This is a genomic window from Gilliamella sp. Pra-s52, from assembly GCF_009795805.1.
Classification (GTDB): Bacteria; Pseudomonadota; Gammaproteobacteria; order Enterobacterales; family Orbaceae; genus Gilliamella.
The window spans coordinates 115,343-230,685 of the sequence record NZ_WTEY01000001.1 but is presented as its reverse complement, the minus strand read 5'-3'; the positions used below and the strand labels follow the sequence as shown (position 1 = coordinate 230,685).

97 protein-coding genes, 1 tRNA gene and 1 pseudogene (1 of these 99 cut by a window edge) are annotated in these 115,343 nt (G+C 34.2%); 26 read left to right on the top strand and 73 right to left on the bottom strand.

Annotated features, from left to right (window positions below; all coding sequences use genetic code 11):
- A protein-coding gene (locus tag GQ594_RS01080; RefSeq protein ID WP_160411265.1) for a serine/threonine protein kinase crosses the window boundary here: on the top strand, window positions 1-411 show its end. It extends 576 nt beyond the left edge of the window; 411 of the gene's 987 nt are visible here — the last part of the coding sequence; the start codon falls outside the window, past its left edge; the stop codon is at window positions 409-411.
- Window positions 412-426: 15 nt separating this feature from the next.
- Here GQ594_RS01080 and GQ594_RS01075 read toward each other — a convergent pair whose 3' ends face one another.
- Complete coding sequence (locus GQ594_RS01075) at window positions 427-720, bottom strand: GIY-YIG nuclease family protein (protein WP_160400625.1); 294 nt, start codon at window positions 718-720, stop codon at window positions 427-429.
- A gap of 190 nt (window positions 721-910) precedes the next feature.
- On the opposite strand from GQ594_RS01075, the gene GQ594_RS01070 reads away from it, so the two are divergent.
- From GQ594_RS01070 to GQ594_RS01045, 6 genes are all read left to right on the top strand, one after another.
- Entirely contained in the window at window positions 911-1,615 is a 705-nt protein-coding gene (locus GQ594_RS01070) for a lipopolysaccharide core heptose(II) kinase RfaY (RefSeq protein WP_160411081.1), read from the top strand.
- A 110-nt stretch (window positions 1,616-1,725) separates the two neighbouring features.
- Window positions 1,726-2,313 carry a hypothetical protein gene (locus tag GQ594_RS01065; RefSeq protein WP_160411080.1) on the top strand — a complete coding sequence of 196 codons (588 nt, stop codon included), beginning with the start codon at window positions 1,726-1,728 and terminating at the stop codon, window positions 2,311-2,313.
- A 279-nt stretch (window positions 2,314-2,592) separates the two neighbouring features.
- Window positions 2,593-3,888 carry a 2-hydroxycarboxylate transporter family protein gene (locus GQ594_RS01060; protein ID WP_160400622.1) on the top strand — a complete coding sequence of 432 codons (1,296 nt, stop codon included), beginning with the start codon at window positions 2,593-2,595 and terminating at the stop codon, window positions 3,886-3,888.
- A 133-nt stretch (window positions 3,889-4,021) separates the two neighbouring features.
- Window positions 4,022-5,176 carry an NAD(P)-dependent malic enzyme gene (locus GQ594_RS01055; protein WP_160411079.1) on the top strand — a complete coding sequence of 385 codons (1,155 nt, stop codon included), beginning with the start codon at window positions 4,022-4,024 and terminating at the stop codon, window positions 5,174-5,176.
- A gap of 118 nt (window positions 5,177-5,294) precedes the next feature.
- On the top strand, window positions 5,295-6,923 hold the full coding sequence (gene dcuS / locus GQ594_RS01050) for a DcuS/MalK family sensor histidine kinase (protein ID WP_160411078.1): 1,629 nt from the start codon (window positions 5,295-5,297) through the stop codon (window positions 6,921-6,923).
- Window positions 6,916-7,587: a response regulator gene (locus tag GQ594_RS01045; RefSeq protein ID WP_160400619.1), complete on the top strand. Its 672-nt coding sequence runs from the start codon at window positions 6,916-6,918 to the stop codon at window positions 7,585-7,587. Before dcuS ends, GQ594_RS01045 begins: the two co-directional genes overlap by 8 nt.
- A 77-nt stretch (window positions 7,588-7,664) precedes the next feature.
- Here GQ594_RS01045 and yfbR read toward each other — a convergent pair whose 3' ends face one another.
- The 21 genes from yfbR to GQ594_RS00940 form a co-directional block, all read right to left on the bottom strand.
- Window positions 7,665-8,258: a 5'-deoxynucleotidase gene (gene yfbR / locus GQ594_RS01040; RefSeq protein WP_160400618.1), complete on the bottom strand. Its 594-nt coding sequence runs from the start codon at window positions 8,256-8,258 to the stop codon at window positions 7,665-7,667.
- An 83-nt stretch (window positions 8,259-8,341) separates the two neighbouring features.
- Window positions 8,342-9,256 (bottom strand): UDP-3-O-acyl-N-acetylglucosamine deacetylase, encoded by a 915-nt coding sequence (gene lpxC / locus GQ594_RS01035; protein ID WP_160400617.1) that lies wholly within the window; start codon window positions 9,254-9,256, stop codon window positions 8,342-8,344.
- A 67-nt stretch (window positions 9,257-9,323) separates the two neighbouring features.
- Window positions 9,324-10,451: a cell division protein FtsZ gene (gene ftsZ / locus GQ594_RS01030; RefSeq protein WP_370516485.1), complete on the bottom strand. Its 1,128-nt coding sequence runs from the start codon at window positions 10,449-10,451 to the stop codon at window positions 9,324-9,326.
- A 93-nt stretch (window positions 10,452-10,544) separates the two neighbouring features.
- A complete protein-coding gene (gene ftsA / locus GQ594_RS01025) occupies window positions 10,545-11,798 on the bottom strand; it encodes a cell division protein FtsA (RefSeq protein ID WP_160400615.1) in 1,254 nt (417 codons plus the stop codon).
- 21 nt (window positions 11,799-11,819) lie between these two features.
- On the bottom strand, window positions 11,820-12,653 hold the full coding sequence (locus tag GQ594_RS01020) for an FtsQ-type POTRA domain-containing protein (protein ID WP_160400614.1): 834 nt from the start codon (window positions 12,651-12,653) through the stop codon (window positions 11,820-11,822).
- A gap of 13 nt (window positions 12,654-12,666) precedes the next feature.
- Window positions 12,667-13,575, bottom strand: a complete 909-nt coding sequence (locus GQ594_RS01015) for a D-alanine--D-alanine ligase (protein ID WP_160411077.1) — start codon at window positions 13,573-13,575, stop codon at window positions 12,667-12,669.
- Between the two features lie 2 nt (window positions 13,576-13,577).
- Window positions 13,578-15,026, bottom strand: a complete 1,449-nt coding sequence (murC, locus tag GQ594_RS01010) for a UDP-N-acetylmuramate--L-alanine ligase (RefSeq protein ID WP_160411076.1) — start codon at window positions 15,024-15,026, stop codon at window positions 13,578-13,580.
- A 163-nt stretch (window positions 15,027-15,189) separates the two neighbouring features.
- Window positions 15,190-16,242, bottom strand: a complete 1,053-nt coding sequence (gene murG / locus GQ594_RS01005; protein ID WP_160411075.1) for an undecaprenyldiphospho-muramoylpentapeptide beta-N-acetylglucosaminyltransferase — start codon at window positions 16,240-16,242, stop codon at window positions 15,190-15,192.
- The gene (gene ftsW / locus GQ594_RS01000) at window positions 16,242-17,393 is read right to left on the bottom strand and encodes a cell division protein FtsW (protein ID WP_160400610.1); all 1,152 of its coding nucleotides are present in this window, start codon (window positions 17,391-17,393) and stop codon (window positions 16,242-16,244) included. Before ftsW ends, murG begins: the two co-directional genes overlap by 1 nt.
- Window positions 17,390-18,724, bottom strand: a complete 1,335-nt coding sequence (murD, locus tag GQ594_RS00995; protein WP_160411074.1) for a UDP-N-acetylmuramoyl-L-alanine--D-glutamate ligase — start codon at window positions 18,722-18,724, stop codon at window positions 17,390-17,392. Before murD ends, ftsW begins: the two co-directional genes overlap by 4 nt.
- Window positions 18,725-18,748: 24 nt before the next feature.
- Window positions 18,749-19,831, bottom strand: a complete 1,083-nt coding sequence (gene mraY, locus GQ594_RS00990; protein WP_160411073.1) for a phospho-N-acetylmuramoyl-pentapeptide-transferase — start codon at window positions 19,829-19,831, stop codon at window positions 18,749-18,751.
- An 18-nt stretch (window positions 19,832-19,849) separates the two neighbouring features.
- On the bottom strand, window positions 19,850-21,205 hold the full coding sequence (gene murF, locus GQ594_RS00985; protein ID WP_160411072.1) for a UDP-N-acetylmuramoyl-tripeptide--D-alanyl-D-alanine ligase: 1,356 nt from the start codon (window positions 21,203-21,205) through the stop codon (window positions 19,850-19,852).
- Window positions 21,202-22,755, bottom strand: a complete 1,554-nt coding sequence (gene murE / locus GQ594_RS00980) for a UDP-N-acetylmuramoyl-L-alanyl-D-glutamate--2,6-diaminopimelate ligase (protein WP_160411071.1) — start codon at window positions 22,753-22,755, stop codon at window positions 21,202-21,204. Before murE ends, murF begins: the two co-directional genes overlap by 4 nt.
- 10 nt (window positions 22,756-22,765) lie before the next feature.
- Window positions 22,766-24,517, bottom strand: a complete 1,752-nt coding sequence (ftsI, locus tag GQ594_RS00975) for a peptidoglycan glycosyltransferase FtsI (protein ID WP_160411070.1) — start codon at window positions 24,515-24,517, stop codon at window positions 22,766-22,768.
- Window positions 24,514-24,900: a cell division protein FtsL gene (gene ftsL / locus GQ594_RS00970; protein ID WP_160400604.1), complete on the bottom strand. Its 387-nt coding sequence runs from the start codon at window positions 24,898-24,900 to the stop codon at window positions 24,514-24,516. Before ftsL ends, ftsI begins: the two co-directional genes overlap by 4 nt.
- Window positions 24,890-25,828, bottom strand: a complete 939-nt coding sequence (gene rsmH, locus GQ594_RS00965; protein WP_160411069.1) for a 16S rRNA (cytosine(1402)-N(4))-methyltransferase RsmH — start codon at window positions 25,826-25,828, stop codon at window positions 24,890-24,892. Before rsmH ends, ftsL begins: the two co-directional genes overlap by 11 nt.
- A 16-nt stretch (window positions 25,829-25,844) precedes the next feature.
- Window positions 25,845-26,291: a division/cell wall cluster transcriptional repressor MraZ gene (mraZ, locus tag GQ594_RS00960; RefSeq protein WP_160411068.1), complete on the bottom strand. Its 447-nt coding sequence runs from the start codon at window positions 26,289-26,291 to the stop codon at window positions 25,845-25,847.
- A gap of 242 nt (window positions 26,292-26,533) precedes the next feature.
- On the bottom strand, window positions 26,534-27,232 hold the full coding sequence (gene pgl / locus GQ594_RS00955) for a 6-phosphogluconolactonase (RefSeq protein ID WP_160411067.1): 699 nt from the start codon (window positions 27,230-27,232) through the stop codon (window positions 26,534-26,536).
- Between the two features lie 12 nt (window positions 27,233-27,244).
- On the bottom strand, window positions 27,245-28,705 hold the full coding sequence (zwf, locus tag GQ594_RS00950; RefSeq protein ID WP_160400600.1) for a glucose-6-phosphate dehydrogenase: 1,461 nt from the start codon (window positions 28,703-28,705) through the stop codon (window positions 27,245-27,247).
- Window positions 28,706-28,884: 179 nt separating this feature from the next.
- Window positions 28,885-29,169 carry a 50S ribosomal protein L25 gene (rplY, locus tag GQ594_RS00945; RefSeq protein ID WP_160400599.1) on the bottom strand — a complete coding sequence of 95 codons (285 nt, stop codon included), beginning with the start codon at window positions 29,167-29,169 and terminating at the stop codon, window positions 28,885-28,887.
- A gap of 190 nt (window positions 29,170-29,359) precedes the next feature.
- Entirely contained in the window at window positions 29,360-30,232 is an 873-nt protein-coding gene (locus tag GQ594_RS00940) for a D-hexose-6-phosphate mutarotase (RefSeq protein WP_160411066.1), read from the bottom strand.
- A 196-nt stretch (window positions 30,233-30,428) separates the two neighbouring features.
- Between GQ594_RS00940 and hemW the strand changes: the two genes are divergently transcribed.
- Window positions 30,429-31,556: a radical SAM family heme chaperone HemW gene (hemW, locus tag GQ594_RS00935; RefSeq protein ID WP_160411065.1), complete on the top strand. Its 1,128-nt coding sequence runs from the start codon at window positions 30,429-30,431 to the stop codon at window positions 31,554-31,556.
- 171 nt (window positions 31,557-31,727) lie between these two features.
- Here the strand turns inward: hemW and ribD are convergent, their stop codons facing one another.
- From ribD to rpsU, 13 genes are all read right to left on the bottom strand, one after another.
- Window positions 31,728-32,903, bottom strand: a complete 1,176-nt coding sequence (ribD, locus tag GQ594_RS00930; RefSeq protein ID WP_160411064.1) for a bifunctional diaminohydroxyphosphoribosylaminopyrimidine deaminase/5-amino-6-(5-phosphoribosylamino)uracil reductase RibD — start codon at window positions 32,901-32,903, stop codon at window positions 31,728-31,730.
- Between the two features lie 14 nt (window positions 32,904-32,917).
- Window positions 32,918-33,370 carry a transcriptional regulator NrdR gene (gene nrdR, locus GQ594_RS00925; RefSeq protein WP_160411063.1) on the bottom strand — a complete coding sequence of 151 codons (453 nt, stop codon included), beginning with the start codon at window positions 33,368-33,370 and terminating at the stop codon, window positions 32,918-32,920.
- A gap of 200 nt (window positions 33,371-33,570) precedes the next feature.
- Window positions 33,571-34,860, bottom strand: coding sequence for a threonine synthase (thrC, locus tag GQ594_RS00920; protein WP_160411062.1), 1,290 nt, complete (start codon window positions 34,858-34,860; stop codon window positions 33,571-33,573).
- Between the two features lie 110 nt (window positions 34,861-34,970).
- Window positions 34,971-35,909: a homoserine kinase gene (thrB, locus tag GQ594_RS00915; RefSeq protein WP_160400588.1), complete on the bottom strand. Its 939-nt coding sequence runs from the start codon at window positions 35,907-35,909 to the stop codon at window positions 34,971-34,973.
- Window positions 35,910-38,366 (bottom strand): bifunctional aspartate kinase/homoserine dehydrogenase I, encoded by a 2,457-nt coding sequence (thrA, locus tag GQ594_RS00910; RefSeq protein WP_160400587.1) that lies wholly within the window; start codon window positions 38,364-38,366, stop codon window positions 35,910-35,912.
- Window positions 38,367-38,725: 359 nt separating this feature from the next.
- On the bottom strand, window positions 38,726-39,055 hold the full coding sequence (locus GQ594_RS00905; RefSeq protein WP_160400586.1) for a hypothetical protein: 330 nt from the start codon (window positions 39,053-39,055) through the stop codon (window positions 38,726-38,728).
- Window positions 39,056-39,197: 142 nt separating this feature from the next.
- Entirely contained in the window at window positions 39,198-39,968 is a 771-nt protein-coding gene (locus tag GQ594_RS00900; protein ID WP_160400585.1) for an SDR family oxidoreductase, read from the bottom strand.
- A 151-nt stretch (window positions 39,969-40,119) separates the two neighbouring features.
- The gene (gene uspA / locus GQ594_RS00895; RefSeq protein ID WP_160400584.1) at window positions 40,120-40,572 is read right to left on the bottom strand and encodes a universal stress protein UspA; all 453 of its coding nucleotides are present in this window, start codon (window positions 40,570-40,572) and stop codon (window positions 40,120-40,122) included.
- 64 nt (window positions 40,573-40,636) lie between these two features.
- Window positions 40,637-42,151 (bottom strand): inorganic phosphate transporter PitA, encoded by a 1,515-nt coding sequence (pitA, locus tag GQ594_RS00890; protein ID WP_160400583.1) that lies wholly within the window; start codon window positions 42,149-42,151, stop codon window positions 40,637-40,639.
- Between the two features lie 68 nt (window positions 42,152-42,219).
- A complete protein-coding gene (locus tag GQ594_RS00885; protein WP_160411061.1) occupies window positions 42,220-43,191 on the bottom strand; it encodes a bile acid:sodium symporter family protein in 972 nt (323 codons plus the stop codon).
- A 59-nt stretch (window positions 43,192-43,250) separates the two neighbouring features.
- Window positions 43,251-45,092, bottom strand: a complete 1,842-nt coding sequence (rpoD, locus tag GQ594_RS00880; RefSeq protein WP_160411060.1) for an RNA polymerase sigma factor RpoD — start codon at window positions 45,090-45,092, stop codon at window positions 43,251-43,253.
- A gap of 81 nt (window positions 45,093-45,173) precedes the next feature.
- Window positions 45,174-46,955, bottom strand: coding sequence for a DNA primase (gene dnaG, locus GQ594_RS00875; protein WP_160411059.1), 1,782 nt, complete (start codon window positions 46,953-46,955; stop codon window positions 45,174-45,176).
- 144 nt (window positions 46,956-47,099) lie between these two features.
- Complete coding sequence (rpsU, locus tag GQ594_RS00870; protein ID WP_091346553.1) at window positions 47,100-47,315, bottom strand: 30S ribosomal protein S21; 216 nt, start codon at window positions 47,313-47,315, stop codon at window positions 47,100-47,102.
- 183 nt (window positions 47,316-47,498) lie between these two features.
- On the opposite strand from rpsU, the gene hemB reads away from it, so the two are divergent.
- Window positions 47,499-48,509 carry a porphobilinogen synthase gene (gene hemB / locus GQ594_RS00865; RefSeq protein WP_160411058.1) on the top strand — a complete coding sequence of 337 codons (1,011 nt, stop codon included), beginning with the start codon at window positions 47,499-47,501 and terminating at the stop codon, window positions 48,507-48,509.
- 276 nt (window positions 48,510-48,785) lie between these two features.
- Window positions 48,786-49,250: an IS1 family transposase gene (locus tag GQ594_RS00860; RefSeq protein ID WP_160411057.1), complete on the top strand. Its 465-nt coding sequence runs from the start codon at window positions 48,786-48,788 to the stop codon at window positions 49,248-49,250.
- Window positions 49,251-49,865: 615 nt separating this feature from the next.
- On the opposite strand, the gene nudC is transcribed toward GQ594_RS00860, so the two are convergent.
- The 6 genes from nudC to epmB all read right to left on the bottom strand — a co-directional run bounded on the left by nudC (window position 49,866) and on the right by epmB (window position 54,387).
- Complete coding sequence (gene nudC / locus GQ594_RS00850) at window positions 49,866-50,669, bottom strand: NAD(+) diphosphatase (RefSeq protein ID WP_160411056.1); 804 nt, start codon at window positions 50,667-50,669, stop codon at window positions 49,866-49,868.
- A gap of 51 nt (window positions 50,670-50,720) precedes the next feature.
- Window positions 50,721-52,349 (bottom strand): membrane protein insertase YidC, encoded by a 1,629-nt coding sequence (yidC, locus tag GQ594_RS00845; protein ID WP_160411055.1) that lies wholly within the window; start codon window positions 52,347-52,349, stop codon window positions 50,721-50,723.
- A complete protein-coding gene (yidD, locus tag GQ594_RS00840; RefSeq protein WP_160411054.1) occupies window positions 52,349-52,591 on the bottom strand; it encodes a membrane protein insertion efficiency factor YidD in 243 nt (80 codons plus the stop codon). The genes yidC and yidD overlap by 1 nt, the downstream gene beginning before the upstream one ends.
- A gap of 47 nt (window positions 52,592-52,638) precedes the next feature.
- Window positions 52,639-52,995: a ribonuclease P protein component gene (gene rnpA / locus GQ594_RS00835; protein ID WP_160411053.1), complete on the bottom strand. Its 357-nt coding sequence runs from the start codon at window positions 52,993-52,995 to the stop codon at window positions 52,639-52,641.
- Window positions 52,996-53,006: 11 nt separating this feature from the next.
- Window positions 53,007-53,147: a 50S ribosomal protein L34 gene (gene rpmH, locus GQ594_RS00830; protein ID WP_025314679.1), complete on the bottom strand. Its 141-nt coding sequence runs from the start codon at window positions 53,145-53,147 to the stop codon at window positions 53,007-53,009.
- Window positions 53,148-53,358: 211 nt separating this feature from the next.
- Entirely contained in the window at window positions 53,359-54,387 is a 1,029-nt protein-coding gene (epmB, locus tag GQ594_RS00825) for an EF-P beta-lysylation protein EpmB (protein WP_160411052.1), read from the bottom strand.
- 33 nt (window positions 54,388-54,420) lie between these two features.
- Here epmB and efp point away from each other — a divergent pair, with 33 nt between their 5' ends.
- A complete protein-coding gene (efp, locus tag GQ594_RS00820) occupies window positions 54,421-54,987 on the top strand; it encodes an elongation factor P (RefSeq protein WP_085246840.1) in 567 nt (188 codons plus the stop codon).
- 222 nt (window positions 54,988-55,209) lie between these two features.
- Here efp and GQ594_RS00815 read toward each other — a convergent pair whose 3' ends face one another.
- The 5 genes from GQ594_RS00815 to thiI all read right to left on the bottom strand — a co-directional run bounded on the left by GQ594_RS00815 (window position 55,210) and on the right by thiI (window position 61,573).
- On the bottom strand, window positions 55,210-56,706 hold the full coding sequence (locus GQ594_RS00815; RefSeq protein ID WP_160411051.1) for a hypothetical protein: 1,497 nt from the start codon (window positions 56,704-56,706) through the stop codon (window positions 55,210-55,212).
- A gap of 659 nt (window positions 56,707-57,365) precedes the next feature.
- Window positions 57,366-57,851, bottom strand: a complete 486-nt coding sequence (trmL, locus tag GQ594_RS00810; protein WP_160411050.1) for a tRNA (uridine(34)/cytosine(34)/5-carboxymethylaminomethyluridine(34)-2'-O)-methyltransferase TrmL — start codon at window positions 57,849-57,851, stop codon at window positions 57,366-57,368.
- Window positions 57,852-57,869: 18 nt separating this feature from the next.
- Entirely contained in the window at window positions 57,870-59,249 is a 1,380-nt protein-coding gene (cpxA, locus tag GQ594_RS00805) for an envelope stress sensor histidine kinase CpxA (RefSeq protein WP_160411049.1), read from the bottom strand.
- Between the two features lie 35 nt (window positions 59,250-59,284).
- A complete protein-coding gene (locus GQ594_RS00800) occupies window positions 59,285-60,001 on the bottom strand; it encodes a response regulator (protein WP_160411048.1) in 717 nt (238 codons plus the stop codon).
- A gap of 123 nt (window positions 60,002-60,124) precedes the next feature.
- On the bottom strand, window positions 60,125-61,573 hold the full coding sequence (gene thiI, locus GQ594_RS00795; protein WP_160411047.1) for a tRNA uracil 4-sulfurtransferase ThiI: 1,449 nt from the start codon (window positions 61,571-61,573) through the stop codon (window positions 60,125-60,127).
- Between the two features lie 333 nt (window positions 61,574-61,906).
- Between thiI and secG the strand changes: the two genes are divergently transcribed.
- From secG to GQ594_RS00765, 6 genes and pseudogenes are all read left to right on the top strand, one after another.
- Window positions 61,907-62,281: a preprotein translocase subunit SecG gene (gene secG, locus GQ594_RS00790; protein WP_160411046.1), complete on the top strand. Its 375-nt coding sequence runs from the start codon at window positions 61,907-61,909 to the stop codon at window positions 62,279-62,281.
- Between the two features lie 10 nt (window positions 62,282-62,291).
- A tRNA-Leu gene (locus GQ594_RS00785) sits at window positions 62,292-62,377 on the top strand.
- A 184-nt stretch (window positions 62,378-62,561) separates the two neighbouring features.
- Window positions 62,562-63,813, top strand: a pseudogene (locus GQ594_RS12375) (integrase domain-containing protein).
- Window positions 63,814-65,444: 1,631 nt separating this feature from the next.
- Complete coding sequence (locus GQ594_RS00775) at window positions 65,445-65,744, top strand: chorismate mutase (protein WP_065590369.1); 300 nt, start codon at window positions 65,445-65,447, stop codon at window positions 65,742-65,744.
- 61 nt (window positions 65,745-65,805) lie between these two features.
- A complete protein-coding gene (locus GQ594_RS00770; RefSeq protein ID WP_085246902.1) occupies window positions 65,806-66,321 on the top strand; it encodes a ClbS/DfsB family four-helix bundle protein in 516 nt (171 codons plus the stop codon).
- Between the two features lie 32 nt (window positions 66,322-66,353).
- Window positions 66,354-66,524, top strand: a complete 171-nt coding sequence (locus tag GQ594_RS00765) for a helix-hairpin-helix domain-containing protein (protein ID WP_160411045.1) — start codon at window positions 66,354-66,356, stop codon at window positions 66,522-66,524.
- Window positions 66,525-66,755: 231 nt separating this feature from the next.
- On the opposite strand, the gene mukB is transcribed toward GQ594_RS00765, so the two are convergent.
- Genes mukB through mukF form a run of 3 tightly spaced genes read right to left on the bottom strand, consistent with a single transcriptional unit; the run spans window position 66,756 to window position 73,265 of the window.
- Window positions 66,756-71,174, bottom strand: coding sequence for a chromosome partition protein MukB (gene mukB, locus GQ594_RS00760; protein WP_160411044.1), 4,419 nt, complete (start codon window positions 71,172-71,174; stop codon window positions 66,756-66,758).
- Between the two features lie 2 nt (window positions 71,175-71,176).
- Window positions 71,177-71,899 carry a chromosome partition protein MukE gene (gene mukE, locus GQ594_RS00755; protein WP_160411263.1) on the bottom strand — a complete coding sequence of 241 codons (723 nt, stop codon included), beginning with the start codon at window positions 71,897-71,899 and terminating at the stop codon, window positions 71,177-71,179.
- A 43-nt stretch (window positions 71,900-71,942) separates the two neighbouring features.
- Window positions 71,943-73,265 (bottom strand): chromosome partition protein MukF, encoded by a 1,323-nt coding sequence (gene mukF, locus GQ594_RS00750; RefSeq protein WP_160411043.1) that lies wholly within the window; start codon window positions 73,263-73,265, stop codon window positions 71,943-71,945.
- Between the two features lie 317 nt (window positions 73,266-73,582).
- Here mukF and pntA point away from each other — a divergent pair, with 317 nt between their 5' ends.
- Together pntA and pntB are read left to right on the top strand one after the other, a co-directional pair.
- A complete protein-coding gene (gene pntA / locus GQ594_RS00745; protein WP_160411042.1) occupies window positions 73,583-75,115 on the top strand; it encodes a Re/Si-specific NAD(P)(+) transhydrogenase subunit alpha in 1,533 nt (510 codons plus the stop codon).
- A 15-nt stretch (window positions 75,116-75,130) separates the two neighbouring features.
- Window positions 75,131-76,528: a Re/Si-specific NAD(P)(+) transhydrogenase subunit beta gene (gene pntB, locus GQ594_RS00740; RefSeq protein ID WP_160411041.1), complete on the top strand. Its 1,398-nt coding sequence runs from the start codon at window positions 75,131-75,133 to the stop codon at window positions 76,526-76,528.
- Window positions 76,529-76,584: 56 nt separating this feature from the next.
- Here the strand turns inward: pntB and GQ594_RS00735 are convergent, their stop codons facing one another.
- The 3 genes from GQ594_RS00735 to oxyR all read right to left on the bottom strand — a co-directional run bounded on the left by GQ594_RS00735 (window position 76,585) and on the right by oxyR (window position 79,405).
- Window positions 76,585-77,613, bottom strand: a complete 1,029-nt coding sequence (locus GQ594_RS00735; protein WP_202112408.1) for an alpha/beta hydrolase family protein — start codon at window positions 77,611-77,613, stop codon at window positions 76,585-76,587.
- A gap of 178 nt (window positions 77,614-77,791) precedes the next feature.
- On the bottom strand, window positions 77,792-78,418 hold the full coding sequence (gene fabR / locus GQ594_RS00730) for an HTH-type transcriptional repressor FabR (protein ID WP_160400635.1): 627 nt from the start codon (window positions 78,416-78,418) through the stop codon (window positions 77,792-77,794).
- A 60-nt stretch (window positions 78,419-78,478) separates the two neighbouring features.
- Window positions 78,479-79,405, bottom strand: a complete 927-nt coding sequence (gene oxyR, locus GQ594_RS00725; protein ID WP_160400562.1) for a DNA-binding transcriptional regulator OxyR — start codon at window positions 79,403-79,405, stop codon at window positions 78,479-78,481.
- 424 nt (window positions 79,406-79,829) lie between these two features.
- Here oxyR and pcnB point away from each other — a divergent pair, with 424 nt between their 5' ends.
- From pcnB to sppA, 6 genes are all read left to right on the top strand, one after another.
- Complete coding sequence (gene pcnB, locus GQ594_RS00720) at window positions 79,830-81,173, top strand: polynucleotide adenylyltransferase PcnB (protein ID WP_160411261.1); 1,344 nt, start codon at window positions 79,830-79,832, stop codon at window positions 81,171-81,173.
- Between the two features lie 75 nt (window positions 81,174-81,248).
- On the top strand, window positions 81,249-83,615 hold the full coding sequence (lptD, locus tag GQ594_RS00715) for an LPS assembly protein LptD (RefSeq protein ID WP_160411040.1): 2,367 nt from the start codon (window positions 81,249-81,251) through the stop codon (window positions 83,613-83,615).
- A gap of 79 nt (window positions 83,616-83,694) precedes the next feature.
- Window positions 83,695-85,008 (top strand): peptidylprolyl isomerase SurA, encoded by a 1,314-nt coding sequence (gene surA, locus GQ594_RS00710; protein ID WP_160411039.1) that lies wholly within the window; start codon window positions 83,695-83,697, stop codon window positions 85,006-85,008.
- The gene (rsmA, locus tag GQ594_RS00705) at window positions 85,001-85,798 is read left to right on the top strand and encodes a 16S rRNA (adenine(1518)-N(6)/adenine(1519)-N(6))-dimethyltransferase RsmA (protein ID WP_160411038.1); all 798 of its coding nucleotides are present in this window, start codon (window positions 85,001-85,003) and stop codon (window positions 85,796-85,798) included. Before surA ends, rsmA begins: the two co-directional genes overlap by 8 nt.
- A 4-nt stretch (window positions 85,799-85,802) precedes the next feature.
- A complete protein-coding gene (gene apaH, locus GQ594_RS00700) occupies window positions 85,803-86,621 on the top strand; it encodes a bis(5'-nucleosyl)-tetraphosphatase (symmetrical) ApaH (RefSeq protein ID WP_160411037.1) in 819 nt (272 codons plus the stop codon).
- A 27-nt stretch (window positions 86,622-86,648) separates the two neighbouring features.
- Window positions 86,649-88,481: a signal peptide peptidase SppA gene (sppA, locus tag GQ594_RS00695; RefSeq protein ID WP_160411036.1), complete on the top strand. Its 1,833-nt coding sequence runs from the start codon at window positions 86,649-86,651 to the stop codon at window positions 88,479-88,481.
- Between the two features lie 59 nt (window positions 88,482-88,540).
- Here the strand turns inward: sppA and GQ594_RS00690 are convergent, their stop codons facing one another.
- The 5 genes from GQ594_RS00690 to moaC all read right to left on the bottom strand — a co-directional run bounded on the left by GQ594_RS00690 (window position 88,541) and on the right by moaC (window position 92,503).
- Window positions 88,541-90,385, bottom strand: a complete 1,845-nt coding sequence (locus GQ594_RS00690; RefSeq protein WP_160411035.1) for a sulfatase-like hydrolase/transferase — start codon at window positions 90,383-90,385, stop codon at window positions 88,541-88,543.
- Between the two features lie 170 nt (window positions 90,386-90,555).
- On the bottom strand, window positions 90,556-91,254 hold the full coding sequence (locus GQ594_RS00685) for a Bax inhibitor-1/YccA family protein (protein ID WP_160411034.1): 699 nt from the start codon (window positions 91,252-91,254) through the stop codon (window positions 90,556-90,558).
- Between the two features lie 59 nt (window positions 91,255-91,313).
- Window positions 91,314-91,760, bottom strand: a complete 447-nt coding sequence (gene moaE / locus GQ594_RS00680) for a molybdopterin synthase catalytic subunit MoaE (protein ID WP_160411033.1) — start codon at window positions 91,758-91,760, stop codon at window positions 91,314-91,316.
- A 1-nt stretch (window position 91,761) separates the two neighbouring features.
- Entirely contained in the window at window positions 91,762-92,007 is a 246-nt protein-coding gene (moaD, locus tag GQ594_RS00675; protein WP_160400553.1) for a molybdopterin synthase sulfur carrier subunit, read from the bottom strand.
- Window positions 92,008-92,017: 10 nt separating this feature from the next.
- Window positions 92,018-92,503, bottom strand: coding sequence for a cyclic pyranopterin monophosphate synthase MoaC (gene moaC, locus GQ594_RS00670; protein WP_160411032.1), 486 nt, complete (start codon window positions 92,501-92,503; stop codon window positions 92,018-92,020).
- 202 nt (window positions 92,504-92,705) lie between these two features.
- Between moaC and priA the strand changes: the two genes are divergently transcribed.
- Window positions 92,706-94,874, top strand: a complete 2,169-nt coding sequence (gene priA, locus GQ594_RS00665) for a primosomal protein N' (protein WP_160411031.1) — start codon at window positions 92,706-92,708, stop codon at window positions 94,872-94,874.
- Between the two features lie 42 nt (window positions 94,875-94,916).
- On the opposite strand, the gene GQ594_RS00660 is transcribed toward priA, so the two are convergent.
- From GQ594_RS00660 to GQ594_RS00585, 16 genes are all read right to left on the bottom strand, one after another.
- On the bottom strand, window positions 94,917-95,228 hold the full coding sequence (locus GQ594_RS00660; protein WP_160411030.1) for a ComEA family DNA-binding protein: 312 nt from the start codon (window positions 95,226-95,228) through the stop codon (window positions 94,917-94,919).
- Window positions 95,229-95,381: 153 nt separating this feature from the next.
- Complete coding sequence (locus tag GQ594_RS00655) at window positions 95,382-97,244, bottom strand: SurA N-terminal domain-containing protein (RefSeq protein WP_160411029.1); 1,863 nt, start codon at window positions 97,242-97,244, stop codon at window positions 95,382-95,384.
- A gap of 133 nt (window positions 97,245-97,377) precedes the next feature.
- A complete protein-coding gene (lon, locus tag GQ594_RS00650) occupies window positions 97,378-99,813 on the bottom strand; it encodes an endopeptidase La (protein ID WP_160411028.1) in 2,436 nt (811 codons plus the stop codon).
- A 187-nt stretch (window positions 99,814-100,000) separates the two neighbouring features.
- Window positions 100,001-101,266, bottom strand: coding sequence for an ATP-dependent protease ATP-binding subunit ClpX (gene clpX / locus GQ594_RS00645; RefSeq protein WP_160411027.1), 1,266 nt, complete (start codon window positions 101,264-101,266; stop codon window positions 100,001-100,003).
- An 18-nt stretch (window positions 101,267-101,284) separates the two neighbouring features.
- The gene (clpP, locus tag GQ594_RS00640; protein WP_160411026.1) at window positions 101,285-101,887 is read right to left on the bottom strand and encodes an ATP-dependent Clp endopeptidase proteolytic subunit ClpP; all 603 of its coding nucleotides are present in this window, start codon (window positions 101,885-101,887) and stop codon (window positions 101,285-101,287) included.
- Window positions 101,888-101,975: 88 nt separating this feature from the next.
- The gene (gene tig, locus GQ594_RS00635) at window positions 101,976-103,277 is read right to left on the bottom strand and encodes a trigger factor (protein WP_160411025.1); all 1,302 of its coding nucleotides are present in this window, start codon (window positions 103,275-103,277) and stop codon (window positions 101,976-101,978) included.
- Between the two features lie 106 nt (window positions 103,278-103,383).
- Window positions 103,384-104,412 carry a UDP-3-O-(3-hydroxymyristoyl)glucosamine N-acyltransferase gene (gene lpxD / locus GQ594_RS00630; protein WP_160400544.1) on the bottom strand — a complete coding sequence of 343 codons (1,029 nt, stop codon included), beginning with the start codon at window positions 104,410-104,412 and terminating at the stop codon, window positions 103,384-103,386.
- Complete coding sequence (locus GQ594_RS00625; protein ID WP_160411024.1) at window positions 104,412-104,900, bottom strand: OmpH family outer membrane protein; 489 nt, start codon at window positions 104,898-104,900, stop codon at window positions 104,412-104,414. Before GQ594_RS00625 ends, lpxD begins: the two co-directional genes overlap by 1 nt.
- A gap of 38 nt (window positions 104,901-104,938) precedes the next feature.
- The gene (bamA, locus tag GQ594_RS00620; protein ID WP_160411023.1) at window positions 104,939-107,365 is read right to left on the bottom strand and encodes an outer membrane protein assembly factor BamA; all 2,427 of its coding nucleotides are present in this window, start codon (window positions 107,363-107,365) and stop codon (window positions 104,939-104,941) included.
- A gap of 25 nt (window positions 107,366-107,390) precedes the next feature.
- Entirely contained in the window at window positions 107,391-108,704 is a 1,314-nt protein-coding gene (rseP, locus tag GQ594_RS00615) for an RIP metalloprotease RseP (protein WP_160411022.1), read from the bottom strand.
- Between the two features lie 13 nt (window positions 108,705-108,717).
- The gene (locus tag GQ594_RS00610) at window positions 108,718-109,560 is read right to left on the bottom strand and encodes a phosphatidate cytidylyltransferase (RefSeq protein ID WP_160411021.1); all 843 of its coding nucleotides are present in this window, start codon (window positions 109,558-109,560) and stop codon (window positions 108,718-108,720) included.
- Complete coding sequence (locus tag GQ594_RS00605) at window positions 109,554-110,285, bottom strand: isoprenyl transferase (RefSeq protein ID WP_160411020.1); 732 nt, start codon at window positions 110,283-110,285, stop codon at window positions 109,554-109,556. Before GQ594_RS00605 ends, GQ594_RS00610 begins: the two co-directional genes overlap by 7 nt.
- A 52-nt stretch (window positions 110,286-110,337) precedes the next feature.
- Window positions 110,338-110,967: a cAMP-activated global transcriptional regulator CRP gene (gene crp, locus GQ594_RS00600; protein WP_160411019.1), complete on the bottom strand. Its 630-nt coding sequence runs from the start codon at window positions 110,965-110,967 to the stop codon at window positions 110,338-110,340.
- A gap of 88 nt (window positions 110,968-111,055) precedes the next feature.
- Window positions 111,056-111,262 (bottom strand): YheU family protein, encoded by a 207-nt coding sequence (locus GQ594_RS00595; protein WP_160411018.1) that lies wholly within the window; start codon window positions 111,260-111,262, stop codon window positions 111,056-111,058.
- A 242-nt stretch (window positions 111,263-111,504) separates the two neighbouring features.
- Window positions 111,505-112,524, bottom strand: coding sequence for a hypothetical protein (locus tag GQ594_RS00590; RefSeq protein ID WP_160411017.1), 1,020 nt, complete (start codon window positions 112,522-112,524; stop codon window positions 111,505-111,507).
- A 115-nt stretch (window positions 112,525-112,639) separates the two neighbouring features.
- Entirely contained in the window at window positions 112,640-115,330 is a 2,691-nt protein-coding gene (locus GQ594_RS00585; protein ID WP_160411016.1) for an inverse autotransporter beta domain-containing protein, read from the bottom strand.
- Window positions 115,331-115,343: the final 13 nt, after the last annotated feature.

Sequence of the window (115,343 nt, the reverse complement as noted above, 5' to 3'; positions counted from 1 at the left end):
TGGCAACCTATCCGTCTACATGCTGATTACCATGCAGGTAATATTTTATGGCGAGATGGTGCAACGTTTGTTGATTTTGATGATGCCCGTAATGGCCCCGCTATTCAAGATTTGTGGATGCTGCTTTATGGCAATCAACACGAACAACGTATACAGTTAGATATGCTAATTGAGATGTACCAAGATTTTTTTGACTTTGATATAGATCAGCTGAGTTTAATTGAGCCATTAAGAGCGATGAGAATGGTGCACCATTTAGCATGGATTATTGCCCGCTGGCAAGACCCGGCTTTTCCTATCGCTTTTCCGTGGATAACAGATGAAGACTTTTGGCGACAACAATTATCGGAATTTAAGCAGCAAATTGAAGCAATCAAAGCACCATCGATAAAATTAATGTCAATAATGTAAGTATTAACAATATGATTAATTGATTAATTTTAATAATTCATCAAAAATGGGGCGACTTTTGACTAATGCTTCTTTTTTGGGTTTAGAAAATTGTTTTATTTGATACTCAAGCTTGAGTGCTAGCGATTTGTCTCCAATCAAGACTTGATACACAATTGTCAAATCCCTATGCCCTTTTAAACATTTAGCACCTTTACCATTTTGATGTTGTTGTAAACGCCTAGCAACATCCGTGGTAATGCCAGTGTATAACGATTGATTTGCTGTTCTGATAATATATAAAAACCATTTAGGCGTTTTATTAGACATAAATAGCCAAAAGATATAAAGCGAATAATTTCATCATAATATCATTTTTATTGTCTAATCAGTATTTTCAATTTTATAGCGATATTATTTAACGATACTACCTTGTTAACCATTACTGTTTCATTTACTTTAATGCTGATAATGTTTAAGATAAACCCACTTTTTTTGATGTACTTTGGGATAATAAAATTTGAACAATTTTGCAAAAATTATTGAAGTCGAACGTGGAGATATGAAGTTCGCTTATGTACAAAATGATGAAATAAATTATCTAGACCTGTTTGACCAATTTTTGGCTGAAGAAGGGCATCATGAATTGCTCGACCCAAGCGATAAATTAGAACGATATACTTATTTAATCAATCACAATCAAACCAAATTTATTTTTAAAATTGATGGTGGGGTTGAGCACCGTTTAGAACGCAAACTTATTGCCAAAATAACTGGCGATTTTTATTTTAATTTAATTCGTAAACTGGCAAAAATATCACTTGATAAATGTGATATTGCTTATGAACTTTATTTGGTTGCTTTCGATAAGAGAACCAAACGTCATTATATGATATTTAATTTTATTGAAGGTCGCTCCCTAAAAAGGGAAGAGATGAGAGAGTATGGAGAGCAAGTCAAAAACTGTCTTGAAAAACTGCATAGCTATAATTTAGTATCTAATGATGTGCATGGTGGTAATTTTATTTTAACACCAGATGGAAAAATTAAAGCTATAGATTTAACTAACTCTGGTTTTATTTGGTTAACCAAGGCCAATGATGCGATTGAATCGCAAGAACGTTTTGGTATCAAAATTAAGGTTCCTTTTTTGGCAATGGCAATTAAGAAGTTTACTCATGGATTTAAACGGTTATCTCGTAAGATCCGCGGTAAAGAAGATTAACGATATTCCTATTAAGGATAACTCTGGTTAAATTGATATTCGTCATTTTTTAAACACCAACTGAGCAATTAGTAAAAGATAAAATTAATCAGGCTTAAAAAGGATGTAATATGAAAAAATTAATTGGTTATTGTGCTGTTTTAACTATTCTAACTGGCTGTACATCTCAAAAAATGGAGTCAATTTACCAAACAGAAGGCGTTGAAATTACTAAAAATTCGTCAAACATCGATATATTAAATAAATATAGTACGTCACGACCAATTACTACGCTTCATTCATCTTTGTCATTATGTATTGCACAAGAACTGGATAACAGCCCCGTTGTGTTAAGCAGCGAAAATGCATTAGGCTCACAATGGTGGCCATATTGGAATAGACCTAACCAACAAACCATTACGGTTAATGGTGGCGATACAATTAAATTAGTTGAAGGTAATCATGTTGTTGCTAATGCTGTCGTTGACTACCAATATCATGCTAAATATTTTGTTAGCTATACTTTAACTGCAACACGTAACCAACATGATATTCGTTATTTATTTAGTAATATTAAACAAGCTCAACAATATACTGGTTCAGTCGCCAATGATGGATTTGAAAATGTAAAAACACTTGAAAGATCCCACCCTAACTTAGTTATTGAGTCACTCAATAAAGAAGTTGATAAAATCCAAGAATGCTTATTACGCCAATAGTTGAGCATAAAGCAATTTTAAGTAATACATATGTTTTAATCTATTTTTTTGATGCTACTATTTAGAAGGATGAAAAAAATTTGAATGACTAAAATGTTTATGATGTTTTAAAAAATTCAACAAAATTATGCTGCATTTTAATTTATACCATTCCATTTGCTTAATAACTTACATTAATTACAAAAATAGTTATATAACTTTCTTAATCTTCTGATTTCTGCATCTATAACTATACTAATTATATAGTTAAAACCCAATTAGTAGTATAAGAGGTATATTATGAGCATGATGCAGGAAATAAAAGAAAACAAATTTTATGTAGGTTCCTTACCTTTACCCATTTTCATTGTTTGTTCAATCATCGTTATTATCGCCGCTCAATTAGATATGCTTCCCAAAACCTTAATTGGTGGTTTTGCTGTTATTTTACCATTAGGCTGGTTTTTAGGGACAGTAGGACAAAATATTCCATTTTTTAAAAAATTTGGTGCTCCAGCAATATTATCACTCATCGTTCCTTCTTTGTTAGTTTATTATGGTGTTTTTGATGAAAATACGTTAACAGCAACCAAAATGCTAATGAAAGACTCTAATTTTCTACTCTTTTATATCGCTAGCTTAGTTTGCGGTAGTATTTTAGGTATGCATCGTGTCATTTTAATACAAGGTTTTATTCGGATGATGATTCCAATGTTTCTTGGTATGTGCTTAGCCGCATTGGTGGGCGTTTCGGTTGCTGTAGCTTTTGGTGATACTTGGGAGCATGCATTTTTCTATACTGTGTCACCGGTTATGGCTGGAGGCATTGGAGAAGGTGTTTTACAACTCTCTAATGCTTATAGCAACATCCTTAATCAAAATTATGATTCATTTGTTAGCGCATTAATTCCTGCAACTGTTGTGGGCAACTTTTTTGCCATTACCTTTACAGCTATTATGAGTCGAATTGGTGAAATTAAACCACACTTAAGTGGTCATGGACAATTAGTTCAAATTGAATTTGATGGTTTAGCTGATGCTTTAAAAGAAGATAAAACTCCATTAGATGCAAGGGCCATGAGTGGCGCAGTGATGATTTTAGCTACTTTATTTATTTTTGGTATGATTTTAGAAAAGATTACCCATTTTCCAGGGCCTGTACTTATGATTATTGCAACCGCCGTTGTTAAATATTTTCGTTTATTACCAGAAAGCGTAGAACGCGGTAGTCAGCAATGGTATAAATTTATCTCAGGTAATTTTACTTTTCCACTTATGGCTGGTCTAGGTTTATTGTATATTGACTTAGGTAGTGTTGTTAATGTGTTAACTATTCCTTACTTTATTACCATTATTTCGGTGGTATTTACTGTTTCGATGACAGGCTTTGTTTGTAGCTTTTTCTTAAAGATGTACCCGGTTGAAGCGTCTATTATATCTTCATGTCAAAGTGGTATGGGGGGAACTGGCGATGTTGCAATACTTTCCACAGCAAATCGAATGAACCTAATGCCTTTTGCACAGGTCGCAACACGATTAGGTGGTGCATTAATGGTTATTTGTACCACAGCATTATTACGTTATTTACATATGTAATAAGGAAAAAGCTTTCTACAATTTAGAGGGTAATATAACAACAATCAATGAGTTATAAATATAGCAGCATAAAACAGTAAATATAATATTTATAAATACAATATTTCATAAACATAATTTGAAGGTAACAATTATGACTACAGTTCAAGAAAAAGCATTAGCAATTAGCAAACAAATGCATGGAAAATTAGAAATTCATTCAAAGGTACCAGTAAATTCAATGGCCGATCTGAGTGTTGCGTATACGCCTGGCGTGGCAGCGGTGTGTACAGAAATATCGGAAAATCCTGAATCTGTATATGAATATACCAGTAAACGTAATTTAGTCGCTGTTATCACTGATGGTTCAGCAGTATTAGGACTTGGTAATATAGGCCCAGAGGCCGCCATCCCTGTAATGGAAGGAAAAGCAATATTATTTAAGCAATTTGCTAATGTAGATGCAATTCCACTATCGCTCAATACACAAGATCCTGATGAACTTGTTAGCCATATTGCTGCATTAGCCCCTTCGTTTGGAGGCATTAATCTTGAGGATATTAGCGCTCCAAGATGTTTTGAAATAGAAAAACGTTTGCAAGAAATACTAGATATTCCAGTATTTCATGACGACCAACATGGCACAGCAATTGTTGTTTTAGCCGCATTATACAATGCATTAAAAGTCGCAAATAAAAAAATTGAGTCAGCTAAAATTGTTGTCAACGGTGGTGGAGCTGCAGGTTTAGCTATCGCTGATATGTTATTAGCCGCAGGAGTAACCAATCTAAAAGTGGTTGATAAAATTGGTATTTTATCTGAAGATGATGAGTCATTACCACCGCATCACTTAGCTATGGCCAAAAGAACCAATCGCGAAAAGCAAAAAGGAACATTAGAAGATGCGCTCAAAGGTGCTGATGTATTTATTGGTGTTTCAGCACCAAAAGTATTAAATCCAAAATGGGTTAAAACTATGGCAGAAAAATCTATTATTTTTGCAATGGCCAATCCAATACCTGAAATCTTCCCAGAAGAAGCTAAAGCTGCTGGCGCTTATATTGTCGGTACAGGGCGTAGTGATTATCCAAACCAAATTAATAATGTCTTAGCATTCCCTGGAATTTTTAGAGGTGCGTTGGATGCTAGAGCTAAAAATATCACATTAGAGATGCAATTAGCTGCAGCCAAAGGATTAGCTAGTATTGTAACTGATGACAAATTATCAGTAGAATATATATTACCTAATGCTTTTGAACCCAATGTAGCTAAAGTTGTCGCTGAAAGCGTTAAAAATGCTGCCAAATAAGCATATTATTTGGCTAATTAGATTTTAATATAACCTGTTAATTCAATAATTGATTAGCAGGTTTTACCTTTAGTACATTAATATAAGTAAACAATAACTGTTTTCGAAAAGTGACTAAATGAGATATCTTTTTAATCGGTTAACACTTAAATTTAAGCTTATCAGTTTATTTTTTTTAGTTTTTACATTATCGTCCATAGCTGAAAATATTTATATTATTCATTTTGTTAATAATGAATATTTACAGACTTCTCGCCAACATGTTGAAAATATTGCTAATATTATTTCATCAACGGATAATATAATAAAGAATATACAATCCCCCTCTCCTCAGAGCTTATCTTTTATCCAACATGATACTGAACAAATACGAAAACTAACGCAGGTTGATTTTGTCGTTGTATTTAATATGCAAGGAGTGCGACTGTCACATCCTGATAAAAATAAAATTGGACAGCTTATTGTTGGTGGCGATGAAGGTAAAGTATTAAAAGGAGAATCTTATACATCAATAGCCGAAGGAACACTTGGCAATTCTATACGAGCATTTAGTCCTATTTTCAATAGCGATCATCAACAAATTGGCGCAGTACTAGTTGGACAAACACTAAAAAAGATCGATCATTTAGCATCAAGAACCAGTCAATCCATCTGGTTTTCATTATTGGCTTCGTTAAGTGTTTCTTCTATTTTAGCCCTATTATTATCACGCAATATTAAGAAAATTTTATATGGACTTGAGCCAAGCGAAATGGCCCAACTATTTGAAGAGCGCGATGCTATTATTAGAACCGTTAAAGAAGGCATTGTAGTAATTAATCGTGATGGTTCAATTACCCAGATTAATAATGAGGCAAAACGAATATTACGGATTACTAGTTGTAAATCCGATATTATAGGTACACAAATTGCAGATATTATTCCAAATACTCGTTTACACGAAGTCATGCAATCAGGCTTAGCCGAATATGATTGCGAACAAAACATTAATGGTGTTGTTATTTTAACAAATAGAGCTCCATTATTTGTCAATGGTGCATTAGTTGGTGCTATTGCCTCTTTTAGGGATATGACCGAAATACGACAATTAGCTGAAAACTTAACCGGTGTAAACCGTTATGCTGATGCATTGCGTTCTCAATCACACGAATTTAATAATAAATTACATGTTATTTATGGTTTAGCGTTTAATAATAACAAACAAGAATTAATTGATTATCTTGAAGAGATTATTGGTAACCAGCAAGCTGAATCAAAACTTGTCACTCAAGCAATTAAAGATCCAATCATTTCTGGTTTTCTAAATAGTAAATTTAGCCGAGCCCGAGAATTAGGTGTTTATTTAAATTTTAACATTAATGGTATATTATCACCGATTTCAGATACATCTGTCACTCATAGTTTAATTACCATTTTAGGTAATTTAATTGATAATAGTTTAGATGCCGTACAATTTTTAGAAGAAAAACAAATCAATGTTAATTTACAAATTAATAATGATACGTTTAACATTGAAATCAATGATAATGGCGAAGGTATTTCAGAAGAAGATACGCAACGTATATTTCAAAAAGGTTATTCAACTAAAGGCGATAATCGAGGTATTGGACTGTATTTGGTTCTAGCAAGTATCGATGAACTCAATGGGCATATTGAATTATGTGACTTAAGCAATAAAAAAGGAACGTGTTTTAAAGTATTATTGCCAATTAAAGAAATCTATAGGGAGAAAAAAATTCATGGTTGATGTTTTAATAGTTGAAGATGATCCTATGGTGACAGAATTAAATAAAAAATACCTACAAATGGTTCCTGGCTTTAATTTAATCGCCAATGTCAATAACGGTGAACAGGCACTGCATTTTATACACGATAATCATATTGATTTAATTTTGCTAGATGTATTTATGCCAAAACTCAATGGACTAGAGCTATTACAACATATTCGTATCAGTTATCCAAAAATTGATATTATTATGGTAACTGCGGCCTGTAAAACAAGTGAAATTCAAGCGGCTTTACGCTTAGGTGTCATTGATTATATTGTAAAACCTTTTACTTTTGAACGATTACGCATGGCATTAATTTCTTATAAAGAACGTATACGCTTATTATCATCATCCAAAATTTTAAATCAACATCAACTTGATGACCGAATTTTTGCAAAACCTGTTTGCCACAACAAAAGGTTACCAAAAGGTATTGATAATCAAACATTGCAAAATGTTCGAGAGGCGATTATTAAATATAATAATGAATTTTCAATGAGTGACATTGTAGAATTAATTTCGTTATCGAGAATATCTCTTAAAAAATACTTGGATTACCTAGAAGAGCTAGGTGAGCTTGAAAGCCATTTGGCCTATTTATCAATAGGTCGACCTGTTAAACGTTATATTTATCATAAGTAATAAATCCGTCTATACTCATCACATATAAGAAAATTAACTAATTAATTATTTGTAATAATACTATAAAACTAAGTAATTTATTTATCCATTGTAATTTCATCTAATGACAAGCTAAAACTAGGAAGAAAAACATCTAAAAAATAGTTCATTTCTGGACTATTACGTTCAGATAACGTCTTTTTTAAGCGTTGTTCTGCCAATTTAAATTCATTATTACCAGCACTCAATTCTTCAATCGTTTTAAGATAGGCACATAATGCATCAGCCTGTTTTACAATACTTTTTTCTGTTTCGTTATAAAAATCATCATCGATTAGTGTTCTAAAATCATCTTGAAGATCTTTTGGAAGCATATTAATGAGTTTATGTTGAGCTATTTTTTCAATTTTTTTATATTCAACAGTAATTTGTGGGTTGTAGTATTTTGTGGGTGTTGGTAAATCGCCAGTAATAACTTCTGAAACATCATGATACATTGCTAACAATGCAATTCGTTCTGGATTTACATCACCATTAAATTTTTTATTTTTAATTATAGCTAAAGCATGTGCAACAAAAGCTACTTGTAAGCTATGTTCTGATACATTTTCCGTTCTTATATTTCGCATTAGAGGCCAACGGTTAATAAGCTTTAATCGCGATAAATGAGCAAAAAAATGACTATTATTCATGTTATTATCTCTTTAATATAAAATAAAAACGCCCCCATTAAAAATAGGAGCGTCTATAATATATAGTAATATTTCTTACGACTTTACGCTAGAATAAGCTGCTTAGTACCCAACGCTAGCGGTACTGTTTGTTCTTCTGTAAATGTCACATATTCCCATGCACTTTGTTTAGCTAACAATGCCTGCAATAATTGGTTGTTTAGTGCATGACCTGATTTATAACAAACTACTTCGCCAATCATATTATGACCGCTCATATATAAATCACCAATAGTATCAAGCATTTTGTGACGTACAAACTCGTCATCAAAACGCAAACCATCTTCATTAAGCACTTTATAATCATCAACAACAATTGCGCAATCTAAACTACCACCTAAACATAAACCTTTGGATTGCAACGCTTCAATATCGCGCATAAAACCAAACGTTCTTGCCCGGCTAATTTGACGAATAAATGATTCAGATGAAAAATCTAATTGATAACGCTGCGAACTGCTATCAATAGCAGGATGATGGAAATCAATAGTAAAATCTAATCTAAAACCACTATAAGGCCTTACTTCAGCCCATTTATCGCCATTTTCAACTCGAACAGTCTCTTTTACACGTAAAAACCTTTTTAGTGCATTTTGTTCAGCAATGCCTGCATCAAGTAATAAATAAACAAAGGGACTAGCGCTACCATCCATTATTGGAATTTCAGGTGCATTAACTTCAATAATAATATTATCTATACCAAGTCCTGCTAAAGCAGAATTAATATGTTCGACTGTTGAGATACGAACATTATCTTCGTTTACTAAACAAGTACAAAGCATTGTATCGCGTACAGATTTTGCATCCACTGGAAAATCAACATATGGATTTAAATCAGTACGGCGGTAAATAATACCTGTATTCTCAGGCGCAGGACGTAATGTCAAACTAACTTTCTTGCCGGTATGTAAACCAACACCAGTTGCTTGAATAGTCTTTTTTAAGGTTCTTTGTTTCACTTTGCACCTACTTTTTTACTTGTTGTACTCTTTAACTTTGACAATAAAAAATCAAATAAGTTCAACTTTAATTTGCTTGCTTACGAATGAAAGCAGGAATATCTAAAATTCTGTTATCTTCAATAGATGAAGTTGTTGGTTCATTAACAACTTTAGCTAATTTATCTTCTTGTTGTCCTAACGTGTTATTTTGAGCAAATAAATCATTACGAGGCATCGGTTTAGACATTTTAACTTCTGAACGTTTATCCATACCAATACCCGTTGCAACCACAGTAACTCGAATTTCATCCGACATATCGGGATCAAAGGTTGTGCCAACAACAACAGTCGCATTATCAGAAGCAAATGCCCGAACTGTACTACCCACTGTTTCAAACTCTTCTAAGCCGAGATCTAATCCTGCTGTTACATTTACCAATACACCTCGAGCTCCAGATAAATCAATATCTTCAAGTAAAGGACTAGAAATTGCCATTTCAGCAGCTTCTTCCGCTCGATTATCACCACTAGCTCGACCAGAACCCATCATAGCATATCCCATTTCAGACATCACTGTTCTTACGTCAGCAAAGTCTACATTTATATGACCAGGTTTAGTAATAAGCTCGGCTATACCTTGCACAGCACCTTTTAAAACACCATTAGCCGCTGCAAAAGCATCAAGTAATTTAACTCCTCGACCTAATACTTTTAATAGTTTGTCATTCGGAATAGTTATCAGTGAATCAACATGTTTTGCTAATTCAGCAATACCTTGTTCAGCAAAAGCCATACGTTTTTTGCCTTCAAAGCCAAAAGGTTTAGTGACAACAGCAACAGTTAGGATACCTAACTCTTTTGCTATTTCTGCAACTACAGGGGCAGCTCCCGTTCCTGTACCTCCACCCATACCAGCGGCAATAAAGACCATATCCGCACCTTCAATAGCACTACGGATAACCTCACGATCTTCTTCAGCAGAGTTTCTACCGACTTCTGGATTAGCTCCTGCACCAAGTCCTTTAGTTACATTAGTACCGATTTGGATAGTTTGACCCACCTTAATTCTTTTTAATGCCTGCGCATCTGTATTTGCCGCAAAAAATTCGACACCTTCAATATGCTCGGCAATCATATGTTCGACGGCATTACCACCGCCACCACCGACACCAATAACTTTAATGACTGCTGCTGGTTCATCGTCTGCAACCATAGGCTCAAACATAACTTATCTCCAAATTTACGATCTTATGACATTGTACAGATAATCGTCTACAATGTCCATGAAGTTCTTGAAATATATTAGCTAAAATTCTTTTTTAAACCAACCGGTCAATCGTTTAGCTATCCCTTTTAATGATGATTTATTACTATCCTTTGAATCATCATTTAATAAACTTTGTTTTCCATAGTGTAATAACCCGATGGTTGTTGAACAATACGGTTTTTGTACATAATCAGTTAACCCTGATATATTTAATGGTTGCCCAATACGCACTTGATTTTGAAAAACTTTTTCAGCGCATTCTACCATTCCCTTTATTTGAGACGCTCCGCCTGTTAACACAATACCTGCGGCTAATTGATATTTGATATTCTGTTTTTTAAGCTCTTCTTGCAATGTAAGTAACTCTTTTTGTACTAGTGAAAGCAATTCTGAATAACGGGGTTCTATAACATCTGCAAGAGTTTGTCGCTGTAAAGAACGAGATGGCCTACCGCCAACGCTTGGAACATCAATGACTTCATCTTTACCAATTAATGAACCTACAGCACATCCATAACGAATTTTAATATTTTCAGCATCCATTGGTGGTGCACCAAAAGCATAGGCAATATCACTAGTAACAACATTGCCAGCATAAGGAATAACAACAGAATGACGTAAAGCACCATCAGTATAGACAGTTACATCCATTGTACCACCGCCTATATCAATCACACAAACACCTAATTCTTTTTCATCATCCGTTAAAACTGCATAGCTAGAGGCCAAACCAGAAAAAATAAGTTGATCAACTTTCAATCCACAACGTTCAACGGCTTTAACAATATTTCTAGCCATATCATTATGACAGGTAACCAAATGAACTTTGGCCTTCATTCTCACACCAGATAAACCAATAGGATTTTTGATGCCTTCTTGTAAATCAATAGAATATTCTTGTGCAATAACATGTAAAATACGATGCTCATCTAAAATTCGGACCGATTTTGCTGTGTGAACAACATTTTCAACATCTTCGGCTGTCACTTCCTCATCAGCTATTGGTACCATACCTATTTCATTTTGACAGCGAATATGTTTTCCAGAGAGACTTAAATATACTGAAGATATTTGACAATCAGCCATTAATTCTGCTTGTTCTACTGCTCGTTGGATGGATTTTACGACAGACTCTAGATCGTTTACTCCACCTTTATCAACTCCTTTTGATGGACAATGTCCTACACCAATAATGTTAACAATACCATCAGGAAGAATTTCACCAACAAGGGCAAGCACTTTGGATGTACCCACTTCTAGCCCAACGACCAATTTTTTTTCCGTTGCTTTCATACTTCAGCCTTAATTTATTCCTTACTGCACCATTTTTTCTCTTTGTACTGAAATACCATTTTCATAACGTAAATCAGCGACCATTATTCTTTCATTTTCTGGAATTCTTGATTGAATTTCTGGAAATAATTTAATAAATTGTTGATACCGTTGTTCAATATTTTCATTACCTAACAATAATTTTATTTCCTGATTTTCAAGGCAAAAACCAGATACACACTGTTCAACCATTAATTGCCATGCATTGCGTTCGTCGGTTATAGCTACTTTAATATGTAATGCTAACTGATTAGTTGCTAATTTCTTAGAAAGATTTTCTAATTTAGAATAAATTTCTAACGCTGATTTTGCTTTACCCTCAGGACCATATAGTCTTGGTAGTTGTAATTCTGCAATACGATCAAGTGGTACGCTAAAAACATTGCCATTTTCATCAAGTAAAAATAGATCATTCCAATAAAGTGCAGGTTTATATTCTTCGACATAAACAATTAACCTATCAGGCCATTGTTTACGTACACTTATTTGCTTAACCCATGGAAATCGCATTACTTCTTGTTGGATATCATTCACGTCTTGTCCAATGTAGGTATTAGGTAAGCCTAATCCTAAAATGGCTTCTCGAAGATCGTCCTCTGTTGTATAGGTATGATCACCACTTAACGTTAACTGTGATAACACCATTTGCTCAGGATCATTCATCCAATTTTTAAAGCTTTTAATTACCCAAATACTAATAAGAATAATCATAATAAAGAACAAAAAACCAATTAATTGCTCTGTATTACGAAAGATAAGCAGTCGCTTTTTATTTTTATCTTCTCGTCTATGCGCTGCTTGTCTAACTTGTTTCATAAAATAATGCCAATTATAAAGTTGCTAAATTTAAAATTTTGGCTACAAGTTCGTTAAACGACCAACCATATTGTTTTGCCGCCATTGGCACTAAACTATGATCTGTCATACCTGGAGCAGTATTTACTTCAAGTAAAAATGGTTTTTGTTTATCATTAAACATGATATCAACTCTTCCCCATCCACGACATCCGACTGCTTTATAAGCATCTAACGCTAATTTACGAATTTCTTTTTCTTTATCATCTGATAAACCACTTGGGCAAAAATACTGTGTAGTATCAGATAAATATTTGGCATCATAATCATAAAATTTGGTTGCAGGCTTAATATGAATTGATGGTAAAACATCATCACCAACAATTGCAACGGTAAATTCTGGACCAGCTAAGAATGACTCAACCATCACAACACTATCATATTTGAAAGCCATATTAATAGCTGATTCCAATTCAGATACTTCATTAACTCTAGTCATACCAACACTTGAACCTTCATGACTTGGCTTTACAAATAATGGTAAACCAAGTTGCTTAACAATAGCATCCGTATCAATTGGTTTTGATTTTTCTACCATAACATAATCAGCAACGGGCAAATTAAGCGATTTCCAAACCAATTTAGTTTTTAATTTATCCATTGTTAGTGCAGACGATAAAACATCACTACCTGTATAAGGAATATTTTGGTAAGTCAAAATTGCCTGAACAATGCCATCTTCCCCACCTCGTCCGTGCAAAATAATAAACGCTTTTGTATATCCATCTTCCTTCAAATTGGTAACAAGAAACTCCTTTGTATCAATTAGATGTGCATCAATACCATTTGCCAATAATCCTGCATGCACTGCTTTACCTGACTTAAGCGATACTTCTCTCTCTGCAGAAGTTCCACCGTACAATACAGCAACTTTATCAACCATTTTTATAGAACCTCTTTTGAAAATAATTGAATTTCGGCTAATTGGCGCGCTATACGACCAACACTACCTGCTCCTTGTGTAATTAACAAATCACCACCTTGTAATATTTCTTGCATGATTTCAGGCAACAAATCTAAATCAGAAACATAAATTGGATCAACTTTACCTCGATTACGTATTGAACGGCACAAAGATCGGCTGTCTGCTCCAGCGATAGGCTGTTCTCCAGCTGAATAAACCTCTAACATTATAAGCGCATCGACTTGAGAAAGTACTTGTGCAAAATCATCAAATAAATCACGAGTACGTGTGTATCGATGAGGTTGAAATAACATTACAAGTCGTCGTTCTGGCCAACCGTTTTTTGCAGCCTGAATAGTTGCATTAACCTCACTAGGGTGATGACCATAATCATCAACCATCATAATATCACCACCATCAACATGAGGAAAAACACCCAATAAATCAAAACGCCGACTAGTACCCGCAAATTTAGCTAATGCATTTATAATTGATTCATCATCAATACCTTCTTCGGTTGCAGCAATAATTGCAGCTACCGAGTTTAAAGCATTATGTTTACCTGGTGCATTTAGCGCAATCTGTAAATCTTTATAACTTGGACGACAAACCGTGTAATAACTTACACCCCGTTCTTGACGATAATTTTTGATAACAACGTCTGCTTCTTCATTAAACCCATAAGTAATTATTTTACGTCCAACAATCGGTAATAATTCGCGATTAATAGGATCGTCGTAACACATAATAGCTAACCCATAGAATGGAAGGTTACGTAAAAAGGAGATAAATGTTTGTTTAAGATTATCAACACTACCTTGATAAGTATCCATATGGTCTGGTTCAATATTTGTGATAATGGAGACCATTGGTTGCAAATGAAGAAACGATGCATCGCTTTCATCTGCTTCAGCAATAAAATAGCGGCTGCTACCCAATTGAGCATGAGTTCCAGCAGCCTTAACTAAACCACCATTAACAAATGTTGGGTCAAGGTTTGCTTCTGCATAGATAGCAGTAACCATTGCAGTAGTAGTGGTTTTACCATGTGTACCAGCAATAGCAATTCCATAACGAAAACGCATTAATTCAGCCAACATTTCAGCTCGTTGAATTACCGGTATACGCTCCTCACGTGCAGCTATCACTTCTATATTATCTTGCGAAATTGCAGATGAAATAACAACAACACTTGAATTAATTACATTTTCGGCAACATGACCAATAACAATTTTTGCCCCTAACGTTTCTAGATGTTGAGTCACAGTATTTTCAGCAATATCTGAACCGCTAATTTCATATCCTTCATTAGCTAAAACTTCCGCGATACCACCCATACCAGCACCACCAATACCCACAAAATGGATATGTTTGACTCGTTTCATTTCAGGAATAATTGCTCTTAATTTCGCTAATTCCTTTGTATTCACTATTGAACTCCTAATCATTCTTTATTGTGTAGTGTGCTGAATCACAGTATAATTAAATATTTGTATTTTAATTATTTTGTCCAAAACCATCCATCATCTCAAACGTACAATTACTCTGATTTTTTTGACAAAAATTATTACATAAATTCATGTTAAAAAATAACTATTTTACCACTGAGTTAAGGGTTTCCGCTACTCTCTCTGTCGAATTCACAATAGATAAACTTTTAGCTTTAATTGCCATTTCAGTTAACTTATCACGGTTCAAATTTAATAATAGTTTTAATAATGACTCAGCGTTAAAATTGGGTTGATCTATAATATCTGCAGCACCTATATCCGACAATGATTTTGCATTCCAAAACTGCTGACGATCTTTATGCATAAAAGGTACAAAAATAGCACCAATACCAACAACCTCAATTTCACTAACAGTTAATGCTCCACTGCGACAAATCACAATATCAGCCCAATTATATGCTTCTGCAATATCAGATATAAACTCAGTCACTTTATTATTGGTCATATCACAGCTTTGGTAAGAATCGATTACCGAATCTAACATTCCTTTACCTGTTTGATGCCATACTACATATTTATTCGATAATTTGGTTATAACTTGAGGTACAATATCATTAATAATTTTAGCCCCTTGACTGCCACCCATAACCAATACTCTAATTGGCCCATTACGATTCTTGAATCTTTCCTCTGGTTTTTCAACAGTTAAAAGGTCACTACGTACAGGATTACCAACTACTGCAGCTTTAGGAAAAGCTGTAGGGAATGCTTGCAAAACTTTAGTTGCAATTTTAGCTAACCACTTGTTGGTTAAACCTGCTATACCATTTTGTTCATGCACTACAATTGGTATACCAAGTGTTTTTGCCGCAATGCCTCCAGGACCAGAAACATACCCCCCCATACCAAGAACGACATCAGGACGATAAGTTTTCAATATTTTTCTAGCTTGTAAGACTGCTTTTATAATTTTATAGGGTGCTTTTAATAATGCCATAACACCTTTTCCTCGTAGCCCTGATATTTCAATAAAATCGATCTCAATACCATTTTTAGGAACTAACTGCGCTTCCATTCGGTCTGCGGTACCTAACCATCTGACTTGCCAACCTTGCTTTATTAAATAATGTGCAACAGTAATACCAGGAAAGACGTGCCCACCTGTTCCACCTGCCATAACTAATAACTTTTTCATTATTTTATTAACCTTATTCTTGCTTGTGCTTGTTGTTGTCTAAATTCAAAATCTATTCTAAGTAATATTGCAACTGCAATACTCATCACAATAAGGCTTGAACCACCATAACTAATAAAGGGTAATGTTAATCCTTTGGTTGGTAACATACCAGATGTAACACCAACGTTAACAAATGTTTGAAAACCAAACCATATACCAATTTCACAAGCTAAATAACCTGAAAACAATGAGCCTTCATTCAAGGCCCGATAACCAATTGCTAACGCTTTAAATGTCAAAAAGAAAAGTAATGACAATAAAGCAACTACACCTATATATCCATATTCTTCAGAAATAATTGAAAAAATAAAATCGGTATGACATTCAGGTAGGTAACCTAATTTTAGAATAGAGTTACCCATACCTTGCCCGGTAATACCACCACTACCAATTGCCATTAAAGATGCAACTAATTGATAACCTGAACCCGTTGCATCTTGCCAAGGGTCAAGAAAAGTCAATAATCGAGTTAAACGGTACGCTTCATATAAAATCAAACAAATAACAGCACCAACACCAGTTAGTAAAATAGCGATAAATTGCCACAATTGAGCACCAGCAATAAATAAGATGCCAATAGTTACCATAAATAAGACGATAACAGTACCTAAATCAGGTTGTTTAAGTAACAAAACGGAAAGTACAGCCATAACAACCATTGGTTTAAAAAATCCCCAAAAGCCATTTTTTACTTCTTCAAATTTACGTGATAAATAACCAGCTAAAAATAAAAATAAAGCTAATTTTGAAAGCTCTGCAGGCTGGAAATTAAATACTCCGAGAGGTATCCAACGAGATGCACCATTAATCGAAGAACCTATACCAAGTACAACAATTAACATAATAATAGCAATAATTAGTAATATTGAGCTAAATTGCTGCCAACGTTGCATTGGAATATACAGTGTAATAAACATTAAAAATAACGATAGTCCTAATTGAATAAGCTCTCGTTGAGTATAAAAAAAAGGATTGCTTTCATTAAATGACATTGAAGATGATGTCACCATTATTAAACCAAAAATCATTAAACCAAGCACAGTCCAAAGTAATTGGTTATCAAAAGGTATATGCGGATTAACTTGTTTTCTTAACCAAAAAAATGTCATTTTTTACCTCTTTGAACATATTTTTTGGCTAATTTTGCAAATTGATTTCCTCGTTCAATATAATTTTTAAATTGATCTAAACTTGCACAAGCTGGGGATAGCAAAACCACATCATTTGATACCACCTTTTGAGCAATAATTTGTATTGATTCAGCCATTGTTTCAGTTATTGTTGTTATATTAGGAGCTAATTTACCAAGCAAATAACGATCTCGCCCAAAACAAAAAACCTCAAGGTTGTTACTTTGTAAGTAAGGTAATAGAGGAGAAAAATCAGCTGATTTACCATCACCACCTAATAGTAAGTATAGTTTACCGTGGCAAATAATACTTTTCAGTGCAGCTTCAGTACTACCTACATTGGTCGCTTTAGAATCATTAATCCACTTTACATCATTTTTCTCAAAAACCAACTCAAAACGATGAGGCAAGCCTTTAAATGAAGCAATTGTTGTTAAACTTGATTGTCGTGAAACATTTAATTTATCAGCAATCGCTAAAGCCGCTAATGCATTAAGATAGTTGTGGCATCCAATTAGTTTTATCATTTTAGTATCTAACACACTTTGTCCTTGTGCAATGAGGTGTTCATAGTGAACGCCTAAATGATAATCACCTTTATTCACACCAAATGAAACACAGTTGAGTTGTTTATCAGTTGGAATAGTTAATTTATCATCACTGTTAATTACACAATATTTAGCATTATGATAAATACGTTGTTTAGCCTCGACATATTGCATTAAACCAAGAGGATATCGATCCATATGATCTTCTGAAATATTTAAAATTGTTGCAACAGTAGCTTGTAAACTATATGTTGTTTCTAGCTGAAAACTTGATAGTTCAAGAACATATATATCGTAATCTTGGTTTAATAGAGATAATGCTGGTTGCCCAATATTACCGCCAACGCAAACTTTGACACCTGATGCTTTAATAATATCACCTACCAATGTCGTCACCGTTGTTTTACCATTAGCTCCTGTGATCGCAACAATTTTTTTATTTGGTTGTAAATTAACTTCACGACAAAAAAGTTCTATATCACCAATAATTTCAATACCTTTTTCAGCTGCTTTTTTCAATTCTGGAGTTGATAATGCGACACCTGGACTAGTGATAATTAAATCAGCTTTTAACAACCAATCAATATTTAAACCGCCTAAATGATAATTAACACGATTATCTAATTGCTCTAATCCTTGTGGCTTTAAACGAGTATCAATTACCTTTGGGATAACGTTTTGGTCAAGAAAATAATCAACACAAGAAAGACCTGTAATACCTAATCCAATAATTACAATATTTTTGCCCTGATAGTTAACCATGATTCAATCCTGATCTATTTTAAATTATCGTAATTTCAAGGTTAATAACCCAATTAAAACCAACATTAATGAAATAATCCAAAAACGTACAATAACTCGAGGCTCCGGCCAACCTTTTAGTTCATAATGATGATGAATTGGTGCCATTTTGAATATTCTTTTGCCTCTTAATTTATATGATCCTACTTGTAAAATTACTGATAAAGTTTCGATAACAAAAATTCCACCCATAATTAGTAATAAAAATTCTTGTCTTAATAAAACAGCAATAATTCCAAACACACCACCCAAAGCTAATGAGCCGACATCTCCCATAAAAACCATAGCAGGATAGGTGTTAAACCATAAAAAACCAAGGCCAGCACCAATAATTGCGGTACAGGCAATCATTAATTCGCCACTAAATTTGATATAAGGAATATGTAAGTAAGCAGCAAAATTAACATTACCTGTTGCCCAAGATACAAGGGCAAAACCAGCAGCAACAAAAACAGTTGGCATAATGGCAAGCCCATCAAGCCCATCAGTTAAATTAACGGCATTCCCAGCCCCAACAATCACAATATAACTAAGTAGAATAAATAATAATCCTAATTGAGGCATAACATCTTTAAAAAATGGTAAAACGAGCATTGTTACTGTACTATCTTTTCCGTAAACATAAAGACCAAAAGCAACAATTAACGCAATAACCGATTGCCAAAAATACTTCCATTTTGCAATAAGGCCGGCACTATTTTTACGGATTACCTTTAAATAATCATCAATAAAGCCAATAATGCCATAACCAATTAAAACAAATAAGGTTACCCAAACATAAGGATTGCGAAGATCTGCCCATAAAAGTACCGATAATACAATAGATGCTAAAATAAGCACCCCTCCCATAGTAGGCGTTCCTTTTTTACTTAAATGTGATTCAGGTCCATCATGGCGAATAACTTGCCCAATTTGCAATCTTTGTAACCTATCAATAACTTTCTGACCAAAAAATAAAGAAATCGCTAAAGAAGTTAATAACCCCAAAATCGCTCTTACTGTTAAATAAGAGATAACATTAAAAAAGGTAAAATGTTTCACTAAATATTCTGATATCCACACCAACATAATTTTAATCCTAACGCTTTATTGCTTAATTTGAATTTTTTCGATGATTTCTTCCATTTTGGCACTACGAGACCCCTTAATTAACATAGTTAAAATTGGGTATTGACGTAATAACGTTAACAGAAAATTCACTGCATCTTGCTTATTATTAAAATGGTGACCCTCACAGCTATACTGGCTAATAAATCTGCTTAATTTCCCTATACTTACTACACAATCAATCTTTTCATTACGGGCAAGTTCACCTATTTGTCGATGATATTTTTCAGATTCAGGACCTAGTTCCCCTATATCACCAACTACCAAAATTCGATAGCCAGGTTGTTTTGCCAACACTTTTACTGCTGCTGACATTGAGCCAACATTGGCATTATAAGAATCATCCCAAATTAATTGAGTTTGATTTAACCTTATTGGGAATAACCGACCTTTTACAGGTTTTAAAGAGGCTAAACCTTGTTGTATCTGATTAAGTGTTGCACCAACAGAAAGCGCTAAAGCTGATGCCGCGATAGCATTTGAAACATTATGTAATCCAATTAGAGGTAATATAATTGAGCATTCGCCATTCGGCGTATGTAATGTAAAGGTTGTACTTTCAGCATATTGAATGTTACTTGCATAAAAATCAGCCGAAAAATTAGATAACGAAAATGTCCAAACGGTTTTATTTGCTAACTGAGCAAACCATTTATTTGAGCAACTATCCAAATTAATGATAGCAATACCATCTTTAGATAAACCTTCAAAAATCTCACCTTTAGCCGCCGCCACACCGTCAAGTGAACCAAACCCTTCAATATGTGCCTCAGCAATATTATTAATTAAAGCACTGTGTGGTTTGACAATATTTGTAGTATAGGTAATTTCACCGATATGATTTGCTCCTAATTCTATTACAGCAAACTGATCTTGCGTGGTTAATCTTAATATCGTCAATGGCACGCCAATATCATTATTAAAATTACCCTGCGTATAAAGAGTTTGTCCACAATTTTGCAAAATTGCGGCAGTCATTTCTTTAACTGATGTTTTACCGGATGATCCTGTAAGTGCAACAATTTTAACCATACTTTGCTGGCGTACAAAATTAGCAATTTGACCTAAAGCTAGTCGAGTATCTTTAACGACAATCTGAGGTATTGTTTTATCAAGTTTACGATCTACAATCACAGCTATAGCGCCATCTCTAATGGATTGTTCAGCAAAAGCATGTCCATCAAAATTATTACCAACAAGTGCAACAAATAAAGATTGTTTATCAATTGTTCTGGAATCGGTACAAATAGAGTCAATAATACAATTTTCGTCTTGAATATGATAAGAATCACCATTCACTACTTCTTTTATTTGTTTAATTTTTACTGGAATCATAATCGATTCTCTACTCCTAAAAGTTGTTTCACTGTTTCTTGGTCTGAGTAGTGATATTTGGTTTTACCTATTATTTGATAATCTTCATGTCCTTTACCTGCAATTAAAATCACATCATTTGGTCCTGCTTGCTTTAACGTTTGTTCAATAGCTTGCACTCTATCGGTAATTACTTGTACACTATTAGTATGATGTAAACCTTGCTGAATGTCGTGAATAATTTTCATTTCATCTTCGGTTCGAGGATTATCATTGGTTAGTACAATTTTATCAGAAAATTGTTCTGCGATTTCTGCCATTAATGGTCTTTTCCCTGTATCCCTATCACCACCACAACCAAAAATTACCCATAATGTTCCTCGACAATGAATTCGGCTTGCCTGTAACGCTTTTTGTAATGCATCGGGGGTATGAGCATAATCAACAATGACTGTAGGGCCATTATTTTCATGCAATACTTCCATTCGTCCACAAATTGGTTTAAGAAAACAAGCCATATTTACAACAGCAAAAAAAGAATAATCAAGCGTTAAAAGTGTTGCAATAGATAGCAATAAATTAGAAACATTAAATTCACCTAATAATTGACTATTGATAATAGCATTACCCCAACTTGAATCCATATGAATTTGAGCTCCTTTATCATGATATTCGATCATCGACACGCCAACATAAGGCCTGTTTAAAGACTTCAACTGACGTAATGATTTAGGCTGACATGATACCGCCGTTACCTCTGGAAGTTTATCAATCCATCGTTTACCATATTTATCATCATAATTAACAATTGATTTACCCGAACTTAAAACTTGTTTCTCTTTTTTATCGGAACTAAATAACGACCATTTTGTTTTTGCATATTTACCCATAGTCTTATGGAAATCAAGATGATCACGACTTAAATTAGTAAATAGAGTTGCAGAACAATTTAGCCCCTTAACACGCCCCATCGCAAGCCCATGCGAAGAAATTTCCATCGCTACAACATTAACCTGTTTTTTTACAAAATCAGCTAATAAGGATTGTATATCTATTGCTGATGCCGTGGTATTAATAGATGATTCAAGTTTGTTATAAATTCCATTACCAATGGTACCTAAAATAGCCGTTTTGTTATTGAGTAATGTTGTACACTGAGCAATAAGTTGGGTCACGGTTGTTTTACCATTGGTTCCTGTTACCCCAATTACCGATAATTTTTTTGATGGAGAATCATAAAAATCATTAGCAAGTAATGATAAACGCTGTGAAAGTTGAAATACACTAATTTTTGGAACCACTGATTTATTATCTTGCTCAAGATACTCAATATTTAAGTTATTTGATTTTCGATTTGTTTCAGTTATAACAACAACCGCACCTGCAGAAATGGCTTGAGGAATAAATGCTCGTCCATCAACAGTATGCCCCTTGATAGCAACAAACACATCACCTTTTTCCACTTTGCGACTATCAATACGTAAATGATTAAGCGGAAAATCGTCTAATTCTAGATAACGATTTCCACCTAATAATTCAAATAATGTCTTAAATGTACTTATAGCTATCATTCTCTACCTATTAATAAATAATCATTTGACCATCAACTTGACGATCGGGTTTTACATTCATCGTTCTTAATACTCCCCCCATAATACGGCTAAAGACTGGTGCAGAAACAGCACCACCGTAATATTGGCCAGCCTTAGGGTTATCAATAACAACTACAAGGGAATATTTAGGTGCTGTAGCAGGAGCTATACCCGCAGTATAAGCCAAGTATTGGTTAACATAGCGCCCTCCAGATAACTTTTTAGCTGTTCCTGTTTTTACACCTACACTATAGCCAGGAACGGATGCTTTAGTACCACCGCCAGTCACAGCTACAGCTTCCATTAATTGAACAACTTTTTTAGCAATATTTTCTTGTACAACTCGCTCACCTTTGACTGGTTCAGTTACTTTCAAAATTGAAACGGGTCGGTAAATACCATAACTTCCAATGGTTGCATATGCTCTTGCTAATTGTAATGGAGTGACACTTAATCCATACCCAAAAGCAAAAGTTGCTCGTTCAATATCAGCCCATTTTCTAGTTCTATCTGCAGCAATTGAACCACTTACTTCACCACCAAGACCAAGCCCTGTAGATTGTCCTAATCCAAAGCGGCTATAATACTCAACTAGTTCACCAGGTTGCATTTGTAAGGCCAATTTGCTGACGCCTACATTACTTGATTTTTCTAAAATGCCAGCTAAATTCAATGATTTTTGATACGACACATCTTTAATTTCATAACGATTAACTAAAAATGGTCTAGTATCAACAATTGTATTTAAATCTGCAATTTTTTTCTCCAAAGCAGCCATCACGACTAATGGTTTCACTGTAGAACCCGGTTCAAATGCATCTGTTACAGCACGATTCCGTAGTAAGCTATAATCAATCGATGAGCGATTGTTGGGATTATAAGATGGATTGGTTGCCATCGCTAAAATTTCACCGGTATGCACATCAATTAAAACTGCAGTACCACTATCCGCTTTATTAAATTCAACTGCTTGACTCAATTCACTATAAACTAAAGATTGTAAACGCTCATCAATACTCAATGTTAAATCTGATGCGGCCTCACTATCTGTACGTTCTAATTCTTCAATAACACGCCCAACGCGATCTCGTCTAACTGTTCTTTGTCCTGACTCACCAATTAACCATTTATTAAAACTTTTTTCGATACCTTCAGAACCTTTTTCTGTTCCATTTTCGTCAATATCGGTTAAACCAACTAATTGTGCTATATTTTCTGCTGCTGGATAATAGCGTTTAGATATCTTTGCAAATGAGATTCCAGGTAATTTCAATTTTTTTAAATAGTCTGATATTGTCGGAGTTACTTGTTTAGACAAGTAAACAAATCGCATTGAAGGATTACTCAATTTTTGCTCTAATGTCGACATTGATATATTCAGTGTTTTAGATAATCCTTGCCACCGAATATCATCTGCTTTAACGCCTCCTTTTTGCAAAACAATTTTAGGATCTGCCCAAACATCAAACATTGGCACACTTACAGCTAATGCACGACCATTACGATCGGTGATCATTGCTCTTGGAGCTTCCATTTCTTGGTGACGAATCGAGCGTTTGTTTCCTTCATCAATAAGTTTATCGGGTTCAATAATTTGCAACAATGCCATTCGAACTATAAGACAAATAATAGCAAAAATAATAAAACCATATACAATGTAAAAGCGACTGGGCGTAAAAACCTGCTTCCTACCATTTATATTTTTAATTCTATTTTTTCTATGTTTAGAGACAGGTTTCATTGTTTACTCTTTATCACAATAACTGTTTCATTTTGTGGTGTCACATAAGACATACCTAATTGAACTTTTGCTTTATCTTCAACACGTTTGGGATCAGCAAGTACGTTTTCTTCAATAACAAGATTTCGCCATTCGCTTTCTAAAACATCTTGTTCTAATAAAAGTTGCTCACGCTCAAATAACTGTTTTCTAACCTGTTGGGTTGTTATTAATACCGCACCAGCAGAAATAACAATCATTACAAGTAATAACAATGAAAGTTTTTGATGACCAAACAAATCACTAATAATTAAACCCACTAAACTTTTGCTTGGCCTTTTTTGTATATTTTTATCACTATAAATTTTTTCTTGTAAAGTATCATTGTTTTGATTACTGTCCATTTTTTCTTTCTGCTACCCTTAATATTGCGCTTCGAGAACGCGGGTTATTTTTAATTTCAATAGCACTTGGTTTAATCTTACCAAGGGATTTTAATTTAGAATCACCATATTGTTTAATTTGCTGTTGTGTCAAAGGTAATCGATTCGGTAAATCAGGACCTTTACTTTGCTGACTAATAAATTGTTTTACAATTCTATCTTCTAAAGAATGAAAACTAATAACCGCTAATCTTCCTTGATTTGCAAGCACTGATAAACTACTATTTAATGCTTGCTCAACTTCTTCCAATTCACTATTAATATAAATACGAATAGCCTGAAAACTACGTGTAGCTGGATGCTTATTTTTATCTTTTCTTGGCGTTGCTTTTTCAATTAAATTAGCTAACTCCAATGTACGAGTGATCGGTAAAACTTTATTTTGTTCTACAATTGCCCGAGCAATACGCTTAGCAAATTTCTCTTCACCGAATGTTTTTAACACCCATGTAATATTTTCTTCATCACTATTCAACAACCATTCACTTGCCGTTAAACCTTTATGGTTATTCATGCGCATATCAAGTGGTCCATCACGCATAAAAGAAAATCCTCGTTCAGGATCATCAATTTGCGGAGATGAAACTCCCAAATCTAGCAAAATACCATCAATTTTTCCCAATAGCGCTAGGTTATTAATATATTGATATAGATTTGAAAACTCACCCCGAATAAAAGTAAATCGAGGATCCTCTATTTGTAAAGCGACCTGCTCAGCATGTTCATCACGATCAATGGAAATTAATCGACCTTGTACACCAAGTTGTTCAAGTATTAAACGAGAATGACCTCCTCGTCCAAAAGTGCCATCAACATAAATGCCATCTTTTTTTATATTTAATGCGTTTACTGCTTCGTTTAACAAAACTGTTTTATGTTGATAATCCATCAATCTTTTACTCTTATTAAATAGTTAAATTTTTCAAATTATCCGATAAATTTTCAATATCCGTTGGTAATGTGGCAATATCGTCTTTAATTTGTTGATACCAAATTACCTCATCCCAAATTTCGAATTTATTAGATTGACCAACGAACATTGTATTTTTTTCTAATTTAGCATAAGTACGTAACGTAGATGGCAATAAAATTCGCCCTGAATTATCCATTAAACACTCAGTTGCATAACCCAATAACAGTCTTTTAATTCTACGTTCAGCATCAACAATCGTTGATAATGTTGCAAGCTGTTGCTCTATACATTTCCATTCAGATAGGGAGTAAAGGGTTAAGCAAGGGTGGTATAAACCAATTGTGCAAACCATACCTTCAGATAAAGATTCACGGTAACGAGTGGGAATAGCCAACCGTCCTTTATTATCTAAATTGATTGAAATTGCACCACTGAACATAAAAATTCCATTATTTGTAAATTTAACATTAATTTTTAATTTTTAAAAATCAATAAATTAAAAATTAAATTCTTTTCACCACTTAATCCCACTTTTTACCACAAAATTTTATAAAATAATAGATATTTGATAAATTAATTTATAAAGGTTTAAAAACGCATCCTATTATCTTTTTTTTGAAAATGGGTTTATAAGAAAGGAATAATGAAAGGTTTTGCCGACAAGGATCGGCAAAGAAAAACTCAAGATACAGTCCAAAACCCTGTTACATTAACTTTGTTCTGCTGTAAAACTGCACGAATAGGCATTTGATTGATATCATTACCTTTTTCGGCTTGTTCTAATACATTCAATTTACTTTCACCAACTAAATGTAGATAAATATTTTTACTATTTAAAATTGTTGGTAGCGTTAATGTAATACGATCAAGTGGTGCAGTTAATGGGGTCATACCAACAACTTTTTGACCAGATTTCATATCTAAACCGGCTGCTAAATTAGCAGCATCAGGGAATAATGATGCTGTATGACCATCTTCGCCCATACCTAAAACAACTACATCAAATGGCATCGGAATTTTATCCAACATTTTATTAGTCATTTCTGCACCATCAAATGGATTATCATAGCTGTTTTTCAAACCAACAAAATTCGCCAATTTTGCTTTATTTTGTAATAAATGTGTCATTACTAATTTTTCGTTGCTAGCATCATCACTATCATCGACCCATCTATCATCAACCAATGTAATAAAAACTCGATTCCATTCTAAATCTTGTTGACTCAGTGAGGTAAATAATGGAATAGGTGTTTTACCACCCGAAACAGCAATAGATGCATACCCTTTTTGTTCAACGGCTTGTTTTAATTCATTGATAATATGTGAAGTTAAATCTTCGATCAGTAACTGACCATTTTGATATTTATTTAACGTGAACATAGTTATTTTCCTTTATTCAAATTCATGCCATGAGTGCCCGTCTTTAGTAATTAAAGCAACCGATGCGACTGGCCCCCAAGTTCCGGCTTGGTAAGTTTTTGGTGGTTCATGTTCTGTTTCCCAAGCACTAATAATTGTATCAACCCATTTCCATGCGGCTTCAACTTCATCACGGTGAACAAATAATGCTTGACGACCCTTCATAACTTCAAGCAATAAACGCTCGTAGGCGTCAGCACTCTGTTGGTGAAAAGTTTCGCTGAAACTTAAATCAAGTTTTGTTGTTTGTAAATTATGAGTGCTATCCAATCCTGGTACTTTATTTAGAATTTCAATATCCATTCCTTCATCAGGTTGTAACCTAATCGTCAATTTGTTTTGTGGTAGTTCTGGATAAAATTCACTAAATAAATTAAGTGGTAACGGTTTGAAATAAACAACGACCTCAGAACATTTACTTGGTAAGCGTTTACCTGTACGTAAGTAAAATGGAACGCCTGCCCAACGCCAGTTATCAATATCAACTCGAATCGCAACAAATGTTTCAGTATTACTTTTTTGATTCGCACCATCTTCTTCTAAATAGCCAGGCACCTTAACACCATTAACAAATCCTGCAGTATATTGACCTCGAACTACTTTTTCTCGAATATTAGTTTTATCAATTGGCCTCAGGGCGTTAAGCACAGCTATCTTTTCACTACGCAAGCTATCATCTTCAAGGTTAGCTGGTGGTGACATTGCAATCATAGTTAAGATCTGCAATAAATGATTTTGCACCATGTCACGCATTTGACCCGCTTTATCAAAATATCCCCAACGCCCCTCAATACCAACTTGTTCAGCTACAGTAATTTCAACATGATCGATAGAATTACGATCCCAAAATGAAGCAAATACTGTATTTGCAAAACGTAAAGCTAATAGATTTAATACTGATTCTTTACCTAAGTAATGATCAATACGATAAACTTGCGATTCACTAAAGAATTTAGCCACTGAATCATTGATTTCACGAGATGACTGTAAATCTGTTCCAAGTGGTTTTTCCATCACAATACGGTTTTGTAATTGATTTAATCCAGCAGTAGCTAAACCTTGGCAAATAGTCCCAAAAGTCCCTGGATGCATTGCAAAGTAGAAAATAGCAGGATGATTTGAATCAAGTTTATTCTTTAACCCTTCAAAACCTACGCTATCATTGACATCTAATTTATGAAAATCTAATCGTTTAGAAAATCGTTGCCAAATACTATCATCTAACGGTTCTGGCATAAACGAAGTTAACGCATCTTTTGCTACCTCACAATAAGCAACATGATCCCAATCAGCGCGTCCTACGCCTAAAATTTTGGTTTGTTCAGGTAGTTTTCCATACTTTTCTAATTGATATAAAGACGGTAGTAATTTTCGTCTTGTCAAATCCCCTTTAGCACCAAAAATAACTAAATTACAAGCTGGGATATCAGACATGGCTTTCTCCTAAAATGGTATAATGTAATTATTCTATTATGTTCGATATCTGGTGTATACCCGATTAATAGGGTAAATCATAGTAATAGGTACTATTCTATTAACTCTAAAACAAAAAGGTCACCTTTGGGTGACCTTTTGCTTGAAACGAGTAATTAAATGATATTCCAATAAATAAATTATGCTCGTACAAAATCCATATGAACTAATTTTGGTTTAAATGCATGACGTTGCACAGCTTGTACTTTTACTTTAACAGCTTTACCATCAACTTCAACGGTTAAAACTTCAGAATAAAATTCTGGTTTTTCTTGCATATTAAAAACTTGGTTGTGATCAAGTACAACAGAGATTGCTGGTTCACTACCACCATAAATAATTGCTGGAAATTTACCAGCGTGACGCAGGCGGCGGCTCGCACCCTTACCATGCTCTTTTCTAACTTCAGCTTTAAATGTAAACATATTAATTTCTCTTAATTATTTAAATATAGAAACCAATTACAGGCGACCCAGTAATTGGCTATTAAATTAGTACTTTTAAAAAAGTGTCGTAGATTATAGAGTGTTATGCTCGTAAACGCAATCAATTAATCATATTAAAGACAGTATAAATATTGATTGCATCATACAACATATAATACGAATCAAATATTTAAATTAGCTCTATTTTAAAGCCATAAGTTGATTTCTTATTTGGTGACAATTTCAATGGTTTTGTGATACAACCCGCTTCAACACAAACCATCGATTTATACTCATCATTGCCGAAATCAGCCATTGATTTAGCTTTATTTATCCATGGGTTCCAAGTGACCACATCACTTACATTAGTGTTGGTTAGTTGGATTGTTCGAGCACCATCAGTTATTGTTATTCGATTACCTACATCGGTATAAATACGATCGACCTCTTGATTAAATGTTAATTCACCTACAGTTACTGGTTTGTTTTCAACAGCTAAACGTTCTTGATAAGTATCACCTAACCCTTTAACTACAACATGGTCAATATTATCAATACCAAAATAGGTATGTAGAGCACTAGTTACATCAAAATCTGCTGAGCAACTTAAAGTAACTTCACAGCTTTTACCTAGATGAAGACTTAATGACACAGAGAAAGGTTTGTTACAATAAGACTCTGTTTGTTGACTATTAGTAAGTGATAAAACAAGATCAACGCCATTATCGTCTTCTTCACAAGAATCTAATTTCCATTCAACAAGGCGCGCAAAACCATGAGTTGGATTACCTAATTGACCAAACCATGGCCAACAAACAGGAACTCCTCCACGAATGGCTACATCTTTTTTAAAATGGGTATTATTGCTTAACCAAACAACGGGGGTTTGCTCACTAGAGGGTTGCCAAAATAATAAGTGTGCACCTTGTAATGTAACTGCTGCACAACAGGTTTTATGCTTAATAACTAAAGTTGAGAGCTCACCATAAGACGATTGTTTTACTGATGAGCTTAGTGGCACACCTGATAAGCTACTATCTAAAATCTTTTTATATATACTCATACTTACTCCTAAATAACAAATTTAATTAATATAAAAATTTATTAAGAATTGTACGCTTTTTAAGTCAATAATAAAAACGCAATAGATGCCAAGAGCTTTTTTTTATAAATTGAAGTAAAATGCTACACCATAAAAAAACAAATCAACATACTGTCTGGTTATTTTTGTTAAAAAGTTTCAGGAAAAACCCTCGTTTATGTATAAAATCCCAATGAGTTTGTATATTCATATGCCATGGTGCGTACAAAAATGTCCCTATTGTGATTTTAATTCACATACTGTAAAAAAAATACCAGATTATCAAGCTTATATAGAGCATTTAATTAAAGATCTACAGCATGATGCTGTTTTTTGTTTAAATCGTTCAATTCATTCAATTTTTATTGGTGGTGGTACACCTAGTCTATTTTCTGCCGAGTTGATTGATAAATTATTATCAAATATAAATAAAATAATACCGATAAATAAAGATGCTGAAATCACTATTGAAGCTAATCCAAACTCTGTTGATGTAGAAAGATTTAATGGTTATCAACAAGCTGGCATAAACCGAATATCAATTGGTGTGCAAAGCTTTCAAGCCGATAAACTTGTTAAGTTAGGACGGATACACGATCCCAAAGAAGCAATCACAGCAGGAAAACTTGCCAAAACATTAAATTTAAGAAGTTTTAATTTAGATTTAATGCATGGTTTGCCAAATCAAAATATTGATGATGCCATATATGACTTAAAACAAGCCATTACTATTGCACCACCGCATTTATCTTGGTATCAATTAACCATTGAACCCAATACGCTATTTGGTTCAAAACCACCTGTTTTACCTGATGATGATAAGCTTTGGGAAATTTATCAACAAGGTCATCAATTATTAACTCAGCATGGTTACCAGCAGTATGAAACCTCGGCTTATGCTAAAGAAGGTTCGCAATGCAAACATAATTTAAATTATTGGCGATTTGGAGACTATTTAGGCATTGGATGTGGCGCTCATGGTAAATTAACCCAATCAGATGGAAAAATTATTCGAACTATAAAAACTCGTCACCCCAAAGGGTATTTAGAGGGACGTTATTTAGATAAATATTATACAGTTCCAAAAGAGGAATTACCTTTTGAATTTTTTATGAATCGTTTTAGACTTTTTGAACCAACACCTAAACATGAATTTGAACAACGAACTTATTTACCTTTACACTCAGTTGAAAAACAGTTAGCAACTGCTATTGAAAAAAATTATTTAATTGAAAATAAAGGAAGTTGGCAAATAACAGATCATGGTAAACTATTTTTGAATTCGTTATTAGAGATATTTCTATAGATAATTATTTGAAATATTTTAACTTAATTTAAATGATATTATTATTTACATTTATTTAACATGATAAATACAAACTATTTAATTAATCATTCAGATATCTTTACAGACTTTCTTCATAAAAAAGTACATACTATTTTCCGACAATGTATTATTTCATTGTTTTCCTATTCCTTATGTTTTCCCAATAACTTTGTTATTGGGTTTTTTTTTGCATTTAAATTTTGAATTGAGATAGAAGTTACTTTTTTTCAAAATAACTCGTAAATCATCTCCCACCATAGCAATCGATTCAAAGTGAAATTGTGGTACAAATGAAAGCCTTTTCAGATTCGGCAATATACACATATCTAACGCATTATGACCAAGTAATTTGGGGGCGTAATAAATAATCAATTCATCCACTAAATTTTGCTCTATCAATGCTCCTGCAAGATGAGCACCAGCTTCAACCCAAACCGAATTTATTTGTTTTTCAGCTAATAGTGCAAACAATTTAGATAAATCTATTTTTTTACAACTAGATGGCTCTATAATTAATTTGGTGTTTTGCTTTGCAATAAAGCTATTTTTTTTTCGTACTACCCATGTATCACCTGGCTGATTGAAAATATTTTCGCTACCCATTAACCGATCTTGACTGTCAATAATGACACGAATAGGTTGTCGGATTTTTTCTGGTAGGTAGATTTTTTTTATTTCATCAGGTAACTGATGATATCTAACTGTTAAACTTGCATTATCAGCTTGCACGGTGGTACAAGTACTTAAAATGCAACTTGCTTGTGCTCTAAATTGTTGTACATCTTGCCTTGCCACGCTTGAGGTTATCCATTTGCTTTCACCTGATGCCATGGCAACTTTACCATCAAGAGACGTAGCGAGTTTAAGTTGTACATATGGCAAACCCGTCCGCATACGTTTTAAAAAACCTTTATTAATCGCTTCGGCTTGCTCAGTTAAAACGCCAATCATGACATCTATTCCAGCTTCTTTCAACCGCTTAATACCATTACCTGCAACATTAGGATTAGGATCTTGCATAGCAATAACCACACGTGTAACACCGGCTTCAATAAGCGCATCAGCACATGGCGGCGTTCGACCAAAATGGCTACACGGTTCTAGTGTTACATAAGCTGTTGCACCTTTAGAATTTTCACCAGCCATTTGTAATGCATAAATTTCGGCATGAGGCTCACCAGCTTTTTGATGATAACCGTGACCAATAATTTTATTATCTTTTACAATCACACAACCAACGTTAGGATTAGGAGATGTTGTAAAACGACCAAGCTTAGCTAGCTCAATCGCTTGTTGCATGTAAAAATAATCGTTATTATGTATCATTATTATCTGGATGGCTATTTTTGTTGTAACTTAGCAATTTCATTACTAAATTGTTCAATGTCATCAAAACTAAAATAGACTGAAGCAAAACGGATATACGCAATTTTGTCTAGGTTTTTTAGTTCTTCAATCACATAATCACCAATTAATTTGGCTGGGATCTCACGTTCAGCTGTTGCTCTTAGTTTAGATTTTATACGTGTAATTGCATCTTCAATAGCATCAAAACTAACTGGGCGTTTTTCTAGAGCCCTTTTCATACCATTACGTAATTTATCTTCATTGAATGGTTCGCGAACTTTATTACTTTTAACGACATTAGGCATAATTAATTCAGCCACTTCAAATGTAGTAAATCTTTCATTACATTCAACACATTGTCGTCTGCGACGAACTTGAAATCCTTCACCAACAAGACGTGAATCAATCACCTTTGTATCATCTGCATTGCAAAAAGGACAGTGCATAAATGTATCCTTACGGTAACAAAATAATCATTACAATATCTGAAAATTTTGATTTAAACAAGGGTCTAATTATTGTAATGTAAGTTTTGTCATCGATGGTATAAAATATATAATGATGAAGATTTACTAGTCATTAAGAATTTAATAAATTCAGTTCGTTTTATTAGATATTTAGCCACCTATCTGATGGCATAAAATACTTACCAATTTAATTTAATGAGAAAATCCCTTAATTTAGCAAAATCATCAGGCATATGATGAGAAAGTAACGTCATATCAGCCCGTTCTGCTAACCCTTCAGGAAGTGGAACAGATTTACCTAGAATATCTTCAACAACTTCTTTAAATTTTGCTGGATGTGCCGTACCTAAAAATAGTCCATATTCACCCTCTTGTAACTGTTCACGCAGTGCACGATAAGCAATTGCACCATGAGGTTCAGATAAGTAACCTTTTTGATAAAGTTCACAAACAGTCTGCTTAGCAACTTCATCAGAAACAGTAGCATGACCAAGTGATTTAAGAGCCCACCCCTCGCGCTTATAAATCTCTTCAATACGGGGCCAATTATTTGGCTGGCTTACATCCATTGCATTCGATAATGTTGCAATGGTTGCGTGAGGTTCCCACTTACCAGTTTCTAAATAACGAGGTACTGTATCATTGGCATTCGTTGCGGCAATAAAGCGTTTAATAGGTAATCCCATTGTTTTCGCTAGTAGACCTGCTGTTAAGTCGCCAAAATTACCACTCGGCACAGAAATAACCAACTGTTCACGTTGGGTTGATGTTAGTTGTGCAAAAGCTTCAAAATAGTAACAAATTTGTGCTAATAATCGGCTAATATTAATTGAGTTAGCAGAATTTAAGCCAATTTTAGTTTTTAATTCATCATCATCAAATGCTTTCTTAACTAGTGCTTGGCAAGCATCAAAGTCACTTTGAATAGCGATTGTATGAATATTATCACCCAAAGTACAAAATAACTTTTCTTGTAATGGACTAATTTTACCTTCTGGATATAAAATCACGACGCGAATATTTGGTAAATGATAAAACGCGTGAGCAACGGCCGCACCAGTATCACCAGAAGTAGCTGTCAAAATAGTAATTTTTTTATCAGCAGCGACCTGCACTAACGCTTGTGCCATAAAGCGTCCACCAAAGTCTTTAAATGCTAATGTTGGACCATGATATAACTCTAATGAACCAATATCCGCTTCTACTGAGGCTACTGGGGCTGGAAATTGAAATGCATTTTTAACAAGTCTATACATATCATTACTGCTAATCTCATCACCAATAAAAGCAGATAAGATTTTGGCGCTACGAGTAATAAAATCAAGTTTTAATAACGACTCAATTTCAACTAATGAAAACTTAGGCAATTCTTGAGGGAAAAATAAGCCTTGCCCTCTTCCTAATCCTTGTTGAACTGCTTGTGCAAAGCTAACTTGCTCTGAATGATCTTTTAAATTATATAATTTCATAATATGTTCCAATTATCTTTATGCTTTAATTATGTACTCTTACTGATATCAGTTTAATCAATAAAAGTTGGAGTCTTCCTAGTTTTAGACCTATTTTTATAATAAAAAACCTAAATAACTCTTGCACCTTGAGTATCAATTTTACAAATATGAGTAAAACCTTCATCATTTTGCAAATAATATTTTTTAAGTAATAATTCAATTTGCTCAGCTGTTTCAAGTTTATCAGCAATCACAAACATTGTTGGCCCTGATCCCGAAATACCCGATGACAAAGCGCCAAGTTGCTTAACTCGTTTTTGTGTTTCATCAAAATTAGGTAATAGCTGTTTACGATAAGGTTCAGCAATATTGTCACACAACATTGATGCTGCCAATTTTGGTTGTTTGGTATAGCAAGCATGAATAAATCCACCAACATATCGCCCATGAGCAACACAATCTGATTTTTGGTACAAAGCGGGTAAAATTGCACGAGCTTCAGCCGTTGATACTTTTATACCGGGATATGCCATAATCCAATACCAATCTTCAAAATGAGGAATTGGTTGGCTGATTATATCCATTTCATCAAGGATAAGTTGCATACCGCCTAAATAGCAAGGCGCAACATTATCGTAATGCACACTACCTGAAATACGCCCCTCAAGTTCGCCCATTATAAAAAGCATTTCAAATTCATTTAAAGGCTTATCAAAAAATTCATTCAAAGCAACTAATGCACCAACTACAGAACAGGCACTTGAACCTAAACCGGAACCAATGGGCATGTTTTTCTCTAGTGTCATATGGACAGGTAAAGCTTTACCTATTGCTTGACAAAATCGCTGCCAACATTGAAATACAATATTGTATTTTGGATCACTTGGTAGTTTTTGAACAAATTTACCTTTGCAAGTAAGAGAAAATTCGTTAGCAGATTCAACTGTAATACAGTCACCAAGCATAGCTCCACTAATCGGGCTAATTGCTGCCCCTAATATATCAAAACCAACGCTAATATTAGCCATGGATGCAGGAGCATAAACAGTTAAAGATTTATGGAACATTTAACCTCCGATTTTGCCTGATGTTGTCCGTAAAATATCAGCAAAAACGCCAGCTGCAGTAACATCATTACCCGCCCCATAACCACGTAATACAAGTGGAATAGGTTGGTAATAACGAGTATAAAAAGCTAAGGCATTTTCACCGTTTTTAATTTTATAAAGAGGATCTTCACTATCAACAGCTTCAATTTTAACACTGCATTGATGGTTTTCTATACTACCCACATAACGTAATACTTTACCTTCTTTTGCTGCTTGTTCAGATTTTACTTTAAATTCTGCATCTAGCTGCGGTAATTTAGCCATAAACTCATCGATGCTACCTCGGGCATACTCAGCAGGTAAAACCGATTCGACATTGATTTGATCAAGTTCTAATTGCAATCCTGCTTCCCGTGCTAAAATTAACAATTTCCTAGCAACATCGGTGCCTGATAAGTCATCACGAGGATCAGGTTCAGTAAAACCTTTCTCTTTAGCCAATTTAGTTGCTTCAGACAGTAACATGCCCTCATCAAGTTTACCAAATATAAAAGAAAGCGATCCCGACAAAATTCCCGAAAACTTGATTAATTCATCACCTGCATTAAGTAGATTTTGAAGATTTTCAATTACTGGTAACCCTGCCCCTACATTAGTATCATATTGGAATTTACGCTTACTTTTTTCCGCTTCTTGACGTAAGCGTAAATAATAAGCCATTGAACTAGTATTAGCTTTTTTATTTGGCGTAACCACATGAAAACCGTTAGCTAAAAAATCTGCATATTTGTTAGATACTTCACTACTTGAAGTACAATCCACCAAAATTGGATTAAGTAGTCTATTATTTTTAGCAAATTCGATAATGCTATCTAAAGAATAATTCATTTCACTCTGTTTAATTTGGTCACGCCAATGACTAAGATCAATGCCGTCTCGATTGGTTATGCTGTGTTTAGAGTTAAACAAGCCACACACTCGTAAATCAATTTGTTTATTTTTAAGCCATTTTTGTTGACGTCCAATTTGATCAATAAGTGCTCCACCAACACCACCAACGCCAATAACAAAAACATCTAGCATTTTATCGGTACCAAACAACATTTGATGGGCAACACGTACACCCATAACTGCAACATCATTATCAACAACGACCGAAATTGAACGTTCAGATGAACCTTGTGCTATAGCAACAATATTAATATTAGCTCTGGCTAATGCTGTAAAGAAATTAGCAGATAAACCACGTAGTGTCCGCATACCATCACCAACAACAGAAATAATAGCAAGCTTTTCTATAACTTCGATTGGTTCAAGTAATCCATCTTTTAATTCTAAATAAAACTCATCGCTCAAAGCCTCTTCTGCTCGATAAAGTTCGGTTTGTGGCACACAAAAACTAATGCTGTATTCGGATGATGATTGAGTAATAAGTACAACTGAAATACCAGCATAAGACATCGCAGAAAAAACACGTGCCGACATACCAACCATACCTTTTAAACCCGGACCTGATACGTTTATCATTGCCATATTATTTAAATTAGTGATACCTTTTACTGGAGTGGTTGAATCAACAACATTCGCACCAATAAGTGTTCCTGGTGCATCAGGGTTATTCGTATTTTTAATTAAACAAGGGATTTGAAATTGAGCAATAGGTAAGATAGTTCTTGGATGAAGTACTTTTGCACCAAAATATGAAAGTTCCATCGCCTCTTGATAAGACATCGTTTTTAGTAATTTAGCATCTGGCACAATACGAGGATCACAAGTATAAACACCATCAACATCAGTCCAAATTTCGCAACTATTTGCTCTTAAACATGCCGCAAGCACAGCTGCTGAATAATCAGAACCATTACGTCCAAGTACAACTAATTCACCTTTTTCATTACCGGCAGTAAAACCTGGCATTAAGATAAAATTATCTTGTGGAATATTCATTTCAGCAATTCTGTGTGTTGACTGTGGTATATCAACAGTCGATTCTAAATAATCACCTTCTGCAATAAGCATCGCAACAGGATCGATTACCGTGATGGTGTGACCTTTTGCTTTAAGAAGTTCTTGCATAATGGCAATTGATAGTTTTTCTCCACGGCAAATAATTGACGCATTAATACTATCAGGACATTGACCGAGTAAAGCAACGCCTTCAAGTAATTGCTTTACATTATTTAATTCATTTAATGCAAAACGTTTCATTTCTTCATAAGCAAAATTCGGTTGAACTTTTGCAATACCAGCTAATAGATCGGCAAATATTTTTTCAGCATCATAAATATTACTTTTTATATCTTGCTTAGCGACTGTTTTTTCAACCATAGCAACTAAATGGTTGGTAATTTTAGCAGGTGCCGATAAAACAGTAGCTGTTTGCTCTTGTTTAGCATTATTTTCAATGATTTCTGCCACTCGTAAAAAACGTTCTGCATTAGCAACAGAGGTTCCTCCAAATTTTAAAACTTTCATATCACACCTTACTTATTATCTTAATTTATGCCCATTATGATTCAAAATACAGTTTATTCGACCTTGTTATGTCGATAGGTATTAAGAAAACCTTTTAGCGTTATAACGTTAGTTGTAATTTTATTTTCTAGCTACATTTATTTTTTATATAAATTTTTACATATAACAAAAAAACCCGCCTTTCTTAGGCGGGTTTTTGAATATTTTTTGGAAAAATCAACCCGCCCTAGATTGCGTAATAGTACCTAAGGTGCCAATAATATTTGTCATATGGATTGAAATAATCATTATTTTTCCTAAAAATTTTTCCCTGAAACTATAAACAAAACAGCCCGACATTTTCATGTCAGGCTGTAATTTTAAAAAACCTTTTTACTATTTTCGTACTCATTGACAACTTTGTTTAATGCTTGATATATGCTTTGAGCATCTTGTTTTTTTAGAGCTTCATCTAAGATATTGAGATACGATAACATCAATTTTTGATTATCTTCGGCAAATTGAGGTGATACTTCTTGATCTTCATACAACATAACATATGTACGAGCAAATCCAAAAATCAAAAAATAAACCGAAGCATTTTTTGGGTCTTCTTGAATTAGTGCTCTCATTGCCTTTCGTAGTTTTACATAACTATCTGTACCCGGCAAACTAGTCGCAAATGTTTTCGTTACTTCAGAAAATGTCATTGCCATAAACCTCAATCAAAATTACAAGAAGAAAGAATAGCAACCCATTCACAGAAGTGCAAGCCTATTTTGTTTACTAAACAATTTTTTTTAATTTTTAATAAAAATATACATGCAAAGCACAATGCCAATGGGTATGTTATTAGTCAACTTCTTTACAAACAGACAATCCAGCCGGAGCTTGTGCAACAGGCATTATTTCAATTGAATTGACATTGAAATGTTCCGGTGTATTAATTAACCATGAAACAGTATTAGCAATATCTTCTGGGGTAATAAACGCTACACCTTGATAAACCGCTGCCGCTTTCTGATTATCACCATGAAAACGAATATTGGAAAACTCTGTACCACCACATAATCCGGGTTCAATATTGGTGACACGTACTTTTTTTCCTAATAAATCTGTACGCAAATTAGCACTAAACTGTTTAACAAAAGCTTTAGATGCACCATAAACATTTCCACCTTTATAGGCATAAGTACCTGCAACAGAACCAAGATTAATAATATAACCTAAATTACGCTCAACCATCTGAGGTAAAATTTGTCGAGTTAGATTTACTAACCCAATAATATTAGTATCAATCATTGTTACCCAATCGCTGTAATCTGCTTCATAAGCGGGATCTAAACCTAAAGCTAAACCAGCGTTATTAATCAAAATATCAATTGTTTGGAATTCTTTAGGTAATTGTAACAAAATGGAACTCACTGCATCTTTTTTAGTTATATCTAATGGTAATGACAAAAAATTAGAACCTAAATCATCTGCAAGATTTTGTAGTTTATCTGCACGTCTAGCTACGCCAACAACTTTATAACCATCAGCTATAAGCTTACGACAAATAGCTTCCCCAAAGCCAGAAGATGCACCAGTAACTAAAGCAATATTCACATTAAATCTCCTCATTGGCTAAATAACAATTTAAGTGTATTTACATAAACTAGAAAATAGTAAATAAAAATATACTTAAACACATACTTTCCTGAAAATTTTTACAAACTTATTTATAAAATACTTATAAAAAACCCGCTAATTAAGCGGGTTTGTATTGAATACTTCATTTAGCAGCTTCTTCCACAGGTTCATCATCTTTTAACGGAACAATCAAAGTATCGATATGAGTATTATTGATAAGTTGACGAGCGGAAGACATTAATTTACTCCAAAAATCCTGATGATGACCACATACAACTAAATCAATGTTATATTCGTGAATGGCTTCAATTAACACTTGGTCAAATTCCCCATTACCCGAGAGAGTATGAGCAATAGGATAGCCTGCATCATTTGCTAAGTTATTCAATGCAAGATGAGCATCTTCAGTGATTCGATCTTTCATATCATTCATATTGATATCAACTAAACCGGTGTAAAGATCTGAATAATTAATACCAACATGAATCAATGATATTTGAGCATTATATGGTCTGGCCATAGAAACGGCTTTTTCTACAAGTACTTCACTTTCAGGTGACAAATCAACTGCGACTAATATATGTTTATAAGCCATGATACTTTTCTCCTTCCTATTTTTAACGCTCAAGTAAATTAAAACCAGTACCCTACTTTTACTACTAAATTAATTTTTGAGCAAGCCAAAAAAGCGATCCAGATAACAAAATCGAAATTGGGAGTGTTAAAACCCATGTTAACGCAATATTTTTAATGGTTTTACTTTGTACTCCGCCACCATCAACGATCATTGTTCCGGCAACTGATGACGAAAGCACTTGAGTTGTAGATACAGGCATCCCCGTATAACTTGCAATCCCAATTGATAAGGCCGTTGTGATTTGCGCTGATACCCCTTGCGCATAAGTCATCCCTTTTTTACCAATTTTTTCGCCAATAGTTATAGCCACACGGCGCCAACCAATCATTGTCCCAACAGCTAACGCTGAAGCAACCGCAATAATAATCCAAATTGGTGCATACTCAACGGTTTTAAGTAAATCACCCTTCAAAGATTTTAAATACTGCTTATCTTCTGAAGACACATTGGGCTGTTTAGCCACATGCGATACAGTATCAGATAAACAAAGTAAAATGCGTCGGGCTTGCGAACGTTGCTCAACCGTTAGTGAATCATAATCATTTATTTTATTAAATAAATGATTAGCAATACCTAGGGTGGTAAACGAATGTGAATAATCACAATGATATTTATTTAAGTCATCTAAAACAATATTGGTATCTAATACAGGTTGTTTACCAATTACCTCTGTTAGATCATCATTATGCTCTACAAAGTATTCTTGAATAGCATGAACAGCATTACGCGTGTTAGTAATGTCATAAGTAGAAGCGTTCATATTAACGATAAAACCTGCAGGAGCAATCCCCATTAATACTAACATTAAGAGACCAATACCTTTTTGACCGTCATTAGCACCATGTGAAAAACTTACGCCTGCAGCTGAGATAATAAGCATAATGCGAATCCAAAAAGGAGGTTTCTTCTTACCATAGAGTTTTTCACGTTGTTCCGGTGTCATAAAGATGCGTTCTCGCTTTTTACTGCTTTTTTTACTTTGGCTTTTACGAGTCCAGTATTTTCGCAATAAAAAAATCATCAACCCAGCAATTACAAGACCAACCACAGGAGAAATAATTAATGACAAAAAGATTTGAATCATTTTGGGAATATTGAGGGCATTTATTATCGAAGTATCCATAATAAATGCGTTAGCAAGCGCCACCCCTATAATTGAACCAATTAATGTGTGTGAGCTTGATGCGGGAATACCAACATACCAAGTTCCTAAATTCCAAATGATTGCAGCAAATAGAATAGAAAAGACCATAGCCAGTCCATGAGTTGAGCTGACATTAAGTAATAAATCAGTAGGCAATAGATGAACGATGGCATAAGCAACACTCAACCCACCAAGTAATACACCAAAAAAGTTAAACATACCGGCCATAAAAACAGCAAGTTGTTCTTTTAGTGCTCTTGTATAAATTACGGTAGCAACAGCATTAGCAGTATCATGAAATCCATTAATGGCTTCATAAAAGAGAACAAAAAACAACGCAAATCCCAATAATATAATGGTCGAGAATTCTAATTCAGCAAATAGATGTAACATAATAAATCTTTCTGTTGTTAATAGAGTCCCTATTATCCTTGAGAATAAGGTAATGAGCAAAACAAATTTTACATTTTTCGTTTTGCATAATGTGTAGCTAACACTGCACAAACCATTAATTGCACTTGATGAAATATCATTAAAGGTAAGATCATTATACCCATTACCGACATAGGAAAGATAACACTAGCCATGGGAATACCACTAGCTAAGCTCTTTTTTGAACCACAGAACACAATCGTGATTTCATCTTCTTTATTAAAACCGAGTAATCTTGAACCATAAGTAGTTATTAATAAAACAATAGTTAATAGTACAATGGAATAAAAAATAATTTCTAAAAGCGATAACAAACTAATCTGCGTCCAAATGCCATTTGCAACAGCATCACTAAAAGCAACATAGACAACCAATAGAATCGAAAGGCGATCAGTCTTAGAGATAATACGTTTATATTTATCCACCCATTTACCTATAAAGCGCCTTGATAAGTGACCAAGTACAAATGGCAACATTAGTTTCAACATGATAGAAGTAATTGCATCTAGCATATTCATGGAACTAGAAGATTCAGTACTCATTAATAAGCCAACTAAAATTGGAGAAATAAATACGCCTAATAACGTTGATGCTGAAGCACTACAAATAGCAGCTGCCACATTGCCTTTCGCTATTGAGGTAAACGCTATAGCTGATTGAACCGTTGCAGGCAATATACAAAGATAAACAAAACCTAAATAAAGGTTTTTCGGTAAAAAATTGGGAACCAACACTTGCATCATTATTCCAAGAATCGGGAAAATAACAAAAGTAGTTGTAAAAATAACCAAATGTAATCGCCAATTTTTTATACCAATAACAATCGCCTGAAAAGAAAGCTTAGCACCATGCATAAAGAATAATAAGCCAATAGCAAATGTTGTGAGATATTCAAAAATAACTTTAGCTTGCCCCTTACAAGGAAACAAACTAGCTGTAACCACAACAAAAATGAGTACCAACAAGAATGGATCGATCTTAAAACGTTGTAGTATATTCATGTTTTTAGAATCTTTAGTAAAAAAACGCCACAAAAGTGGCGATATATAAATGATAAAATTTATTCTAAAAAGCTACGAAGCACATCGGAACGGCTTGGATGACGTAATTTTCGTAATGCCTTAGCTTCAATCTGACGAATACGCTCACGAGTTACATCAAATTGTTTACCAACTTCTTCCAGTGTATGGTCGGTATTCATATCAATACCAAATCGCATACGTAACACTTTTGCTTCTCTTGGTGTTAATCCTGATAAAATATCACGCGTAGCACTACGTAAGCTCTCAGAAGTTGCGGCATCTAACGGTTGTTCAAGTGCAGTATCTTCAATAAAATCACCTAAATGTGAATCTTCATCATCACCAACTGGCGTTTCCATTGAAATTGGTTCTTTAGCAATTTTAAGTACCTTACGAATTTTATCTTCTGGCATTTGCATACGCTCAGACAACTCTTCTGGTGTTGGTTCACGTCCAATTTCTTGTAGCATTTGACGTGAAATACGATTTAACTTATTAATTGTTTCAATCATATGTACCGGAATACGAATTGTTCTAGCTTGGTCAGCAATTGAACGCGTAATAGCTTGCCTAATCCACCAAGTTGCATAAGTTGAGAATTTATAACCACGACGATACTCAAACTTATCAACAGCTTTCATCAAACCGATATTGCCTTCTTGGATAAGATCTAAAAATTGTAATCCACGATTGGTATATTTTTTAGCAATCGAAATAACAAGTCGTAAGTTAGCCTCAACCATCTCTTTCTTGGCTCGGCGTGCTTTAGCTTCACCAATAGACATACGTCGATTGATATCTTTAATTTGCTCAATAGAAAGATTCGTTTCGGTTTCTATTTGTTGCAACAAATTAACTTGAGCTTCAATTTCATTATCAAAATCTTTCAAATTAGCCGCAAATGCATTTTTTGAAGTTAACGCTTTCTTATACCAATTCATGTTATTTTCATTACTGGTAAAATAAGTCATAAACTGTTTTTTCGGCATTTTGCATCGTTCAACACAAATTTTCATAATCGCACGTTCATGAGTTCTAACACGATCCATCATGCATCTCATGTTATTGACAAGAATATCAAACTGTTTGGCAACTAAACGAAATTGTTTAAAGATCTCTGATAGATTTTCGATCTCTTTTTGTGCTTTTTTATGAGCTCGGCCATATTTTTTAATCGCTTCAGAAGTTTTATCGTGTTGCACCTTTAATTCAGCAAATTTAGCTTTTGCAACTTCAGGATCAATAGAAACATCGTCATCGGTTGAAGAATCACTTTCTTCATCTTCACCTTCATCGTCACTATCATCAATTTCAATTTCAGGATCACTAACATCTAAATCTTCCGGCAATTCCTCAGCGACTTCTTCGGCATTAGGATCAACAAAACCAGTGATCAAATCAGATAAACGGACTTGTCCACTTTCAATTAAATTATATTGCTCTAAAAGGTAAGTAATAGCCTCAGGATATTCTGATACTGAAGTTTGAACCTGATTAATACCATCTTCAATACGTTTAGCAATATCGATTTCGCCTTCGCGAGTCAACAGTTCAACGGCACCCATTTCACGCATGTACATACGAACAGGATCGGTTGTTCTACCAATTTCTGACTCAACATTAGATAATACTAATGCCGTTGCTGCCTCAACGGCTTCTTCATCAGGGACATTATCTGAAAGTAATAACTCATCAGAATCAGGGGCTTCTTCAAGAACTTGAATCCCCATATCATTGATCATTTGGATAATATCTTCAATCTGATCTGAATCAATAATCTCTTCCGGTAAGTGATCGTTGACATCAGCATAGGTCAAGTATCCTAGCTCCTTGCCTCGGATGATAAGGAGTTTTAACTGTGATTGAGAATTTTGCTCCATAAAAGGTATCCACTTTAGTTATTTAGTCATCTATATCATATATGTAGAACACTATCTGGAATCCACATATACCCTATATATTTAGTCTTTTTTTGATAAAACAAGTATTAAGGTCGCCAATTCTTTTTTCTCTACGGTACTTAAGCCGGAGACTCTCTCTTTTGCGATCAGTTCATCTTGCCTTTGGGCCAGTATATTATCATATAACTCTTTTAAAGTATGTGAAAAAATTGAGTCTATTTCATCATCTTGATAATGACAATCCCACGTTGACAAACGATTTAGCTGTTTATAAAACGGTCTATCTATACATTCTGTTAATATTTGTGCTGTCGTTATATTAGGGTAACGTTGACATAATTCAAGTAATTCAATAAAGATCTCTATACCAGCCATTTTCACTTGACGAATCACATTAATATCAGAAACTTGCTCAGCAAGATTAGGATATTGAAGTAATAAACCAATTAAAACACGCATCGTAGTTAATTTAATTTGTGATACAGGCGCTTTTTCATTTACTTTCTGTTCACCTTTAGCTCGATTTTCATGCATTAATTGTTCTAGTTGAGACACATCAAGTAAGCCTAAATAATTTCCAAGTTGTTGTAACAAATTTAATCTAAAAACTTTTGCATTAATTTGATCAAGTAATGGTAAAGCTAAAGAGCTCAATTTAGCTTTTCCTTCAGCCGTTTTTAAGTCAACCTGTTTCAAAATTTCATCAAATAAGAATTTTGATAAATTTGATGCTTCGCTTAAATAATCTTCAAAACCATCTTTACCAATTTTACGAACAAGACTATCTGGATCTTCATCTTGTGGCAAAAATGCAAAAGCAATTTTCTTACCGTCTATCAAACAAGGTAATAAAACATTAAGTGCTCGCCAAGCGGCACTTCGCCCAGCATTATCGCCGTCATAACAAAATATTACTGAATCTGTTGCTCTAAATAATAATTTAATATGCTCTTCAGATGTTGCCGTACCTAAAGCTGCAACGGCATAATCAATACCATATTGAGCAAGTGAAACCACATCCATATAGCCTTCAACAACTATCAATTGCTGAGGATTACGATTAATTTCTTGTGCTTCATAAAGACCATACAACTGAAATCCTTTATGAAAAATCGGTGTTTCAGGAGAATTAATATATTTAGCTGAATCATTAATAATAGTTCGCCCACCAAATGCAATCACATTGCCTTGCCTATCACGAATAGGAAACATAATCCGTCCCCGAAAGCGATCATATCGATTACCATTATCACTAGTAACCAACATGCCGGCACGTTCATAAAGCACTGTTTCAGTATGGCTTTTAACCACATTTTGTGATGTCATTCGCCACTCATTAGGTGCAAAACCAATCTTATATCTGGTAATAATTTCAGAATTCAACCCTCGCTGTTCAAGATATTTACGAGCTTGGGTTGAAGTAGGTAGAGATAATTGTTGTTGGTAAAAATTAGTTATTTTAGCCATTAATGTATATAAATCACGACGGAAATTTCGAGATTCAATCTGTTTAGATTGATCGATTTGATTATTCTCCGCGTCTATATAAGGGACTCTAATCCCCTGCATACTAGCTAATTCTTCAATTGCTTCAGGAAAAGATAAATGCTCGTATTGCATCAAAAAATTCACTACCGAACCAGATGCACCACAACCAAAGCAATAATAAATTTGTTTTTTTTCACTTAATGAAAAAGAAGCGGTTTTTTCATCATGAAAAGGGCAACAACCAAAATAATTATTCCCCTTTTTTTTCATTTTTACACGTTTACCGATCACATCAAGAATATTTGTGCGAGCTATCAAATCTAAAGTAAAATCGCGAGGAATATGGCCTTTCATGATAAATTCTAACCAATTTTGGTGTTATAAAAATAAAACAAGCCGTATCAAAAATACGGCTTGTTAGAATTCTTTATATTAAAAAAATAATAAATTGATTTTTAATATCAATTTTAGTTTTTAGTATAAATAATATCCAAAATATTAGTATAGACGAGTACGACGAGCGTTTTCTCTTTCTAATTTTTTAGCATGACGTTTAACTGCAGCTGCTTTTGCGCGTTTACGAACAGTTGTTGGTTTTTCGTAAAATTCACGGTTACGAACTTCAGCTAAAACTCCTGCTTTTTCGCAAGAACGTTTAAAACGACGTAACGCTACATCGAAAGGTTCATTTTCACGTACTTTAATTACTGGCATGTGCCTCTCACCTCAAATTTGTTTAATATCACAAGGGACTAAAATTAGTGCGCAATTTTACCTCTAATCAATATATCTTGTAAAGTAAAAAATAGAATTATTGTAAGAAAGCAAATTAATTTGCTAATCGACATATAGCATCAGATAATACATAAAACCTATAAAAATAATCAGGAGTCTTTCATGCCATCATTAATAACTGGACTATATCCCAATCGTCGTTTACGCCGTAATCGTACTCATGAATTTAGCCGACGTATGGTTGCAGAGCACAGCTTAACAGTTAACGATCTAATTTATCCAGTTTTTATTGTTGAAGGAAATAATATTACAGAACCTGTAACTTCAATGCCAAACGTTAATAGAATAAGTATTGATATACTATTAAAAGAAGCAGAACAAGTAGCTAAATTAGGAATTCCTGTTCTTTCATTATTTCCAGCGATAGAATCGACAAAAAAAACACCACTTGCACAAGAAGCGTATAACAAAAATGGCTTGGTACCAAAAGCGATTCGCGCACTAAAAAAAGAATTTCCAGAGCTGGGAATACTAACTGATGTTGCACTAGACCCTTATACCACACATGGACAAGACGGCATTATTGACGAACAAGGCTATGTACAAAATGACACATCTGTTGAAACGTTAGTTAAACAGGCATTAATGCAAGCGGAAGCAGGCGTAGACATTATTGCGCCAAGCGATATGATGGATGGACGCATTGGTGCAATACGTAATGAGCTAGAAAAACAAGGATTTGCTAATACTCAAATCATGGCTTATTCGGCCAAGTATGCATCTTGTTTTTATGGCCCATTCCGTGACGCCGTTGGTTCAGCCCCAAATATAAAAGGTGGAAACAAAAAAACCTACCAGCTCGACCCTGCAAATAGTAATGAAGCATTACAAGAAATCTATCAAGATTTAAGCGAAGGAGCAGATATGGTCATGGTTAAGCCCGGCATGCCTTATCTTGATATTGTGCAAAAAGTCAAGGAAACCTTTGCCGTCCCTACTTTTGCTTATCAAGTTTCTGGTGAATACGCCATGTTAACAGCGGTAATCCAAAATGGATGGTTAGATGAAAAATCAGCTATTATGGAGTCTTTACTCTGTTTTAAACGTGCAGGCGCCGATGGTGTTTTAACTTATTTTGCCAAACAAGTCGCTGAATGGCTACATCAGCAATAACAACAGTATTTATTAAAATAACAAGGATCTTTTTTTAAAGATTTTACCTAAACAAACAGCCCCCTACTCTAAGAGGGGGGGTTAATTTCTATACAAACTATTTTTAACATTAGCAATCTTATTTTCTCATTAATTATTCCCAAAATAAAAATAACAACAAATTAACATAATGCTAAAAATACGTTTTAAGTAAAATAGGTAAAAAGTTCTAGGCAGCTATATGTTTATGTAACGAATTGATAATATTTACAAGAATAAGCAATAAGGAAATAAGAAATGATTTATGAACTCGTACCAAACGAATTACATGACGAATTTAAAGCTTTTCATCATGAACTAAAAAAAATAACATCGCAACATGCTGAATCTTGTCCATTTTGCAAAAAAACAGAATTTTATATCATTCGTTCAAAACCGACTAAAACATATCGTTGCAAAGGCTGTCATAAATATTTTACTGTTTCAACTAATACACCATTTAATCGTCTAGCTCCATTTAGTTGGTTAGAAATGATATTTACTAGTCGTATAAAAAATATTAGTTATCCCAATATTGCTAAAAATCTTCAAATCTCATTCGAAAAAGTAATGCGCCGAGAACGAGCTATAATTAATTATCTTCAAACTTATTATCCATCATTGCATAAGTGGTATACACAACAAAAACAAGCTATATTAATTCCAACCTTAGCAGAACAATATAAAACGATAAAAGTAAAAGTTACTACTTTAACTAAATGAACAAAATCCAACCTGCATATATTGTCACTCCAACGAAACAACTAAAGTTGGATCTAGAACTTGTTATCGTTGTAAACGCTGTAGACATAGTTTTAATATTGTAAGCAATACTCGCTTAAACCGTATTCCCAAACCTGAATTATGGTTACAATTCATCGATCTACTTGTTTGGGGTAAGAATAATTCGCAAATAGCAAAATTACTTAATTTACATAATGATACAGTACGTAAATGGCGTTCAGCTTGGTGTGACATGATGAAATATTGGCACTGTGAAGCACTTGCTATTTGGTGTCAAAATCAATAATTACTCAATTTAACGCTTTATTATTATTTTTAAAATGAGCCACTAATGGTACATTATTAACTAGTGGTTGTGAGAATAAAAAAATAGCAGAACAATCGTCCTCTCAATTACCAACAACAGTTATTAATAGTACCTTTTTCATACTGAACCAGAGCCATTACCGAATAATAAATTAATTAAACGGCAAAAAATAACGAGCATCTCATCAAATAAACTGATTAACTATAACACTAAAGGTTATGTTGCTAATTATGAGTACAATTGAGTACCAATAGTCCTAATACTTATTGATACTCAAGTAAATATGATTAATTTTCACCAAATTCATCGTATTCACGACACAAAACAATGGTATCTTCAATTAAACGCCTTGCAATGGTGCCATACTCAGGTATTTTAGGTAACTGCGTATAATGGTACCAATTTGCTTCAACGAGCTCGTTTTTATCTATTTCTATTTCGCCACTATCATAATCAGCTAAATAAGCCATCATCAGTGAATTAGGAAAAGGCCAAGGTTGTGAACCAATATAGCGGATATTTTTAATTTTGATCTTCGACTCTTCAAAAACTTCACGCTCAACGGCGGTTTCCATAGTTTCACCAATTTCCGTAAACCCTGCTAACACAGTATATAAGTTATCTTGATTATGTCTAACATGCTTGGCTAACAAAATTTTATTTTGATGCCGAATTGCCACAATAATCGATGGTGAAATTTGTGGATAATAACGCTCTTTACAGTGATCACACATACAACACCATTCCGTATTGCTGATATACATTTCATGCCCACAATATCCACAATATTTATGGGAACGGTAAAATTCAGAAAGTTGTACAGCTCGCCCAGCTAAATTAAATAATGATGAATCTGTACTATCAAGTAATGGACGAATTGAGCTCATCGCATTTTTCATATCACGACAAATCAACCAAGCAGTCTGCCCATTCCACTCGCCGATTGGTTGAGCACGTTGATTTATAAAACCGAGCTCCTTAGCACAACCAACAGGCACTTCGCCATTAGGCAACCACAACCGACCATTAGCACTAACAAACCAGTAACCTGTTTCATTGCCCGTTAAATTAAATTGTTGTTGTATATTCATTATAAACACCCAAAATAAAAAAGGAGGATTTTACCCCTCCTTTACTTACTATTATTTCTTTTTCTTTTCGTGAAGTCCCTTTTTCTCAAGTTCCCAGTAGATAATACGTTGCTGAGCAATTGTGAATAAGTTACTAACGATATAGTATAAAACCAAGCCTGATGGGAACCATAAGAAGAACAACATAAAGATCAACGGCATATAAGTCATCAATTTTTGTTGTAACGGATCGGTAACTGGTGTTGGTGACATCTTCTGAATTAAGAACATGCTTCCGCCCATCAATAATGGTAGGATATAATATGGATCTTGCGCTGATAAGTCATGAATCCAAAGTGCAAATGGCGCATGACGCAATTCAACCGTATTACCTAACATATAGAATAAAGACAAGAAAATTGGCATTTGAATAAGCAATGGCAAACAGCCACCTAATGGGTTGACTTTTTCTTGTTTATAAAGCGCCATTGTTTCCATACTTATTTTTTGACGATCATCGCCATAACGTTCTTTCAAGGCTTGTATACGAGGTTGTAATAACTTCATTTTGGCCATAGAACGATATTGAGCTCGCGTTAATGGGAACAAAATACCACGTACAATAAAAGTAATAACAATAATTGAGAAACCCCAATTACCAATAAAACTATGGATAAACTTCAATAAGTAAAATAAAGGTTGCGATAAGAACCATAACCAACCATAATCGACAATTAAATCAAGGTGATTAGCTGTTTCTTTCAATTGGTTTTGAATTTCTGGACCTAACCATAATTTTGCAGAAATAGACGTATTATTACCTGCTTGAACAATCGTTGGTTCACCTTTAAAACCAATAGTAGCTTGTGAATTTTTAGCGGTTGAACGTGTATAAAACAAGTTATTTTTATCCTGATCTGGCACCCAAGCCGATGCAAAATAGTGCTGCAACATTGCAATCCAACCTGTTTGAGTTTCAACACTTAAAGCTTTATCTTTAACATCATCAAAGCTATATTTACTATAATTAGTACTAGAACTAGAGTAAGCAGTACCACGGAATGCACTTTGACCTAAACCACTACCGCCTTCAGTTGGGATATCATCAGGTAATTTAATGGTTTGTTTTAATTGACCGTACATAGCCACTTCAACTGGAGCACCACTTTGGTTATTAATGTCATATTGAACATCGACAGCATAATTACCACGATGCAACACATAATATTTAGTATAAGTAACGTCATTAACTTGATAAGTTAATGGTACTCGCAGCTCATTTTGACCATCAGCTAAAACATATTCTGTTTGTGTTGTTTGATAGACAGGGCGTTTTGAGCCTTGTGTCGCATTATCAGGACCGTCTTTACCTGTTAAACCACTTTCCGCAATATAAATAAAATCAGGGCGAGATGTTAACAATTGAAAAGGCGTACCTGAGTGAAGTGTTTGCTCATATTTTAATAATTGAGCAGCTTGCACATCACCGCCATAAGTATTAATAGTGAGTGACAATACGTCAGATTTCACGGTAATTGTTTTACCCTGTGCAAAACCATCGATAGAATCATCATCGCCGACTGATTGTGTCAACTGATTAGCGACAGGTGGTTTTGGTGCATGGTCTTCTTCCCATGCTTTCCAAATAAAAAAAGATATAAAAAGTAAAACAATGACTAAAATATTACGTTGCGATCCCATTAGTGTTTTTCTCTATTGGTTTTAGTTTTGGGAGGAACAAAATCTTCTCCTCCTTCATGTAAAGGGTGACATTTTAATACACGTTTCGCCGTTAGCCAACCACCTTTTATTAATCCGAAGCGTCTTAATGCAATTATTGCATATTGTGAACATGTCGGTGTAAAGCGGCATTTAGGACCTAATAAAGGGCTAATAAAACGTTGATATATACGAATAAAAAATATAAAAATATTAACTATCATATCCTTACATGCACAAACATGCAATTTGATAATCAATATAAATTTATTTAATCCTTTTGCTTGGCGATGATTCGTTGGCATAATTGATTAAGTATTTCAACAATTTGCTGATTATCTAAATCGATAACAGACTGTTTAGCCATCAAAATAAAATCAATATTAGGAAATTGATGCTGATGATGTCGGAAGTACTCTTTAGCCAGTCGCTTGATACGATTGCGCTCGTGAGCACGTTTTACCTGTTTTTTAGCGATAGCAAACCCTAATCGAGGATGATCTAAGGTGTTTTTTCGTGTAACTAAGGTAAGAAAAGGCGAACCTGCTCGAACAGACTCTTGAAAGACATAATTAAAATCAAAGGGAGTTAACAAGCGCAACTCCCGAGGAAAAGTGAGCTTAATCACCCAACTTTAAATCAGCTAGCAACAGTTAAACGAACACGGCCTTTAGCACGACGGCGAGCAAGAACTTGACGACCATTTTTAGTTGCCATACGAGCACGGAAACCGTGAGTTCTATTGCGTTTTAATACTGATGGTTGAAATGTACGTTTCATGACGATTTATATCCAAATCTAATTTATCAACAAGGCGTAGAGTAAAAACTCCACAGCATTAATTAAAGAGGTCGGAATTATAGTGCCAATTTTATTTTTCGTCAATGAGATTTTTACAGATAAATCCCATTAATATCTAATTACTATACGATAAAATAAAATAGAGCAAATAACTTATAACATAATAATTTATAACATAAAACCTAATTAACTAATTCCAAAAAGTAAGCACTTGTTTACTTTTCTCGCCACCGATTTCACGTGCTAATTTAGGCACTAAATAGCCTGATACTTTCTCGGCAAGTTGTTTCATAATAACTTTAGCGGACTTATCATCAACCCAAAAATGAGCAGCGCCTTGTACTTTATCTAATAAATGAATGTAATAAGGTAAAATACCAACATCAAAAAGCCGATCACTTAACATTGCCAACACATCAGCATTATCATTCACATTTTTTAACAAAACACTTTGATTAAGTACCGTCACGCTTTGCTGTTTTAATGACGAAACGGCCTGAGCAACATCATCATCAATTTCGTTTGGATGATTAATGTGAGTAATCACTACACATTGCAACCGACTTTTAGCAAACAACTGACATAACTCAGGCGTAATACGCGACGGAATCACCACCGCTAAACGCGTATGAATACGCAACCGTTTAACGTGAGGAATTTTTTCTAATTCACTGATCAAAAACGCCATTTCATGATCTTTAGCCATTAACGGATCACCCCCTGAAAGGATAATCTCATTAAGTTCAGGATGGTTAGCAATATATTCAAGTGCTACAGCAAGATTCTGCTTACTACCTTGATTATCATGATAAGGAAAATGCCGTCGAAAACAATAACGACAATTAATTGCACAACCCGTCTTTGTGATTAATAACGCACGGTTACAATATTTATGCAACAACCCTGGAATGGCATTATCCTGTTCTTGCAAAGGATCATGGCTATAGCCATCCACATTTAGCATCTCGTTTTCATGACAAAGTACCTGCAACAAAAGCGGATCATTCTTATCCCCCTTTTTCATTCGACGAATAAACGCCATCGGCACACGAAGTGGAAACTGCTTTCTTGCCTGCAACATCGGGCTCGAAATTGTGTCAGCATTCAATCCTAAATAAGAATATAAAACATTAATATCTGTCACAACAGTGGCAAGATCAACAATCCATTTATCTTTATTATTGGGTAGTTCAATTTTTTGCTGTATAATATGGCTCATTTTTTGTAATTCAGAGTTTTAGTTGGAGCTTTTATGGCATCTTATAGTACAAATGAGTTTAAAGCCGGTCTTAAAATAATGCAAGATGGTGAACCATGCGTTATTGTTGAAAATGAATTTTACAAACCGGGCAAAGGACAATCTATTAACCGAGTAAAAATTAAAAAATTACTTTCGGGCAAAACTGTCGACAAAACATTCAAATCGGGCGAATCAGTTGAAGCTGCTGACGTGGTTGACATGAATTTAACGTACCTTTACACCGACGGTGAATTTTGGCACTTTATGAATAACGACACATTTGAGCAACTTTCGGCTGACGCAAAAGCCGTTGGTGACAATGCAAAATGGCTAGTTGATCAAGCTGAATGTATTTTAACATTATGGAATGGCCAACCGATTGCGGTCACACCACCCAATTTTGTTGAGCTTGAAGTGATCGAGACCGATCCTGGTTTAAAAGGCGACACAGCGGGAACTGGCGGCAAACCTGCGACATTATCAACAGGTGCCGTTGTGCGTGTGCCGTTATTTGTACAAATCGGTGAAGTGCTTAAAGTGGATACGCGTTCAGGTGAATACGTATCACGCGTTAAATAAATAGCGCACAGCGCAAGTTAATATCTATCGAAAAAAGCGAGGTTAAAAACCTCGCTTTTTTATTAGTAACGTAATAAAAAGGTATAATAGGTTGCATTTAACCGCAACAACACCGTTCTAAGAAAAAGCTCTAATTTGTGCGGTGGCTTAATTCTTGTCTATCTTATCCTCTCTTAGCACCATAACAGCCCCTCCTTAAGGATTAAGAACTAACTTAAAAGGTTAAGGCGAAGTACAAAGACCATATCGACTAATGTTTGAATCGTCCCCAAGCACGTCACCATCGTCCGAGTCGACACCAAACTGAAGATTGCCGACTGCCTCACTCGTCCAGTAGTTTCTATCGGTAAAGTCAGCATTGGCGTAATGAAGCATATCTCCCCACTCGGTGAAAAAACCAGCCCCAATTCGACGTTGGTAATGATCACCCGATGACGATGGTATAGCACCAACAGAACCTTGACACCAGCTTCCTGACCACTTACCAGAACAAACCGCATTAGTTAAATCCCTTACCTGTGGAAACCGATAACCTAAACCACTACACCAAGAGGATTGGTTAGAAGCATCAGCTAATCGAGTTCCACGATTGACGAACCACTGCTTTAACTCAAATCCATACTTGACGACCCTACCTTTACTATCTATACCTACTAACTCAAATATCTGAGGTAAAATTGGTTTGCTAAGTCGACTTGGGGAATCTGAGCCTATTTGGCTACTACTTGCCCTAGGACCACTTAATGTCACCCGTGTCACAACTTTTCCCCTATCAATATTAGGAATCCATCTATCACTGGGTGTCATAGTTGTCACAGTAGCAGTTATTCCCCCATGAGTAACTGAAGACCACGTCAACAGACTGGCATCTATACCACCAATAAGTAAATCAAAATACAATCCATCTGCCCCCGTAGTAGGGAAATTTCGGTCATAAGATGATGAACTCACTGACTGAACTAAAAACCCCTTAGTTGGGCTCCAGATATTAAATGGACCTGCGTAATCACCTGTACCATAAGTTAGATTTGGTCTCACGTGACACACTTTAAGTGGTAAATTGGGATTGATATAATAATTCACCTTTCCTTCGCTGAAAGTACTACTCTTTGGTACACCATACTTTGTCGTTAAACTTCCCTCTGTACTACTTAATGTTACCTTATAAGGCGCATTACATATATCTAATGCATCACCGCGATTAACGGCATTACCCTCTTTATCGGTAAACGTTACCGATATACTCCCCGTTACTGTAACACCATTTATCCCCTGTCCGTCACCATCATCATCCCCCCAATTGCTTGGTATAATTAAATCATTTAAATTGATTGAATTTTTTGATGGTGGTACCACCATGCCGATATCACCTAAAGTATTCCTGATATTAGGTAACTTTATTGGATTTACACCACTTGAAGTGTTGGTTGATGGGGTAAGTTTTGTGCCATCCGGCAATGTGATAAACAATAGTTCGTCAACATTGGTTGCCTTGGTTAGGCCACCATCAAACGTTAAATATGGCGCACTGCCATGTATAACCTGTGAAGTCTGAGCCGACAATGCTTGCGCTCCTTGCGTATACGGCAATAACAACAATGACGCAAAGACCAACGCAGATTTAGATAATAATGGTGGTTTAGATAACAATTTAGATATCGGCGATAATGTTGCCGATAACGGCGTCGATTTCGCTACGCGAAATGACCTCGATGACAAAAATAACTGTGGTGCCTGTTTTTGGCCACCGTACGAATCAATAAGATTTAGGGCATAGGTTTGGCATGCCAGATGCCAGATGCCAGATGCCAGCCATGGTAGTGCATTTTTATTTTCCTGTCAAGTAATTCATTGTTTTATTTATGTTTTTTGTTTTTTATGCTCGTTTTATGAGCTTTTTTATAATAGACATAAAGCATAACTTGTTAAAAATTAAATGGCTAGTTTTTTTTAAAAGAATTATAAAGTTTTGTTAATTCTAAGAGTATTATTTAGAGAATTAACCTTTTAGGAAACTTTTAATAGCTATTTTTGGTAAAAATGTAAAACAAAAAAATAAATAAAATCAATTACTTTTCTGACTGGTTTTTGTCAGAAATCATGCCCTTTTTATTTCAATGGATAGGATAGATTAGGTGCAGTGGTTTTAGATATTTTATCTTTGGATTAACAAAATAACTACAGTAACCAAGTCCTAGTCAAGAAATTAAAGCAAACTCCCTGATAATCCACGCTTTAAGTGTTTTTTGTAAGTTGCTTTTTTATTAAAAAGCAACGCAATTATCACCCCAAAAAATGGTCAGAAAAGCCATTGATTTTATTGAAGTTTTTATTTACTGTTTTTTTACAAAAATCAGCCTAATCTTCAAGCATAGACACTATTTTGCACCTAAGTAATTTAATTGGCGCCATGATTCGTATACCACAACGGCTACTGAATTTGACAAATTCATACTACGACTGGTTGCTAACATGGGAATGCGTATTTTTTTGTTTTGGGGTAATACATCAAGTATGCTTGCTGGTAAACCCCGGGTTTCTGGGCCAAATATTAAAAAATCATTGTGTTTATAATTGACTTCGCTATGTGATTTTTGCCCTTTGGTGGTTAAGGCATAAAGTTGTGTTTGCAAGTCAATTTGGTTTTGTTCCATAAAGTGGTCAAAATTTTTGTAACGTTTTACATCCACAAATTCTTGATAATCTAGCCCTGCCCGTCTTAACTTTTTATCATCCCAAAAAAAGCCCATAGGTTCAATAATATGTAAATTAAAGCCAGTATTCGCACAAAGACGAATAATATTACCTGTGTTAGCTGGAATTTCAGGTTCAAATAAAACGATGTTTAGGGCAACTGTTGACACAACTATTCTCTTCGATGGTTAATATTTATAAATTGGTAATATTATCACAACTCTAAGCCCACCTAGGTGACTTTTTTCAGCTTTTACGGTGCCGTGATCGCGTATGATAGCATTAGCAACAATAGCAAGTCCAAGCCCTGTGCCACCTGATTCACGATCGCGAGCCTCGCTTGTACGGTAAAACGGCCTGAAGATCTGTTCAAGCTCACTTTCTGCAACACCTGGGCCATCGTCATCGATGGTAATGGTAATTTTTTGTTGTTGTGTAATAAAATCAACAGTCACTTTTTTGTTTGAATAACGAAACGCATTACGAATAACGTTTTCGAGCGCACTACATAACGCGACAGGATAGCATAATATGGTTTGATTAGTCGGCGGGTTGATGACGGTAAATATTTTGCCGATCTGTTCTGCTTCGAAAGTGGCGTTATCCAGTACTTGTTTGAATAATTTGTTAGTTTTTTTCGATTCTCTAACTTCGTTAGAGTCATGTTGTTGTCTTGCCAATGATAGTAAATCACCAATCATGGAATCAAGTTTTAGTGCTTCGTTATTGATTCGTATCACTTCACTACTTTCGCCTTGTTTACGACGTAATAACGAAGTAGCAAGCTGTAAACGAGTTAGCGGTGTGCGTAATTCATGAGAAATGTCAGAAAACAATCGCTGTTGCACATCTTGCATTCGTTTTAGTTCCCTTAACATATGGTTAAAACTAGCACCAGTTGCTTTGTATTCAGATGATCCGATTTGTTCAAGTTCAGGCATTTCTTGTAAATTCCCTTTTGCTACTTGATCTGCCGCTTGCTTTAGTCGTCGCGCTGGTTTAGCAATACTCCAAGATAACCAGAGTAAAAAAGGTGAACTTGCAAGCATTGTCAATGCCAATAATAAGAATGGGTGATCAAAGATGAAATTGACAAATTGCGATTGCGTATCGGTTGCTTGTTGCAAAATATACAGTTGATATTCAGCATTGGAATAATGGAGCAAAAAGGGGCCTATAATTTCTTGAGAATCATAGATTTTCCTTGCTGGATCAGCAACATTATGCGATTTTTCACTAAAATTTTTGATTAAATCAATATTTTTAGTTTCAGCTGTAATTATCTGTTCATTCGGTGTAACAACAAATAAAGACTGCCCCGGCTTTTGATGGCTATCCATTACAACAATAAAACGCATCCACCATCGAAAGCTATCTTTTGGTATTTTTATAAGATCTTTTTCAATCTGGTTAGCTAATAAGTTACCTGTTTCCTTGTCTTTATTGGCTAAATAAGTCAGATTTCGAGAATCAAGACTCGGTAACACTATAATTAACATAAGAAAAAAAGCTATAGTCAGTGAAAATATAGTGAAAATTCTGATTGTTAATCGATCGAAAAGCCACATTTTATCTGACCTTCATGTTAATGATTTTCTTAGCTTTATAATAAATCGTCATTTTTATCAATGACAAACAAATAACCTTTAGAACGTAATGTTTTAATCCAAGGCAAACCATCACTTCTAGGCGGAAGCTTTTTCCGTAGATTAGAAACATGCACATCAATTGAGCGAGCAATTGGAATAAACTCTTTGCCTAAAACTGTTTCACTTAATGTATCTCGTGAAATTATTTTTCCTGCGTTTTCAAGCAATTTAAGCAATACCTGAAATTCCATACCTGTTACTTCAATATGCTTGTTATCAAAATAAACCGATTGCTGGTTTGGATTTACACTGAGTTTATCAATAGTATATTCACTTGGCTTATTGGAATCATCTTCAACAAGATTATCCCATCGGGTTCTACGTAAAAGCGCATTGATTCGAGCGATAAGCTCTCTATCATTAAACGGTTTTAAGATGTAATCATCTGCACCAAGTTCAAGTCCAATAACTTTATCATATTCATTATCTTTAGCTGTTAAAAAAATCACTGGAACAGTAAATTTACTTCTCAGTTGAGATAACACTTTGAATCCATTCATTTCTGGCATCATAATATCAAGTAAAATAAGATCGATTGTACTATCAAACTTTTCTAAAGCTTGTATACCGTTATTCGCAACTTCAACTCGATACCCTTCTAATTCAAGTAATTCACGTAATAATACAGCAATTTCTGGATCATCATCAACTACAAGTAATTTGCTACCCATTACATTCCTCTTTTATATAATCCATTTTTGATACTTTATTTATTAGAAATAACTACATAATTTATATTCAAAAATCCATTATATGTAAAAAATAACAAGAATATAGTAAATTTTTGTTAAGTTTTATGTTCGAAATATTTTTACGTTTTTAAAACCTTGATCAATTAGATAAAGTGCTTGTAATTTACTCATCACACCTCGTTCACAATATAACAAATATTGCTTTGATTGTTCCAAATCCCCAAATTGGGTTGCTAACTTATAAAATGGAATGTGTTTGATTTCAATATCGTTCAGTATTAATGGGTTATCCTCTTGCTCTTCAGGTGATCGAATGTCGATAACAACATGATCTGAATTAAGCATAGTTACTGTTTCAACCGATGTAATTGTTGTGTCAGTTTGTTTTTTTATTTCACGAATATCAATATTTTCAGCATTTTCAACCGCTCTATCTAAAATTGTAAAATCAAAATTCAATTCTTCAGCTTCAATTTTTTCTTTTACGGCTTTAACTGTTGGTTTTTTAGATATAACACCACAAAATTCAGGCATTGTTTTTGCGATATCCTCTGTGCCAATTTGACGAGCAAGATTAATGATTGTTTCTTTATCGTGCGTGATAAGTGGGCGCAAAATTAATGTGTCACTGACATTATCAATTAATCGTAGATTAGTAAGCGTCTGACTTGATACTTGCCCCAACGCCTCGCCAGTGACAAGCGCTTCAACATTATAGCGTTGAGCAATCTTCGATGCAGCACGAATCATCATTCGTTTTAGAATAACCCCCATTTGCCCATCATCAACCTTTTCAAGAATTTCACCAACAACATCAGAAAAGTCAATAGCAATAAAACGAACTTTATGTGAACTTCCAAATCGCTCCCATAAATAATGTGCCATTTGCTTAACCCCGATTTCATGAGTTTTGCCACCTAGATTAAAAAAGCAATAGTGCACTCGACTGCCGCGACGCATTAGCATGTAACTCGATACGCCAGAATCAAAACCACCTGATATGAGCGATAATACGTCTTCTTGTGTACCAGTCGGGAAACCGCCTATCCCTGTATGTCGACCTTTGACAAGCAGTAATTTGTCTTTGTCAATTTCAAGATTGACTGTGATATCAGGGCGAGTTAATTGAACTTTAGCAGATGCAACGTGTTGATTTAGCCCACCGCCAACATAACGTTCGACATCAATTGATGTAAATTCATGTTTTCCACGGCGTTTGACTCGTACACAAAAGGTTTTATTTTCAATTAGTGGGGCATAATAGTCTAATGCCTTTTCGAAAATGTCATGAACGTCAATAAAAGTAAGTTCATCAACTGCTAGAATATGATGAATGCCCGGGATGCGTGTTAATAACCCAAGTATCTGAGCTTCACTATTTTCAATTTTTGGTCGAACTTCAATAAAATCCCAATGACGAATCACTGCGACATCTTCAATGTGATGTTTTAAAATATTGCGAATATTGCTCGTTAATATTTTAATAAATCGTAAACGAACAGAATCACTTTTAATGGTAATTTCGGGAAAAAGCTTAACAATAAATTTCATAAAATCAATGTAAAAGGTAATAAAATGCGGTCATTATACTGGTTTTCCCCAAAAAACGCACAATTGATTATGAAATAATATAGAAATTATAAAATTAAAAAAGTATCAATTAATTTATTTTTTGAAATAAAGTGAACGTGTAAAACAGTAATACATAATATAAAAAAGATATTTTCCTTATATATAAGTGGCGTATTTTTAGTTATTTAAAAGCATAAATGCTCAAAATATATCAACTATATTTTAAATTTTACTTGCTTGTTGGCCTGTCTTTCGCTAATATTCCGCATCAATAAATTCTGTTGTATAACATATTAAAATTGACAGGTTAAAATGTACGAATTTTTAATTATAAGTTATTTGATTATTGCAATTGTCATCGTTGGTTTAGTGCTAATACAACGTGGCAAAGGGTCGGATATGGGTTCGTCTTTTGGAGCAGGTGCATCTGCAACTTTATTTGGCTCTTCAGGAAGTGGTAATTTTTTAACCCGTGCAACAACTTTACTAGGTGTTTTGTTTTTTGTGATAAGCGTTTTACTGTCGAATTTAGGTAGTAAATCTCATGTTACGTCAACAGGCAATTTTGATATCATTGATGATAGTGTACCTGCAACAACGCAATTAAATGAACACAATACAGATCCGGTAACAATACCGGTTACTCAACCAGTACAACAAAACTCAACTTCAGATATTCCAGAATAATAAAGACGGCGCCGTGGTGGTGAAATTGGTAGACACGCTATCTTGAGGGGGTAGTGCTCTAAGAGCATGCGGGTTCAAGTCCCGCCCACGGCACCAAATCAATAAACAGTAACATTCTTTTAAACCCAACAAAGCACACCAAATCCAGTAATAACAAGCCTCAAAGTCTATTTTATTGCCCATTAAGTATCAGTAAGGTACATTTACAACCAAAAATAATGGGGGTATATTTGGGGGTATAATAAAATACCCTATTATTGCGTACCCCCAAAGGTGAAAAATGGCTGTAAAAACGACTCCCTTAACTGACACACAAATAAAAGCATTAAAAGCCACTAGTAAGGATAAAAAGTATTTTGATGGTGGAGGTCTTTTTTTGTTAGTTAAATCGACAGGGGTTAAATTATGACGATTTAAATATAAAAAGCCAATATCACATAAAGAGACATTATTATCTTTCGGTAAATACCCAGAAACATCGCTACAACAAGCGCGAAAACAACGAGATGAAGCGCGCGAATTAATAAAGCAAGGGATAGATCCACAACATCACAAAGCGGAACAAGAACAACGTAAGCAAGAAGCTTGTAATAATACCTTTTACGCTATAGCTGAGAAATGGTTCAAATTTCAAAACAGAACAAGGTTTAGAAGAACAAACACTCAAAAAGGCTTGGCGTTCATTAGAAAACCATGTTTTCCCTTATATAAAAGATATTCCAATAAACCAAGTAACAGCTATCAAAGCAATTAACGCATTACAGCCATTAAATAACAATAATAAATACGAAACAGTAAAAAGAGTTTGTCGGCGAATTAATGAAATAATGTGTTATGCTGTCAATATGGGAATTATCGATAATAACCCTCTAGCCAAAATCACCGACGTATTTAATAGCCCGAAAGTAAAAAATCAGCCAACTATTCCCCCTACTGAGTTACCGCAGTTCATGCAAGCTTTAGCTATGGCAAAGATTGAATTGCAAACCAGATGCGTGATTGAATGGCAGTTATTAACATTAACGCGACCAAGTGAAGCCGTAGGGGCTAAGTGGGAAGAAATTAATCTAGATAAAAAATTATGGAGTATTCCTGCCGAACGCATGAAAATGGATAGACCACACAATATACCTTTATCACCGCAGGCAATAAAAATACTTGAGATAATGAAATCTATTAATCATACAAGTGAGTTTGTTTTCCCAACAGCAAGACCACCTTATAACAAGCCAATGAGTAGCCAAACCGCTAACATGGCAATAAAGCGCATGGGATGCAAAGATAAGTTAGTTGCGCATGGATTAAGAGCTTTAGCTAGTACCGCTTTAAACGAACAAGGCTTTAATTATGATGTCATTGAAAGCGCGTTATCGCATGTAGATAAAAACGCAGTAAGGCGAGCCTACAACAAAGCAGAATATGAACATCAAAAGCGTATTATGCTTGACTGGTGGGGTGACTTTGTTGAGCAAGCAAGCCAAGGAAATGTCTCACTATCAGGTAACCGCAATTTAAAGCTAGTTAATCATTAACCATATCACGCTATTCATACCGTGCCCCATATTTGGGTTATTCACTTCAATTCTCCATAATAACCACTCCTCATATCTGAGGGGTGCTTTTTTAAATGTCATCCTTTACTTATACTGATTATTAGGCTGTTTTTTATTCTTACCTCCCCATAATCTTAAACTTTTTATATAAAGTGTTCACTACTATTCACTAACCTAATATTAATTTATATATATCAATATATTATATACTCATTATATATATTTTTTGGTATTCACTACTGTTCACTACTATACACATTATTAAAATAATCTTGATCCTGTAATTAACTAATTGAAATATAAAAATATTTATATAGCGTTATTTTTTAATTAAAATAAAATAATTATTAATCATAATGTTAAGTTAGGGTGATTTTAAGGTTGATCCAGGGCTATTATTGGAGGAAAAGAATAAATGCTCTATGGTGATTTCCACCATACAGGTATTACATTTGCAATCTGCTAAAAAGTCAGCAGGTTTATTACATTGGTTCGAGTTACTCAACCATAGCTATTTGGTTACCCATTTAGTAATAGCAGTCAAAAAAATTATTTCAATTCGCGGTTTTGCATAAAAAGCAGGGTGGGCGGTTTAGAACGTATAGGGTCGTAGTTCAATAATGCCCTTTACCCCCCCAAAAATATTTATATCATGCTTATATTGAATATGTGCACAATACAGGGCTTAATAATCCATTGTCCTTGAGTGGAATTAAATTACGCCATAAAAAAAAATAGAAAGGCGTACATTAAAAAACGAACTAATATAGGGATAAAAACTAATTTAGAAATAAACCCAGATATGTGTAAAGATTGGTTACCTAAAGCCGAAGATCCTAACTAGTAGCTCAAATTGAGCCACCAAAATAAGACCACCCTAATTGGCGGTTTTTTATTGAGTGAATACCTAAAGTATATACTTGTGAATAGTAAACATTTAAGTATACACCGCTCAAACCCTTTTTGAATCAGTCTTCAAGCAAATAGTGAACACCGTGCATACTTTTTTATTAAATTTTATTTTTATGGGGGGAGGGGTAAATCTCTATAGATTTTAGTAATCCAAACCACCCACCCTCATTCATTTTAATGCTAACCCGATTTTTTTAATTTTTATGCTTTATCAGGATAATGATATCTAATTTATGAGGTCACTTTTCGTTTTGGGGGTACGAATGGGGGTATTTTTAAGAGCTATGAAAACAAAAAGTATTTATCGAAAGGGTTTTACTTGTCATAATTCAGTTTCCCTTGACTCATATTTTGTAAGATTCTTTAAAACCCATTAAAATACACAAAATCTACGAATCCTTTGCTAGAAGGATATAAACAAAATTTTTAGTTATATTATTGGGCGGTATCAATGTAAAATGAAATTGATTTAATAAATAAAAAAATCAATTAATTATTGAGTATCTCCAAATATTAAACTCACTTCTATTAGAAGTGAACAATCAATTTTGTATATATAAATATAGTGCAACTATGACACCTACTAAGTGATACTTTTGTGCATAATCTAATAGTGATAGGATATAAAAAGTTAAATAAACAAAAGGTATAAAATCGTGACTTATAAACCTACCCAAGCGCCAAACAAATGTGAGAATATGAACCACATTCGTGCCGAAATAGATCAGATTGACCATTCCATAATTAAATTGCTTGCTACACGCTTTGAATACGTCAAAGCTGCCAGTAAGTTCAAAAAAAATACCACTGATGTACAAGCCAAAGAACGTTTTGACAGTATGCTAGAGCAACGAAAACAATGGTCGAATGAATTAGGACTTAATGGCGAAATCATCAAAGATCTATATGCAAATCTAGTACGATATTTTATCGATGAAGAATTGAAATATTTCAAAAACAAAGAAAATAAAAACAGAGATTTCATTAAAAATATTTAGATAATATATTGATTTTATGTTATCTTTAAAGATATGAATGATCTCATAAGAAGTAGGTGACATGGCTTATGCAACTAAACAGCAGTTATTAGATGAAATAAACAAAACGGCCAAGCTATTTATTGATGAGTTTATAGTTTTATCTGAATCACAAAAAGACTCTTTGGTAGAGGGCGTTGATCGTACTCCTGCACAAATGATTGCTTATCAACTCGGTTGGCTTAATTTGGTGAAATCTTGGGATGATGATGAACTTGCTGGTAAAACACCTGAATTACCGGCTTCTGGATACAAATGGAATCAATTGGGTAATTTGTATCAACAATTTTATAAAACATATCAATACCTATCATTACAGGCATTAATTCAAGCATTTAATCAGCAAATCACCATTTGGAATGATTGGATTCAATCTTTGAACGAAGACACTTTGTTTATAAAAGATAGCCGTAATTGGACTACACCTTATCCTGAATCTTGGACTGTTGCTCGATTTATCCATATTAATTCTGTGGCGCCTTTTAAATCGTTTAGAGCAAAAATCAGAAAGTGGAAAAAGCTAAATGCATCAGTTTAAAATTATATTCAATATAATGTAAGGAGAATAATATGGCCTTTACAGAAACAGAACGACAGCAATTGATGGAGCTTAAATTCGTGGGTACCAAAATTATTGAAAGGCTTGAAGAGATGAAGTTCGCTTCTTTCGATAAATTGCGTAATGCTAGTTTAGATGAAATCCTTAACAAAGGTGCATTATTAACAGGTTCAACTTGTTGAAAAAACAGCCATCAAGCAAAAACGGCAATAAGTAATATTTTGAGTTTAGTCAACAATACGTAATATCCCTTTTTATGAGCAGCGAGTGCATTCAACTTTTCAATTGAACAATGATAGTCAATTTTTTGATTTCTTATCTATTTTTAAGATATATATACTGAAACGTATAGTTACCTGAAACTTTTTTACAAAAATTGTAAAGTTTTGCCGACAATGTCGGCAAAGCAGGAATTAAGCAAAGCCTTTCAAACCAACTACATGCACATGTTCTTGGTTATTGATAACTTTACGTACGAGTTTATAGGTTGTTCCTTTTTCAGGACTAATGTTTTCAGGTGCGGCTATAATCAATTGCATTTCTAACCGTTCACATAACTCAAACAATGTGGCAATTGATTTGGCGTCAAGTCTAGCTGCTTCATCCAAAAATAATAATCGACATGGCGAAATATCTTTGTTACGCAAGCGTTTAGATTCGTCTTCCCAACTTTGAATTACCATGAGTAAAATGGACATCCCCGTACCAATAGCCTCACCTGTTGATAATGCGCCACTTTCAGCACGTAACCAACCGTCAGCACCTCGATTCACTTCAACATCCATTTCAAGATAATTTCGATAATCTAGCAGTTCTTCACCAATATTTTGAGCAGTTCGTTGTCCCATATCAATATGTGGATTTAAACGTTGATAAAGTTTAGCTAACGCTTCTGAGAAGGTAATACGATTATTACTAAATAGATCTTGATGTTCATTTTGTTCATCGGCAAGTGCGGCTAAAAGTGTTGAATGAGCCTCACGAATATGGACATTTAAACGCACACCATTAACCTGACCAAATGCCACGGCTTGTAACCCTTGATTAAGCATACGAATACGATTTTGCTCACGTTGAATCGTTTTACGAATAATATTCGATACACTTTTTGAACTGATTGCCAATTGTTGCTCACGCGATGTCAATTCTTCAGTTAAGCGAGATAACTCAATTTCCATCTGTTCAATCGCTTCAATTGGATCGTCAGTTTTAACAATATCTTGGCGAATTCGTTCACGCAAATGTGCGTAAACAGCGATATAGAATTGGATTTTACGTTCTGGGCGTTTTGGATCTTCTGATAGTCTTAATACATCCCGTAAATGTTCATTGTCATTAACAGCTAAACGTAAGGAACCTAATGCTTTATCCGACATGGAACGCAATTCATCAGCACTTAAATAAGCAAGCTCACGACGGTGTAAACGACGTTCAACACTATTTTCTTTAACCAACCTTAATACTAAACACCAACCCGCTTTGGCTTGTACTACCTGTTCTCTTAGTTGCTTATAATCACGCAGAGTTTGAGTTAGACGTTTTTGCAGTTGTGCCATTTCGCTTTCGCACATAATGAGTTGTTTTTCAAGCGATGTACAATTTTGGCGATTACTATTCAATTTGTGATGAATTTCATCACGGCGAATTCGAGCTCGCTCTTCAGTGATCGCATCCGCTTTTACGCCGATTTGTTCGATCTCTTTTTGCAATTCATTAAGCATGTCTCGTTTAGTGTCAAATGCACTTTTGAGCGAAGCAAGTGTTTGGTTATACTGGTTGTACTGATCTTGATATTGTTGCATCTGACGACGAGCATCAGTTTTTTGAGCTTCGACAATTTCTAATCGGGATCGTAGTTTTTCATTCAAATCAGTATTTTCGTTCAGCATTCCTGCCGAGTCTTCATAACTAAAGTGGGCACGCCGTTGCATTACTTCCGTTAAGGAAAAAACTTGTTGACGAATCGTTTGTTGCTGTGTTTTAACCGTGTTGTAATGTTCACGTAGAGTTTCGTTCTGTTCAGGATCGCTTTGTAAAACAGCTAAAATTGGCTCAAGTTCTGAAACTGTATGGATGTGACGACTTACATATTGGGCGGCATCTTGGGCCTGAGCAACTTGCTCACGTAAATCATCAACACGATCAGCTAAATCATCATCCGCAAGTAAGTGCATCTGTGCAATAAGTCGATTAACAATAGTTAGTTGTTCTTTGCAAGAGGCGACTTGTTGTTGGTTTTGTTTATCAATATTTTCTTGGGATGATAATTGGCGTTCAATTTCGTTGCGTCGTGACGAAAGCTTTTGCGCTTCAGCTTCAGGATCAACATCGAAAGCCACAGCTAAATATTGACCAACAAATTGTCCAACATTTTGTTCAATACGTTGTAATTTCTGTAAATCAAACGAGATTGTCGCATAACGTTCGTGTAACTCATCACGCTCAGTAGATAGTTTTTCAAGATGAACTTCTCGAGCTGCTCGCCCAAATAGCGGTACAGCTGGAAAACTTGAAAATCGCCATTGACGATCTCCTGTTTTGACCAATACCGATTTATTCATTTCTTCACAATCAAATACGCTATCGTCAAATGATGATGGATCTCCTTCAATAAAATAGATATCTTCAGGGTAATCTTCATCACTTGCTGTTAGCATTTCTAATTGCTGTTTTACTAATGATAAATCAGGCACAACAATAGCCTGCCTTGCAGGCCCATAGAGTGCAGAAAAATAAGGAGCATCATCAATAGTTACATCTTCATAAATTTCAGAAAGTAATACACCATTAAATCGCTCAGCTAGCGCAGACAAACGCCCATCATCGACACCACTTGGTTGGTTAAGTTGTTCAATTTGGATATCAAGTTGGTTACGTCTAAAACTGATTTGGTCACGCTCAGTAATAAGAGTACGTTCTTGTTCAAGCAGTTGTTGCATATGTTGTGTAACAGCTTGACTATGGGCAAACGTTTCACCTGTTTGTTCTTGTAAAGCAGTTAAGGCATCTTGAGCTTTTAGCCATAAAGGTGCTTTTTGTCGGTAATCAGTAATTTTTGACTGTATCTGTTCAAGTTCTTGTCTAAACTCAATACGTTTTTCGCTTGATTCATTAGCTAATGTTGCGTTGTTATCAAGCTGTACTTCAAGCTCTTGTTTTAGCTCATCAAGCTCATCATAATTAACTTGGCGACCAATACGTTTGCAAAATTGTATTAATAATGATTCTGCTTCTTTTTGTTCAAAAAAACGCTGTTCTAGTTCATCAAGTTGTAGTTGTAAATGTTCAGCCTTTTCAGCTTGGTAACATTGTGATGGCCACTGTCTTAATGCCTCTTTTCCTGCAGCAAAGGCTTCACTACGAGTTACATCACCAACCAATTTGACTACCAGTTGATAAGCGCGGTCAAATTGATTAATTGCCGCATCAGATACACTTAATTTTTGCTCAAGCTCAAGAACTTGTTCGGTGATCTCTCTTTGCTTTTCTTCAAACAATTCATAGTAATTTTCAATATTGCTAATGCCTAATTTAGGTAATTGGCATAAACTTTGTGCATTTTTTAATGCTTGTAAAGCCTGTTGGTATTGAATTGCACGGGTTTGTTGAACATCAAGCGCTTGTTGATAATCAGCTAATTGAGTCTTGATTTCGTCAACTTCTTGTTCTGTTTGTTCAACTTGATCACGATAGGTTTGGTACTGTTCATTAGCTTCAAGTACTACTTCGTTTTGTTCTTCTAACTTTAAGTTTAAATCATCTAAATCTGCTTGATAACGGTCGATTTTTTCCTGTTGACGCAATGCAGTTTGCGCTAAATTAAGGTGATCATTAGCAGCCTGTAAGTCGGTTTCCAGATCACTTTGCGCATCTTGATGTTCTTTAAGTTCTTTTGCCATTTCAACTTGGCGATATTGATTGCTAATAAGCAGATCTTGTGTTTTAAACATGTCACGACGCAGACCAAGTACTGATTCTATATGAACTCGGCGTTCATTATTATGACGCATATAGTCAGCTGCTACATAATTAGTCGATTCTGTTATTAGATGTTTAAATAAATCACGATCAGATTGCGTAACTCGAATAGCCTCTAATGTCATTCGATTTTCACGTAGTGCAGCCTCCATATCTTGGAAAGCTTTACGTACACCACTGTTTTCAGGTAATAAGTAATCACGCAGTGAACGGGTAATCGCACTTGAAATCCCACCATAGAGTGAAGCTTCAATAAGACGATAATATTTACTACGATCAGATGAAGAGCGTAAGCGTTTTGGTAAAATACCGAAATCAAACATAACCGAATGATAATCAGTAATAGAGTTAAATTGCTTGAAAATAACGCCTTCCATTGATTCAACTTTATCTTTTAGCTCCGGCAATGATAAAATACGTGCTTGTCTGTCATTTAAACGTTCTGTTACTAATTCTGTTGGACTAATACCAATAGGTAGACCCTGTAGTAAAAATGGCTTGATATCGACTTTTTTGTCCCGCCCTGCTACTTGTTGCAAACGTACACCACAAATAATTCGCTGATTGCGAGAGTTAATCACATCGAGCATTGAATAACAAACACCGGGTTTTAATTTACCATGCAAACCTTTGTCGCGTGAACCAGAGGTGGCACCTGCTTCGGTGGTGTTTCTAAAATGCAATAAAGTTAAATCAGGAATTAATGCAGTAACAAAAGCCGCCATGGTGGTTGATTTACCTGCACCATTACCACCAGATAATGTCGTAACTAATTGATCAAGCTCAAACGCTCGAGCAAAAAAACCATTCCAGTTTATCAAAGTTAATGAGTGAAATTTACCGTGTCCAATCATGATTATTCAGTCTCCTCATTAACATCTTCATCTAGTTCTTGATTATCTAAAATTAAGGATGATTCAATTTTAATTGCTTCTCCATCTCTAATTAGGCGTAATTGCGCTTCTTGAGCATCATCACTACTACGCACATCCGCACCAAAACGGAAAATTGATTCATTAATACGAAAACGGCTACTATCATTACCAACAATAAAAAAGATCATACCCAACCGACGTAATCGATTTAACGCTGTTTTTACTTTATCAAACAATTTTTGACGATCTAAATCTGAACCTGTTGAGCGTTGATTGACTAATTTGAGTAATTTACTTTCGTCGGCTAATGAAATAAGCTCTTCAAATAGTTCTTGTAGGGTAAAAATACCTTCATGTGCTAATCGTTCTGGGCTTAGGTATAAATAACAAAGCACTTTACCAACTACCATATCAAGCTCTGATAATACCGAACGAGGAATTAATGTTGTAGAACGAGGGCGTAGGTAAAAAAAACCTTCCGGTGCTCGAATTAATTCAACATTATAGCGTTGATAAAATTGTTCAAGCTCAAGTTGAAAATCCATTAAAAAAGCATGATGATCAAGTTCATCAATACCAATATGTCGACCAGAACGTAGTAAACTATCAAGTTCAGGAAAAATCGGATTAGCTATCGCTTGAGCCAACTTAACTGGCATATATTTATCAATGGACGCCTGAGAGCTAGCTGCTATACGCCCCATAACTTCATCAAGATGATGTGCAGTTTGTTGTGTGTCTAAATCGTTAGTATCTATTGATGACATGTGCTTGTACCTTAGCTCCATAATCGTTAATAAGTTTCCATTCAGCAGAAATACCAAGTAAATCATCTTCGGCAATACCAAGGCGAATAGCTTGATCAATAAATAACCTTGCAATATCAAAATGCTGTTCACGAGGGAACTGAGCTAAATAGCTGCGAATGGTAATCCCCATATCAAGTGGTTTATTTTCTTGCTTAAATATCAATAAATTTTGTTCAATATGCGCAATAATATGTTCTTGAATTTCCTCAATCATTTCAAATTCAAGTTCTGATGGTAATTCGCCTGTAACTTCGGCATCATGTAAAGCTAATTCCTCATCACGCATATCAAGTAAACGCTCGGCATTAGCAAAAGTGAGCGACCAAGGCAAATCAAAATATCCTTGAATTGATTTGCGTAAACGTTGTGAAAATACACGGTTTTTATCTAAATCGATAGCGGTACGGATAAATTTATGAACGTGCCTATCATAACCTATCCAAAGATCTATTGCTTTTTGTCCCCAACCAATAATGCGATCAAGCTTACCTTGTAGATCCATAACCACATTGTTAATTTTATCAAGATCAGGATTAGCAAGTGTTGCATCTTGTATTAAAAGCAAACTGGCTTGTAATTTATCACCAGCTGCGGCTAACGTATCTTGTAGCTCACGCAATGTTTGGGATGTTTCAGTCAGTAACCCTTCACAACTGCTAATTGCTGCTTGCCAATCTTGACTTAATAGGGCAGAAATATTTTGTTTAACGTCAGCCTGTTGTTCATCCATAACACGTTGGGTAATATCAATACTATCAAAAATTTCCGCAACTGAGTATTTTAATGGTGCAAAGACATTTCGATGCCAATGTAAATCATCACCACCTTCGACTGCAGCATCTGCGGCACGCTTCAATTCTTGTGCAACGATAGACAACTGAATAGATAAGCGCAGCGTCGAAAATTCACGTTGGCGGATATAATAATCAGAAATACCTATTCCTAATGGTGTTAAGCGATAAATAGAAAAACCATCAGTCATATCACTTGTAAATCGAGTAATGAATCGCTGACGCACTAAATCGTTAATTGCATTATTGGCTCGGACAGTGATGGTATCTTCACTTTGTTCAAAAATTAGCGAAACATGCCTAAAAGCGTCAATTAATTCAGATTCGGTCATTTCACCATCAAAGCGTTCGCTATTTAATACGGCAATGGCCAATAAAAAAGCTAACCTTTCAACCGGTAATGTGATCGAAAAATCATTTTTTTTTGCCCAAGAGACCAGTTCCGGCACTGATTGGGAAAAATCAATCATAAAAGTTCCTTAATTCAAGGAGAACAAAATAGAAACATTCCACAGAACATCCATTATTCACGGCATAGAAAAAAATAACGTCAATTATATAACAATATAGAGTAAATTTGTAATGGAATTCTAAGAAAGAATTAAAATGATATCATTTAGATGATTACTCGTTGTATTTAAATTTATAATAATATTAATTAATAAATATCATTAAAATTAATTAAAATATTATTTCTTGAATAAAAAACAGATTCCCCACTCGCACTGATGTCTATTTATGCTAAAATCAACAAACTCTATATAAACTAACATAAGGATGTAACAAAATGCATATCGGTATACCTAGAGAACGGTTAGCCAATGAAGCTAGAGTTGCAGCAACTCCCCAAACTGTTGGACAACTGTTAAAACTTGGTTTTACAGTTTCTGTAGAACAAGGCGCTGGACATGCGGCTCATTTTGAAGACCAAGCTTTTATTGAGACTGGAGCAACAATCCAAAATACTCAAGATATTTGGCAAAATGATTTAATTTTGAAATTTCATGCACCAACTGATGATGAAATCGCATTAATGAAAGAGGGATTAACGCTCATCAGTTATATTTATCCTGCCCAACACAAAGATCTATTAGAAAAATTAGCAGCTAAAAATATTACTGTAATGGCGATGGATTGTGTTCCACGTATTTCGCGTGCACAATCTTTAGATGCACTTAGTTCAATGTCTAATATTGCTGGTTATCGTTCAGTTATTGAAGCCGCAAATCAATTTGGTCGATTCTTTACAGGACAAGTTACTGCAGCAGGTAAAGTACCTCCTGCAAAAGTGTTAGTTATTGGCGCGGGTGTTGCGGGCCTTGCAGCAATTGGGGCGGCAGTAAGTTTAGGCGCCATTGTTCGCGCATTCGACACTCGTCCTGAAGTTGCCGAACAAATTAATAGTATGGGTGCCGACTTTTTAGAATTAGATTTCGAAGAAGAAGCTGGTTCTGGTGATGGCTACGCTAAGCAAATGTCTGCTGCCTTTATTGAAGCTGAAATGGCATTATTTGCTGAACAAGCTAAAGATGTAGATATTATTATTACCACAGCTTTGATCCCCGGTAAACCTGCACCAAAACTGATCTCTAAAGAGATGGTAGAATCAATGAAGCCGGGCAGTGTTATTGTCGATTTAGCCGCATTAACAGGTGGTAACTGTGAGTTAACCAAACCTGGCGAAGTTTTCGAAACTGAGAATAATGTAAAAATTGTTGGTTATACTGATTTAGCTAATCGTATGCCTGCTCAAGCATCTCAGCTTTATGGTACAAATATTGTTAACCTATTAAAATTGCTTGCTAAAGAAAAAGACGGCAATATTGATATCAACTTTGAAGATGTTGTTATTCGTGGCGTAACCGTGGTTAAAGAGAAAGAAATCACTTGGCCAGCACCACCAATTCAAGTATCAGCACAACCGCAGAAAAAAACTTCTGAGCCAATTGCTAAACCTGAACCAAAACCAATGGATCCACGTAAAAAATATGGAATTTTTGCATTAGCCGTTCTAGCCTATTTCTGGCTTGCAAATTCTGTACCTGAAAGCTTTTTAGGGCATTTCACTGTTTTTGCTTTATCTTGTGTGGTTGGTTATTACGTTGTATGGAATGTTACGCACTCTCTACATACTCCACTGATGTCAGTAACTAATGCAATTTCTGGTATTATTTTAGTCGGAGCAATATTGCAAATCGGTGATGACAACGGTCTAAGTACAGCAATTGCCTTTGTTGCTATTTTAATCGCTAGTATTAATATTTTTGGCGGATTCTTTGTTACTCAAAGAATGTTGAAAATGTTTCAACGTGACAAGTAAGGGAGGGAATAAACCATGAGTAATGGAATCATTCAAGCAGCCTATGTTATTGCAGCATTACTTTTTATCTTTAGTTTACGTGGTCTTTCTAACCAAGAATCAGCCAAATCAGGAAATATCTACGGTATGATTGGTATGGCTATTGCACTTATTGCAGCAGTAGCTAGTATCAAGGGTGGATTACACTGGATCGTAATCGCAATGATTATTGGTGCAACAATTGGGTTATACCTTGCTAAGAAAGTCGAAATGACGCAAATGCCAGAACTTGTTGCGCTACTACATAGCTTTGTTGGTATGGCTGCTGTACTTGTTGGTTTAAATAGCTTTTTAGACTTAAACAATCATTCACAACTATTTCATGGTAGTGAGCTTACTGTACATTTAGTCGAAATTTTTGTGGGTGTATTTATTGGGGCTGTAACTTTCTCAGGTTCTGTTGTTGCATTCGGTAAATTAAATGGTCGCATTAGCTCTAAACCGCTTTCTATTCCAAATAAACATTATTGGAATCTAGCTGCGATTGTTGTTTCGATCATATTAATGTATACCTTCATTGAAGTAGAAAAAGGAACAGGTGCACTCCTTAGTCTATTAATTATGGCGATAATTGCATTTGTATTTGGCTTCCATCTTGTTGCCTCAATTGGTGGTGCTGATATGCCAGTAGTAATCTCAATGCTAAACTCTTATTCTGGTTGGGCAGCAGCAGCAGCTGGCTTTATGTTAGGTAACGATCTCTTAATTGTAACAGGCGCATTAGTTGGTTCATCAGGTGCAATTCTTTCATATATTATGTGTAAAGCGATGAACCGCTCATTTATTAGTGTTATTGCTGGTGGGTTTGGTAGTGATGGTAGTTCAACAAGTTCATCTGATGAAGAACAAGGTGAATACCGCGAAATGCAACCATCGGAAGTAGCTCAAACATTAAAAGAAGCTCGTTCTGTTATTATCGTTCCTGGGTATGGTATGGCTGTTGCTCAAGCTCAAGGTTCTGTAAGTAATATTACTGAAAAACTACGTGGCATGGGTATTGAAGTTAGATTTGGCATTCACCCAGTGGCTGGACGTTTACCTGGGCATATGAATGTATTATTAGCTGAAGCGAAAGTCCCTTATGATATTGTATTAGAAATGGATGAAATCAACGATGACTTCCCTGATACTGATGTGGTTTGGGTAATTGGAGCTAACGATACTGTTAACCCAGCGGCAGAAGAAGATCCTAATAGCCCAATAGCTGGCATGCCTGTTCTTGAAGTTTGGAAAGCAAAGACTGTTATTATTTCTAAACGCTCAATGAATACTGGTTATGCAGGCGTACAAAATCCACTATTCTTTAAAGAAAATAGCTATATGTTATTTGGTGATGCTAAAGATAGTGTTGAAAAAGTACTACAAAGTCTTTAATGATTAATTCATAAAATATACTGTGGTTTTGCCACAGTATATTTTTAAAATAGGCGCTAATTTAAATTCGATTTAGCTAAAAAATCGATTATTCGATCCGTTATTTCACGGTGTATCTCTGTCCTTGTGCGATTACCGCCATCTTTACAAATGATTGATTCTCCTTTAGCCTCTTGCTCTAAAATATCTATAGCATCTGATTTACAAATTTGTATGAAAGTAAAATGCATTGCATCAGGAATAACAATATAAGTTGATAATGATTTTGAAAGAAACTGTTGTAAATAACCAGATTCAAGCTCTACATTCATATCACCAACATCAATACCAGCACCAATGATTAAAGAAGGAACAGTAATATTTTTCAAACTATCTGCGGTAAATCCTCTAACTAATCCCGCATCTAAAGAAATAAATGACTTTATTCTCGGATCTGACATATTTTTATTTAATTGTGGGTTATCTAGTCCAAGTTCACTCACTAACTGGCAAGCTTTTAAATGTGAATGTATAGTGCAATCTTGTTTAAAAAGATCTGTATCAAACCTTGCTCCGGCAAGTGCAGCTACTGTCCAACCGCCAAGGGAATGTCCAATAGATGAAATTTTGTTCACATCAATATGGTTTGCTAAAATTTCATCTATTTGTAACGCATCAATAGTTTTACTTAGATCTTGAGGACGTAACCACAATTTACTAGATTGAGTAATATTTTTATTAAAATAAGTAGTTCCGGGATGATTAGGTGCAGCAACAATATATCCCTTATCTGCTAGTTCATAAGCAAGCCAATTTAAACTTTGCCAACTTCCTCCATAACCATGTGAAATAACAATTAAAGGATGTTTATGATAATTTGAAAGAGGTGCAGCATTAGGAATAACTTTAGAACCATAAAAAACGGCGTTGTCACCAATAGCTACTGCTCTTTGTTGATTATTTGTCGGATACCATATTGCAATATTTAAAGGTCTACTGTCTTCTTTGCTATAATAGATTTCCTTAAAGCCTACATTTGAATAAGCATAGTTGAAAAAGGGAAAAGACAAAATAAGCGAATAAAGCAAAAAGTATAGTTTAGTCATTAAATTAATTCCTATTTAACAATGTTTCTCTTTTTTACTGCTATAGTGTAAATAATAAATAGAAAAAATCAGTAATTATTAGATATTTTTATTGGAAATAATTAATTGCTAAATAGTATGAAACTTTAATATTACGACCAAATTAGAATTTCAAGATTAGATTTGGAAATTATAACGATTAATGACTATCTTTTTTGATTTGTTCCTTATGGTATAGATAATAAGCTCCACGAGATACCATCCGTAATTGAAAAATAAGATCTTCAATTAATTTTTGTCTTTGTACTGTGTCAAAATCAATTGCTTCAGCTCCTGCATTAAAAGCAATAGTTACCATTGCTTCTGCTTGAGCTTCATTGTAATGGTGAGGCATCTGGTTAGCATTATCAAGATAATCAACAAGCTCTACAATAAAGTGTTGAATCTCTCTAGCTATAGCAGAGCGAAAAGCCGATGATGTACCGGCTTTTTCGCGAAGAAGTAACAAAAATACTTTAGGATTTTTATCGATAAACTCGATAAACGTAGTAACAGATGTTCTTAGTACACTACCGCCTTTTTCAATACGCTTACGTGCTTGGCGCAACAATTGACGAAGAGTTAAACCACTTTCGTCAACCATGGCCAAACCTAATTCATCCATATCACGAAAATGGCGATAAAACGAAGTTGCCGCAATACCAGCCTCACGGGCAACTTCTCGTAAACTTAAACTATTAAAACCTTGCTCTGCATTAAGTTGATTAAATGCCGCCTCAATTAACGTACGGCGAGTTCTTTCTTTTTGTTGAGCGCGAATACCTATGCCTGTCTTGATATTTTTCATTTAATAGCTCAATCCTAATCGTTTAGATGTAACCTAACATTAATTTGCTACTTTCAACAATCGCTCTTTTTCAGCAAGTACTTTCGGCATATGCTCTCGAATAGTTTTAGCTATTGTTTCATAACGAGAACGTAGTGGCGATCCAGGACGATAAATCAAAGTAATACTACGCGAAGGTACCGGATCTGAACATGGAATATAACAAATATTATCACGAATCCTCTCATTAGGAGCAGCAAGTTCTGGAAATAAAGTAATACCTCGACCTGCAGCAATCATACTTCGAAGCGTTTCAAGGCTAGTTGCTTTGAACTGCTTATCTTCATCAATACCAACTTGGAAACAATATCCCATAGCATGATCACGTAAACAGTGTCCATCTTCTAACATTAAGAATTTTTGCCCTTTTAAATTAGATAATTTAATAGTTTTTTTACTAGCTAATTCGTTACCAGCAGGAACAGCTAAAAACATAGGTTCTTCAAATAATGGCAGTTCAATAAATTGTGTTGTTTCTTTAACTTGTGCAACAATAGCACAGTCAAGTTTACCACTTTCAAGCTGAGCAACAATGCTAGCAGTTTGAGCTTCATGTAAATAAAGTTCTAATTGAGGGAACGACTCATGTAAAACACTAATAACATGAGGCAAAAGGTAAGGTGCTATAGTAGGAATTAAGCCGATATGCATTGGCCCAGACATTTCTTCACCTTGGCGACTTGCCATCTCTTTTAGAATTTGAATATTCCGTAAAATTTCTTTCGCTTGTTCAACTAACATCATACCCGTTTGAGTAAATAATACTTTGCGGCTAGTACGTTCTAATAACATTACGCCTAATTCATCTTCTAACTTTCTAATTTGACCACTAAGAGTTGGCTGACTCACATTGCACGCATCTGCAGCTTTGCGAAAATGACGAAATTCAGCTAACGAAACAAAATATTCCAAATCACGAATATTCATAACATCCCCAATAGGTTATTAGTTAATAGTATATACTCATATAACTTTCAGTGTAATATAACAAATAGTATTTAAGAAATACAAAAAATTTCTTAAATTATAATACGTTATAAAGTACATTCTGTGAAACAAAAACAAATAAATAAAAGTTTTGAGTATGAGTTTATTTAATTTTAATCAGTTAATTAAAATACTTTAACTAGAGCAAAACAAAATTTTTCGCTTTTAATTAAATACTGCTAATATGACTATTGTTGATAATTATATTAAAAAAATCAAATATAATATTTGATCCATTTAATAAATTTATAATTTTATTAAATCAATAAACGCCGTTTTCAAGAAACATGGAAAATTATTGGCAATTACGATATAATCGCACGCTACACTAGAATTAAGCCAAAAACACTTTTTGAGGTGCACTATTTTTAAACAAGTATCACGTTTTTATCAAAAAATTTTTCGCCATGAAAAAAACAAAAAACAACAAAAAATTGGCTATGTGTCCATTTCACGTAATGAACATAATATATCCCGTAACGATATTAGTGCGAATGCATTAAAGGTCCTTCATCGATTAAACAAGCAAGGATACGAAGCTTATTTAGTTGGAGGATGTATCAGAGATCTCATATTAGGTAAAATACCGAAGGACTTTGATATCACAACTAATGCGACACCAGAACAAATTCAAAAAATATTCCGTAACTGTCGCTTGGTAGGAAGACGATTCCGTCTTGCCCATATTATGTTCGGTAAAGAAATTATTGAAGTAGCTACCTTTCGAGGTGATCATAACAACCAAGATGGGCAAAACAATGTTGCTAAACGTTCTCAATCAGGAATGTTAATCCGTGATAATGTTTACGGAACCATTGAGCAAGATGCAATTCGTCGAGATTTTACTATGAATGCACTTTATTACAATGTAAAAGACTTTACATTGCGTGATTATTGCGGAGGGTTAAAAGATTTACAAAAAGGCATTATTCGATTAATTGGCGATCCACAAACACGTTATCAAGAAGATCCTGTTAGGATGTTAAGAACAGTCCGTTTTGCAGCAAAACTTAATATGCAAATTGAGCCAACCACAGCTGAGCCAATCAAATACTTGGCATCATTATTAAAAAATATTCCATCAGCTCGGCTTTTTGATGAAACCCTTAAACTGTTACAAACAGGAAATGGCTACAAAACTTATAAGTTATTAAGAGAATATCATCTGTTTGAACAACTATTTCCCGTTATTACGCGTTTATTTACCAATAACACTAACAGTCGTTTAGAACAAATCATCGAACAAGCCTTAAAAAATACTGATTATCGTATTGCTAATAACAAACGAGTCAATCCTGCATTTTTATTTGCAACTTTTTTTTGGTACCCTATTATTGAACAAGCTCAAGCAATGAGTGCCGAAAGTGGGCTGCCGTTTTATGATTCATTTTCAATGGCAATTAACGAAGTGCTAAGCGAACAATGTAAAATTATTGCTATACCTAGACGATTAACTACTGTAATGGGTGACATTTGGCGTTTACAGTTGCGTATGAAGAAACGAGATGGTAAACGTGCATTTGCTATTTTGGAGCACCCTAAATTTAGAGCTGCTTATGATCTTTTAGAAATACGAGCTTCAATTGAAAAAGGCGAACTATTAGAATTAGCAAAATGGTGGGACGAGTTTCAATTTACTTCGATTGAAAAAAGAATAATGATGGTAAAGCAGTTAAGTAAAATGAATAAACGCAAGAGCAGACGTTAATTTTTAATTCGCACTTTTATAAATAACAGCTATAATGCAGCAATTAAAATAATCATAATAACGTTTAGATCATTGATGAAAAAATTAGCACCTTCTCTTATTGCAATAGTTATTACTATTTCCTTATATAACAACTCTAGTTATGCAATAGGTTTACCTAAAAATTCTATTAGCAATAATCCTCAATGTCTTATAGACGTTCCTAGGTTTGATCGCCCTTTAGTCAATGGAGATATAAACACCTTACCTATAAATGTTGAAGCTAACCAATTAAAAGCATTCTATCCCAGTATTGCCATATACAACGGCGAAGTATTAATAGAACAAGGTAACCGTACAGTTCAAGCAGATAAAGTAACAATCGATACCCAAGATAACAATAATAGAATAGTAAAGTTAGAAGGCGATATTACTTATCAAGATAATTTAATACAAATGAAAGGCGATGTTGCATCAATGAATCTAAATAATAATGATGCCAATATGAGTCCAAGTCAATATCAACTTGTCAATAGACTTGGTCGCGGTAATGCCGATCAAATGAAATTCGAAAAAAATCGATATATTATTTTAAAAAATGGCAACTATACATCTTGCCCTGTCAATGATAGTACTTGGAACATCAAGGGAACAACTGTCATTCATGATAATGAAGAACAATTATTAGAAGTATGGAATGCCATATTTAGTATTGGCAAAGTCCCGGTTCTATATTCACCTTATTTACAATTACCAACTGGAGATAAACGTCGTTCAGGACTATTAATGCCTAATTTTAGCTATGATAGTATTGATGGCATTGATTTTTCAATACCAGTTTATTGGAACATTGCCCCCAATTACGATGCAACATTTACGCCTAGAGTCTTGCAAAAACGTGGAGTTCAATTACAAACAGAATTTCGCTATTTAAATGAATTAGGCTTAGGAACACTTGCATTTGACTGGCTACAACACGATAGTAAATATAGTGAGGATAGAAATAATCATACCAATGGTAACAATTATGATAACAATAGCCACCGTTGGTTATTCCATTGGAAAAATGAAGAATTAATTAATTATAATTGGCGTTTCTATGCTGATACAACTCGAGTTAGTGACAATCAGTATCTAACAAACCTAAATTCTAAATACGCATCCCAAACTGCAGGATATTTAACACAGTTTTATAAAATGGCTTATAATGACGAAAGTTGGGATATTACTTTAGGCTATAGACATTTTCAACCATTTCATTCGGGGCTAAAAAACTCTCTTTATCAAACTGAACCACAACTGGATGTGAGTTATTACAATAATGATTTGGGACCATTCAAATTTAGAACATTTTCTCAAATATCTCGCTTTTTGACTTCTGGAGAAAATAAACCTAAGGCATGGCGGACTCATATTGAACCAACGCTAAATTATACCTTAACCAATTCTTGGTCATCGTTAACTTCAGAAGTAGGGTTTATGGCAACCCATTACAATCAAGATAATATTAAGAAAGAAATTGAACAATATAAATATTTAAACAAAAGCGTAAATCGTTTTTTACCCAAATTTAGTATTGATGGTAAAGTCATCTTTGAGCGTGACATACCTTTTATCGATGGTTATACACAAACCTTAGAACCTCGAATAAAATACATATATATTCCATATCGAAATCAGTCTAATATTAGCAACTATGACTCCACTATATTACAATCCGATTATATTGGTCTATTTAGAGATCAGCCCTATAGTGGTTTAGATAGGATTGCCTCAACCAATAAAATATCCACAGGGTTAACCTCTCGATTCTATAATGAAAATAAGATTGAAAAATTTAACTTATCAATCGGGCAAATTACTTATTTTACTAAATCAAAAACGAGTGAACATAATAACGATTTAGACGAAAACTCTGATACAGGTAGCATCACTTGGGCATCTGATAATTTTTGGCGTATAAGTGATGATATAATCTTCCGAAGTGGCGTCCAATATGATACCAGAATTGATACAATTTCGTTAGCTAACACAATATTTGAATATCGCCCATCAGGCGATAAATTAATGCAATTATCTTATCGCTATGCAAACCGTAACTATATTGGCACTGTTGATAAAAATCCTTCTTATAGAGGCTATAAGCAAGATATTTCTCAAGCAGGAATAATGACTACTTGGCCATTATCGCAAACCGTTAGTGCTGTTGGCTCATATTATTATGACGTTAAATTAGAGCAAACCACTGATAGCTTTGTTGGTTTACACTATAGTGATTGTTGTTGGGGAATGACGGTTCAATATGGTAGAAAGCTAACCGATTGGGACAATATTTCTCGAAAAAGTAAATATGAAAATAAACTGTCTGTTAATTTTGAACTAAAAGGGTTAGGTAATAATCGAGATACTAAAGCTAAAATGCTGAATTTTGGTAAATTACCATACACAACAGCATTTGAGTAAAATATTTCTTTAAATATAAATTATCGATAAATTTATTGCAGACTATCAATGCTGCAACAATAAAATGAGTTGAATCAATATGAAATTATTAAAACTATTTATCGCGTTAAGTCTAAGTTTCAGTTTGGGAGTTATGACTCCATTATCTGCTAATGCAGCACCCAAGATTGTCGAAAAAGTTGCAGCAATTGTTAATAATAATGTCATTTTAGAGAGTGATGTTAATGATATGCTAAAAACAATTAAAGCAAGCACCGATTCTAAAAACCTACCTGATGATAAAGTGCTTAGAAAACAAATTATTGATCGTTTAATTATTGAAAATCTAATTTTACAGAAAGCAGCTAAAGCTAAAATTACGGTTAGTGATGATGAAGTAACCAATGCCATTGATAGAATTGCAGCAGAAAATGGTATGACCATCGATCAACTTCGAAGCAAACTGTCGACAATGGGAATCAGTTATAGCTCCTATCGAGAAAGAATCCACAATGACATGTTAATTGAAGAAACTCGAATGCACGAAGTAAAACCGAGAATCAAAGTTTCAGAAAAAGAAGTAGAAAATTTAGCAAAAAATATTGCTCGCCAACCAACTAACAATATTGATGTTAAAATTAGTCATATTTTGATTTCCATTCCGGAGAAAGCATCTAAACAACAAATTGATAGCGCTCTAAATAAAGCTCAAGATATTATCAATCGAGCTCAAAAAGGTGAAAATTTTGCTAAATTAGCCACTTCATATTCAAACGATGATCTTGCTTTAAAAGGTGGTAGTATGGGCTGGCATAAACTTAACGAATTACCTACACTCTTCGAAGAGCGTTTAATTCGCGCCCCAAAAGGTAGTATTATTGGTCCAATCCGTTCTGGCGTTGGTTTACACATTATAAAAGTTGATGATACTCGTTCAGAAGCGCCAAAAACCATCACAATTCAAGAAGTTAATGCACGCCATATTTTGGTTAAAACAAACGTCCTAGTTACAGACAAAATTGCACAACAAAAACTAAACGATATTCGTAAATCAATTACTAGTGGTGTAACAACTTTTGAAGCTGCGGCTAAAGCAAATTCTGAAGATAGAGGATCAGCCGAAAAAGGCGGTAATTTGGGTTGGAATCGACCTGAAATTTATGATAATGGATTTAGAAATGGCTTAGCTCAGCTAAAAAAAGGTCAAATTAGTCAACCTGTAAAATCATCTTATGGTTGGCATTTAATTCAATTAATCGATACAAGACAAACAGATGGAACAAATGCAATGAAAAAGGATCAAGCTTATCGACTTATTTTTAATCGTAAGTTTTCTGAAGAAGCCCAAGCATGGATTCAAGAAATAAAAGGTGACGCATATATCAAAATTACGGGTGAAGATAAACATGAATAATCGTGTACATCAAGGACACTTTGCTCGTAAAAGATTTGGACAAAACTTTTTACATGATGATTACATTATCGAAAGTATTGTTGCAGCAATACAGCCTAAAAAGGACCAAGCTCTAGTTGAAATTGGTCCAGGGCTTACAGCATTAACAGTACCTATAAGTAAATATGTTGATCATTTGACAGTTATAGAAATCGATAGAGATCTAGCGGGTAGATTAATTGAAAATCCAATTTTACGTAATAAACTAACTGTTATAAAACAAGATGCTCTAACTTTTGACTTTAATCAATTGGCAGTTCAATTAAGAAAGCCACTGAGAGTATTTGGTAACTTACCCTATAATATCTCAACACCTTTGATGTTCCATTTATTTGAGCATGCAAATATTATTTCAGATATGCATTTTATGCTACAAAAGGAAGTAGTTACGCGGCTAGTAGCGGCTCCTAATAGCAAAAACTATGGCAGACTTAGTGTTATGGCACAATATTATTGTCAAATTATTCCCGTATTGGAAGTTCCTCCTACGTCTTTTAAGCCTGCGCCAAAGGTAGATTCTGCGGTAGTTAAATTAATACCATATAAAGAGAAACCTTATCTAGTCAAGGATATAAAAATTCTTTCTCGATTAACTACAGAAGCATTTAATCAAAGAAGAAAAACTATCCGCAATAGTCTAAGTAATATGTTTACTATAGAACAATTAGCCGAATTAAATATAGATCCAAATTTACGTGCAGAAAACCTATCAGTACAACAATACTGTCAACTAGCAAACGCATGGAAATAAAACTATGGCAAATTTTCTTATTGGTGATATTCATGGATGTTATGATGAATTTATGCGATTGCTTGAAAAGGCTAAATTTTCGTCATCGGACACTTTATGGCTAACTGGGGATCTCGTTGCTAGAGGACCAAAATCACTAGAAGTTCTAAGATTTGTCAAACATAATAACGACCAAATTCGATTGGTATTGGGTAATCATGACCTACATTTATTATCTATTTACGCCAATGTAACACCTGCGAAAAAAAAAGATAATCTTGAAGACATCATTCATGCACCAGATTTTGATGAATTAATAAATTGGTTACGTAAGCAACCTTTGATTCAAATCGACGAATCATTAAAGCTAATTATGACTCATGCGGGTATTTCACCGCAATGGGATCTTAAAACATTGAAAAAATGTTCTCATGATTTAAACGTTATTTTATCTAGTGACTCTTATGTCCTATTCCTTGATAAAATGTATGGTAATTTTCCTGATGAATGGCAACCAGAATTACAAGGGTTAGATAGACTACGTTATATTGCTAATGCATTAACTCGTATGCGTTTTTGCTATGAGGACGGTCGGTTAGATTTCTATTATAAAAAATCACCTGAGCATGCACCATCAAAACTGAAACCTTGGTTTCTGTTACCGAGCAAAATCCCAAGCGAATATAGTATCGCTTTTGGACATTGGGCAGCATTAAATGGAAAAGGTACCCCCAAAAACATTTATGCACTTGATACAGGATGTTGCTGGGGAGGAAAACTAACATGCTTACGATTTGAAGATAAAAAATATTTTAAAAAGAAACCTATCGAAATAAAAAACTAAAATACAACTATGAAAAGGTCATTTATTATGTCTATTCTATCTGTTATTAAATCAATATGGAAAGTTATTAATTTTATTAGAGAAATATTTCTTAACTTAATTTTTCTCATTATTATCATTTTAATCTTTAGCTGCATATCTTTAATCAAAGAAGCACAAAAAAAAGAAATCATTCCACAATATGGAGAATTAGTTTTAGATATTGAAGGGACTATTGTTGATAATACACTTTACAGTGATGAAATCTATGCCTTACAAAACAAGATTTATGGCAAGAAAGTAAATACTTCTCGCGAAAACAGTTTATTTGAATTAACGCAAAAAATAGCCCAAGCAACAACAGATCCGAATATTACAAGCATAGTTCTTAAATTAGATAATTTTACTGGCGCAGATATGAGTTCACTACAATATATCGGCAAATATTTGAAAAAATTTAGCGAAGCAAATAAACCCATTTATGCTTTCGGTTCAAATTTTGATCAAAGTCAATATTATCTAGCCAGTTATGCTAATAAAATATATTTAACCCCACTTGGTTCTGTTGGTGTATATGGGCTGGCTGCTAATAACCTATACTATAAATCCTTACTAGATAATTTAAAAATTAATACACATGTTTTCAGGGTGGGAACTTATAAATCAGCTATTGAACCTTTTATTCGCAATGACATGTCTGAAGCAGCTAAAAGTAATACGACACGCTGGTTAACACTTATGTGGAATGATTATCTTAATGATATTTCTACACAAAGAAAAAAGGATGCTACACAATTAGTTCCAGCACCAAATGTTATGTTAGAAAATTTAAAAGCAACTAATGGTAATATGGCTCAATACGCTATTTCGAATGGACTAGTCGACGCTATTGCATCTAATTACCAATATGAATTAGAATTTAACAATAAACATGAAGTCAGTATCTATGATTATCAACTTAAATCAAAAGATAAAAAAACTGTTGGTAAAGACAATGGTCAAAAACCGCTTATCGCAGTTGTTTTCGTCAATGGTACCATTACTAATGGTGAAAATAATAGTAACATTGCTGGTAGCCAAGACATTGTTGAACAGTTAAGGAATATTCGTAAAAACTTAAACAAACACAACATTCAAGCGGTTGTTTTACGAGTAAATAGTCCAGGAGGAAGCGTTGATGCCTCTGAAGCAATTCGTAGCGAACTAGAAGCACTACGTAGTTATCAAATACCTGTTGTAATTTCTATGGGAGGGATGGCTGCATCGGGAGGATACTGGATATCAACCGCATCAGACTATATAGTTGCAAGCCCAGATACGATTACTGGCTCTATCGGTATCTTCGGTATTATTCCAACATTTGAAAACTCTTTATCTCATATAGGAGTTTATAGTGATGGGGTAACAACCTCACCGTTAGCTGGTAATACCTCAACAAAAAATCTACCTGACGAAATGAGTCAATTAATTCAAATGAATATTGATAAAGGTTATCAAACTTTTATTTCGCTAGTAGCAGAAGCAAGAAATATGACAACAGAACAAGTTGATAAAATTGGACAGGGTCAAGTCTGGCTAGGTTCAGAAGCAAGTAAAATTGGACTTGTTGACAAACTAGGGGATTTTGATGATGCTATTGAAACCGCAGCAACATTAGCTAATTTAACTGACTATGAAATTGACTGGCAAAAACCACAAGGAAATTGGTTTAATGCATTTTATTCAGATATGTTAGCGGCGTTACCTAAATCAACAGCAGAAATATTTTTTGAACAGCTTCCAGAAGCAAAACAGCTTCAACAACATGTTTCTTTATGGCATCAGTTTCACGATCCACAAAATCGCTATATTTACTGCCTAAATTGTGCAGATATCCATTAATAAACAATCATTATCTACCATTCCTGGTGGTAGATAATGATTTTTTCTTAAATTTATAACTAATTGTTTCTATCTGTTAAACTATTTTTTCCTGATTGGAAAAAATAACGCATATGATCTAACGCTTCTTGAATATATTGATAATTCGGGGTTTCATTAATCTCACGATTATGCAAATCCATATAATGACTAATTCCTAATCTATTCACAAGATAAATATTATCATTTGTTTTCACTGCATAAGAGCTATAATTAGACATCAAAAGCCAGTTACGATTAGTTATTGGTTCAAATAAATCATAACCTGTTGAATAATCACTTATATCATTTTTTACATATAAATAATGTTTCATTAGGGTCGGAACAACATCTTCATGACTAGTCATTTTATTACGATTATTTTCAAGATTCTCTAACTCTTTTCCACCAATAATAATAAAAGGTACCTTTGTTTGTGCATCAGTATAATTACCATTATGTCCCCAAAAACCGAGTTTATTGTCATTCATTTCTTGTGAATGATCACCGGTAATAATTATTAATGTATCATCTAATGTTCCTGTTTTTACAAGTTCATCATAAATATTTTTCAATAGATAATCATCATAATAAACACTTTGCTTGTAACGATTAAAGATTGGTAACGGATCGGTATCATTATTTAAAGTCATATAATTAAGATCACCAATAGGTTTAAATTTCACTAAAAAATCGTCAGGAAAGTCATAAGCATGGGGAGCATCATAAAATAAAAAAGAGAATGTCGGTTTAGAAGCATCGCGTAACTTATACCATTTAAGCCAATCATCAGTAATTTGTTTATCTCTACTAGATGCAGAGCCGTTTTTACTACTAATTCTTAAATTTTTGATAGTAACAAATGCAGTCCTATCAAATTCTGGAGCAGTAACTTTTGCTGAGGTAAAAATGCCAATATTATAGCTTTCTTGCTGTAGTGTTGTGATAAATAGTGAAGGAATACTATTCCGTAAAAATGAATCCCAATATGTACCGGGAATGCCATAAAACAACCCAAAAATTCCTGTTCGCGTTGCATTACCAGTTGAATAATGATTATCAAAAATTACACCATTATTTTGTTTCACAAAACGAAATGTATTCGGTGAAATTTCTTCACTAAACGTATCATATCTCCAAGAATCCAAAACAATAAACATAATATTCTTAGTTTTTTTATTTTCTGGATTGATCTCTAGCTGTTTTTTGGGGTAATCTACATTAGCATTGCTATTATCCTTGTTATACACAACTTTCCGTTGCCCTTTTTCATCAAAAAAACCCATGATTTTTTTTGACGTAAATGGTCGGTAAAGAGGTATATATTCTTTTACAACCATAATTGGCGAATAAGCGTAATAAAAAGCAATCATATGCACCACATGGCTAATTAAAAATGATCCAAAAAGAAATATTGTAGAAAATAAAACAATTCTTGATTTTTTATGCAATGCAGTTAATTTATTGTTAAGGTAATAAAGAATAAAATACTCCACGCAAAATACAATAACAATAAGCATGAACATTAAAAAATAGGTAATTATCGAAAAATCGACAACCTGACCAGATAGGACCATCGATAAAACAGACTGATTTACATGAAACCGGTACTGTTGAAATACAATCGTATCGACATATAACCCAATTTGAATAAAGCTAAATATTATAGCGAGAATAATATTACAAACAGATTGTTTGAACAAAAGAAAAGGTATACAAACAATCAAAAGTAATAGATAAGCCGAGAAAAAATGCCCCAATACAGCAAAAACAGAAAATACAACACTAGGCCAATTAAATGATACCTCAGGAACAACAAAGAAGCGAATTGCTAGTATTGATGAAATAAATAGATTAATTAGGACAAAATAGTATAATTTTTTCATATTTTTCAGTATATTATTGATTCAATATAATAAGAATTATACTGCATTTTATATTAAAACATCTGCTCAGCTGAAGTTTTTTAAAAAACTAGTACTTAAAAAATACAATTCCAATAAAGTTTTAACAAAAAGGGCTCAATTTAGAGCCCTTTTATCTGATTAAAATGAAATTATCGACGATCTGCAAAAATTCTTAAAAGCATAATAAATAAGTTAATAAAATCAAGATAAAGTGTTAATGCACCTAAAATAACAAAGCGTCTAAACATATTAGGATCATCGTATGATAATTGCTCTCCAAAATCTTTTAGTTTCTGTGTATCATAGGCAGTTAACCCAGCAAAAATGAACACACCAATATAAGTTATCCCCCACATTAACGGTTCGCTTTTCATAAAGATATTAACTAAAGAGGCTATTACTATACCAATTAATCCCATAAACAAGAAACGGCCAAAACCTGATAAATCACGTTTTGTTGTATATCCGTAAAATGCCATTGCAGCAAACATCCCTGCTGTGATAAAAAATACACTTGCAATAGAAGATGATGTATAAACAATAAAGTAGATTGAAAACGTACAACCATTTAAAACTGAATACAGCATAAACAATGTTGTTGCAGCAGCTCCAGATAAACGGTTGATGAAACCAGAAATGACAAAAACCAATCCTAGTTGAGCTATCAATAATACCCACATACCTTGGTATAATAGTTGTAAAAGTTCTATGCTAGTAGATGCATACCATGCAACTAAAGCCGTTAATAGTAAACCAACAGTCATCCACCCATAAACATGACTCATATATGTTTGGATACGACTACCTGATTGTTCAATGACTGAACCATTAGGTGTATAATTTTTCATTAATTACCTCTCATTAAAAAGAATGATATAAATTTATATCATTATATCTTAAATAAATACTAATACCATTTTTTCAATGCTTCTTTATCTGTTTTTTTTGCTTCAACCCACCTTTCTCCTTGAGGAGTTCTTTCTTTCTTCCAAAAAGGTGCTTCGCTCTTTAATATGTCCATGATGAATTCTACCGCTGCAAACGCATCTGAACGATGAGCACTACTCGCTCCCACAAAGACAATTTGTTCATTCGTATTAATTTCTCCTATTCGATGAATTATTGCAATTCGACTTAATTGCCATCTTTCTCTAGCTTGATCGGCAATCTTGGCTAAAACTTTTTCAGTCATTCCTGCATAGTGTTCTAAAAACAGGTTTATTGTTTGATTTTCAATACTACGAACTTTCCCCACAAAAGTAACAACGGCACCATCTTGTGGCAATTGTGAAAGCCAATCATTTAGCTTATTAATATCAATCGACTGCTCACTAACTTTAATAAGATCCATCATATTATCCACCAGTTACAGGAGGAAAAAATGCAATCTCGTCACCTTCTTGCACAATATAATTAAAATCAACCAATGTTTGATTTATAGCACATAGAACTGAACTTTCTTTGAACGCTAATAACCATTGATCACCACGTTTACTTAACTGTTCAATAAGGCAAGAAACTGAAAGTTGATTAGCATCTAACATAACACACTCAGCCCCAACTAATTCTCTAATTTGAGCGAAAAAAATAATTTTATTCATCTTCTATCTATTAAACCTTTTGGGCAATAAAGTCACCTGACTTACCACCACTTTTCGTCAACAATCTTACTTGGGAGATCACTATATCTCTTTGAACAGCTTTACACATATCATAAATAGTCAAGGCTGCAACAGATGCAGCAACCATTGCCTCCATTTCAACACCAGTTTGTCCATTCAAGCGACAAAATGATTGGACTTGAACACAATTTTTTATTTTATCTACTTCAATGTTAATTTCAATTTTACTTAAAAAAAGAGGATGACAAAGCGGAATAAGCTCCCAAGTCTTTTTAGCTGCTTGAATCCCAGCAATCCTTGCCGTTGCAAAAACATCGCCTTTATGATGTTTACCCTCAATAATCATCTTCAGTGTTCCAGCATTCATTAAAACTAATGACTCAGCTCTTGCTTCTCGTGTTGTTATTAGTTTTTCTGAGACATCAACCATGTAGGCTTCACCTCGCTGATTAATATGCGAAAATGATTCACTCATCCTTTAATCCTTAACATTTTATTAATCATCAATTTTTACCAAGATAGCAAATTTTATTAATAGTTACTACTAATCCTTTTTAGGCTATTAATGTAATAAATATAGATGGATAAAAACTAGATTGTTTTTATAACTTTTGCGGGTTATGTAAAAACTGCGTACAATATAGTTTTATATAAATTATAATATCTGTGATTTTTTAATGCTTATCGCTCATATAGCCTTACCTGTACCACTTTACCAAATATTTGATTATCAATTAACTAAACCTGCTCAAGTTGGAATGCGGGTTAAAGTTCCTTTCGGTAAACGTGACGCAATAGGAATTATTGTTAATATTGACGAAAAAACCGAATTTGATATTAAAAGCTTAAAAACGATTACAAGTGTCATTGATACTGAACCTGTTTTTACACCTTCTATTTGGCGGTTATTAAACTGGGCTGCTAGTTATTACCATTATCCTATTGGCGAAGTTCTATTCCATTCTATACCTGTTTTATTACGACAAGGAAGAAAAGCAATCAAGGAAGAAATAAAACAATGGCAATTAACTCAATTGGGAAAAAATATTGATCTAGAATCGTTATCACGGACTCCGAAACAAAAATTATTATTATCGTCATTCAGAAATAGTACTCTTTCAGAAAATGACGTAAGTAACACTATTTATAAAGAATTACAGAAAAAAGATCTGATAGAACAAGTAAGCTGCCAATTAGATAATATTCAATGGCAAACCAATTTTTCAACAAATACTAGTTCAATTCAGCTAAATAAAGAACAGGCCTATGCTATAGAAACAATCAACAAAAAAAACTATCAATTTGAAGTATTTTTATTAGAAGGAGTGACTGGCTCGGGTAAAACAGAAGTATATCTAAATATACTATCTAATATATTAGCTACAGGTAAACAAGCATTAGTACTAGTTCCAGAAATTGGATTAACACCACAAACTATTAAACGTTTTAAACAACGGTTCAATGCGCCAATTGATATTTTACATTCAGGATTAACGGATAAACAAAGACTAGCAGTTTGGCTAAGAAGTAAAAATGGAGAAAATGCTATAGTTGTCGGTACTCGCTCATCACTTTTTACTCCATTTAAAGACTTAGGTATGATTATTATTGATGAAGAACACGATAGCTCCTATAAACAACAAGAAGGTTGGCGCTATCACGCTCGAGATTTAGCAATTATTCAAGCTAAATTTAATAATATTCCAATTGTTTTAGGCTCTGCAACCCCATCGATTGAGACACTCAATAATGCACAAAAACACAAGTACCATTTATTACAATTAACTGAAAGGGCTGGTAATGCAACGCTTGCAAAACAGTCGATTTTAGATCTACGTGGGTTAGTACTTACTGCTGGTTTATCTCAACCGTTGATTGAGAAAATAAAAAAGCATTTATCTAATAATAATCAGGTCATGTTATTTTTAAATCGTAGAGGGTTTTCACCATTATTAATATGCCATGATTGTGGTTGGATTGCTGAATGCCCTCGTTGTGATAGACCCTATACATTACATCAAAAACAAAACAAACTTATATGCCATTATTGTGATACACCAAGAACAGTTCCCAATCAATGTCCAAAATGTGGTTCCACCCATTTAATACCAATTGGATTTGGAACAGAACAACTTGAACAACAGCTTGGGATCCTTTTTCCTAATATCAAGATTAGTCGCATTGATCGAGATACAGTGAGTAAAAAAGGCGCATTAGATAACTATTTACAAAGTATCCAACAAGGTGGTGCACACATTTTAATTGGTACCCAAATTTTAGCTAAAGGGCACCACTTTCCTGATGTCACTTTAGTTGGAATTATCGATGTTGATGGTGCTTTATTTTCAAGTGACTTTCGAGCAACTGAGCGATTTGCTCAAATTTATACACAGGTATCAGGAAGGGCAGGCCGTGAAACTAAAACAGGGCAAGTTATTTTACAAACATATCATCCTAAGCATCCTTTACTTAATGTTTTACTAACTGAAGGCTATCAAAAATTTGCCAAACTAACATTACAAGAAAGACAATATACCCAACTACCACCATTTAGTTACCAAACATTAATTCGTGCAGCAGATCGCAATAATCATTATGCTCCAGCTTTTTTACAACATATTTATGATTGGTTAAAACTACAATATGACCATACACTATGGCAACTTGGACCAATGCCAGCAAATCATCCCAAAAAAGCAGGATACTATCGTTGGCAATTACTGCTTCAACATACAAATAGACAACAATTACAGAAAATATTAAACCAACTATTAATGGAAATAAATAAATGGACTGAAACATCAAAGTTGAAATGGAGTATTGATGTAGATCCTATTGATAATTAGGATAGTATATTTCCACCAATATTAATTGGTGGAAATAATAAATTATAAAATTATTTTACCAGCATTTTTATCTAGTGTTGCTTGACCAATCCCTGAAACTTCTTTTAACTGCTCAACAGAAACAAAAGGTCCAAATTTTTCCCGATATTCGATAATTTTCTGGGCTTTATTTGCCCCAATTCCAGTCAATACTTTTGATAATTCTTCTGCTGTTGCAGTATTAATATTTACCTGAGCAATTTGCTTTTGTTCCTTTTTAACGGGTGAGGATGCTATAGCAGTCGAATCAGCAAAACTCATGTTTGAAAAAATGAAGCTTGATAATAAAATAAGTAATAGTGAAAATATTTTCATTTAATTAACCTCTAAAAATAGTTACGCAAGTAAATTTGCGTAATAACTATCTCACTTAACCAAATAAAAAAATTTTATAAATTATAAAGACGAGAAAAGTCACCCAAGTGACTTTTCTTTTTTCCAATTATTGCTATTATTTTGAGAAACAAATCACAAATTAGAATCAGGCATAATTTCAATTTTAGCCTTAGAACGAATATCTTCAGCAAAATAATAATGGGTATTATTAACAAATAAAGGTAACAACTCAGAAGAAATATTCTCATATTCTTTTGGTGTATCAACTTTAGTTAATACAACAATAGTAGCACTTTTATCATCTAAAAACTCCACACCATAAATACGCTTTCCACTTACTGAAGGATTTAAATTAAAAACCATATTAATAACTTTTTTATCTAACTCTTTTGAATTACGATTCAAAGTATATTTTTTAGTAAACTGTATATTTTTAGCATATCCAGTTTCCTTTAACTGAGTTAATATATCATCAACAGTTGACTTAAATTGGTTTTGAGCCATTTTATTAAAGATTTTTTTATGGATTTCATCTTTAACTTCATCAAATGGGGCTATACCTTCAGGTCGATAATCAACAGTTTGCACAACAAAATTATATTTTTCATTATTTCTGTCAGCATATATTAAATCAGATATTTTGTTCGTTGCTTTATCATCAACTATCATGTCTTCACTAAAAACTACATCTCTAACTTCTGGGTAATAAGCAAGTGAAAACTTATCATTATAAGTGATCCAATCCGAAACAATTACATCAAGACCAACTTTATTTGCAAGCTCCTCAATAGTCTTAGGCGAATCACTCAATGCAGTTTTAATTTTATTTTCTTCTACATCTAAAGCTTGTTGTATTCTTTGTTTAGTAAGTTTTGAATTAATTTGATATTTTGCATAATCATAATCCATAACTTTTCTAGGTTGTATATTATCCAATTTCACTATTACATAACCGCCGTCAACAATTATTGGTGATGAAATTGCTCCTGCTTTTTTCAATTTAGCATCTTTAAAGACTTGCGGTAAAGAATCATCATCAGCAAACCAACCCAATGAACCATTTTGACCATATGGAGAAACAGCATTATTTTGGTTAAAAGCCTTAACAAAGCCTTCAAAATCAGCGCCAGAAGAAAGATCTTTATAAACCTTATTAGCTTGCTCTTTATTAGAGATAAAAATTACACTATAAGCTTTTTTAGCTGGATATGAATAAGCACTAATATTTTTATCATACTCATTTCTGATTTCGTCTTTAGTAATGTTAATATTTTTCGCTAATGCATTTTCTGAACTCAGAATGTATTTTACTTTTACTCGTTCCTTTTTAAAAAACTCTTTTAAATTTTCTTCATAATATTTTTTTTCGTCTTCGAGCGTTATATGTTCCCCATCAACATTACTTGCGGAGGTATCAACTGAAACAGCATATATACTTCTAGTTTGATTTTTAAGTGAAGATATTTCTGAATCAACTGGCAAAACAAAACTACTATTAGTTAGCGCATCAATAACCTGTTGTTGCTGTAATACAGTTTTTATAATTTCAGCATAACTATCTGGCGTAAAACCATTTTCAGCAAGAAGACTCAAATAGCTTTGGTTATCAAACTTACCATTCTTAAAAAATTCCTTTTGTTTTATAATAAATTTTTTAATTTGTTCACTACTAATGACAGCACCAGTCTCCTGTGAAAATTTATATGCTAAATAATTATCTATTTGATAAGATAGCACATTACGGCGTAATTGCTTAATAAAAGCACTATTACCACCAGCTTTATCAGTTACAGTTCTCGCTTGAGCTTCAAATTCAGCTCTACTAATGCCTTCACCATCAACTTTCGCAATATATCGTTGCTGATCACCTGCACTATTATTGCCATTACCAAAACCTAAAAATCCAACGCCAGTAAAAATAAAACATAAAATAATTATTGCAAAAATAATCTTAACAGCAATATTATTTGCTGCTGTTCGGATCGTTTCCATCATTTCTTACGATTCTCCGTATACCTAATGTTTAATTTTGGAAGTATAGCATATTTAACCAAATTGGCTATTGTCAGAATATTAAGTCTAAAAAAAGATCAACATTAAGTTGATCTCTTTTCCAATTAAAAAATGATTAATTTAAGCTTGCAGTGCTCCTAACGCTACTTTTTAATTTCTTAATAGACTTTTTAGCTGGTTGCTTTAATTTTGTTTTTTTAGCCATAGGTTCAATGCCAAATGGATTGTTTTGTAGAGCAATGGATAACACCTCATCAATCCATTTTACTGGATGTATATCGACTTCAGATTTCACATTATCGGGGATATCTTCTAAGTCTTTAACATTATCCATTGGAATTAATACAGTTTTAATTCCACCTCGATGCGCTGCCAATAACTTCTCTTTTAGTCCACCAATAGGTAAAACTTCACCCCGTAATGTTATTTCACCAGTCATAGCAACATCAGAACGAACAGGATTACCCGTTAATGTTGATATCAATGAAGTACACATTGCAATACCTGCACTTGGACCATCTTTGGGAGTTGCACCATCGGGAACATGCACATGAATATCACGTTTCTCATAAAAATCACTATCAATACCCAACTTTTCTGCACAAGATCGAACAACTGTCAATGCCGTTTGAATTGACTCTTGCATAACATCACCTAATGAACCTGTATAGGTTAGTTTTCCTTTACCTAATACACTTACAGATTCAATAGTAAGCAAGTCGCCACCCACCTCTGTCCACGCAAGACCGATTACCTGTCCGATACGGTTTTCATTATCCGTTTTACCATAATCAAAACGTTGTATCCCCAAGAAATCTTTTAGGTTATCTTGTGTCACTATTACTTTTTTCAATTTACTATCTAATGCTAGTTTTTTAACAACTTTACGACAAATTTTTGCAATTTCTCTTTCTAGGCCTCGAACACCTGCTTCACGAGTATAATAACGAATGATAGCAATAATAGCTGAATCATCAATACTAATTTCTTTTGATTTTAAGCCACTATTTTCTATTTGCTTAGTAATTAAATGTTGTTTAGCTATATTCAACTTTTCGTCTTCAGTGTAACCAGAAAGACGAATAACTTCCATTCTATCTAACAGAGGTGCAGGAATATTCATAGAATTGGCCGTTGCAACAAACATAACATCTGATAAATCATAGTCAACTTCTAAATAATGATCATTAAAAGCATTATTTTGCTCTGGATCAAGTACTTCTAATAATGCAGATGCAGGATCTCCACGCATATCCGACGACATTTTATCAATTTCATCTAATAAAAATAATGGATTTTTAACACCTACTTTTGCCATTCGTTGAATTAGTTTTCCTGGCATTGAACCAATGTAAGTACGCCTATGCCCTCGAATTTCAGCCTCATCACGCACTCCTCCTAAAGCCATACGAATATACTGGCGTCCTGTTGCTTTGGCTATAGATTGACCTAGCGATGTTTTCCCCACTCCCGGTGGTCCAACTAAACATAAAATAGGCCCTTTAACTTTATTGACTCGTCCCTGAACAGCCAAATACTCTAAAATTCTATCCTTTACACGTTCAAGTCCATAATGATCTTTATCTAAAACTTTTTGTGCATCTTCAATACCTTTTTTAGTTTTACTACATTTATACCAAGGAACTTGAATCATCCAATCAATATAGCTTCTAACAACTGTAGCTTCAGCAGACATTGCTGGCATCATTTTTAGTTTATTTAATTCTGTTAATGCTTTATCCGCAGCATCTTTTGGCATTTTAGCTTTAGTAATTTTATCTTTTAACTCTTCATATTCATCGGGTTTATTATCTATATCGCCTAATTCCTTATGAATAGCTTTAATTTGCTCATTAAGGTAATATTCTTTTTGAGCTTTTTCCATTTGCTGTTTAACTCTTTGTCTAATATTCTTTTCAACTTGTAATAAATCAATTTCTGATTCCATCAGTGAAATCAGTAATTCAAAGCGTTTGACAAGATTAGCCGTTACTAAAATTTCTTGTTTTTGTTCAACTCTTAGAAAGAGTGTAGCAGCAATAGAATCAGCCAAACGAGATGGTTCTTTTACTAAACGGATAGTATCGACAACCTCTTGAGTTACTTTTTTATTAAGTCTTGAGTATTCATCAAAGTTAGACAACGTTAAGCGAATCATAGCTTCACTTATATCTTCAGCCTTTTTGACTTCGCTTAATGGCTTAACTTTTGCAATAAAAAATTCCTTCTTTTCCTGCACAGCAACATCAACCATTTTTGCTCGCTGAACACCTTCAACAAGAACCTTTACAGTTCCATCAGGCAATTGAAGTAACTGTAAAACATTAGCTACAGTTCCGACTTCATATAAATCATCTATATCAGGATCATCTAAAGAAGGATCTCTTTGAGTTACAAGAAAAACTTGTTTATTCATATCCATTGCACTTTCTAGACAACTTATTGATTTACTTCGACCAACAAAGAGAGGAATTACCATATGAGGAAATACAATAACATCACGTAATGGTAAAATAGGCATAATCATATGTTTAGTTCGTTTTATATTCATTTTATTCTCTCTAGTAGTACAACCTATCAGGTAAATATTGGGTTCGTTTTTGGATATTCAAGCCTATTTTCTTTGATTTAAATATACATCATTTTTGTAGCATCTTGACAATATTAAGAAACTTTATTTCAGTATTAATTTGAGGTCAAAGTTCTTACCACCATATTTATGATGGCAAGTTTATATTTCAAGCAGATAATTCAGAACTCTCACGAAGCACTAATTTCGGTGCTTGAGAACATTCTACAGTCTCTTTATCTACAATAACTTTTTTAATAGATTTCATTGATGGCAAGTCATACATTGTATCTAATAATATATTTTCTACAATTGAACGTAACCCCCGAGCTCCTGTTTTACGTTGCATAGCTTTTATAGCAATAGCATCCAAAGCTTCTTTGGTAAACTCAAGTTCAACACCATCTAACTCAATCAAAATTTGGAACTGCTTAGTTAAAGCATTTTTAGGCTGAGTTAGAATATTAATTAAGGCATTTTTATCAAGTTCGGATAATGTGCCAATAACGGGCAATCTTCCGATAAACTCTGGAATTAATCCAAACTTGACCAAGTCTTCTGCTTCAATTTGCGCTAACAATTCGGATTCAGAAATTTTATTTTTAATACTTTTTACATCAGCACCAAAACCTATTCCAGTATTAGCCGACACTCGATTTTCAATGACTTTATCTAGGCCACTAAATGCTCCACCACAAATAAACAGAATTTTTGAAGTATCAACTTGTAAAAACTCTTGCTGAGGATGTTTCCGTCCCCCTTTCGGTGGAACCGAAGCAATAGTTCCTTCTACAATTTTCAATAAAGCCTGTTGAACTCCCTCGCCTGATACATCTCTAGTGATAGAGGGATTATCAGATTTTCGTGAAATTTTATCAATTTCATCGACGTAAATAATACCTCGTTGTGCTTTTTCAACATCATAATCACAATTCTGTAATAGTTTTTGAATAATATTTTCTACATCTTCACCAACATAACCTGCCTCAGTTAATGTTGTTGCATCTGCCATTGCAAAAGGAACATCTAAAAAACGAGCTAAAGTTTCGGCTAATAACGTTTTACCGCTACCTGTAGGACCTATAAGTAAAATATTACTTTTTCCTAATTCAACATCTCTGCGACTTGCAGAAGTGCGTAATCGTTTATAATGATTATAAACAGCAACAGATAAAACTTTCTTTGCACGATCTTGGCCAATTACATACTCATCAAGATGCTCTCTAATTTCATGTGGTGTGGGCAATGGTTTATTGATAAACTCTTCATGAGAAAGAAAACTTTTCGTTTCTTCTTTTAAGATATCATTACACAATCCTATACACTCATTACAAATATAAATAGATGATGGTCCAGCAATAAGTTTACGAACTTCATGCTCGCTTTTACCACAAAAAGTACAATAGAGTAATTTTTCTGAATTTTCTTTATTCACTTTTTTACCTACCTAATATTAAGATCTTTTGCTATATATGGCATCAACTAAACCATATTCAACAGCTTTATCCGCAGACATGAAATTGTCACGATCTGTATCTTTTTCAATCACACTGATATCTTGACCTGTGTGTATTGCTAAAATATTATTTAATCGCTGTTTTACCTGTAAAATTTCTTGTGCATGTATTTGAATATCAGACGCTTGTCCTTGAAAACCACCTAAAGGCTGATGAATCATTACTCGAGCATTGGGTAAACAATAACGTTTACCTTTAGTTCCCGCTGTTAAAAGCAGTGATCCCATTGAACACGCTTGCCCTAAACAAATTGTACTAACATCTGGTTTTATAAATTGCATTGTGTCATAAATAGCCATACCTGCTGTCACAACACCGCCAGGTGAATTAATATACAAATAGATATCTTTATCAGGATTTTCAGCTTCTAGAAATAGCATTTGAGCAATAATAAGATTTGCCATATTATCTTCGACCTGCCCTGTCAAAAATATAACTCGTTCTTTTAATAATCGTGAGTAAATATCATAAGCTCGTTCACCGCGAGAGCTTTGCTCAACAACCATTGGAATAACACCCATATATGATTCTAAAGGCATTTTTATCTCCTAATTAAATAAAATAGCCCAAACAGACAATCCTTATTTGGGCTTTAAAGCAATTTTTTAAAATTAAATAGCAAATGAATTAGGCTATTTGCTGATTCATTAATTCAGAAAATGAATAATTCTTTTCTGTTACTTTTGCGCTAGCTAATAATAGATCAACAACTTGATCCTCTAGTGCTACAGATCGAATATTATCCATTGCTTTTTTATCTTTACGATAATATTCTAAAACTTCTTTCGGATCTTCATATGCAGTTGCAATTTCGTCAATTAATGCCTGAACACGAGATTCATCTGCAGTTAATTTATTACTTTCAATTATTTCACTAAACAGTAAACCGGTAGCAACTCGTTTTTTAGCCTCAGCTTCAAATAATTCTTTCGGTAACTCTATATTTTGTTTTACATTACCGCCAAAACGAGATACTGCTTGTTGGCGTAATACGTCAACTTCGCGGTCAACTAATGCGCTAGGTATATCAATTTCATTATTTTTAACTAAACCATCAATAGCTTGTACTTTAATTTTATTACGGATTGTCGTATTTAGTTCTCTAGTCATATTCTTACGAACTTCTGCTCGTAGACTTTCAATACTACCATCAACAATACCAAAGCGTTTAATAACTTTTTCAGTAAGTTCTGGTAATTCAAGTTCTTCAACTTTTTTTAGTGTTGCCGCAAATATGGCTGGTTTACCTTTTAAATTTTCAGCATGATAGTCTGCAGGGAAAGTCACATTGATATCAAACTGATCACCTGTTTTATGACCAATAATGGCATCTTCAAATCCAGGAATCATTCGACCTTGTCCTAACACTAATGCAAAATCATCCGCTTTACCACCTTCAAATTCAACACCATCAACTTTACCTAAAAAATCTAACGTTACACGATTCTGCTCTTTCGCTACTTCATCAACTATTTTCCAAGTACCTTGTTGTTTACGTAAAGTATCGATCATTGTTTCAACATCAGCATCTGCAACTTCTGCAACCGGTTTTTCAACTTCAATTTTATCTAAATTTTCAACTTTGATTTCTGGATAGACTTCAAATTCAACAGTGAAAGTATAATCTTCACCATTTTTATATTCTTGTGGAGTATAAGTAGGGACGCCTGCCGGATTTAATTTTTCTTGAATAATTGCTTCAACAAAATTTCGTTGCATTAAATCACTTAATGCATCTTGCAAAATAGAAGCTCCATAACGTTGCTCAACAATTTTTAAAGGAACTTTCCCTTTACGAAAACCATCAATACGCACTTTTTTGGCGGTATTAATAAGTTCTTTATCAACCGCTTTTGTGATATCCTCTGCTTTAATTGTAATTGATAAACGTCGACCTAACCCTTGTGTTGTTTCTACCGAAACTTGCATCTTTATACCTCGAAATTATTGAATATCATCTGCCCATAATTATATAAAAACGATAACTGAGCTAGAAAATTAAAAAATAGGCATGCATTATACCGACCGTAATCGTCTACGTCGAGACATTTAATTGTTTCTTCTCAAGCGCTTTCAAACGCTTATTCATTTCATCAATATGTAAAACCAATGAAGCTGTTTTTCGCCATACCTTATTTTCTTGTAATGGAATACCTGATGAATAAACACCTGGTTGTGTAATTGGACGCATAACCATTCCCATACCTGTTACAGTAACTTTATCACATATCTCCATATGTCCATTAATAACACTAGCACCACCAATCAAACAATGACGACCAATAGTCAAACTCCCAGCCATAATAACACCACCAGCAACAGCTGTATGATCCCCAATAATATCGTTATGAGCAATCTGACATTGATTATCAATAATAACGCCATTTCCAATAATAGTATCATCAAGAGCACCGCGATCGATTGTTGTTGATGCACCAATTTCAACATTATCTCCAATAACAACACGACCTAACTGGGGAATTTTGACCCACTTACCTTTATCATTAGCATAACCGAACCCATCTGCCCCAATTACAGTTCCAGATTGGATTAAGCAATTTTCACCAATAATACAATTATGGTAAATAGAAACATTAGCCCATAATTTTGTACTAGCACCAATTTTTGTATTTTTACCAACAAAACAGCCAGCACCAATAATACAATTATCGCCTAATACTACACCACTTTCAATCACTGCGTTAGCACCAATAGATACATTACAGCCTAACAGTACAGTAGAATCAATCACTGCTGATGTACTAATGCCTTTGGCCGGTTCTGGAGTAGTATCAAGAAGTTTGGCTAATTTTGCGTATGCAAGATATGGATCTTTTACAATAAGCGCCGCACCATGCCAATCTTTAAGAGTATCTTCTGTCATCACTACAGCAGAAGCTTTGCATTCTAATAAATGATTTTGTAATTTTTTATCAGACAAAAAAGTAATCTGCCCAGATACAGCATTTTTCATTGATGCTATACCGGTGATAGTTAAATCACCGTCACCATGTAATTTTGCATCAAGATGCTTAGCTAGTTGCTCTAAACGACAAGCCAACATTATTTTTTAACCTTTTCCAATACTTTATCTGAAATATCAACTGCATTCGAAGCAGATAATGTAGCTTCAGCCTTTAAAATAATGTCGTATTTTTCTGTTTCGACAATATCTTTAACAGCTTCTTGGATTTTAGTTAGTAATTTTCCTGCTTCTTCACCTTCACGTTTGCGATAGTCTGCAGAAAACGCTTTAGCTTTATTTTCAAAATCAGAAATCATTTTATTTAATTTAGATTTTTCAGAAGAAGACAATGTTAAACCATCCTTCTTTAAGCGTGCAGCAGCTTCACCCGCTTTCTTTTCTTCTTCTTGTAATGATTTAGCTCTTGCTTCAAATTCGTTATCCAAAGCCTTACCAACTGATTCACGTTGAGGCATACGCTGCAATACTGCCATAACATCAACCACTCCAATTTTAACTTCAGCATTTGCAAAACCAGCGACAAGTAATGTAATACTAACTGCAAGAATAGATATAATTTTTTTCACTTTAACCACCTATGTGTTTTTTTATTTATAACATGGAATTACCACGTTGAACCTATATTAAACTGGAACTGCTGAGATGAATCTCCATCATATTTCTTTAATGGATGAGCATATGAAAAGACCAAAGGACCTAATGGCGACATCCACTGCACAGCAAGACCAGCCGACATCCTAACATCCGATGGAGAGCTATAGTCGGGAATATCACGTCCCTTTAAATTCCACTCGGTATCCCATACAGTACCAGCATCAAAAAAGAAAGATGTTCTTAGATTGTCAGCGTACTTTTCTCCAGCAAACGGAGTTGGAACAATTAGCTCTGTACTAACAAAAGCAATGGCATTACCACCTATGGCATCTTTTGATTTTGTGCATCCAAATGTATTATCTAAGTTATCACAAACACCTGTTTTATTGAAATATACAGCTTTAGGTCCAACAGTATTTGATTTAAAACCACGTAGTACCGATGCGCCACCAGCATAAAAATTTTCATAAAATGGTAATTCTTTACCACCAAAACCTCCCCCATAGCCGAATCGAGTGCGAGTTAAAAAGATCCAATTATGATCATTATCAATTGGGTAATAGTATGATGCATCTGAGACTAGTTTATAGAATCGATTATCAAATACTGGTGCAGTAACTTTGGCACTCGCGGTCATTTTTAATCCCTCAGTTGGAAAAAAACCACGATCTAAAGAATTATATGTCCAATAAGCATTTAATAATAAATCATTTGTATCATAAGTAAATGAATGCTTATTTTTCATGTTTTTACCCATAGAATCAAAATAGCGCCACATACTATACTGAGGTTTCATATCAGATAAATTATGGTTAGCAAATTCTGAACCAAAACGAACAAAATTATTTTCACTAATTGGGAAGCCGAAATCTACTGATGCCCCCCATGTTTTACTTGAGTATTCTGATTCATCATCTTTATCGTCATTTTTATAGGTATTATAGTAAACACTACCTCCTAAGCTTACCCCATCAACGGTAAAATAAGGATTAACAATAGAAATAGATGCAGTTTTATCGGTATCAGTTGTGTTAACATCAAATGAAACACTATTACCAGTACCTAACCAGTTGTCTTGAGAAATACCTGCATTAAAGCTAACACCACTATCAGAACCAATACCAACACCAAATTTAATACTACCTGTATTACGTTCAGCTACTTTATAAATAACATCAACTTGATCATCCACACCTGACACACGCTCAGTATCGGCTTCAACAGTATCAAAGAATCCAAGTCTACTTAAACGTTCTTTTCCTAACTCAACTAATCCATTACTTAACCAAGCACCTTCCATTTGCCGAAGTTCACGGCGGATTACACTTTCGCTTGTTACTGTATTACCTACTATTTTAATATTACGGACATAAAAACGTTCACCCACATCAACAAAGATAACTAATTTAACTGTATTTGCTGCATCATCCATTTCTGGTTGAATTGAAACTTTAGGATATGCATAACCAAAATTAGCCAATAAACGCTTAATGTTATCTTCAATTTCAGTAATTTTTTTACCATTATAAAGTTCGCCAATTGCTACTTTTTCATTAGCAATTTTGGCAATTGCATCTTTATGATTTGCAAAATTACCCACAAATTCAAGTTCAGATAACTTATACTGTTCACCCTCATGGATATTGATTGTAACGTAAATACCTTTTTTATCTGGTGTTAAACTGACTTGTGTTGACTCGATATTAAAACGAGCGTAACCCCGATTTAAATAAAAACTCTGCAATTCATCTAAATCTGAAGCTAACTTTTGCTTTTGGTATTTACGATCGCCAAGCATGTTCCACCAAGGTACTTCATCGCGTAAAGTAAACCGCGAAATAAGTTCTTCTGATGAAAAAGCTTTAGTTCCAACAATATTAATTTGATCAATTAACGCCGATTTCCCCTCTGCCACAACTAATTTTAAATCAACACGATTACGCGATAGAGGAGTTACAACCGCTTTAATTTGAGCATTATATTTACCAACACTATAATAAAAATCTTCTAAACCCTTTTCTATGCCTGAAAGCATAGTGCGATCTAATGCTTCACCTTCACGAATACCAGAACTATCTAAATTTTTCTTAAGTATGTCATCTTTAACTGACTTATTACCAGAAAAAGTGATGCTAGCGATAGTAGGACGTTCTTCAACATGAATAATTAACCGATCACCATCACGAGAAATGGTAATATTATCAAAGTTACCACTAGAATAAAGCGATTTGACAATACGACCTAAGTCAGATTCATTAACATAGTCACCGACTTGAACTGGCATTTCAAGTAATGCGGCCCCAACAGTCACACGCTGTAAACCTTCGAATTTAATATCCTTTACCACAAAATCATCAACACAAAATGCATTGGAACTATATAATGCTGTTGTAGTACTAAACAGCAAAGATGCTATAAGTAATTTATTTATTTTCATCGTAAATGTTTATAACCTCATTCCATCACAATCGTAAAATATCATTGAATAGTGCAATTCCCATTATTACCATTAATAAAATAAAGCCAATACGAAAAAAGCGTTCTTGTGCTTTATTTGATAACGTTTTTCCTCTTATTTTTTCAAATAATAAAAAGATAAGGTGTCCGCCATCTAATATAGGTAATGGAACAAGATTGATAACCCCCAAACTTATACTCATAAAGGCAAGAAAGTACAAATAAGAAGTAAAACCATAACTTGCTGTTTGCCCTGCGCTTTTAGCTATTGTTATTGGTCCTGATAAATGTTGTAGTCCAATAACACCTGTCATTAATTGATAAAGAGAACGAATTGTTAACTTTGTAGTTAACAATGTTTGCTTCGTACCTTTATAAAAGCCTTCTAAAAAACCATACTGAATAACTTTTGCATTAGATGTAGGATATATACCTGCAGCCCCCTCCCCGTTCTTTTGAAGGGTTGGTACAAGCCTAAGATCAATATCTTCACCTTGTCGATTAACCTTTAACGTTATAGCATGAGCTTTTTTAATTGTATTAGAAAAATCACTCCAATCAACATAAGGCTGTTTATTATAACTAATAATTTTATCACCAACACGTAAACCTGCTTGCTCAGCAGCAGAATCCGGTACGATTTTACTCACAATTGGAGAAATATCCAACTTTTTAGGTACAAAACCAAACGCTGTGATAGCAGAATCTTTTTCTACATCAAAATTCCAATTATTAATATCTACGGTAACTTCTTTTAGATGGTTATTATCATTACTATCAATATAAGAAAACTTTATATTTTCCTTACCCATTACTGTAATTAAGGCTAAATTGACATCATTCCACGTTTCAATTTTAATATTATCAATATTTTTTAATTCAGCCCCTGATGGAATTGCAACTGAAGCTGCTGGCGTATTAGGTATTACGTCTTTTATTTTAACGGGGTAAGTTGCCACACCCATTAAAAAAATAACCCAATAGATAAATAATGCTAATACAAAATTAGCAAAAGGACCCGCAAAAATAATTGCAGCTCGTTGCCAAATCTTTTTTTTATCAAAAGCAAACGTTTCGTTACTGCTCGATAATGTTGCAACTCTACCATCAAGCATTTTAACATAACCACCAAGCGGAATCATAGCAATTACCAATTCGGTTCCACCTAAAAATTTATGTGACCAAATTTTTTTACCGAAACCAATTGAAAAACATTCAACTTTAACCTTACATAAACGAGCCACACAAAAATGACCAAACTCATGAATAGTAACTAATATGCTAATAGTAATAATAAACAATAGTACTGATAACAGCAAAATCTACCACCTTTTATAATAAATAAAAAGATAATGTAGTAAAAACAGGGACTGCAGCTGTTAAGCTATCAATACGATCTAAAATACCACCATGCCCAGGAATTAAACAACCACTATCTTTAATACCGGCTTGGCGCTTAAACATGCTTTCAGTTAAGTCACCTAATACTGAAACTAAAATTGCTAACAAAGAACTAATAAAAAACACACCAAATGTCATATCAAACAAATTAAAAAAGTAAGCGATTATACAAATAATAGTTGCAACACTAACACCACCGATAAAACCTTCTATAGTTTTTCCTGGTGATACTTTTATCGCTAATTTTCTCTTACCAAATGCTCTTCCTGTAAAATAAGCTCCAGTATCTGTCGCCCAAACTAGCACAAAAATATAAAGTAACCAAATTGCACCTGTATATGAGTTAGAATAATAGCCAATTGAGCGTAATTTAATCATACCAATAAAAAATGGGACTAGAGTAAAAAAAGCAAATAACAATTTTACAACAACTGAATTACACCAATATTTAGTTGTATCAGGATAGTTAAGTATTAAGTACAAAGCAATCAGCCACCATACAATTGATAAAAATAAAATAATGGCAAATAGCTCTATTTTTAACTCACATGAATTGGGGATTAAATAAAGTGCACTTAATAAAATAACAATTGAAAGAGCGAAGATTAATTTTGAATATTTTTTGGTAATATTAAGAAACTGAGCCCACTCCCATGCAGCTAAGCCACAAATAAGAATAATAATTAAAGAAAACACCGATAACGGAACAAAAAAAAGAACCACTATCACAAGTGGAATCAGTACAATTGCGGCAAGTATACGATGGATTAACATAAATGTTCCTTATTATGAATGCCACCAAAACGTCGTTCTCTGGCATTAAATGCATTGATTGCTTCATCAAATAAAATCTGGTTAAAATCAGGCCATAACGTATCTGTAAAGTAAAACTCAGAATAAGCAATTTGCCATAATAAAAAATTGCTTATTCGATATTCCCCTCCTGTTCGAATCACTAAATCAACTTCGGGAAACTCACTCATACACATTTCTGAGTTAAAACGATCTTCTGTCACTTCATCTAAAGTAATTTCGCCCAATTTAACTTGCATAGCCATTTTCTTTGCAGATTGCAAAATATCCCAACGACCTCCATAGTTAGCAGCAATATTCAAAACTAGACCTGAATTATCTTTAGTTAAATTTTGCGCACCAATAATCATATTTTGCAAATGCTCATTAAATCGAGAAATATCACCAATAATATTCAAGCGAACATTATTTTTATGCAAGTTTTTGATTTCTCGATTTAACGCATAAATAAAAAGAGAAATTAAAGCCGAAACCTCGTCAGAGGGGCGTTTCCAGTTTTCACTACTAAATGCATATAAAGTAAGTACTTTCACCTTCAGACTCGCCGCATAGGTGACAATTTTTCGGACAGTTTTTAAGCCTGCACGATGACCAACAACACGCAATTGGTTACGTAACTGTGCCCAACGGCCATTTCCATCCATAATTATAGCCACATGACTTGGTATACATCTTTTTGTGGTCATGTAATATCTCGTATCGTCTCAATCATTATATTAAATTATTATTTTGACACAATTAACGTGTACCATAAACGACAATTGTCTTACCATGAGCAGAAATCAAATGCTGCTCTTCGAGCATTTTTAAAATTCGACCGACTGTTTCACGTGAACAGCCAACAATTTGACCTATTTCTTGTCTTGTAATTTTGATTTGCATGCCGTCAGGATGTGTCATTGCATCAGGTTGTTTAGCAAGATTCAAAAGTGTCTGAGCAATACGTCCAGCGACATCCAAAAATGCTAAATTACTGACTTTTTCAGATGTTACTTGCAATCGGCTTGCCATTTGACTAGCAAGACACATTAAAATATCAGGATTGACTTGGACAAGTTGCTTAAACTTTTTGTATGAAATTTCGGCTACTTCACAACTTGTTTTAGCTTTAACCCAAGCACTGCGCTCGGTACCTTCTTCAAAAAGACCTAATTCACCTAAAAACTGATTTTGATTTAAATAAGATAAAATCATTTCGTTACCTTCATCATCTTTAATCAAAACAGCGACAGAACCTTTTAAAATATAATAGAGAGTTTCTGCTCTTTCACCTTGGTGGATAAGCGTACTCTTAGCTGGATATTTATGAATATGGCAATGAGATAAAAACCATTCTAATGTTGTATCTGATTGTTGTTTACCAATCATTCGCCCACCTCTCTATTTAATCTACAATAACAACACTATAACAAAATTACACAATAAATTATATATTAACAAACAATCATTTTAACCATTATTTAATTAGTTTAATATCAATTGTTTCATGCAATTGTGACCAGCATATTACTGCAGAACCATTTGCTAATTGAATTTTAACATCATTAACTTTTTCTTGGAGTGATTTTTCTTGTAAACCGTAGTCAGTACCTTCTCGTAATACAAAGTGTTCTATAAGATTATTTAACGTTTCAGGATCAATATCTTGCCAAGGGATTTTCATTGTAAATTGTATTGAATTAAATGTAATGCCATTTTAAATTATTAAGTTAACAATAAGAAAGGTGAATTTAATTATTATTGCTGTTTACTCTTATATCAATATAAATAAGTATTTTAAGTTAAGCAATAGCCTTTAATAAATAAGTAATACTTCATCTAATATACTCATTATTAAATTAAAAAAATAATAAAAAACCACCCCGAAGAGTGGTTTTTTTACACTGAATGTAACTAAATTTAAAATTAGTTAGCAGTAACTTTAAGTTTGAAACCTTGAGCACCAGCTTTGTAAGCATCTCCACCATCAGTTCTGGTGTACATACTATTAGTCGTAGCTAAAGTAATAGTATCAGCAGTTCCTAAGTTATCTGCTACTGATGCTGTAACTCCCTCATACGTACCATCTAAAGTCCATACAAAAGTATAACCACTTAATTCAGTTTCGTTAGCATCTAAAACGCTATCGCTATTAGCATCATCCCATACGATGGCTTGGAATGTATCACCATATTTAAGTGGATCAACTGAAGTGTTTTGATCATAGTTGACTGCTTTGTCTACAGTACCATTGACAACTTTGAAAATACCAACCCTAGCTGTAGTAGACGTAATCGGACCAAAACCTGGAGCAGCATTTCCCCCAGGTCCATGAGGACTAGAATCACCGTTTGTCGGATCCGCATTTAAATTAGGATTGTTTGGATCAGGTGCACCACCAGGAGCGTCTCCAGGATTAGAACCATTTGCGTCAGTAGCAACTGGAGCAGCATTTGCCCAAATATCATTTACACCTATCCATTGGTTATAATATGGAAGACCAAATTCAGTTCTTTCTAAAATTCTAAAACCAATTTTATCTGCACCTACGAAGTTACTATCAATTAGAAAAGATATATAGCCTGCACCTGTAGCTGTAATAGTAGGAGTAACACTTTGCCATGTACCATTTTTTTGTATCGAAACAAGTAGCGTATCTCTCACTGTTCCATTATCTTGGTCACCATCTGCATCAAACAAGTCATATTTAATAACAACAAAGTCACCTGTTTGAGCTGCACGGTTACCGATACTAGTATTACCCGCCGGATCTGTAGATATGATAACATCCAAAGCATGATCGTTCCCAGTACTTGGCGCTCTTAAAACGGGTTTGGTACCATTAATAACTTGGTCAGTAGTTGCATCTAAAGCAAATGCCCCACTTGCTGCATAACCAGCTAAAAATAAGCCTAATGCAACTTTTTTAATTGTAAGATTTTTCATGTTTAACTTCCTATTTTCTCTATAAATTAACATGTTGTATTTATATAAATACACCATTTACTTGGTGTTCCCTTCTTGATTATCGACGCAAGTCGATAATCAAAACTTCTATCTGTTATAAAACAGTAACTTGCAATTTAAATCCTTGATCGCCAGCACACGCAGTAGGAGAAGCTGACTGTGGAGTTAAATCCAAATGTCTTGGTGCACCCGCTACAGCTGAAATACTCGTACCAGATGACGCATAACTGTAATTATTAGGTGTTTTACCTTTTATTTTATAAGGAGCATTCTCTCCCATAGCAACGTTAAACCACGGTCCATTAGGATGATTACTAGCATCATTTGGCAATGAAGTTGCTACATTAGGACAGGCACTTGAATTCGAACCAACCAATGACCAAATCACATATGGAGCACTAATTGGAGTGCGATCACTTGCAGAGGTAAATGCTTTAACCTGATATTCATTACCAACTAGCCATTCATTTGGGCCTGCAGGCTCAAATTGAAGTACAGAGCCTGAACTTGCAGCGAGTAATGTTCCAGAATTACTCCAAACTTCTATGTAACCAGATTTACCACCAGAAAAATCGACTGAAGCTTTATTGAAAGATGAACCAAAACCATACTGATCTAATGAAATTGAAAAATCAATCCGTCCCTGAATATTTGAAGCCACATCTAACACATAACTATCACCAACTACTTCTAAACCAGCTGCGGTCGAAGCGCTAGGTGACACCTTTTGACCCTTTGAAACTTTTTCAAATGATTTTACAATAACACAAGATTCTTGCCCTGGACATTCATTTATAGTACCTGATGTACCATTAATTAAAGCAATTTTTTTACCATTGCTCGTTGCAGTCCATAATTCAGCAAACTCGTTAAATGTTACTGGTATACGGTTCATTAGTTCATTATCACTAAAACCATCTACATCTTGAAATGAGCTAATTGCACCATTGTTACCCTTTGGTTTAACAAGAGTTGCTAATATAGTTAAACTACTTACACCGTCTGCAGGATGATTAGCTGAGGTCGTTTTGTTACCTGTGCTATCTACTGCCCACACACCGACTTTTCGTATTGCAGGATCGGGTAATACTTCAAAATTTACGGCATTAGATGTTGCCGATTTACCACGGCTGTCTGTAACTGACAGAGATAAAGAATATTTACCATTTGTGCTAATAGGCAGGTGCTGACCATTTTCATTAGTATAACTAGGGGCAACAATCTTCCAGTTATTGGTATCAACTGTTGGGTTAAGCCAAGAAGATGAAGTACATGTTCCTGCTGTGATACATAAAAATCCACCTCCAGCATCAATATCTAACATATTACCGGCCCATGCTAAACTTGTTAAACTTTTAGCATTATGAACCCCAACACTCAACGCATAAGTCTGTCCTTCAATTAGCTGAGTTTGCTCAAGCCCTAAGTCAACAGACATTTTCTTTTCTTTATATTCAAGAACAATGTAATTATTACGATCAACTAAATCATAACGGCTTCCTTTTAGTGAACGCGCAGATTGAACCATATCAGGATCTAATTGATCCTTTAATGGAGTGCCTATACGATAGTTCATTGTTAACTCAGCCTTAGTTGCTTTTTTATTATCTTGACCAAGCTTATGCTCTGCCTTAATAGTGAAAAGTGGAACTGGTGTATAATCAATACCTACAGTAACTGCCCTTGGATCTTTTTGTAAATTATCTTTACCAAATAACGCAACTTTATCACCATAGTATTGTTCATACATAAGTGATCCACCTAAATGTGGATATTGTGGCAAATAACCTTGGAAACGAACATCAAACCCTCTTGCTGCACGCTCTAAATAAAATTCAAAATCTTTAGAATTTTTCCAATCAGATAAGGGATGATAATAGTTAACAGCGAACTTCATGTAATCAGTCCATGCTTCTGCACCAACACCTAAACGATTATGAGAACGTTGAAAATCATGGTCAAAAAACACATTATAACCAAGCAACCATTTTTTATCAGCTACGTCCCAACGTTGACCAATACCAAAGTTACCAATACGGCGATTATGTTCATATTCCTGAAATGATATTTGACTAAATATTAATGTATCTTCAGTATCGTACCATGGGCTAAATAACTTTAGATTAACATTATTAAACTCACCTTTATCACTCAAATCAAATTGTAATTGAGCCGTACCAAAACGACCTAAAAAGTCTTGTACGGCATTACGAGCCGGTTCAACAACTTGATTTTTAACACTATTACGAACATAGTTTTCTGCATAATCTTTACCTCTGTTTTTTAAATGTCCAGATAGACCACCGTTATCTGACGAGGTTAATTCTTTCCAGTCCTGACTAGCGAGTGTTTGTAATACTGAAGCAGTTTGAGTTAAAACGGCATCTTTGTCTTTTTTTACATCATAATTATCATCTGAACCTAACTGAGGTAGGTTAGCATGCGGGTCTTTTTTATCATCATTTGATGTAATTGCTGGTAACAAAGGAGAATCTTCAGGAAGAATTATACTTTCGCCAATGTCAACAATATCCTTTTTATCAAAACGCCCCGCATTCATTGCGCGTAATTCTGAGACAGAAATACTACTTAAAAGTGCAATTTGATACAGACTACGTCGCTGATTGTTGATCATCTGACGAGCTTTTGTGCCATCTTTTAATTCAATTATTCTATTATTTACAGAATTTTGCGATAACTGAGGATCGACAGCAAAAGCTGATTGCCACCCTAATGTAGCAATGACAAATGCAGAGACAATTGTTAAATTAAGATTGTTTCTCATCTTAATATTCCTT

Coding starts and splice junctions, on each gene's coding strand:
- sppA (WP_160411036.1), top strand. CDS start 86,649: ATGTCTATTCTATCTGTTATTAAATCAATATGGAAAGTTATTAATTTT.
- GQ594_RS01060 (WP_160400622.1), top strand. CDS start 2,593: ATGAGCATGATGCAGGAAATAAAAGAAAACAAATTTTATGTAGGTTCC.
- thiI (WP_160411047.1), bottom strand. CDS start 61,573: ATGAAATTTATTGTTAAGCTTTTTCCCGAAATTACCATTAAAAGTGAT.
- GQ594_RS00690 (WP_160411035.1), bottom strand. CDS start 90,385: ATGAAAAAATTATACTATTTTGTCCTAATTAATCTATTTATTTCATCA.
- clpP (WP_160411026.1), bottom strand. CDS start 101,887: ATGCCTTTAGAATCATATATGGGTGTTATTCCAATGGTTGTTGAGCAA.
- GQ594_RS00900 (WP_160400585.1), bottom strand. CDS start 39,968: ATGAGGAGATTTAATGTGAATATTGCTTTAGTTACTGGTGCATCTTCT.
- rpsU (WP_091346553.1), bottom strand. CDS start 47,315: ATGCCAGTAATTAAAGTACGTGAAAATGAACCTTTCGATGTAGCGTTA.
- GQ594_RS00660 (WP_160411030.1), bottom strand. CDS start 95,228: ATGAAAATATTTTCACTATTACTTATTTTATTATCAAGCTTCATTTTT.
- mukE (WP_160411263.1), bottom strand. CDS start 71,899: ATGGGGCGTATAGCAGCTAGCTCTCAGGCGTCCATTGATAAATATATG.
- secG (WP_160411046.1), top strand. CDS start 61,907: ATGTACGAATTTTTAATTATAAGTTATTTGATTATTGCAATTGTCATC.
- dcuS (WP_160411078.1), top strand. CDS start 5,295: ATGAGATATCTTTTTAATCGGTTAACACTTAAATTTAAGCTTATCAGT.
- GQ594_RS00905 (WP_160400586.1), bottom strand. CDS start 39,055: ATGACATTTTCTGAAGTAACGAAAACATTTGCGACTAGTTTGCCGGGT.
- GQ594_RS00735 (WP_202112408.1), bottom strand. CDS start 77,613: ATGACTAAACTATACTTTTTGCTTTATTCGCTTATTTTGTCTTTTCCC.
- dnaG (WP_160411059.1), bottom strand. CDS start 46,955: ATGAAAGGCCATATTCCTCGCGATTTTACTTTAGATTTGATAGCTCGC.
- GQ594_RS00770 (WP_085246902.1), top strand. CDS start 65,806: ATGGCTTATGCAACTAAACAGCAGTTATTAGATGAAATAAACAAAACG.
- cpxA (WP_160411049.1), bottom strand. CDS start 59,249: ATGTGGCTTTTCGATCGATTAACAATCAGAATTTTCACTATATTTTCA.
- ftsI (WP_160411070.1), bottom strand. CDS start 24,517: ATGAAACCTGTCTCTAAACATAGAAAAAATAGAATTAAAAATATAAAT.
- moaD (WP_160400553.1), bottom strand. CDS start 92,007: ATGAATAAAATTATTTTTTTCGCTCAAATTAGAGAATTAGTTGGGGCT.
- nudC (WP_160411056.1), bottom strand. CDS start 50,669: ATGAATATACAACAACAATTTAATTTAACGGGCAATGAAACAGGTTAC.
- surA (WP_160411039.1), top strand. CDS start 83,695: ATGAAATTATTAAAACTATTTATCGCGTTAAGTCTAAGTTTCAGTTTG.
- rplY (WP_160400599.1), bottom strand. CDS start 29,169: ATGTTTACATTTAAAGCTGAAGTTAGAAAAGAGCATGGTAAGGGTGCG.
- lon (WP_160411028.1), bottom strand. CDS start 99,813: ATGAATATAAAACGAACTAAACATATGATTATGCCTATTTTACCATTA.
- efp (WP_085246840.1), top strand. CDS start 54,421: ATGGCATCTTATAGTACAAATGAGTTTAAAGCCGGTCTTAAAATAATG.
- mraY (WP_160411073.1), bottom strand. CDS start 19,831: ATGTTGGTGTGGATATCAGAATATTTAGTGAAACATTTTACCTTTTTT.
- GQ594_RS01065 (WP_160411080.1), top strand. CDS start 1,726: ATGAAAAAATTAATTGGTTATTGTGCTGTTTTAACTATTCTAACTGGC.
- GQ594_RS01075 (WP_160400625.1), bottom strand. CDS start 720: ATGTCTAATAAAACGCCTAAATGGTTTTTATATATTATCAGAACAGCA.
- yidC (WP_160411055.1), bottom strand. CDS start 52,349: ATGGGATCGCAACGTAATATTTTAGTCATTGTTTTACTTTTTATATCT.
- GQ594_RS00610 (WP_160411021.1), bottom strand. CDS start 109,560: ATGTTAATCCATCGTATACTTGCCGCAATTGTACTGATTCCACTTGTG.
- GQ594_RS00775 (WP_065590369.1), top strand. CDS start 65,445: ATGAACCACATTCGTGCCGAAATAGATCAGATTGACCATTCCATAATT.
- ftsZ (WP_370516485.1), bottom strand. CDS start 10,451: ATGGTTGCAGACGATGAACCAGCAGCAGTCATTAAAGTTATTGGTGTC.
- GQ594_RS00885 (WP_160411061.1), bottom strand. CDS start 43,191: ATGAATATACTACAACGTTTTAAGATCGATCCATTCTTGTTGGTACTC.
- rsmH (WP_160411069.1), bottom strand. CDS start 25,828: ATGGATTATCAACATAAAACAGTTTTGTTAAACGAAGCAGTAAACGCA.
- murG (WP_160411075.1), bottom strand. CDS start 16,242: ATGAAAAAGTTATTAGTTATGGCAGGTGGAACAGGTGGGCACGTCTTT.
- tig (WP_160411025.1), bottom strand. CDS start 103,277: ATGCAAGTTTCGGTAGAAACAACACAAGGGTTAGGTCGACGTTTATCA.
- GQ594_RS01020 (WP_160400614.1), bottom strand. CDS start 12,653: ATGAAACAAGTTAGACAAGCAGCGCATAGACGAGAAGATAAAAATAAA.
- zwf (WP_160400600.1), bottom strand. CDS start 28,705: ATGTCTGATATCCCAGCTTGTAATTTAGTTATTTTTGGTGCTAAAGGG.
- thrB (WP_160400588.1), bottom strand. CDS start 35,909: ATGTTCCATAAATCTTTAACTGTTTATGCTCCTGCATCCATGGCTAAT.
- hemW (WP_160411065.1), top strand. CDS start 30,429: ATGTATAAAATCCCAATGAGTTTGTATATTCATATGCCATGGTGCGTA.
- murE (WP_160411071.1), bottom strand. CDS start 22,755: ATGATAGCTATAAGTACATTTAAGACATTATTTGAATTATTAGGTGGA.
- ftsL (WP_160400604.1), bottom strand. CDS start 24,900: ATGGACAGTAATCAAAACAATGATACTTTACAAGAAAAAATTTATAGT.
- pgl (WP_160411067.1), bottom strand. CDS start 27,232: ATGTTCACGTTAAATAAATATCAAAATGGTCAGTTACTGATCGAAGAT.
- mukB (WP_160411044.1), bottom strand. CDS start 71,174: ATGATTGGACACGGTAAATTTCACTCATTAACTTTGATAAACTGGAAT.
- GQ594_RS00765 (WP_160411045.1), top strand. CDS start 66,354: ATGGCCTTTACAGAAACAGAACGACAGCAATTGATGGAGCTTAAATTC.
- yidD (WP_160411054.1), bottom strand. CDS start 52,591: ATGATAGTTAATATTTTTATATTTTTTATTCGTATATATCAACGTTTT.
- nrdR (WP_160411063.1), bottom strand. CDS start 33,370: ATGCACTGTCCTTTTTGCAATGCAGATGATACAAAGGTGATTGATTCA.
- ribD (WP_160411064.1), bottom strand. CDS start 32,903: ATGATACATAATAACGATTATTTTTACATGCAACAAGCGATTGAGCTA.
- lpxD (WP_160400544.1), bottom strand. CDS start 104,412: ATGTTGGCTTGTCGTTTAGAGCAACTAGCTAAGCATCTTGATGCAAAA.
- GQ594_RS00860 (WP_160411057.1), top strand. CDS start 48,786: ATGATTTATGAACTCGTACCAAACGAATTACATGACGAATTTAAAGCT.
- uspA (WP_160400584.1), bottom strand. CDS start 40,572: ATGGCTTATAAACATATATTAGTCGCAGTTGATTTGTCACCTGAAAGT.
- thrC (WP_160411062.1), bottom strand. CDS start 34,860: ATGAAATTATATAATTTAAAAGATCATTCAGAGCAAGTTAGCTTTGCA.
- GQ594_RS01015 (WP_160411077.1), bottom strand. CDS start 13,575: ATGGTTGATAAAGTTGCTGTATTGTACGGTGGAACTTCTGCAGAGAGA.
- bamA (WP_160411023.1), bottom strand. CDS start 107,365: ATGAAAATAAATAAATTACTTATAGCATCTTTGCTGTTTAGTACTACA.
- GQ594_RS00605 (WP_160411020.1), bottom strand. CDS start 110,285: ATGACCACAAAAAGATGTATACCAAGTCATGTGGCTATAATTATGGAT.
- pntB (WP_160411041.1), top strand. CDS start 75,131: ATGAGTAATGGAATCATTCAAGCAGCCTATGTTATTGCAGCATTACTT.
- GQ594_RS01045 (WP_160400619.1), top strand. CDS start 6,916: ATGGTTGATGTTTTAATAGTTGAAGATGATCCTATGGTGACAGAATTA.
- GQ594_RS00685 (WP_160411034.1), bottom strand. CDS start 91,254: ATGAAAAATTATACACCTAATGGTTCAGTCATTGAACAATCAGGTAGT.
- GQ594_RS00655 (WP_160411029.1), bottom strand. CDS start 97,244: ATGATGGAAACGATCCGAACAGCAGCAAATAATATTGCTGTTAAGATT.
- murF (WP_160411072.1), bottom strand. CDS start 21,205: ATGATTCCAGTAAAAATTAAACAAATAAAAGAAGTAGTGAATGGTGAT.
- GQ594_RS00800 (WP_160411048.1), bottom strand. CDS start 60,001: ATGGGTAGCAAATTACTTGTAGTTGATGATGATCCAGAAATTGCTGTA.
- moaC (WP_160411032.1), bottom strand. CDS start 92,503: ATGAGTGAATCATTTTCGCATATTAATCAGCGAGGTGAAGCCTACATG.
- rpmH (WP_025314679.1), bottom strand. CDS start 53,147: ATGAAACGTACATTTCAACCATCAGTATTAAAACGCAATAGAACTCAC.
- rpoD (WP_160411060.1), bottom strand. CDS start 45,092: ATGGAGCAAAATTCTCAATCACAGTTAAAACTCCTTATCATCCGAGGC.
- rsmA (WP_160411038.1), top strand. CDS start 85,001: ATGAATAATCGTGTACATCAAGGACACTTTGCTCGTAAAAGATTTGGA.
- crp (WP_160411019.1), bottom strand. CDS start 110,967: ATGATTGGTAAACAACAATCAGATACAACATTAGAATGGTTTTTATCT.
- lptD (WP_160411040.1), top strand. CDS start 81,249: ATGAAAAAATTAGCACCTTCTCTTATTGCAATAGTTATTACTATTTCC.
- moaE (WP_160411033.1), bottom strand. CDS start 91,760: ATGATGGATCTTATTAAAGTTAGTGAGCAGTCGATTGATATTAATAAG.
- mraZ (WP_160411068.1), bottom strand. CDS start 26,291: ATGTTCAGTGGTGCAATTTCAATCAATTTAGATAATAAAGGACGGTTG.
- hemB (WP_160411058.1), top strand. CDS start 47,499: ATGCCATCATTAATAACTGGACTATATCCCAATCGTCGTTTACGCCGT.
- murD (WP_160411074.1), bottom strand. CDS start 18,724: ATGGTTAACTATCAGGGCAAAAATATTGTAATTATTGGATTAGGTATT.
- priA (WP_160411031.1), top strand. CDS start 92,706: ATGCTTATCGCTCATATAGCCTTACCTGTACCACTTTACCAAATATTT.
- pntA (WP_160411042.1), top strand. CDS start 73,583: ATGCATATCGGTATACCTAGAGAACGGTTAGCCAATGAAGCTAGAGTT.
- GQ594_RS01055 (WP_160411079.1), top strand. CDS start 4,022: ATGACTACAGTTCAAGAAAAAGCATTAGCAATTAGCAAACAAATGCAT.
- ftsA (WP_160400615.1), bottom strand. CDS start 11,798: ATGAAAGCAACGGAAAAAAAATTGGTCGTTGGGCTAGAAGTGGGTACA.
- GQ594_RS00595 (WP_160411018.1), bottom strand. CDS start 111,262: ATGAAAATCCCTTGGCAAGATATTGATCCTGAAACGTTAAATAATCTT.
- epmB (WP_160411052.1), bottom strand. CDS start 54,387: ATGAGCCATATTATACAGCAAAAAATTGAACTACCCAATAATAAAGAT.
- GQ594_RS00590 (WP_160411017.1), bottom strand. CDS start 112,524: ATGAAAAATCTTACAATTAAAAAAGTTGCATTAGGCTTATTTTTAGCT.
- GQ594_RS00940 (WP_160411066.1), bottom strand. CDS start 30,232: ATGAGTATATATAAAAAGATTTTAGATAGTAGCTTATCAGGTGTGCCA.
- oxyR (WP_160400562.1), bottom strand. CDS start 79,405: ATGAATATTCGTGATTTGGAATATTTTGTTTCGTTAGCTGAATTTCGT.
- thrA (WP_160400587.1), bottom strand. CDS start 38,366: ATGAAAGTTTTAAAATTTGGAGGAACCTCTGTTGCTAATGCAGAACGT.
- pitA (WP_160400583.1), bottom strand. CDS start 42,151: ATGTTACATCTATTTGCTGAATTAGAATTCTCGACCATTATATTATTG.
- mukF (WP_160411043.1), bottom strand. CDS start 73,265: ATGATTGATTTTTCCCAATCAGTGCCGGAACTGGTCTCTTGGGCAAAA.
- ftsW (WP_160400610.1), bottom strand. CDS start 17,393: ATGACATTTTTTTGGTTAAGAAAACAAGTTAATCCGCATATACCTTTT.
- apaH (WP_160411037.1), top strand. CDS start 85,803: ATGGCAAATTTTCTTATTGGTGATATTCATGGATGTTATGATGAATTT.
- GQ594_RS00585 (WP_160411016.1), bottom strand. CDS start 115,330: ATGAGAAACAATCTTAATTTAACAATTGTCTCTGCATTTGTCATTGCT.
- yfbR (WP_160400618.1), bottom strand. CDS start 8,258: ATGAATAATAGTCATTTTTTTGCTCATTTATCGCGATTAAAGCTTATT.